Genomic DNA, 115343 nt, shown 5'->3' on the forward strand with positions numbered 1-115343 from the left:
CTGAATTCGGGGCCGAACGACGGGCAGACGGTCGACGAGGACCGTTTCGAAGCGATGCTCGACGCCTATTACGCGGAGCGCGGGTGGGGAGCCGACGGTCGACCGGCCCGCGAGACGGTCGATCGTCTCGGGTTGAACGAGGTCGTCGACGACGAGACGCCGCTGGCTGATCGACCCGTAGAACGGAACTGAGTGTCGCAACTGCCACTGCTCCGTCAGATGCGGGCCGTCTCGGCCAGTGGGCACGACCGAACCGTTTCGGTACTCATCCGGCACCGATCCGGACGAGACTGATCGTTTGAGACTACGGCGGCTAGTCGTCGACAACGTCCAGAAGCGGGCGTAGCTCCGCAGCGTCCCGTGTTAGCGAGACTGTATTCTGGACAGGATCGTACTCGACGACGTCCGCATCTGCTAGTTTCGGGATCTCTGCGTGAGAGAGCGACACGTGGACGTCTTTCGCGTTCGCTTTTGAGACGTCGGTCGTCCCGGTGCCGGTCTCCAAAGCGGCGACTTCAGCTGCCAAGTTCGCCAACGCCACCGGGCTGTCGCGCGATAGCAGGCACCGAAGGACGCACCGACGGCGCTCGTTCGACAGAACTTCGAGCGCGGTATCCGCTGCTAACGATTCCATATCGGAGGAATCCGGCCCCGGAGCTGCAGTCGAACGAGGGGTGTCGTCCGTCATTACAATTACGTCCGCCTTATTGTTAAAAAGCATTGATGAAACGGATTTGCAATTTTCCGCACGCATGATCGAACGCGGAATTACGAAGCAAATGCTGTTGATGATCTCATACGTTATGGTCTGTCGCACGGAACGGCGTGTGGCCACGTAACCGAGCGGATTCAGCCGCGAAATTCGGCCGTCAAGCGCTCACCGAAGCTCCATTTGCTCGGCGCGCTCGACCGCGAGATCGGCGATCTCCTCGACGGGGCTGTCGGAACGGTCGGCGAGTACGCGCACCAGCATGCCGAGCTGAACCGCTGCGGCTTCCCGGAGTTCGGCTGCGTCCTCGGTATCGTTACCGAAGTAGTACTCGTGGCGGCCGTTTTCGTGGACGATACCAGTGTACACCGAGCGGAGATCGGTACCCGAGACTGCCTCCGCCGCTTCCGTCTTGACTTCCTCGAATCGAGGGTTCGTCATCGTACCCGATATTCGACCGGCGGGTCCTAACCTCTTTGGAGAAGTGAACGATCGATGGGAGACCGACTCGCGTCGGTCCGTTGGAACCGGGGTGGCAGTGGGCGGGTCCGAGGAGACGGATCCGTCACAGGGCCGCCGACCCCTGACAGTCCGCTGTGACGCACTCACGCCTTCAGTCGCGGTTTTGCGCCCGGCATTACGCGAAAATAGTCAGTGTCTCAGTCATGAGAGTTTTATCCCTGCGATCCAACGATATAACCAATGGAACAGGGTACGAGTACCACTAATCGCTCAACTCTCGTCCGCGTCGCGACCGACGTAGCGGCGAACGGCGACGAAGAGGTCGTGGCGGCGATGCGAGACGAAGCCGATTCGATACCAGTGATCCGCACGGGACCGACCGGTGTGACGGGGAGCGAACCGCTCGTTATGGCGACGCGCGAGGGCCAGACGGCGTTCTTCGCTGACTCGGATCCGTCGACCGCCCGGGGCGTCGTCGACGCGCTGGAAGGCGGAACCGTCCCAGTGGATGACGCGGACGCGGTCGTCGAACACGAGTTCGAGACGACATCGCTTCCGACCCCGAACGCGGGACCGCTCTCGGTCGGTCAGCGGTCGGTGCTCGGCCGGTGTGGGTGGGTCGATCCGCTCGATCCGAACGAGTGGTCGACCGTCGCGGCCGAACGAACCGCCGAGGCGGTGACGGATATCGGACTCCTCGGTCGGGGCCGCGGCGACGCCGCCGCCGACGACCCCGTCGCCGACGCGTGGGAGACCGTCCGAGACGCGGACGGAGAGCCAGTCGTGGTCGCCAATGCGAACGAGACGCGTGCCGAGCAGCGAGCGGACGAGGTGCTGCTCGGCGGCGCGCCGATAGCCGTCCTCGACGGGATCGCCGCCGTCGCCGAGTACGTGGGTGCCGACGACGCCGTCGTCTACCTGAACGAGGAGGATAGCCACCTGTATCGACACCTCCGCGAAGCGATCGATGCAGTCGCTGACGAACTGCCGGTCGCTCCGCGGCTGGTGGCCGGCCCCGACGAGTACCGCGCCGGCGCCCCGACCGCCGCGCTCGAGGCGATGGAAGGCGCCGACCGCATCGAACCGCGTCTCCAGCCGCCCTCGCCCGCCGAGCACGGACTCTACGGACGGCCGACGGTCGTCCACACGCCGCGGACGTTCACACAGGTTCGGCGGGCGATCCGCAATCCGGACGCGTTCGACGCGAACGCCGCCGATCCGGGTACCCGGCTGCTCACCGTCGCCGGCGACGTCGTCGATCCGGCGACCATCGAACTCCCGTCGGGCAGCAGCCTTTCGGTGGCACGGGATGCAGTCGAACTGACGGGATCGTTCAAGATGGCCTGCGTCGGCGGTGTTCTCGGCGGTATTACGCGACGCCTCGGCGTCGCTCCGACCGCACGGTCGCTCGCCGCAGCCGGTCTCGGGACCGACGGCGTCGTCGAACTCCTCAACGCTGACCGGTGCGTGGTCGCCGACGTCGGCGAGCGCGCCCGGTTCGCAGCCACCGAGAACAGCGGCCGCTGCGTGCCGGGCCGCGAAGGGACGAAACAGCTCACCGAACTCCTGCGAGACATCTACCAGGGATCGCTCGAGGCCGACGCGATCCGCGAACTGGGTCGAGTGATGGCGCGCTCGAGCAACTGCCAGATCGGCGCTCACGCGCCCCGCCCCGTAACGACCGCGATCGACGAGTTCGAACCGGAGTTCCGAGCGCATACCGACGGCCGCTGTCCCAGCGGCACCTGCACGGAGAAACTATGAGTACTGACGAGACCTTCCCTACCGTTCCAGATATCGACGATTCGCAATCGAACACGCCGGTCACCGCCGAGTTCGAGACCGGCACCGCGAACGACCCCGCCGTCGGTACCGACGGCGACGACCCGACGACGGTGACGATCAACGGCGAACCGGTGACCGTCCCGCCGGATTCGACCGTTATCGACGCGATGCAGGCCGTCAGCGACGAAACGGTCAGCGTTGACCCCGGTGCGGACGGCGTTGAGGACGACGCCGACGTCCCCGCGCTCTGCTACTACGATCGCGACGGCGACTGCAGCGGTGAGATCGGACCGCGAAGCGAGTGTCGGACCTGCATGGTCGAGACCGACGAGCACGGCCTCGTTCCCTCGTGTTCGTTCCCGGCCGATGACGGGCTCTCCGTGCGGACGGACACGCCGGACGCCGAGGAGGCTCGGAGCGTCAACCTCGATCTGGTACTCTCGAACCACAACCTCCGGTGTACAACCTGCAACGGCAACGGGCGCTGTGAACTGCAGGACGCCGCCATCAGCGAGGGCGTCGACCATCCGCGCTACGGCGTCTTCGACGACCGCGACGAGTACGAACCCGTCGACGACAGTTCGTCGTTCATCCAGATCGACCGGAACAAGTGCATCCTCTGCAACCGGTGCGTCGAGGGCTGTAACGACGTTCAGGTCGAGGGTGTGCTCCGGATCGAGGGCCACGGCGAGGACACGCGCATCGGCTTCCAGTCCGACGCCGAGACGATGGCCGACTCCGACTGCGTCTCCTGCGGTCACTGCGCGACCGTCTGTCCGACGGGCGCGTTGACGGAGAAGGACATCGGCGGCGCCGCGACGCTTCCGCTTCCGGGATTCACCCAGCGCAACTCCGTCGGAACGGTTATCGAGCACGAGGCGGCCGAAACGCTCGACGACACGACGGCGCCGAATCGCTCGCCCGACCCCGGCGGAGAGAATCGGATCGGAGCCAGCCCCAGCGTAAGTCCGGACGATCGAAGCGGCGTCGCACGGTTCATGGCCCAGAGCAGACATCGTGCGCTGGACCTCGCCACGGAGTACGGTCGGAAAGCCATGCTGGCCGGCGAACACACCGCCGAGAACGTCGCCGCGACGGTGCTTCCCGAAGGGCGACTGTTCGACATCGCGTCGGCCGTGAGCGACTACCGACTCGGCAAGATCGACAAGGAGGAGACGACGTGCGGGTTCTGTGCCGTCGGCTGTCGGTTCGAGATGTGGGGGAAAGACGGCGACGCGATCGGCGTCCAACCCGTCGAAGACCCCGCGAAGGCGCCCGCCAACAACTTCTCGACCTGCGTGAAAGGGAAGTTCGGCCACGAGTTCGCCAACAGCGACGAGCGGATCACTGAACCGCTCGTGCGCAACGAGGACGGCGAGTTCGAGACGGCGTCCTGGGAGGAGGCGCTCGACCGCGTCGCCGACGAGCTGCGTGCGATCCAGGACGAACACGGCGTCGACGCCGTCGGCTGTCTCGCGTCGTCGAAGGGGAGCAACGAGGAGGCGTATCTCGTCCAGAAGTTCGCCCGTCAGGTGCTCGGGACGAAAAACATCGACAATTGTGCGCGGCTCTGCCACTCCTCGACGGTGGCGGCGCTGCAACAGACCCTCGGGTACGGCGCTATGACCAACCGCATCAACGAGGACGTCGGCGAGGCCGACGCGTACCTCATCACCGGGTCGAACACGACGGAGTCGCACCCGGTTCTGGCGACCCGCATCAAGCAAAACGTCCGAGATGGGGCCGACCTGGTCGTCTTCGACCCCCGCGAGGTCGGCATCGCAGAGCACGCCGACCAGTACACGCGGACCAGACCCGGGTACGACGTCGCCTGGCTCAACGGTCTCATCCGGTACATTATCGAGAACGACCTCCATGACGAGGCGTTCATCGAGCGCAACACGAAGGGGTTCGAGAAGGTCGAGGAGAAGGTACAGGCGTTCACGCCGGAGAAAGTCGAAGAGCTGGCGGGCGTTCCGCCCGAAGAGCTGAAGTCCGCCGCCGAGACGCTCGCCGACGCCGAGACCGTCGTCTTCGGCTGGGCGATGGGGATGACCCAGTCCAGCCACGGTACGCAGAATCTCCTCGCGATGGCCGACCTCGCCCTCACGCTCGGCCAGGTCGGTAAGCCCGGCGCGGGACTCTCGCCGTTCCGGGGACAGAACAACGTCCAGGGCGGCGGTGGTGACATGGGGACGCTACCTGGAAGCCTCCCGGGCTATCAGGATCCGGCGGACGCCGAGGTCGCCGAAAAGTTCGAAACGGCGTGGGACGAGCGCCCGCCCGAGGAGCCGGGGCTCAAGGTGCCGGAGATGCTCTCGGAGGCTCACGAAGGCAACCTGCGGGGAATGTACGTCGTCGGGGAGAACCCCGCGCTGTCCGAACCCGACATCCAGCACGCCGAAGCGGCGCTCGAGAAACTGGAGTTCCTCGTCGTCCAGGATATCTTCATGACCGAGACGGCGACGCACGCCGACGTGATCCTTCCCGCAGCGACGTCGCCGGAGAAACACGGTACGTTCACCAACACCGAGCGCCGCGTTCAGCGGGTGCGGCCGACTGCGACGCCGCCCGGGACGGCCCGCCAAGACTGGGAGATAACGCAGGACCTGGCTACCCGACTTGGATACTCCTGGGACTACGACCATCCGCGGGAGATCATGGACGAGATCAGCGACCTAGTCCCGATCTACGGTGGCGTCAGTTACGACCGCCTCGAGTCGGGCGACGAGCATGGACTCCAGTGGCCCTGCTGGGACGAAGACCACCCCGGAACGCCGTACCTCTACGATTACGAGGACGGAGCGTTCAACTTCGACGACGGTATGGCGCGCTTCGTGCCCGCGGACGGTGGACATCCCGGCGAGCTACCCGACGAAGAGTATCCGCTCACGCTCACCTCCGGGCGGGTACTCTACCACTGGCACACCGGCCAGATAACCCGACGCGTCGAGGGGCTCATGAGCCACGTCGGCGAGAGTTTCGTCGAGATCAACCCCTCGACGGCCGACGAACTCGGCGTGGCCGACGGCGAGTACGTCCGGGTCGAGTCTCGCCGCGGAGACATCGTGGTCAAGGCGACCGTGACCGACCGCATCGGTGACGGGACGCTATTCATCCCGATGCATTTCGCCGCCGGCGCGGTCAACAAACTGACCCAGGAGAACTTCGATCCGCACACCGGAATTCCCGAGTACAAGGTGTCCAGCGTCCGCGTCGAACCGCTCGGATCGGACGCCGATCCGGACGTGTTGCGGGCGCCCGACGCGGGAGCCAATAGCGACGGCAGAACCACAGCCAGCGACGACTGATCGTCGCGGGCGCCTCACTCGCCAACGGCTTCTGTCCGGGTACCTATCGGAGCGGTCAGCCGAGTTGACCATCAGGATGCGCCGTAGCCGACTTCCTCTCGAAGTTCGTCCCACGATTCGTGGAACCCGTACGTCGCCTCCGACTCCGCGCTGATCGTATTCTGATACACGTCGTCGTACTGCAATAACTGCGTCCAGCCGTCGTGGTACCGGTAGCTACAGTATTGACACATGGTCGACCATACCACGCCGAATGGAAAAGGCGTATCGGTCAACCCGGGCAATCCGACTGAGATTACTCGATCGAGTCTGTTCATCGACCGGCGCATCGTCGAGGAGTTCGCCGTCGGTCGTAAGCGGGAACCGACCCGCGGTGAAAAGCGGCCCACCGTTCGTCGTCACCTGCCCGCTCACGGCTGCCGGAGGTCACCAGCACATAATGTGCGACATATTATCCTTTGAGGTTGGATACCGGCTGCACGCAAGATACTTACCGTCCATTATCGACGTCTATCTATGGCGTTCAACCAATCGCTCGAGCAGATAGATCCGAACACGGCCGAGGCCATCGACCTCGAGCGCGAGCGGCAGGAATCGACTCTGGGAATGATCGCCTCCGAGAATCACGTCTCGAAAGCCGTGCTCGAGGCGCAGGGGAGCGTCCTCACGAACAAGTACGCCGAGGGATACCCCGGCGGCCGGTACTACGGCGGCTGCCAACACGTCGACACGGTGGAGGAACTCGCGATCGAACGCGCGACGGAACTGTTCGAGGTCGACCACGCCAACGTACAACCCCACAGCGGCACGCAGGCCAACATGGGCGTCTACTTCTCCGTGCTCGAACCGGGCGACAAGATACTGTCGCTGTCGCTGTCCCACGGCGGACACCTCTCTCACGGTCACAACGTCAACTTCTCGGGGGAGCTCTACGACGTCGAACAGTACGAGGTCGACCCCGAGACGGGGTACATCGAGTACGACGAACTCGAGAGCCACGCGTGCGAATTCGAACCGGACATGATCGTCAGCGGCTCGTCGGCGTATCCCCGCGAATTCGAATACGAACGCATCGGCGAGATCGCCGACGACGTCGACGCCTACCACCTCGCGGACATCGCTCACGTGACCGGCCTCATCGCGGCCGGCGTTCACTCGTCGCCGGCCGAGCACGCGGACTTCGTCACCGGGAGTACCCACAAAACGATCCGCGCCGGCCGCGGCGGCATCATCATGTGCGACGAGAAGTACGCCGACGACGTCGACTCCGCCGTGTTTCCCGGCGCGCAGGGCGGGCCGCTGATGCACAGCGTGGCCGGCAAGGCCACAGGGTTCGCGGAAGCGAGCACCGACGAGTTCCAGTCCTACGCCGTACGGACGATAGCTAACGCAAATACGCTCGCCGATACGTTCAACGAGCGAGGACTCTCGCTGGTGAGTGGTGGTACGGACAAGCACCTTATGCTCGTCGACCTCCGTGACTCCCACCCCGACATCACGGGAAAGGAGGCCGAAGAGCTACTGTCCGACGTCGACATCATCGTCAACAAGAACACCGTCCCCGGCGAGACGCGGTCGCCGATGGTGACCAGCGGAATCCGCGTCGGCACGCCGGCGCTCACGACCCGTGGATTCGGAGAAAAAGAGATGCAAACCGTCGCCGACCTTATCGTCGACGTGCTCGACAATCCCGAAGACGAGGACGTTCACGAACGGGTCGCTTCGACGGTCGAGCACCTTTGCCAAGAGTTTCCCATCTACGGGTAGCGGGCAGGCGATCGCTCCTCGAGCACCTTCAAGTATGCGCTGCTCTTCCTCGTAGCGAGCCCGCCCGATGCCGATCTCCATGTCGTTGCTACAGACCTACTGGAGGAACTCGCTAGCGTCGTCGCCCTCCGCCATGACCGAACTGAATTTTTTGGAGCGCGAGGCGGCACCACGTGAGTGAGTATCCAGCTTCATCTGTCGGCACTGTCTAGTTTAGCACCTCCGCCGGCGGTTATTTGTTAAGTGACTGGTGCGGTCGCTGTGTGTTATAGTAGTGGACAAACTGTTCAAGCCATTCTCTGACGCTCGCTCGACTGCCCACCCATGAATTATGGAAGCGGTCAACTCGCATCTTGAAGGTGTGAAACCACTTTTCGATCAGGTTTCGATCAACGTAGTCGAGTTGACCGCTCAACCCTAATCGGGAGAGGGAAGTCAGATAGCCGTAGCCATCAACGAGAAACACGGTATCGGAGAGATCGTGTTTCTCGGTCAACTTATGCAGGAACGCAGCGGCTGGATCGGTTCCTCGTTGTCCGAACACGGTGACATCGAGAATCAGCCTTGAGTCTATATCTATTGCAGCATACACCCAAGACCAATTTCCGTTGATCTTGACAGCGGTTTCATCAATAGCGACCCGCGACGGCTTTGCCGTCGGCGGGTCTGAGACGGTGTCAGCCAGCCGATGTACCCACTGCCAGATTGCTTGATGAGTGCGTTCTACGCCGATCAAGCGGAGAATTGCTTGTGTCTCTCGAAGTGAACAACCGGTCGCGTGAAGCCGGACGGCGAACACCCTGACGGGCGTCGCCGTCCGCTCACGCTCCCAAGCTTCATCAAATTCCGCCGCGTAACACTCGCTGAGCAGGTCTGCGAGCATCATCCTAAACTCACTCCACGACCTGCTCGCTTCTCAAACCACGCTAACTAGACGGTGCCGGACAGTTGAATAACTTGCTCCAGTGGGGCAACAGAGACCTCCTCACAGTCGACTCCGATCGGTTAACGATGGCCCAAGAGAACGCGGCAGCGTTACACGAGTTCGTCGACGCCTGGAAGGTGGGCCGTGGTAAGCCCGTGGATAGAGAGGTTCTCAAGGCTTCAGGAGCTGTAAGTAGTAACTTCATCGACGAGGTCAGCGAACTTGCTGAGTCAGTCAGTAGGGATGGTAGACAGATTGTCGAGGCCCTGCACGACGGCGAAGTGAATCGCTTCCATAGCGGGAAAGCAAACGAGCCGGAATCCTATCTCGAAGACAACGGGTACATCGAACCCCGTGATACGCTGGATCACGGCCAGATCAGACCCCGAGTCATCGAGCGCTTCGTCAATGAAGGTGTCTCTCGCGAAGAAGCCAAAAACAGGGCTGACGACCTGCTTTCACGTATAGGCAAGAACTGATTCTTTCTTACTTACTTCGGTCATTTGCGCCTTGACAGCTACTGATTCCGGGGTCTCTGTCCCAATGAAGATGGAATCCGAGAGAGATCAGTCAGCCCATGAAACCATATAGCAATATGAAGTTTATTCCCTTAGTGCATTATATCGTGGGTTTTGTCGTGGGTTTAGCAGACTCTCTCGGTCAGCCGAACCCACAAACTGATAAGGATTCCGACTAAAACGCTGAGTAACTCGAATATGCCACTCTTAGAATCGTCATACTTGGCCGCGACTGGGCTTCTAGCCGGATTCTGCCCCAACCAAATTTCGGGCGGTCGAGTCCCTCAGAGATCGCTACAATGAGTCGATCGGATGCCGAACAAAAGAGCGAGACCGACGCTGAACGGGTGCCATCATTCGATGGTATCCGATGGACCTCGTGTTCGCTCGAGGATCGCCTGCAACTGATTTGCATCGTAGGGCGGGAGGATAATCGGATCGTCCTGAAAACTCGAGGGAGCGCTCGAGTGGCTCCGTTACAGTAGATAGTTATATAGTTTCTTTATTCAGAAGATCGCGCGAAAATCACGTTACGTACAGGCAAAGCCGTTACCGGAGGGACTACCTATTTCTTCAATAGCTGTCAATAACTGCGTGCTGCATACAGAGGATGGATGCAACAAACCGATATCGTTGTTTCAAGCGACTTGCGCCGAAGCAGCCAATCGATAGATGTTCAAACAGCCCACCTTCGCGTCAGGGTTCCTGAGTGGGTAATATCAAACGCCAGACCACCACTCTCACTCTCGTCACCTGGATAGTAGTGGAAGTTACCTTGCTCTGTCAGAAATGAATTGTCCTCGAAGAGGCTGTACTCTATAAGATACTGCTGTCGTTCAGCAACCTCTTCACGGACAGTTTGCTCGTCTGGTTCAACATCGATCCGCCCTGAGAACACTCGGGCTTCGCTTCTGGAGAGGTCTCCATCTGTTCGTGAAAAAGCCATTTCGATTGTATAGGAACTCTCGGACTGGTTAATGACGGTCACGGAGAGCATTGGGGAATCGGAGAACAGTCCTGTACATCCAGCAAGCCCCGAGCAGAGAGGAATCGTGCCCAAAACAAAGGTACGCCGTTTCATACAAGGAGTATATACTCAATCAATAAGTATATTTGGAGCAACTCGTACACCCTCCTGTATTGAGTGACCATCATGCTTGTTGGTCGAGTTCTGACTCATGCTGCATTCGCGCTGTGTATGTAGCACGCTCCCATAATCATCTATCGACACTGGTAGTTTCTCTAACAATCAGTTCGTACACCTACATAACGGCTATTCTGGCTTAAAATATTGTCGACAGAATAAGATTTCAACAGAGCCACTACAACAGCTTTCCGATCAAACCGGCGCGCAAAGACACTGGACACGATGGGGTGGGTATGTCCACAACTATCGACCTCGAAGATCGGAATCATCGGTATGGCGAGTGCTGCTTAACCTCTCGTGTCCGCACAGGTGTCTTGCTTAAAGCCCACAATATGAGTCTCCTGATAAGTCTGGAGTCGATGTCTCAAGAGGCCGCGCTGGATGTGACGCTTGAGGACTACCTCGAGTCATTGGGATAGTCGATACGCTGTCGGTACACCCAGGTGTCGAGTGTAAACTACTGAATTCATGCGTTAAAACCGATATATAGCCCACTCAGGAACCCAGTAGATAGAGCTCGAAGTAGTAACGCCAGTCAGAACATCGTTGACTCTCTATTCTTTCTGGGTGTGAGCCCACTGCAGATACTGCTCACCTCGAGGGCGTCGACGACACCGATCTCCTCTGGGAGGATCCGATCCCCGATTGCGATCACATCTGGAACTCGAGTGTTGCGCTCGCTTTCGGATAAACCGCACGTACAGTTACGAACGAACGCGGTATCTATACGACAACACGGGCTTCTTGGACACTCTCGAGCGTCCGGACGTTCCGAAGGTGCTTGGTCCCGATCCCCCTGAGCGTTCGAACACGCAGTCGTCGACCAGTGTGGCCCTGACTCGACAGAGGTTGAAAAGACCACTCGTGAGGCCTTTCCAAAGCGGATGGGAACCGATATCACCATCTTAACCAACAGAACTATGAATTGGCGTTCCGCGTTGGTTAACACGAGAACAGTCGATGTCCTACGAGCCACCGACTCCACCAGCGAATCTTCCAAGGGAGATAATCACCGCGCTCAACGATTTCACTCCGGAGGGCCTCCAGGACGTTGCTACGTACGCCGAAGAGCTAGCCGAACACAAGGAACGCGAAGCCCGTCTCGAGGAGGAAGAGGAGGAGGCAGACCGGAATGAGGTGGAGGAACGGCCAGACGACCTCCCGGACGACGTCCCCGCAAAGGCGACGATCACCATCAAGGAAATCAACGACAATCGCTACTACTACTGGCAGTGGCGCGAAGGCGACAAAATCAAATCAAAGTACAAAGGGCCAGTCAACTCGGATGTGTGATATTCTCAAAAGATAACATCGGAAGAGGAACCCCACACCACCATGTCCGGAGTAATTGCCACAGAGAGACGTTATTACGTGAGGTGAACACCGCGATGTCCGCTGTTGTAGTCGTTTCGTGAGTCGGTGAGACGTGGGAAAGGGCAACTGAAAACGAGCCCCGCACCGTCACATCCAACGTTGTGCTCGACGAGCCGCGTGTGCCCCATCTCTTTGCGGGTATCGAGGACTACCCCCAAATCACGCACACGGATCAGTTGGTCGGACATCGTTCTTGCAAAGGGGATATCACTCAGGAGGGGTTCGGACACCCCTCTATCGATGTGTTCATGAGAGACGGTCTCTTACACGTCGAAGGAGCGCTTCGAGAAAATCGAATCAACCGGTGAAATCGATACTAGATGGGGTCGGTTCTCGAGAGAAGGCGGAATCAGTCGCTAGCACACACACCGTTATCGAAGTGTATATCGAATAGTTGCTTTGGATGGTGTTCTCTCTGTGAGAGCAACAGTCCGACTGAGGACGACGCAGGGGCAGGACGGTACAGACACCCCTCTATCGATGTGTTCTCACTGTGGGGGTGGAGATGAGAAAACGACGAGTGACTGGAAGAATTGAGGTCTATGACGCGGAATAGAGGGTGATAGCGGAGGGGATTCGTGGAGAGAGCGCGTGTGAGAGATCATTTGCTGTTCGCTTCTTTCGAAGCGGACTCAGGAATGTCACAATTAAGGTTCAGAACATATCGTTGAGACTCAGAACACATCGAACACTTCGATAGAGGTGTGTGTGAGTGTGTGTTCTAGAAAGCTAGAAGAAGAGAAAGAAAAGTCGCAAATAAATCCCCAAATTTACTGACCAATCAGTTCTCTCCCGGCGGATCTACCGATACCATCGCTCTCGCCCGTTCGATTCCGTCGATCAACCCCCTCCCCTTCGAGGCGCCGAACACATCGATAGAGGGGTGTCTGTCTCATCATCCCCTTCTCTCATAACACATCGTCGGCCGCTTTTACTATTTCTGAGGTTCGCTGTCCTAACCGGGTTAAATCATCGGATATTATCCGTCTAATCGGAGAAATACACATCGACAACGGTGGGGAACACTTTTGGTCCCACCCTGTATGGGTCACCGTATGGATGACTTCGAGGATCCTCGAGATGAGGCGGGGACATCGAAGGACGAAACGATTGAGGAGGACATTTCCTCATTCGAGTCTTCTGCGCCCGAGACGTCTTCATCCTCGAGTACCCCGCCGCCGACCAATGATTCACAGTCGATCGAGGATATGTTGCTGGAGTTCGACCAGCAAGAAGGACTCATTCGTGATCGGTCGCTTCTCGATCCGAATCACATCGTCGAAGAGGATCGAATTGTCGGTCGCGACGAGCAACTCCAAGAGGTGACGAAGATGCTCCGCGTCGCCCTCGGCGACAATCGTCCGCCGAATCTCTTTCTCTATGGACCCTCGGGGACCGGTAAATCCCTCATCACCAAAGCAGTCTGCAAGAACATTAGCGCGATCTGCGAATCGCGTGATATCCGGTTCGGGACGATCGAAGTCAACTGCCAGGATCTCGACACCCTCGGCGTCGCGGTCTACGAACTAGCGAATCGCGCTGCCGACGAAGCCCTCGTCGAGGTGGAGGTTCCGAAACACGGCGTTGCGACGAAGGAAAAGTGGGACGAACTATATCGGATCGTCAACGAGAACTTCGATTCGGCGGTGTTCGTCCTCGACGAACTCGATATGCTCGTCGGTCGACGAGACAAACAGGAGCCGGCGTTCTCCCGCCTCCTCTATCAACTGTCTCGAGCCGGCGCAAATAACGAACTCACTGCGCACGTTTCAGTCGTCGCGATCTCTAACGATACGAAGATGATGGAGTCCGTGGGGAGTCGGGCCCTGAGCTCCTTTACCCCCGAAGACGTCCACTTCGACGATTACGATGCGAATCAGTTGCAGTCGATCCTTCGCCGTCGCCAGGACGCCTTCTACGACGACGTGCTCGACGAGGACGTCATTCCGCTGGCGGCTGCCTTCGCAGCGCAGACCCACGGCGATGCTCGCAAAGCGATCGATCTCATGCGCGTCGCCGGTGAACTCGCCGAACGCGAAGGCGACGCGGGTGTTCGTGAAGAACACGTTCGTGAAGCCCAAGACAAAGTCGAGAAAAACCGCGTCCTCGAGGTCGTTCGGGGTATCAGCACGCAGAAGAAGCTCTGCCTCTACGCGACGGCAGCTGTCGCTGCCGAAACGGACGATGAATCCGCACGTAGCACGACCGGCTACAGGGTGTACCAGTTCCTCACTGAGGCGATCGAGGCCGACCAGTATCACCAGGAGACCTACGTGAACAAGATGAAGGAGATGACGACGTACTCCCTCGTCGACTTCGAACGACGAAGCCACGGACCGAGTTCGGGGATGTTCCTCGAGTTCCAGTTCGGCGAGCGTCCCGAGACGATTCTCGAAACGCTTCGCGAGGATTCGCGTATCGACATGGTCTCCGGGGACGAAGTCTCGTCCGTCGTCAAAGCACAGGTTCGAAACGAAAACTGAATTCCGGTACTCTCGAGAGTTATCGGTTTGGTTGATCCACCACACACCTCTATCGAGATGTAATCGCTCGAGAGAGCGTGTGTAAAACGGTATTTCTTGAACTGTCTCCCCACCGACGTTCGGGGCACTTCTTCACTTACTATCCCGTATATATCCTGTTGGGTCTCTCAGAAACTGCAATCCTGCACGGTAATCACCACACCTCTATCGAAGTGTCCACACACCTCTATCGAAGTGTTTCCAGTCGTCTCTAGCGGGGATACTCAACACCTTTGGAAGATAGTCTCGGTGTACGTCTCGTATTCTATGTATCTACTCTGAATCGAATGGAGACTGGTATCTCTCGTCGGCTCTGCGCTGGGTACGCTTCCCGAATGTTCCGGACTGAGAGCTCGAAGTCCGGAATGACGTTCGTTCCCGGATTAATTTCGGCTCATCCATCTGGGCGGTCGAGGGCCTCCAATCGGGCTTCGGTTCGTGTCGGAATCGCTCGGCGTGGACTCCGCCGGTCACGGCGGCGTCGGCAAATCCCGTCGCAGACTCTCGTACCGGACTAGATCGAGCATCGCGACGTACGTCGCTCCCCCGTAGGCGACGATCCAATGACCTTCGCTATCGGTACTCGCAACCGGTTCGTGCTCGAAGAGCGTTTGGGCCACGCCTTCGAACGCCCCGTCGTCGGTCGAGGACGCGTAGTACCCTCCCTCGGCGACCGCCTCGTCGACGATTTCCCGTTCGTCATCGGAGAGGCCAGTGACGGAAAACCGATACCGTGATTCGAGGGTCTCGGCGTACTGCTCGTCACTCCCGAGCCGTTCGGCCAGGGTATACTCGTAAGTCGTCACCGTCGTCTTAATCGGCTTGACCTCGACGCCCATCCGTTCGCCGTCGACCAGGAGGACGTCGAATGCCGGTTCGGGGACGAGAACTGAGGTCGCCTGTTCGTCCTCAGTATAGGTTCGCTCGTCGCTGACGGCGTCGACGCCGGACCCCCGATCCGACAGAGCCGATTCGATCCATTCGATGTCGGCGGGCGGAAGGGTGTCGAGCGACCGTTCGGCCCCCTCGGTCGCACCGTCGAAATCGAGCAGGAGGTGATAATTATTGCGCGTTTCGGTGGTCAGTTCGGTTCGGTCGAGTGCGACCACCTCGTCTTCGAAGCGAACCGGGTACGAGACGTCCAGCGGCGGGTGCTCGCCCGATGCGGTCGCCGATCCGGTTTCGAGGACCTCGGCGACGAGTTCGCGCATTTCGTCGATCCCGTCATCGTTCCCTCCGTCGTTCGAGCGGACGTCGAACGTCGCTGACTCGAGGATTTCATCCGTTGTGGCGTCAGCCATCCGCAGGACACCGGCCGGATCCATCCCACATCCGGCGAACGCGGCACAGAGTCCAGTTGTGAGGGACACGAGGACGCGACGTCTGGAGAGCATCACTCGGCCAACGATGTGTCACAGGCAAATACTTTCTGCTCACGTATCGTTTCGAACGCCGGCTAACGGAGCGTCCGGCGGCCTCCTCGCAACTGTCTCGGCGTGGCCTCACCCCCTCTATTACTAGGCTGATTTGTATGGTCGATACAATAGGTGTGATTGGTAACGTAGGTGTAATATCTACAATAGGTCCAATATGTATAATAGGTGAAATAGCTGCACTGCGTAAGGTAGCTACGATATGTGAACTATCTACTATCGGTCAAAGAGGGTAGATGCGGTCGGATCTCTATGGGAATTTTAATGCGGTTTATGCGATAGCTGAAATAGCTATAATCGGCAGTCGGCTAACAATAGGTACTTATTCTACTTCACCTATCTCACCCAACTCACCTAACTCAACTATCTCTCCTATTGTGACTGTTGTAGCTAGCGATGCTATTTCATCTGGCGTGGCTACTCTCTCTACCGTCGCTTGAGTCGGCCTGGTGAGTCGGCGTCTCACTTCTACAATAGGTTCCTCACCCACCTCTCCTATTGCCTCTACTTCACCTATTGTAACTACTTCTCCTATTGTGCCTCGAGTAGGTAGAATTAATATGATGGGGTGAAATGCATTCTTCACCAGCTGAAATAGGAGATATCCGAACAATAGGTGGATATTCTAGCTCGCCTATGACAGAGGACATCCAATTATGACCGATACAACGACCGAGTCACGTGCCGTAAGCGTGGTTATTTTGAAAGGTGGCGTCGGCAAATCAACGACTTCGATGAATCTCGCGCGCCAGCTCGTCGAGCGCGGACGAACCCTCTACGCTGATCTCGATCCGAACGGTCACGCAACGAACGGCCTCGGTTTCGAAGCGGCGTACAACGGTGAGATCAATCTCGGTGACGTCATTCTCGAGGGCAACGCGACACCCCACGACTTGATTCGATCGACCGATTACGGCTTCGACCTTCTTCCGTCCTCGAACACGCTCGAGGATGTCGAAAAGGACCTTGCGGGCGCGATGCAGGGCTCGGCTCGGATCAAATCGAAGATCGTCGATCCGTTGCTCGAGGACGAGTACGACTTCATCGTTTTCGACTGCCCGGCGTACCCGGGGATGCTCAACAACAACGCTCTCGTTGCGACGGGGAACGTCGTGATCCCGATCGAACCGGGCTCGAGTGCGATCGGCGGCTACAAACGAACGATGGAACGGTTGATCGAACCGGCCCGAGAGTACATCGACGTCGACGTCCTCGCTGTCGTTCCGAACAAACTGTCCGATCGGATCGACCAACAGACCGAAGATCGGGAGCTACTCGAGAACCTGAATACTGCGACCTACGAGGTGAATCCGGGACAATCGTTACAGGAGGCAATCCCGAACTTCGCTCGGATTACGGCCGACGAGTTCGACGCGATCGACGCCGGCGAGATGACTCCTCCGAAACCCGGTGTTCGCCACCGATCGGCGCTGTCGCGATCACTGCAGCAAAATCAACCGTTGCAGGATTACGATCCGGAGAACGATCAGATCGACTTCTACGAGGAACTCGCCGAAATAGTTGCCGTCGGAGGGGTCGAACGATGAGTAATCCGTTCGACGATCTCAAAGAAGACGATGCGGACACGGCCGAGTCGGACGATTCGATCGATCCCGAGTCACACACTGATTCGAAACGAACTGATACTGACTCGAGCGGAACTGACGAACAGCCGTCGGTAGCGGAGCCCGCTGCCTCGAGTCTATCCGATGAATCACCCGCAGAAACCGCCGTGGAGGGAAGGGGGTCCGACGCGACCTCGGACGAACCGCTATCGCCTGCAGAGACGGGACCGGCGTTCGAGTACAGTGAAGTGCAACAGAAGCCGTTCTATGCACGCACCGAGACGGTAAACCAATTCGAAAACGAGATTCGGATGACGATCGTCCCGACACTCGCCGAGGCTGGACTGCTCGACGAGGAGACGCGCGAAATTCACGATGCTGTCCTCCGCCTCGCAAACGAACAGCCAGAACGGATCGCCGAACTCGTCCTCGAGGAACGACGACAGTCAGGGAGTCAGTGAGTTCGTCTGACCGTATTCCTCGTCGATTCGGAACCGATCTGAAACCGTTTTCTGCGCCCCCGTGGTGATCGCTTGGACCTCGGCATATCAGGTTTGCAAGATGGCTTTCTCACCTTCTCTCTGCAAAGAATAGGTACCTTTGGTTCAATAGGTTGCGTGGACCGCCTCGGTGAGACAGATACAATAGAGTGAATAGAAACGGTAGTTGGAATAGGTTCACTAGGTAGGATAGGTAGGAGGGGTATCCTTTGTGGGAAAAACAGGGGCTGGATCGGTTCGACCCGAAACTCCGAGGTAGCTGACCGGCCTCCAATAGAGCTCGCTCTGTGACTTCGAACGAGCTAACCGTCGAAGCAGGCGTGACTAGCTGACTGAGTTGTCCAGATCTCACGCAACGGTGCCCTCCCCAATCTATAAATCGTATTTCGATATATCGTTCTTGTGTGGCAGTTTCGCCCGTGACTCGAGTTGGGCGAACCGCGATGCGGTGGTCACGACTGAGTTGTCCACTGATCGCACGATAGCGGTCCGATCAGGTGTGCAATGGGCTTTCGTGGCTACTGTCGAACCAGTGAAACGATCGGTTCTGGCAGCGGTAGTAACAAATCGTACCGCTCACTATTTCCCCCTTTTGAACGGAGCTAGTACGCAGGTTTATAAGCTTTAAATACATCTTTGTGAACGACTCATGGTTGACCCGAAGGAATCCATTAACATCGAAAACGTAGTCGCGTCGACCGGCATCGGGCAGGAACTCGATCTCCAGAGCGTCGCAATGGACCTCGAGGGGGCCGACTACGACCCCGAGCAGTTCCCCGGTCTCGTCTATCGAACCCAGGATCCCAAATCTGCCGCCCTGATCTTCCGCTCGGGGAAGATAGTCTGTACTGGCGCGAAAAGCACTGACGCCGTCCACGAGAGCCTGAACATCGTCTTCGACGAACTCCGTGACCTCCAGATCCAGGTCGAAGCGGATCCTGAGATCATCGTCCAAAATATCGTCAGCAGCGCCGATCTCGGCCGCAACCTCAACCTGAACGCGATCGCCATCGGGCTCGGCCTCGAGAATATCGAATACGAACCGGAGCAGTTCCCCGGACTCGTGTATCGACTCGATGAGCCGAAAGTCGTCGCCCTCCTCTTTGGCTCCGGGAAACTGGTTATCACCGGCGGGAAACAGGTGGAAGACGCCAATCAGGCCGTCGATGCGATCGTTACCCGTCTCGAGGATCTCGGCCTGCTCGAGTAACGCATTTTCTTCGCCGCTGAACCTTTTGCTTGTACTGTTACCATCTTCAGGGGTGCTATAGTAGAACTGAAACGAGTCACACACCGATCGCACAGTCCGCGGTTCCAGCTTGCGGCAATCTCCGGCCCGCGCTACTATCGTGTGATCGGAAAGTGCAGTAGCTTTCAGCTACGACAGGGCCAGAACCGTTGTATGCGTACAGACGGAGGCGCTACTACAACGACTGTCTGCGAACGTAATGAGCACTTCTCGACTCGTTGGTTAGATGAATACCGGATGGGCTACGATCCCGTTTCGATGAGTTCCGCTTCTCCGTGCGTCTCGTCGACGGTGGTAACTCGAACCGTGGCCTCGATCGCTGCAATGTCTTCCTCGAGGAAGAGGACGAATCCGCTCTCGGTTTTGCAGACGAGCGTTCCGTCGGATTTCTCATCGACGATATCGACGGCGACCTCCTCTCCGGGCTCGGGTTTCCCGCCGAGGGGCTCCCCGCACCGCCAACAGTCCGTTTCGTATTCTGCAGACCCTTCTGGAGCATTGTTCGCCCCACACCGAGGTGTATCACATTTGATGAACGAGTCGTGTTTCCCTGGATGATAGCGTCCCACGTCGCAACCGATGCCGGTAGTCCCTAAAAATATGCCGCTGATCAGTTGGTCACCGTAACCGATGACCACGAGACGATTCGATCTCGAGTAGCCACTGAAAGTCAATGCAGTCCCGATCGCACGACGGCTATGCGATCGGTGAGTAAATCGTTTCAGTGGCTACGATAAGTGAGCCCTGGGCCGCCCCGAGGCCAACCCTGAGCGCTGGTCTGCTGGGCCTGTCCCAGGGACGAGCCTCGTCTGGTTCAGGGACTGTTTGATCCGGTTGAAGTCGACGACGGCGGGGAGAGCAGAGCGTCCATCTCGTGGAGACTAAACAGCGACCAGTTGTCGCCGAGATCCGCAGCAAGCCCGTCGACGAACCCGCTCTTCGAGAAGAGGGCAAATTCCTCGTCGCGCGTGTCCGGCCCCCACCGCACCCGCTCAGCTTTGTCACGTAGCGTCGCAGCGAGCGAGTGTCCAACGGGGTCCGTCGTCCACTTACATTCCGCGAGTAGCACCCGGTCTTCGTCCGGAGCAAGGCCGACGATATCAATCTCGTCTTCCCCGTACCACCACCGACCCACGTCGGAGTAGGGGCCGAGTTCGTCACGCCGAATCGATTCCCAGACGGCTTCCCGACAGACGTCCTCGAACGTCATCGCGACGTGGTTGGGAAGATTCGGTTCGATAGTGCCGTCGTAAACGATCGCTGGCGCTTCTTCGATGCTAGAGCGGTTGGGCTCCACGAAGCGAAACCAGAACCGCAGGAATTCGTCGGCAACCTGGTACCGGGATCGCTTTGATTGCTTCGCTGACGCGGTCACTGGGACCTCCCGGTCAATGAGACGCAGTCGGCGCAGCGTCTGAAGGTACTTCGATAACGGCCCCGAATCGATTCCCGTCGCGCCAGCAATCTCGTTCGGGGTCGTCCGGCCCGTTGCGACCGCTTCGAGGATGCTCATATACCGAGCTGGGCTTCGTAGCTCGGTGCGCAGCAGGAATTCGGGTTCGGTATAGAGGACGGCTGTTGGAGAGAGGATCTGCGTCCTGACGTTCTCGGCGAGTGACTGGGCGTAGTCGAAGAGCGTGAGGTACATCGGCGTCCCGCCAGTAACGGCGAATGAACGGATCGCGTCCTCGAAGTCGTATGCGATCGCCTCGCGGGCCTGCTGGAAGGAGAACGGCTGGAGGTCGATTTGCCCCGTTCGGCGACCGTAGAGCGGACTTTCGTGGCCGAGGACCTCGGATTCCATCGTACTGATGCTCGAGCCACAGAGAACGAGCATCGATTCGGTGTCCCGGAGCTGTTCGTCGACGAACGACTGGATGTACGACGGGAGCGAGCCGTTTTCCTCGACGAGGTACGGGAACTCGTCGATGACGACGATGAGTCGTTCAGTGGCGAGTTTTTCGCCGAGGTAATCGAACGTCTCGTCCCATCCCTCGGTACGGGGAACGCGATCGTCGAAATGGTCAGCGATCGTTTCGACCAATTTCTCCCGCTGTCGATGTTCGGCTTCCTGCGCCGCGAGGAAGTAGATATGTGGCTGATCGGTACAGAGTTCTTTGAGGAGCTCCGTCTTGCCCACTCGACGGCGGCCGTAGACGACGTAGAACTCGTCGCTCGAGGATTCGAACGCCGTCTCGAGGGCGTGGAGTTCCTCGTTCCGGTCGTAGAAGGTCATACTCTAGGTAATGATTACTGCGATAATGACTTATGCCTTCCGCCGCGCACCATACTCGCTCGTTGCGTCCTGAACTCGATAGTCTCGCGGCTCACCGAGGATCTATGGGAGCCACTGAAATGAATCACACACTGATCACACCGCGATCGTGCGATTAGGATGAATTGAGGTGTAGTGGCTACTATAGTGGGAGACGGACGGCTGTCGAGAGATTATATACGAGTCTCGCTACGGAAACGGTATGTCTTCCAGCCCCGCAATAGCGGACGCGTTTCCGGAAGTCGACGATATGCACGACTGGCGCGTGTCCCACGCGTTAAATCCGTCCGTTCGTTCTCGGAATCCTTAACTGCTAACGCACGGAATTTTCGATATGTACGATCTTACCGGCTTCCAGCGCGACCTGCTGTATACGATCGCTGGCCAAGACGATCCGCACGGCCTCGCGATCAAAGACGAACTCGAGGACTACTACGAGAAAGAGATCCATCACGGTCGACTCTATCCGAACCTCGACGAGGTCGTCGACAAAGGTCTCGTCGAGAAAGGCGAACTCGACCAGCGAACGAATTACTACACGATCACGGCTCGCGGTCGGCGCGAACTCGAGGCTCGTAGAGAGTGGGAAGATCAGTACGTCGGCGAGTTGCTCTCCGAATCGGAGTAACGGATCTTCATTGCGTTAGCGATGCAACGCTCAGCGCCGCTGAATCGATCCCCGGTCGAGGGAGGGCCAGGAGTGAATCACGCTCAAGCGATACCTCACACGTTCAGGGCGTATCCGAATCGTCCGATGGTGACGGCGGACGCTGGGAGAGCTCGTCAAATCGCTGTTGGGCTCGCTCGGAGCGGTCCACCGTCTCGCGTTCTTCGGACGCGATGTCGATCACTTCGTCGTCCTCGAGTTCGACGCTCACTACTGCATCGACGTGACGAGCGTCTTCGGGGAGCCGCGCCGTGTCGAGGACCGCTTGGTCGACCGTTTCGCCATCGTCCTCGAGCAACAGTACCGCGAGGTCGTCCTCGAACCGGTCCACGACCGCCGTATAGGTGCCGTCAGTCGTCATCGGTATTCCCCCTCGAGTACGACGGTCCCGCTGTCGTTTCGCACGGTAACGGTATCGCCGCCGTTGTTCCAGATTGCACGGCCCGAGCCCCAGTACAGATCGCTCGCTGAATCCGTTCCGCTACCGGTGTAGAGGGTGACCCGTGCGCCCGGGTCGAGCGCGAACCCCCTCGGGAACGTGTAGGTGTAACCCGCTTCGTCGGCGACGGACCAGCCGGTGAGCTCGAACGGCTGGTCACCGATGTTTTCGAAGACGAGATACTCGTCGTTCAGGTTGTCGCTCTCGTCCCCGGCGGCGTCCTCGTGGATCGTGACGATCGACAACGCGCCCTGCTGGTCCGTCGGCTCTGCTGGGTCGGGTTCCGTTCCACCATCAGGGACGGCCGGTGCTGTCGTCGACTCCGTGATCGAGATCACCGTCCGGTTCCGGAGAGCATCATCGACACCGGGTTCGATCGGATCCCCGTCTCGAAGTGCTAGCGGCGCAGTCGGTGCAACGCGTTGGGTCGCGACCGTGATCGCGGACCCGTTGCTCGTCAACCGGACGTTTCCGTGCGTCGCCGTCCAGTAAGTGCGAACGGACTGCTGGGAAAACCGCTCGAGGACCGATTCGTGGGGATGGCCGTACTGGGAGTCGTACCCGCTCGAGACGACGGCGATGTGCGGGTCGGTAACCTCGAGGAACTCGCTTCCGGAACTCGATCGACTGCCGTGATGGCCGGCGCTCAAGACCGTCGCATTGAGGCCGGCCCCGTATTCGTCGACGAGGAACTGCTCGCTGGCAGTCTCTCCGTCGCCGGGAAGCAGGAAACTCGAGCGACCGAAGCCGAGCCGAAGGACGATACTGTTCTCGTTTCGATCCCCGTTCGCGATATATCCCTCAGGCGGCGCGAGTACTTGCGTTTCGACCCCCTCGAACGGAATCGGGTCACCCGCTCGCGTCTCGTACAACGTCACGTTGTGTTCGTCGATCGCGTCCAGATATCCCAGATAGGTCTGGGACGTCGACGTGATCCCGGGATCGTACACCGCGCCGATTCCATCGCCTTCCGTCTCGAAGTAGTCGATGACGGCCTCGTGGCCGCCGATGTGGTCCGCATCGGCGTGCGTCGTCACGAGGGAGTCGATTCGATCGATATTGTGCTTTTTGAGATAAGCGAGCACGTCTTCGCCGTCGTCGGACCAGTCCCCCGAATCGATGAGCATCGTCTCGTTCGTCGGGCCGACGATCAGCGTACTCGAGCCTTGGCCCACGTTGATGAATTTGACCGACAGGGTTCCGTTCGAACTCGCCGTTCGCTCGTCCTCCGTCTCACCCGCCGATTCAGGTGCTGGCCCCGTCGATTCGTCCGGCGACGGGGCTTTGTCACTGATCACGCCACCACACCCTGCGAGAGTGACGAGGACGATAACGATGAGTACGCTGAGGAGCCGTCTCCGCATCATGGACCCCTCACAGGCCGGAGATGCATAGATGTACCGTGGTCGTTATACAGTTCTCTGCAGCCGCTCAGCGGTTACTCTCGATCAAACGGTATCCGGTGGCCGATCCCGTTCCGTGCTGTGCCCAGTGATCGAAACGAGACTCGAGAGAAGAGGGGTTAGAAGTAGAGGTCGCCGATTCGATCGGCGGTTCGCAGTGCGAGCGCCTGCCCGGTGTTGGTCGGGTTCGGGCCACCGAGCCCGTTCGCCAGCGCGGAGTGGTCCGCGACGAACAGCCTCGAGACGTTCTTCGCCTCGGCGTTCTGGTCGAGGACCTTCCCCATTCGCATCGTCGACTGCATGTGGAGCAGCAGGGGCGGCCACTCGCACCGGTGGACGTGTTCGGCGCCGGCTTCTCGATGGATGTTCGCGGCGATACGCGCGAGTTCGTCGCGCTTCGCGTCGTCGTCGGGATGCGGTTCGTACTTGACCTTCGGGACCGGTCCGTGCTCGTCGCTGAACGTGTTGTCCAGCGAGACGCCGTTGTCCTGACGCGGGAGGTCGTCAGTGAGGATCAGGAGCGCCTTCGTCTGCCTGTAATCCGACATTCGGCGCTTGAGATCCTCCCCGACGACGTAGCCGCGGGTGTCCCACGGCTCGCCGGGGTCGACCGGGGTGTCGAAGCTGTACCCGGCCTCGGTGAAGAGGTAGTCGGCGTAGGAGACGAGGCCGGGCGACATACCGATGTCTTCCATGCCGCCGATGCCGGGCTTGTCGAACCGAACCGCGGAGTTGTGCCCCACGTAGGGGTCCATGTGTTCGTTCTCGGGGTTGATTTCGGCGACGGTATCGTCGTCGTAGACGCCGACGACCCAGTCGAACCAGTGGGTCGTGAGTCCCTTTCCGACCCAGCCGTCGTCGGGCAGGCCCGAGTTGAGCCAGAGTCGCGGCGACTCGATGCAACCGGCGGCGAGGACGACGGCGTCGGCCGAAACGGTCTGCGAGGAGCCCGACCAGGAGTCGCGGAACGTGACGCCGGTCGCCTCTATCGTTCCGATCCCGTCGTTCGTCTCGATGTTCGTCACGAAGGCGTTCGGACGAATCGCGACGTTCCCCTCGTCGGGGTCGTCGTTGGTGTCGAGCGCTCGCGGAACCCAGCTCACGTTGGCGGACTTCCGAGATTTTTCGCGAACCGGTGCGTCGACGGGTGTCGACCCACCCTGGAAGTGGTCACCGACGAGCGTATCGCCGCGGAACCCGTCGTCGTAGCTGAACGACCCCTCGTAGTCGGCGTCGAGCGGTTGGTTGGTCGCGGTCTCCTCTCCGGGGTCCGAGACGGCGTTCGCCTGGGGCCGCCAGCCCGTCTCCGTGACGTTTTTCGAGTCGATCCGCGGGTAGCCGGCGTTCGTCGCCCCCTCGATGAACACCTCTTCTTTGGCCGTCATCGGCGCTTGCTGTGTGCTCGTCACTTCTTCGTTGAGCTGGTAGTACGGGACGAGTTCCTCGTAGGAGATGGGCCAGTGGTCCTGTTCGTCGATGGCGTGGGGGTATGCTCGAGGGTGGTTCGCGAAGTAGTGGAGCGAGGTGCCACCGACCGCGCCGACTTGCCAGATGAACGCGTTCTGGTGGAGGTTTCGGAACCACGGCGCCCGCGAGTGGTCCGCGGGGCCCACACGGAGGTAGCCGTGGGTGGGGTCGTTCGCGTCGGCTTCCCGGTGGGTGAACTGCTCGTCCAGGAGTTTTCCGTCGAGGTCGTCGGGATCCGTGCTCACCGTCCCGCCGGCATCGGCGTGTGGTTCGGGCCACTGGTCGTTACCGTGCCACGGCCCGCCCTCGAGGATGAGAACGTCGAGGCCGTGCTCGCGGGCGAGCCGTGACGCGGCGGCGGGACCGTCCGCACCGGCACCGATCACGACGACGTCGGGATCGTTCATCAGGTGTCACCTCCGATACCGTCGATAACGTCGTCGCCGGTCAGATCGTCCGGAAGGTTCAGATTCTTCGCTTTCGGATCGCTGAATCCGCCCGGAACGGCGTGGCGCCAGTCGGCCGCGTGCCCCGGTGCCGGCCCCGGGTAGCCGCTCTGCTGGTGGCTCTGGACCGCTCCCGGCTCCGTCTGCATTTCGCGTTCGTTTGGCGTGTTCGTCTTCGTGTCGCCGTATCCCGACCACTCGGTGTAGTATCCGAAGCCGTGGAGGCCGTTGACCGCCATGACGACGTACTTCAGGATACCGGCGTCGGGAACGAGCGGCGACAGGAGGTCGTCGAGCGTGTCGATGACGCCCCCGTCGATGATCGTCCACAGGCACCGTAGCCGATCCTCTCGAGAGAGCCTGGTGAACGTCCCGCCGCCCGGGAACTGCTCGTTCGGGGAGACGGGATCTTCGTTCTTTCCGAGCGCGACGAACTCGGCGGCGACGAGATCGAACACGAGCGTGAAAAGCGCCGCGTAGGGGTAGTTCTGGAGGACGCGGTGGACGGTCTCGTTGCCCGTCTCGACGACCAAATCGAACGCTGCTACCCCCTCGGTCGTATCGTCGATGTCGGCGAACCCGATCTCGAAGCGTTCGATCGGTCCGAACGTGAGGTGGTCCTCGAGCGCTTCGCCGTCCAGATCGAGGTCCAGGAGGCTGATATCCGCGAGGTCCAGTAGCGCATCCAGATCGGAGCCGAGCCCCGTCGTATCGACCGTCACCTCGAACAGGCTCCGCGGCATCTCCGGCCCCGATTCGCTCGAGAGCGTATTCTCTAGGAGGTCATCCTTTTCGGTCACCATCTCGGCGCGAATCTCCTGAAAGTGGTTGAAGTCCCAGATGAGGAACTTCTCTAACTCGACGTCGAGACCGCCCGGAACGTGCTCCGGCCCGAGTTCGTCCTCGAGCTGGGGCGTCCGTGGCACGATCGCGTCGACGATCGATCGGTACGTGTCCGCGGTATGGGGATCACTCTGCAGTGGCGAATCCATCGCTGCCCGTGCAGTTTCGAAGGTGGCGTTCGACATGGACAGCGCCGCGAGTCCGCCGATGCCCTTCACGACTCCCCGTCGGCCTATCTGGCTCCTGTCGTTTTCTTGCATGGTGTGTCCGGGCCACGTCAGCAACTATTGCTCAGCTGCTGTGTGACTCTATCACAAGTGAACCAGAATATAGCGTATAAACCTATGCAACTGATATAACCTACATTATTCTCGAGTTACACCATCGTAGATATACTTGCTATTACGGAGTTATAGTGATCTAAAGGGGATATAAATATGTCTGAGGACATAATATTGAATTTCGAATCTCCGCTTCGCGATAGCAAAATGTGACTGATACTTTCACATTCATATACTATTGAAGACGTGTGATTGAGGGGGTTTCGTCCCACATTGTCGCACACGTTCAAGGGACGTCGACACCTACGAGGGGACATGGACGAGGACCCATCAGTCTCGATCAACGCGATAAAACGATCGTACACGATCATCGACGAGATATGCGACCGTGACCGAGCGGGCGCGACCGAACTCGCGGATGCGCTGGGGCTACCGAAGAGTACCGTCCACAACCACCTCCGTACGCTCGCGACGCTGGGCTACCTCGTCGAAGAAGACGGGACGTACCGCCTCGGGGCTCGATATCTCCACTTAGGGCAGAAATCGAGGAACTCCCGGGCGGTCTTCCAGCACGGTCGCGACGCCGTCGAGGCGCTCGCGGAGCGGTCCGGAAGATACTGTCAACTCGCCGTCGAGGAGAACGGAGAGACGGTCGTCATTCAATCGACGCAGCGGGTTTCCGACGACGGTGCCCGATCCGCTCGACAAGCGTATCCGATGCGCGCGCACCTCCATACGAATGCACTGGGCAAGGCGCTACTCGCGCAGCTGCCATCCGAACGGATCACGGCGGTGATCGATCGGACGGGCCTGGTGGCTCGGACGGAACTGACCGTGACGGACGAGGACGCCCTCCGATCCGAACTCGAGACGATACGAGAGCAGGGGTACGCCGTCGATGAGGGGGAACTCCTCAGTGGGATGATCGGCGTCGCCGCTCCCATCGCGACTGAACGGACCGTCCACGGTGCAGTCGCCGCGTACGGCGCTGGCAACGAGATGCGGGCGGCACTCGATGCGGGGCTTCCCGACCTCGTCACAGAAACTGCGGACGACATCAGGGCGGACATCGTCTTCGATACCCTCGAGTGAGCGCTTCGTCTCGTAGAGGACCCCGCCACGCGGACTCCATCGCGTGGATCACTCGCATTTCCGTCCCACGATGTGGCACGCGTACGGAGATCTCGAACCGGAGCGCGAGTCGGGATTCCGACGGAAACGCCTCACAACCAATTATGAGGTAAATGTGATATGTGAATCGGTTTTCAAAAAACCAGATGGTCCGGTAGGTAATTCGTCCGCCTATGAACTTCGGGAACGTCGTCGACCACATCGCGAGGAATACTCCGAATGTGCGGGCAGTAGGGGACCCGGAGCGGCAGCTAACGTACGAAGAACTGTCGGCGGCATCCGACGCGGCGGCCAACGTTTTCGCGGCGCGCGGTGTGGAGCCCGACGATCGCGTCGCCATCTGTCTCCAGAATCGGGTCGCGTTCCTGACTGCGTACTTCGGCGCGATGAAGCGGGGGGCCGTCCCCGCTCCCGTCAACACGCGATTCACCGACGAGCAAATTCACTACGTACTCGATACCAGTGCTAGTTCGGTGATCGTGACCGACGAGACGTTCGAATCGGTCGCGACAGACGTGGAAACGGCCCTCACCGTCGACGGGAGCGTCGGTGCCAACTTCCACACCCTGCTCGAGGACGCGTCCGACACGTACACCGTGCATCCGCGGCGGAGCGACGAGACGGCAGCGGTCGTCTACAGCAGCGGGACGACCGGGCGGCCGAAAGGCGTCCGGCACACGCACGGCAACGTCATCGCCAACGCGCGGGGAATTCGCACCTACCACCGCCTGACGCGGGACGATGTCGGTCTGACGGTGAGTAAGTGCTTCCACGTCACCGGCCTCAACGTCACGACGACCCCACTGCTCCTCGCCGGGGCGGAAAACTGGCTCCTGCCGAGTTGGGATCCCGTCTCCGTCGCGGAGACTATCGAAAATCGCGACGTCACCTACACCTTCCTGACGCCGAACATGATGAGGGCTCTGCTCGCCGACGAGGACGTCGACGACTACGATCTCTCGTCGCTGCAGCGGGTCGTCGTCGGCGGCGCACCGATGCCGACCGAACAGTTCGACGACGCGGCGACAGCGCTCGACGCGACGGTCCTCGAGGGATACGGGATGACCGAGACGACGCCCCTGGCGGCGTTCAATCGACCTGATACGGCGGTGCGAAAGCCGGGTAGTGTCGGCCCTCCCGCTCGCGAGGTCGTCGACCTGCGCATCGAAGACCTCGACACGGGCCAGCCGGTCACCCGGGGGGAGCGCGGCGAACTACTCTGGCGGGGCGACACGGTGACGCCGGGATTCGAGCGCCGACAGCGCGAGGCGGAGGTCTTCGTCGAAAGAGACGGAAACCGATGGCTCCGCTCCGGCGACATCGGATACCTCGACGAGGACGGTCACCTCTTCGTCGTCGGTCGACGCGGGGATATGTTCACCGTCGGTTGTGCGAACGTCTTCCCGCGCGAAATCGAGGAGGTCCTCTACGAGATCGACGGCGTCACTGGGGCGGCGATCATCGACGCCCTCGACGATCGCCAGGGGGCAGTTATTACGGCTATCGTCACGCGTGACGGCGACATCACCGAGGATAGAATTCGCGAGATTTGTGCCGCCCGACTCAGAGAACACGAGGCGCCGGAACGAATCGAATTCGTCGACGACATTCCCCGGACGGCGACGGGGAAGATCGATCGCGTTACGCTCGGGGAACTGTTCGGGACACTCTCGTCTACCTGAATCTGACCTTCTGCTGTCAACGGTCTGCGTTTCACTGGCTCGACGTTGTCGCCGTCGAACAGTGCGTCGAAAAGCACGGACTCGATACCGATTTCGAGGCTATATGGAAATACTATCACTCGGATACATTTCGGCACAAAATGCACGCTCACTATACACACCTACGCGCTCCTTTCAGCCACTATATAACGAGACTCACGCCACGCGCGATAAGGGAGCGGACAGGACCGGTGCCCGCATAAGCGAGTCCGTCGATCGGATCCACTGCGTCGAGATGGGGTCGAAAAACCTCTAATCGGTCAGTCGGTCGGACGATCCCGCGTTGCTGATTGTATTCGATCATTCCTTTCTCATCGAGTTTGGGGAGATGTTCTCGGTAGAGTGGGATATAGACGCGCTGGCGTTGGGTGGAGGTTAGCTCTGCGACAGTCGTCTCGTGTTCTTTTGCCGAGACGATCTCGGCGAGGTCCCCCATCTTGATCGGTCCATCGTTATCCAACAGATAGGCGATTACATCTCTTCTACGGCTTGCCTTGAGGAGATGAAAGATTCCGTCTTTGGTGAGTTTCGACGTCTCTCCTGGTTCTCCATCGCTGGAGGGAAAATCACTGTTGATCATCATTTCGATTATCCGTTGACTAAATAGAGGATGTACTTCAGGAGTGAAAACACATTTTCCAACACGATTTGGTACAATAGAATGTCACTATGGCTGGTAAAACCACTGAGGGCCAAAGGGAATATCCATTACAAATACGCGTTGCCGCCTTGTATCAATGGATCATAACCCGATTGCGTACTACTCCTATCCCATCACATGGGCGATAATTCGCGCAAGTAGAGCCTTGGTGTGGTCGGCTGAAACCATTATCCCCGGCTTAGATCGTTCTCTTCGGAACCCCCTCGGATTCCCCTCACCACACTCATTTCGACGCCGGTCGTGATCACTACTCGTACCCTGCCGTACTGTCGAGTTGGGCAACGGTGACGACTCGATCCCAACTAGTCCGGCATCCTACTCGTCATCGTCGCTGCCACTATCGAACGGATCGTCGGAGCTCTCGCTGCGTCGCGATCAGTGTCTAAATCGTTTCAGGGGCTACTATAATACGAAGGTAAACACAATTCGCGATCTCCATGTGATACCAACACCAAAACTCGATAGCCAAATTGCTCTCTTCGTCTCCCTCTCTTTGAGCAAGCCCAACCCCGAGGCTCTCACCATCCTTCTTGATGACCGAGGATATGACGACCAGAAAAAAGCGACTTTCCCGTCAATACGTGGGTCGTCCACTGAGCGCGCATCGTGAGTGCACCTCGTTTGTCGTCCGTTCCGAAACTGTACGCGGCAGGAATTTCCAAACCTGGCGTACAGAACGGACTCAGTTTTCTGCCTCCGTTATACGGAGTTCGTCATCGACTTCGTAGAAGTAGCCCCGCTCGAGCAGTCGGGTAATCGCGTGCTCCGCGTCCGCAGACTCGAGCGTCAGTTCGTCGGATTCGAGGAGGATTTCGACCGCGCGTTCGCGCGAGATCGACTGCACGTCTTCGTGATCGTCCGAACCGCGGCTGTGAGTGCAAAGGAGGTCGTACGAATCCAAAATCCACTCCGGAAGCGGTGGCCGCGGATCGGTGAGATCGTTCATCTCGGGTTCGTGTGCACAGTCTTCGTACTCTCGCTGCTTAAGGATACTCCCCAAACCGGGGAAACTACCGCCACACGAGAAGACCGTCTCGAGAACCGGACCGAACGAGCAGCGATCGCAATCTCGAGTCGGCCGGCGGCCGTAACCAGCTTTGACTGAGTGGCCTCGAGATGCGCACAGGGGATGGTTCCGGTTCTCGGGGAGAATACAACAGGCACAATAGGCACAATAGGAACATCAGGTATAATAGGTATAATAGGTATAGTAAGTACAATAGGTGGGCAGCAACAAGAGACACGAGAACGGGGCTGTGTTGTCTCCGTTTCGTCCGACATCTTCTCTCGATCAGCACCATCTAGTGAGACGACTGTGAGAACTGTACAGGCTGAGAAATCGACTTGAGAGAGATAGCTAGCAGATCCACTCCGTGAACGGTTCGCAGTCGGATTCGACGAACCTCGGGGGCGCGAGCGCCGTCGCCTTCAACTGAATAACGAACGCGTCGGTACCTGTTCTCTCCCTCCCTCTCACCAGCCGTTTCGTCTCGAATAACTAGAATAGTTTGAAATTATATGTATGGGGTGTTATACCATAGAAAATATATTTCGACGCGGGTCAGATTTCCACGTTTCCATCTCTGTAATCGAGGCCGACGTTGACAGTGACGATTCGACGATCGATCTTCGGTGACCAACAACACACCGTCCTCGACGTCGTGTTTCACGATAGGCCGCGGAAGAACGAACCTGTAGCAACCTCGTTTCTGGCCGCTTCAGTCGTTTCACGACCAAACTTGTTCGTTTCGGGATTGTCGGCGTCGTCTAGCCGATATCGTCCGATGGCAGGTCAGATCACTGTCTCGTCGACCGTAACACGATCCGAGTTCTGGACGGGATCGGGATGTCGATCGGCTTTGTATCCTATTGAGAGACTATTGCTCGTTCCGGGTAGTATCGAACCCTTCTATAATGTGACTGGTATTTTGAAGGGAAATATCTAGCAAGATGGGAGTGAATACTGAGCGTCAGTAACGGTTTCGGTGTTCCGTCTCATCCCACAAATTCCCGATCGAGAGAGCTGCTACGATAGGGGCGAGTCGCGTTCTGGAGTATGGGTCGCGTTGAAACGCCACGCCTCACCCTTTCGACCGCCTCTGAGCGCCGCGACGAGGCGGTCCCGTGATGGAGCGTCGCGGGGATCAGAAGGTTATAGTCTCTCTAGGTAGTACGTCACACGGTATGGAGTATACCGTTGTCGATAGCGAGGATGTACCGCTCACCGACCTCTCCGAAATCGACGAAATGCCGCCGGATCTGGACATGCGGGCCGTTGACGAGGAACTCGACTGTCAGAATAGTGCGGTGAAGATCTGGTATTTCGACGAGGGCGAAGAGATCGGATACCACGCGCACTCGGAGCAAGAAGAACTCTTCTACGTCCTCGAGGGAACGTTTTCGCTGAAACTCGGCCGCTCGGGCGAGGCGGAGTTCGTCGAGGCCGACGAGGGGACGTTCTGGGTCGCCGCGCCGAAGATCGGCCACGGCCATCGCTGTATCAGCGACGATGGCGGCGCAGTCCTCGCCTTCGGCGCGCCATCAGTCGACGATCCAGGCCGCGATCCCCACTCGATTTCCGACGACGAGATCGACGGCTGACGGCCCGCGAAACCGACCGTGTGGCCGCTGAATTCCCCTCGAGTTCTCGGGCCAAACGGTGGTGTGTGGTAGTTTACCAGCGTGAGAGAAGGGGTGAGACGACTCGAGCTGGACGGCTGTTGTCATGAGACCTCCTCGAGTCGTCGTTTCGCCTCATCCACGATCCGTTATAGCAGCCGCTGAAACGATTAACACGGTAATCGGAACGCTGTCGTTGGATTCGGTGTGCAGTGACGTTCAGCGGCTACTATCCGTGTCGCCGTTGTGGGTATGGTCGTGATCGTGCTCGTGCTGGTGTCCGTGTCCCACGTCCGGCGTTTCGAGAACGTCCTCGCACTCGACGTTCGTGTAGCCGGAATGGAACAGTTCGACTGAGCCACCGTCGGCGTCGAACGCGTGCCGTTCGATACAGCCGACGTCCGCGCCGAGCAGGTGAACGCTGACGCTGGGTTCGTCCGACGTCGTCTCGACGGAGTGGATGTCGTTGTTCGGCGGGATCAGTTCGTAGTAGTCACCGCGTTCCATGCGCTCGGTCCGAATCCGGTCGAGTTCCGCCTCGCCTTCGTCGTTCGTCGCGTCATCGACCCGGCGGTAGAAATCCTCGCGTTGCGTCCCGCCGTAGATTCCGACGAGTCCCCACGCGAGATGGTCGTGGACCGGCGTCGAAGCGCCCGGCGGAAGGACGAGCGTGAACACCGACAGTTTGTTTCCCTCCCGGTACAGCAGCCACTGCGCGATGTCCTCTCCCATGTTACCCTTATCGTCCACGTCGTCCATGGCGAGTTCCTGATACCGTTCGGCAAGCCAGTCGTCGTCCGCGAGGAGTTCCTCGAACGGGTCCGCCAGCGCCTCGAGTAACGGTGGAACCGCCTCGTGTTCGTCGGCGGCCGCTTTCACCGTCTGGACGAACTCTCGCAGTCGATCGTTATCGTAGATGAACTCCGGTTCGGGGTCCGATTCGGTTGACGCCATCGTGTCGTGGTAAATGTCATCAGTGATCATAAACGCTCGGTCGTCGTCCACAACGGATCGGCAGGATCGACCCCGTTTCCTCGCGAAGACCGGACGGAAGCGTCTCGAGGCGAACGCCGCCGCGATCCGGTGCCGTCTCTGAGGTGTCGAACAGAATACTTATGATCGCGATCCGGTAACGTTCCGTCGTGGGAAATAGCGCTTTCAGTGCCCTCTCCGCGTTCAAAAGCGGCGTGCGCGACCTCTGGAGTGGCGGACGCGGAAAGGTACTCACCGCGACCGCCGGCGGTTGGCTTCTCTCGGTCGGCGTTCGGATGATCTATCCGGTGATGCTCCCGTCGCTACGGTCGGCCTACGGGCTCGACCTGACGACCGCCGGACTCCTGTTGACGGTGTTGTTTCTCGCCTACGCGTTCGGCCAGTTTCCGGGCGGCGTCCTCGCGGATCGGTTCGGCGAGCGATTCACGCTCTCGGCCAGCGCGGTGATCTCCGCCGGCACGCTGACGCTCGTCGTCACCGCCAGATCCGCGATCGTCCTCTTCGTCGCGACGGCGCTGTTCGGGTTCGGAACGGCACTGTACGCAGTCGGTCGATATACCGTGCTCTCCCGGCTCTATTCGGAGCGACTCGGCGCTGCGAACGGTGTGACGGCCGCGTCACAGGACGCCGGCCAGTCGATCCTTCCCCCGATCGCCAGCGTGCTCGCGGCGACGTTCCTCTGGACGTACGGATTCGGGTTCGTGATTCCGCTGTTCGTACTCGCGGCCGTCACCCTCTGGCTCGTCGTTCCGGTCCGTTCGACAAGCGTGTCGAACGGCAGATCCGGCTTCGGTCGCGACGATCTCACGGCGCTCCGATCGGCGTTGAGTCGACCGACGATCGTCTCCGCGACGGCGGCGTTGATCCTCGGCCTCGTCGTCTGGCAGGCCTTTACGAGCTTCTACCCGACGTATCTGATCGAGGAGAAAGACCTTTCGACGACCGTCGCCAGTCTCCTGTTCGGGACGTTCTTCGCGCTCGGTATCTGCATCAAGCCGCTCTCCGGGGTGGCGTACGATCGATTCGGCATCCGGCGGTCGCTCGCGATCGTCGCGAGCGGTCCGACGATCGCCCTCGTCGCGCTGCCGTTCGTCGACGGGGTGTGGGGCCTCGTCGCGGTAACGGCGCTCGTGAGCACGCTGCTCGGCTTCGCGACGGTCCTCGAGCCGTCGTTGCTTCGCTCCCTCCCCGCGGATATCCGCGGCACGGGGTTCGGGATTCTCCGCTCCGTCGGGTTCACGATCGGCGCGATCAGCCCCGTCCTGTTCGGAGCGGCGGCCGAACGCGGCTTCTTCGACGAGGGATTCACGATACTGGCCGTCTTCGCGGCCGGAATGCTCTTCCTGGCGTTTCGCATCCCCGAAAATTGATGCTCGTTGCGACGGCCGGGACGCAGCAATCGCCCGCCGCAGCCGAGTCGGCGAACTGACCACAGAGCGCGAGTTCCTCGTATCGCTCGGAGAGGCCGAACCACTGCCGTCCGGGATCGGAAATGGACGACACGCCGCCCCCGCAATCCGAACGGTTAATGCTCGAGAGCGTGAGGGGTTCCCATGCTCACGGAAACGGTCGCATTTGTCACGGGAGCGAGCCAGGGTATCGGACGCGAGATCGCCATCTCCCTCGCGGATCAGGGGGCGTCAGTCGCCCTGGCGGCGAGGAGCGACGGAATCTACGAGACGGAAGCCGAGATCGATGAACCGGATCGAACGCTGCCGATCGAGACGGACGTGACGAACGAGGCGTCGGTCGCGGCGGCGATCGAAGAGACGGTCGAGGCGTTCGGCGGCCTCGATTGCCTCGTTAACAATGCGGGCATCGCCGGGCCGACGTCTCCGATCGAGGAGATCGACGTCGACGAATGGCGACGCGTTCAGGACGTCAACGTTCTCGGAACGTTTCTCTGCGCGAAACACGCTGCGCCCCACCTCCGGGAGAGCGACCGAGGGAGCATGGTCACGATTTCCTCGACCAGCGCCAAGCGCGCCCACCCGCTTCGAACCCCCTATACGGCGTCGAAGGCCGCACAGATCACGATGACTCGTGCGATCGCGTACGAGCTCGGCGAAGACGGCGTGACGGCGAACACCATCTGTCCGGGTCCGGTCGACGGTGATCGGATCCGTCGCGTCTGGGAGGAGCGCGCCGAACGGAACGGAACGACGGCGGCGGAAGTCCGCCGGGAGACCGAAGCGACCCTGCCGATCGGGGAAATCGCCGAGCCCAGGGACATCGGGGAGATGGTCGCCTACCTCGCCGGCCCGAACGGGCGCCACATCACCGCCCAGGACATCACCATCGACTCCGGCTTCACCGTCTGCTGATCGACGGAGTCACCTCGAGGGGGCCACAGGACGGGAGGGGTGGCGGACGATCGCTCATTTGCCGTTTTCGGACGGGAAACGGCGCGGCGATCGACGCATCCCTCGTTCGCAGCGCTTCGCACCGCAACCCGACCGTTGACGACTCGTCTCGCCGACGAGGACATAATACTTTTACCGTGTTCCACCGATATGCGACTGATGGCCCAACTCCTCAGCGACGCTGTCACGCTGACCGAAAGTCAGCAGTTGGTACAGACCAGCGTCCGGGACGTTTGTTCGAACTTCGACCACCAGTACTGGCGCGACCAGGCCGAAGCCGGTGAGTATCCCCACGAATTCGTCGACACGCTTATCGATCACGGATGGATGGGGGTCCTCATTCCCGAAGCCTACGGCGGTGCCGGAATGGGGACCCGAGAAACCGTCGTCATGATGGAAGAAATCGCCGCGAACGGCGGCGGATTCAGCGCCGCGCAGGCGGTCCACGGCGGCGTGTACAACTCCGTCCCCATCGTCGAGTACGCCAGTGAGGAACTGAAAGGCGACCTGCTTCCCCGGGTCGCGGACGGCGAGGCGTCGATTCAGGCGTTCGGCCTGACCGAGCCGAACGCGGGCTCGAACTCGACGGCGATCGAAACGCGCGCGGATAAAGAGGGCGACGAGTACGTCATCAACGGGCAGAAGATCTGGACCTCCCGCGTCGACGTCTCCGACTACATCGTCCTCGTCGCGCGGACGACGCCGCTCGAGGAGGTCGACAAGCGAACGCACGGAATCTCGATGTTCCTCGTCGACATCGAGGACGCCGTCGAGCAGGGGGCACTCGAGATGGAGGCGATCCCCAAGTCCGCCAGCGACTTCGTTCACTCGTTCGAGCTCTGGTTCGACGACCTGCGCGTCCCCGCCGAGAACCTGATCGGCGTCGAAGGGGAGGGGTTCTACCAGGTGCTGGACGGCCTCAACGAGGAGCGGCTCGTCATCGCTGCCGAGTGCATCGGACTGGGGCGACTGGCGCTCGAACGGGCGGTCGACTACGCCAACGAGCGTGAGGTGTTCGACCGCCCGATCGGTTCGAATCAGGCGATCCAGCACCCGCTCGCGGAGGCCTACGCGCGATTGCAGGCGGCCAAGCAACTGACGTACAACGCGGCCGACCGAGCGGCCTCGGACGAGGACGTCGATCTCGGCGCGTACGCGAACGCGGCGAAGTTCCTCGCGGCCGACGCGGCCTACGAGGCGGCCGACGCCGCGGTCCAGACCCACGGCGGATTCGGCATCGCGACGGAGTACGACGTCGAGCGCTACTTCCGCGAAGCCAGACTGACCCGGCTCGTGCCGATCACCCAGCAGCTCGCCCTGAACTACCTCGGCGAGAACGTGCTCGGCCTGCCGCGCTCGTACTGATCGAAACACGACTCACGACTCACGATAGAAACCCATGACGGACCACAGCGAGACGACGGACGACAGCGAGGAAACACCAGATAAACGGCTCGTCGAGGGCTGGCACGGCCGATACTACGAGGATTTCACGGTCGGCGACATCTACAAGCATCCCTTCGGTCGGACCGTCACCGAGACGGACAACGTCTGGATGACGAACGTGACGATGAACCTCAACCCGATGCACTTCAACGAGGCCTACGCCGCCGAGACGGAGTTCGGCGAGCGCCTCGTCAACGGCCTCGTCGTCATCTCGACGGCCGTCGGAATGAGCGTCGTCGACGTTTCGGTCAACGCCACCGCGAATCTCGGCTACGACGATATTCGTCACCACAGCCCCGTCTTCCACGGCGACACTATCTTCGCCGAGAGCGAGGTCCTGAGCAAACGAGAACTCGAGTCTCGCGACCACGTCGGCATCGTCGAAACCGAGCTCCGGGCGTACAACCAGCACGACGACCTCGTGTTGAGCCTCGAGCGCACGCCGATGGTGCTAAAACGCGAGCACGCCGACCCCTCCGCCGCGGAGCCGCCGGGCTGGCCCGAGGGGATCGGAACCCAACCGGAGGACCGCTGAGCGTGTTCGCACTCGACGACATCACGGTGCTCAGCCTCGAGAACGGGATCAGCGCGCCGCTTTGTACCCGAATGTTGGGTGACTTCGGTGCGGAGGTTATCAAGGTCGAACGACCGGACGTGGGGGACGTCAACCGCCACTGGGATTCCGTCGTGTACGGCGATTCGTCCGCCCACGCCTGGGTCGATCGGAACAAACTGAGCGTCGAACTGAATCTCAAGAACGACTCTGGGACCGCCATCTTCCACGAACTGGCCGAAGAGGCCGATATCGTCGTCCAGAACTCGTCGCCCGACGTGGTCGAACGACTCGGCGTCGGATACGAAGACATCAGGCGGACTACCGAGGATATAATCTATCTGAACATCTCGGGCTACGGCCGGGACGGCCCATACAGCGACCGGAAAGCCTACGATATGGTCATGCAGGGCGAGACCGGGTTGATTCCGATGAACGGCTCGCCGGACGCACCGGCGAAGATTCCCCTGAGCGTCTGTGACATCAACGCCGCGACCTACGGAACGATCTCGTCGCTCCTCGCCCTCTTCCACCGCGAACGGACCGGCGAGGGCCAGGAACTCGACGTCACGATGTTCGGCGGGATGCTCTCGTGGCTCGGCTACTTCCCGCACAAGTACTGGCACAACGACGAACTGCCCGAGCGGATCGGGATGCGCCACCACCTGCTGACCCCCTACGGACCCCACGAGACGGCCGACGATCAGTACGTCAACTACGCCATCCTCAGCGAGGCGCACTGGGAACTGCTCTGCGAGGTCGTCCTCGAGCGTCCCGACCTGCTCGAGGACGAGCGGTTCGCGGACAACGAACGCCGGGTCGAGCATCGCGACGTCCTCGAACCGATGATCGAGTCCCTCATCGCGGAGGAGTCCCGCGATTACTGGGCCGAACGGTTGTCCGAGGCGGGTATTCCGTGGGGCGACGTGAACCAGCTCGACGAGGTGCTCGAGCATCCACAGACCGAGCACCTCGAACTGGTCAAAGAGCTCGAAACGGAGGACGGTCCGGTGCCGTACATCGACAACCCGATCGACTCCGACTCCCTCGAGTTCGCGGCCGAACCGATGCCCGACCTGGGCGAGGACACTGACGACGTGCTCGGGGCGCTGGGGTACTCGGAGAGGGAGATCGAGCTACTGCGGACGGAAGACGTGATTTAAGCGGGACGCGATCCGGGCGGAGAGACCACCCGGACCGTTCGCCCGCACCGAAACATGTGCGGTCACGGGTCCTCGATATCGAGGGTTCCTGCGATCGTGTGGTCACGCGATCGTTGCGGCAGTTGCGACCGTTTGGCGTTTCTTTATGCCGCTCGTCGTCGAACCGGGCCTATGTTCAGCCGAGTCAACCTCGACGACCTCGAGCCGCGGAGCGTCGACGATCTCGATCAACGAGTGAAAGCGGTCGGATACGAACTCAAACCGGAAGCGATGCGACCGAACGTCTGGCAGTTCGAGAAGGGGGATACCGGCAACCGACATCACCACCGCGAGCAGGAAGAACTGTACCTCGTCCTCGACGGCCGGTTCCGACTGGAAATCGGCGACGAAACGATCGAGCTCGAGGCCGAAGACGTCGCGGTCGTCTCGCCGGACGAGTGGCGGCAGGTGACGGCGCTCGAGGACGGAACGCTGTTCGTCGTCGGTGCGCCGAACGTCGCGGACGATGGCGTTCGCGAGGACGAGTGAGACGGTCGCGAAATCGGGGAGAGGACCGCAGAACTGCCTCGAGGCGGGCCTCCCGCATCCGTCGACGGCGGTTCCGCATCTCGAGTTCAGTATCCCAGGTCGAGAGCGGCGTTGCAGACGACGGCGCCGAACGCGAGCGCGCAGAGCCCGGCTAGGACGCTGTACGAGACGCCCCACCCGAACAGGTCGGCGAGGAGGCCGACGCCGAACGATCCGGTCGAGCCGAAGACGACGTACACCGTCCGGACGAGTCCGAACCCCGCGCCCCGCTCGTCGTCACCCAGCACGTCCATGAATCGCGGTTCCAGCGCGGCGAAAAAGCTCGAGCCGATGCCGAACAACAGGACGCCGAGCGCGACCGCGGCGAGACCGGGACCGGCGACGAACAGCGCGAGCCCGGCCGCTCCGGCGACCAGGCAGGTCGCGACGGCGAAGTCTCGGCCGACGCGGTCGGAGAGGACGCCCACGCCGATCTGAGCGCCGCCCCTGACGACGAAGTATCCGGAGAACACGAGACCCGCCAGCGCCGGCGACTGCGCGCGGTGTTCGACGAGAAACGTCGGCAGGAACGTGACGATTCCGTTGACCGCGAACGTCGCGACGATCGCGATGAGAAGGGTGAAGGCGATCTGCGGTCTCGAGAGGTACTCCAAGAGCGGCCCGAGGGCGAACTGTTCCCGCATCGATCGCTCGGGGTGGCGCGGCTCGGTCGGACGGATTCGCCACACGAAGAGGACGAAGATCGGAACTGCGACCAGGACGGCCAGCGCGACGGCGGGCCGCCAGCCGTACCGAATACCCACCCAGGAGGCCGTGACCGGGGCGAGCAGGCCGGCGAGGGGCGCTCCGAAGGAGTGGAGACCGAGCGCGGTCCCGATATCGTCGTAGGTGCGAGAGAGCAGCGTCGTCGCGACGCTGTAGTGAAGGCCGGCGACGCCACCGAGGAGGACGATGCACGCGGCGAACACCGCGAACAGGGGCGCGATAGCGGCCAGGAGACTGGTGACTGCCGTCCCGCCCACCGCGACGGCGATAATCCGCTTCTCACCGAAGCGCTCCGCGAAGACGCCGCTCGGGAACTGCGTCAGTCCGTAGGCGATCCACATGCCGGAAAGCGAGATCCCGATCTGCGTGTTGGAGACGTTGAAATCTTCGATAATGAACGGAACGACCGGGCTGACGAGCAGACGGGCGAAGTACGTCACGAAAAAGGCGAACATACAGAGGACGAGGACCGTGTGACGATAGTTCCAGTCCATTCTCGAGTTCATCTGCTATCGGCATTCTATCGAAGCTATATGGATGTGATGGATCCGCTTCGAATCCGACCGATCGGCCGTTAGTCGGCGTGATCGCGCTCGAGATAGCTCCGCTCGAGACCTCGAACGAGGCGCGTGACGAGTTCGTTGACCGGAACGTCGACGTTCTCTTCGCGGGCGATTTCGACCAGCGCACCGTTGATCTCGTCGATTTCGGTTCTCCGCTCCGCAAGCACGTCCTGCAGCATACTGGACCGGTGGGTCGGCCCGGATCGGCAGATCTCGGTGACCTCCGCCATCGGATCCGCGTCCGGGAGGTCGACGCCGATCGCCGCCGCGACGAGTTCCGCCTCGCGGACGATCCGTTCCATCACCGCTCGCAATCCGTCGTTCGCGACGAGCCGTCCGTTCGGCAGCCGAGTGAGCGCTGCGACGGGTTTGACGGGGAGGCTGACGAGTTGTTTCGTCCAGATCGCCGTCGTCGGATCGTCGACTCGCTCGGCGGGGAGCCCCGCGTCGGTCAACACCTGCACGACCTCGCGAGCGGTTCGGACATCCGTTCCCCCCAGCATTGACCGTCCGGCGGCCGTCTGGGTGACCCGCCCCGGACGGTCGCTGCGCGCGCCCTGATAGGTGACGCCGCCCAGCGCGCGATCGATCCCGATGATATCCACCAGCTGGTCGTAGTGTCGGAGCCCGTTCTGTAGCGAAAGAAGGGTCGTCTCCGGGCCGAGACAGTCGGCGTGTTGCTCGAGGGCATCGACCGTTTGCTGTGCCTTGACGAAGACAAGCGCGAGATCGGCGTCGGTCACGTCGGTCGCATCGGTCGTCGCCGGCACGGACACCGACGTGGCGCCGTCGTCGCTGTCGATCCGAATCCCGTTTCGGTTCATCGCGTCGACGGCCGACTGGCGGTGGTGAAGCAACCAGACGTCGTGCCCGGCAGCGTGCAGTTTGCCGCCGAAGAGGCAGCCGAGCGCCCCGGCGCCGATGACCGCAATTTTCACGACTGGTCCCCCTCGACTGCCAGCGATCCACTCGACATAGTCCGTTATCGCTGTGAAGGACCAAATACGTTGAGCACCGCGGACAGGATCGAAAGTAGCGCAACCAGCCACGACAAAGTGTTCTGCATTACGGAACACGCTTTTCGGTCACGTCTTTCTTCCTCGTCTCGAATTCGATGGAAACTATCGCCGTTTACGCGATGGGACAGGCCGAAGCGAACCGATGCTCTGTATTACAACTGTATGTCTGTAAATACTGAGCGCGCTCGAGAATCGGGCTCCGGTACTAAGGCTCCGCGCGTTCTATATCGGGGAACGACGGTGTAACAGGGTCAAAACGCGGGAAAGCGGCCGATAAGTGGGTGTCGAGAGAGCCTACGAAGAGGACGCAGAGAGATCCCAGTTCCGCAACGCGGAACCGGGGTGGAATCTCGAATCGGAACTCGGGGATAGCGCCAGTCGAGAGCACCAACGGAACCATCGTCGCTACTGAGGGATGGAGCACGCGTAGACGCGAAAATAGACGTCATCGGGTCCGCAACTGACGGGAGCAGTCAGTAGAACGTTTCGCCGTTCTTCGCCTTCTCGACGAGCAGGTCACACGGGAGCGTTTCGGCGAGTTTGTTCGTGTCCTCGTGTCGGCTGGCGACTTCGGTTAGCTTCTCGACGACGACGTCGAGGCCGACCTGGTCCGCCTTCTCGAGCGGTCCGACCGGCCAATTACCGCCGAGACGGGCGCCGGTGTCGATATCGTCGACGCTCGCGACGTCGTTTTGGACCATTTTGGCCGCTTCGTTGACGATCGGGGCCCAGACGAGCAGCGTATCGAAGCCCTGGCCCGCGTCGACCGGGATCCGGGGCTCGTCACGCTCGTCGTAGTCGTAGTAGCCCGCGTCGGCCTTGCGCCCGTATCGGCCCTTCTCGTACAGTTGATGTAGAATGGGGCAGACCGCGGTATCGTAGGACATCGGACGATCGTCCTCGAGGTGGTCCTGTTCCCCTTCGACTCGAACCTGTATTCCGCCCGTGAAGTCGGCGAGTTCGAACGGCCCCATCGGAAATCCCGCTTTGAACTTCATCGCGGAGTCGATCTCTTCGATCGCGTATTCGCCGCGGTGGACCATCCACGCGGGGCCCTCACCGTATGGACGCATCAGCCGATTGACGATGAACGAGGGGATGTCGATCTTACACCGGATCGGCGTTTTGTCGAACGATTCGATGAGCGCTTCCGCGGTGTCGCCGACGGCCTCGGGCGTGTGTTCGGTCATGATGACCTCGACCAGGTCCATCAGCATCGGCGGGTTGAACCAGTGGGTGCCGACGACCTGTGACGGTCGATCGGTCACTTCGGCGAGCCGGGTGATGTTGAGTCCCGACGTGTTCGTCGCGAGCAGGGCCTCCGGCGGTGCGACGGCGTCGAGATCCTCGAAGATATCCTCTTTTACCGACTGCTGCTCGACCGCCGCCTCGGTGACGAAGTCGGCGTCGCCGACTGCCTCCTCGAGATCGGTGGTAAACTCGAGTCGGTCGATCGCACCGTCGACGTCCGCCTGAGTCGCGTTCCCGCTCTCGACGGTCTTCTCGTACGACCATTCGATCTGCTCTCTGGCCGCAGCGAGCTGTTCCTCGTCGATGTCGTTGACTCTGGTCTCGTAGCCGGATAACGCGGCGACGGCGGCGATTCCGCGGCCCATTTCACCGCTCCCGATCACTGCGACAGTCTCGATGGTGTCACTATCTACTACCATACCAATGAGATATCGAACGCGGATAAAGAATGTACCGTTCGAAACGGGACGCGTGTCGGCACCGTCCGGCAGCCGCGGACCGATCCACGTACTGGCGGTGAAAGTATACGATGTCAGTGTAAGAGGGGGAGAACGCATGGTACCCGAATTCGAAACCGCCAGTAGAGCGTTCGACGCCCAAACCGGAGTCGGGGACGAACCGCCGTTCAACGGTCGATACCGGGGGCCGACATCTGTTCCGTGTTACGGAACCCCTTTCCGGACGAGAACTGTGCCTCTGAGAGATCCCGCTATCGCTTTACAACCGTATACTTGGTAAACCGAGAGCGCGACGAAACGACGGAGGGCTACCCGATAACTGTGCCATTCCATAACGAGGAACGGGAGTCGTACTGACGAATGCCCCGGTAAACGGATGAACAGTAGCTGTGAACGGAACGAAGACTCAAATCGAGATGAAATATCGTTCCGCGATCCGGAACCCTTGGAGAGGGCACGGCTGCCCTCGCTCGAGCGGGTCCGAGGTGGCTAACTCGATCGTTCGCTCGAATCGACGATCGAAGTTCCACCACCGTGCCTACCAGCGAGCGTACGACGCTGCCGTCCGTGGTCGGGCGCGCTTCCGATATCGGTCTTTCGAGCGTTCTCGATGCCCCTCCAAGGGGCGCCGTGAGTCGGACGTAGCCCAACGCAAAGGTTTAGGATAACCGACCTACTCAGTAGACGTGATGACAGAACGCGAACCAGCGTACATAGCTGGGGCCTTCGAACATCCGACGCGGGAGGCACCGGATAAATCGACGATGCAGTTGCATGCGGAAGTGGCCAAGGGAGCGCTCGCTGACGCCGGCCTGTCGAAAGACGATGTCAACGGTCTCTTCACCGCCGGCGTCCCCGAGTACGAATCCGGCCTCTCGCCGCTCGTTATCGCGGATTACCTCGGCGTTGACGCGTCGTACGTCGACACGACCGACTACGGCGGCTCGTCGTACATCGCGCACGTCGGCCACGCGGTCAGCGCGATCCGCGACGGAAAGTGCGACGTTGCGCTCGTCACGCTCGCCGGCCGGCCGCGATCTCGCGGTCAGGCGACGGGGTCCGGAGCGCGAGAGATACGGACCGTACAGGACAGCTTCGAGCGTATCTACGGCGCGACGAACATCACGATGTACGGCATGGCCGCACAGCGCCACATGCACGAACACGGGACGACGGCCGAACAGCTCGCGGAGATCCGCGTCGCCGCGTCTCAGCACGCCCAGTACAACGACGACGCGATGTTTCAGGACCCGGTAACGGTCGAAGACGTCGTCGACTCTCGGGTCGTCGCCGATCCCCTCCATCTGCTCGATTGCTGTGTCATCTCCGACGGCGGCGGCGCGCTGGTACTCGTCTCCGAGGACGTCCGCGCCGATCTCGACCGCGAGGCCGTCGAAGTGCTCGGCCACGGCGAAGCGCCCGCACACCACGATGCCGGACGCATCGATATCACGCGTACCGGGGCCGAGTCATCCGGTAAACGCGCCTTCGCGGAAGCCGGTCTCGGTCCCGCGGATATCGACTACGCCTCGATCTACGACTCCTTTACCATCACCGTCCTCGAGGCGATCGAGGATCTGGGGTTCTGCGAGAAGGGCGAGGGCGGCGAGTTCGTCGAAGGCGGCACGCTGCAGGCACCGGACGGTGACCTTCCGTTCAACACCGACGGTGGCGGCCTCTGCTCGAACCACCCAGCGAACCGCGGCGGGATGACCAAAGTCATCGAGGCCGTTCGCCAGCTCCGCGGCGAGGCGAACCCCGAAGTGCAAGTCGACGCCGACGTCGCGCTCGCCCACGGAACGGGCGGTAGCATCGCGACTCGTCACGGTGCGGCGACCGTCGTTCTCGGGGGTGAAGACCGATGACGTGGGAGCCCCGACCCGTTCCCGACGTAAATCCCGAAACCAGCTGCTACTGGCAGGCCGCGACGAACGGCGACCTTTTGGTCCAGGAATGTGCCGATTGCGGGCTCGTGTATCATTACCCGCGATCGCTCTGTCCGGACTGCTTCAGCGAGAACGTGGAATGGCGTGAGGCCTCGGGTCGCGGCGAGGTGTACTCGTACTCGACCGCTCGAACGATGAGCGGTTGGCCCGAAGACGACCTGCCGCTCGTCGTCGCCTACGTGGAACTCGACGAGGGGCCCCGGATCATGACGAACGTCGATGCCGACCCCGAGGACGTCGCTATCGGAACGCGCGTCGAGGTCCGGTTCGTCGATACCGAGGACGAGGACGTCTCGGTTCCCGTCTTCGTCCCGACGGACGCGTAGTCGGAACCCGGCTCGAGGCGACCTTCGAACGGGAGCCGTCGACCCAGAGAATCGACGACCCCTGCGGAAGATTTAATCGGTGTACCGGAGAGGAGGAGACGAGGTACGTCCTATGCCAGATGCCAGTCCCGCGGTGTTACGAGAGTTCGAAACGTGGTTGAGCCTGTTCACCGACGGTGAGCTGCCGGAACGGCACCGGTGGAAAGCGTGGTTCTGCGTCGCAGAGTACGACCTGACGGACTTCGAGCGGGTCTCGGCGCTCCTCCGGGAGAACGATGCGACGGGGAGCTTCGCGTTCCTCGGCCGCGATGCGGAGGAGCAAGCCGAGATCATCGAAACGCTCGACGCCGACGGCCACGAGATCACGTTCCACTCTCACCGCCACCACGCGTACGCCGACCTGTCGTACGACGCGGCACACGACGCGATTACCACCGGAATGGCGGCCATCGAGGACGCGACGGGTATCACGCCCGGCGGGTTCTTCGTTCCGTTCCGGCGACTCAGCGACGGCGCAGTTCGGGCCGTCGAGGACGTCGGATTCGACTGGGTACTCGGACGAGCGGACCGGGAGCTCACGGACGTCGAACTCGTGGAACCGGTAACGCCGTTCGACACGCGGCTACTCGAGGAACACCCTCCCGCGGAGGCGACGGGCCGACTGCGAGCGAAAGCCGAGGCCGGCGAGACCCCGTTTCTCTTCCATCCGCCGGTCCTCGAGTATCACGAGGGGCTGCCGGCGCTCGAGGAGTGGATACGCGCCGTCGAACCCGTCTCCGTCGCCGAACAGATCGAACGGGGTGGGACGGGAATCGTCCTCGACTGCGTCAGACCGGTGCGCGTGGAGTGAGCGCGGTCGCCCTTCCCGTGTGAACCAGTCCCAAACACTTTTCCCCGTTGGGCCAGTCCTCCCCCGTGAGATGCCGATGCAAACACGCGGGAAGTACTACGAAGAGCTAGAAGTCGGCGACGTGTACGAACACCGGCCCGGTCGAACCGTTACCGAATTCGACAACACGCTGTGGTCGTTGCTGTCCGTCAACCTACAGCCCTTGCACCTCGACGCTCACTACTCGGCGGGGACCGAATTCGGGCAGCGTCTCGTCAATAGCATGTTCACGCTCTCGACGGTCGTCGGCCTGCAAGTTCACGATCTCACGCTCGGAACGACCGTCGCGAACCTCGGATTCGAAGAGATCGCGTTCCCACATCCCGTCTTCATCGGCGACACGCTCTACGCCGAGACCGAGGTGCTCGAGAAGCGATTGAGCGATTCCCGAGACGACAGCGGCATCGTCACCTTCGAGCACCGGGGTCGCAATCAGGACGGGGAGCTGGTGTGTGAGTGCACGCGGATCGGACTCATGCTCCTCCAGCCGGAGGAGGAGTAACGATGCGTCCGATCCGCTCGATTCTGTACATCCCCGCAAACAACGAGGACTGGGTGCTCGAAGCGCCCGAGAAGTACGATGCCGACGCGTTCATCTTCGACCTCGAGGACTCCGTTCCTCCCGGCGAGAAGGAACGGGCACGCGAGATCGTCGCCGACGCGTACGAACGGTGGGACACCGACAAGATCGTCACCGTCCGTCTCAACGCTCCCGACACCGGGCTGTTCGAAGCGGACCTCGACGCGGTCGTTCACGACCGACTGGACGCCGTCATCGTCCCGAAGCTCCCGCGAACGGAGTACATAACGCGCACCGATCACGTGCTCTCGTACCTCGAGTCGCGGCGCGGAATCGAGAGCCCGACCGAGATCATCGCGCTTCCCGAGACGCCGCGAGGGTTCTACAACGCTCACGAACTGTGTCAGGCGAGCGATCGGGTCGCCGCCATCGTCGGCGGAACGAGCCGCGGTGCCGACGTCGAGCGTGCACTCGGCTGGGAGTGGACCGAAGAGGGAACCGAGAAGCTTCACATGCTGTCGAAGGTCCTCCTCGACGGGAAAGCGGCCGGCGTCGAACAGTTCTTCGGCGGGGCGTGGACGAACGTCGAGGATATCGAGGGTCTCAAACGAGAAGCCCGGCGGCTTCGGTCGCTCGGCTACACCGGCTACCAGGTCATCCATCCGAGCCACGTCGAGCCGATCAACGAGATGTTCACCCCCGACGAAGATGACGTGGCGTTCTGGCAACGAGTGATGGAAGAGATGGAGACCGCGGAACTCGAGGAGTCCCGCGGCGCGGTCCGGTTCGAGGGGGAAATGATCGATATCGCGCACATCAAACGCGGGAAGGATATTCTGGACCGCGCCCGTTCCTTCGACATGATCGACTGAGACGGTCCGCCGTCAGTCAGCGCCGTCACTGATTCGACTCGACAGTACCGCTCTCGTTCGCGGTCACCAGTCCGGCTCGCGACCCTCGACGTACGCTTGAAGGCCCTCCTGGGCTTCGTCGGTTTCGACGATGTTGCAGATCGTCTCGACGACGTTCTCGATGTTCCGCCGGTAGTCCAGATCCTGCGAGCGCATGTAGGAGTCTCGAGCGAGTTCCATCACGAGCGGCGATTTCTCGTTGAACGACGACGCCAGCTCGCGGGCGGTCTCGAGGACCTCGTCCTGCGGGACGACGTCATTGAAGATCCCCCTGTCGGCGGCCTCCTGTGCCTCCATCGGATCGCCCGTAAACAGCAACTCGAACGCCTTGTGACGGCCGATCTGTCGCGGCAGGTGGACGAAGTGCATCGCCGGGATGAGCCCGACGTCGATCTCGGGGTAGCCGATCGATGCGGTTTCGCTCCCGACGATCACGTCGCACGAAACGGCCAGCGTCACCCCCGCCGCCCGCGCCGGTCCGGTGAGCGCGGCGATCGTCGGCTTTCCCATCCGGTACTGGAGATCGTGCATGTCGAAGTACAGCGTCTCGAGGAACCGACGGAGTTCGAGACCCGAGCCGCCTTCCATCATCTCGAGGTCCATGCCGGCGCTGAACGCGCGGTCGAAGGCGCTCGTCAGAATGATCGAACGGACCGAATCGTCGTCGCCCGCGAGCCGATAGGCGTCGTTGACTTCTTCGGTGAGTTCGTGATTGATCGCGTTGACCGGATCGCGATGCATCGTTATCTCGGCCGTGTGGTCGGTGACTTCGTAGTCGATGAGTTCGAACGACATCACTCGAGGTACAGCGAAGCGTCCCTTAACCGTTTTGTTGCGTGGTACCAATCACCACCTACTCTGATCCGTCTTCACCCTACACAGCGACTCGTTTTGCGCGAGGAGTGCTCTCGATGCGCCACGGCGGCTTGCCAACGAAACGATTCGGGACCGATCATCCAAGTAACACAAGTGTGATATGGACACGTTGGGTAGGGACCCCATGACAGTTGGTCTGATGCTACCGACGTATCTCGATCGCGAGGAACGACTGCCGCTCGCCGAGTCCGCCGACGACCTCGGCGTCGACGCGGTGTTCACCGGCGAATCCGCGAGTTCGAACCTCTTCATCGATCTGACGTGGATCGCCTCGCGGACGTCGAGCGTCACGATCGGAGCGGGGATCGCTAACGTGTTTTCGCGCTCTCCCAGCCTCATCGCCCTCAGCGCGGCCGAACTCGACGGTATCTCCGACGGCCGCGTCGTCCTCGGCCTCGGGACGAGCACCCCGCCGCTGATCGAAGGCGTCCACGGACTGCCGTTCGACCGACCGGTGTCCCGGACGGCGGAGTACATCGACATCATCCGCGCGGGGTGGACCGGCGACCGTCTCGACTACGACGGCGACTTCTACTCGCCGTCCGGCGGCCGGCTGCTCGAGACTCCGGTTCAGGACGAGATTCCGATCGCTGTCGCGGCCCTCGGTCCGTCGAACCGCCGACTGACCGGTGCGAAGGGCGACATCTGGCTTCCCCACCTCGTTCCGAAGACCGTCCTCGGCGAGCTGGCGGACGACGTGTACGGCGCCGCTCGAGAGCGCGGCCGTTCGGCCGACGACGTCGACGTCTACGCGTACATTCCGACGGCCATCGACGAGGACATCGACGCGGCCTACGACCGCGTGCGACGGCACGTGGCCACGTACGCCGGCTCCGCGGAGCCCTACCGCGACGCGATCGCCGACGCGGGCTACGACGTCGCCACGGCGGTCCACCGCACGTGGCAAGACGGCGACCGCGACGCTGCAGCGCAGCTGGTCACCGACGAGCTGGTCGAGGACATCGGCCTCGTCGGAACGCCCGACGATGCGCCGGAGGCCTGCTCGCGGTGGCACGAGGCCGGCGCGGATATGGTCGTAATGAACTTCCCGCCGGGCTCGAGCGCCGACGACATTCGGACCGCGCTGGCCGCCGTCTCGTAGGCCGATCCCGTCGCTCTCGGTTCGATCGACCGCCGAACGACGGATCGACCGAGTACTGCGGTGAGGTTTCGGTGGGCCCGGACTGCGGGTTGCCGAAGGACGCGTTCAGAGATCGCCCGTCTCGGCGACCGCCCCCTCCTCGAGCAGGGCCGCGATTTCGGCGTCGGTGTAGCCGAGTTCGACGAGGAGTTCGATCGTGTGGGCCCCGAGATGCGGCGCGGGCGTCTTCTCGCCGGGGCTGAACCGCTCGAAGTGGAGCGGGAGGTTCACCTGTCGGACGGTCCCGTCCGAATCGCCGTCTCCATCGCGCTCTCCGTCCTCGTCGACGTCCAGTTCGTCGAACAGGCCGCGCGCCCGGAGGTGTGGATCCTCGAAGAGGTCGTCGTACTCGTTGACCGGCCCCGCCGGCACGTCGTACTCGTCGAACCGCTCGAGCCACGCCGACCGCGGTCGCTCGGCGAGTCGATCGGCGAACGCGTCGATCATCTCCGTCCGGAGCGAGTCGGGGAGGTCGCCGTTCGGACCGATGTGGTGGGCCGCGTACTCCGGGAGTTCCAGCGCCTCACAGAGGTTCTTCCAGAAGTGTTCCTCGAGCGCACCGATCGTCACGGCCTTCCCGTCGCCGGTTTCGTAGACCCGGTATCCGGGGTGGGATCCGGTCAGGGTCGTCTCGCCGCGACGCGGGACTTCGCCGCGTCCGTCGTATCGGTCCAGGTAGACCATCGAGAACGACGCGACGGCGTCCGTCATGCTCACGTCGATGTGATCACCGCCGGAGCCACCGCGAACGCCGGCGAGTCCGGTCGAAACGGCGAACGCGGCGTACATGGCCCCGGCGAAATCCGCGATCGGGTAGCCCGGGATGGCCGGGGCCCCCTCACGGTCACCCGTGAGCGCTAAGAGCCCGGCGACGCCGATGTAATTGAGGTCGTGGCCTGACCGAGCGGCGTACGGGCCGTCCTGGCCGTACCCCGAAATCGAGCAGTAGACGATATCGTCGTTCACGTCGCGGACGGCCTCGTACCCGACGCCGAGTCTGTCGACGACCCCGGGTCGGAACGATTCGACGACGACATCGGCCGTCCGTGCCAACTCGAGGAACGCTTCCCGGCCGCCGTCGCGTTTGAGATCGATCGCGATGCTCTTCTTGTTCCGATTGCGGGTCAGCAGCGTGTAACTTCGACCCCCCACCGAGGGTTCTCTGGGCCGAACCGGATCGCCGACGCCCGGCCGTTCGACCTTGATCACCTCGGCCCCGACGTCCGCGAGCATCGTGGTCGCGTACGGGCCCGGAAGCAGTCGTGTGAGATCGAGGACGCGCACGTCGTCGAGGAACGGTTGCATGGTATTGGGAACCACACTCGTCGTCAAATGTGTTCGCATCGGCTCGTCGGGGACGCGCTCGTATCGCGTTCGCGTAGCGGTCGAACGGCGGTCGACGCCCAAACACGTAATTAGGTCCGGGATCATCCACCGTCTATGGGCTTCCTGAACGGGATCACGGTGGTCGACCTGTCTCAGATGGTATCCGGTCCGGTGGCGACGATGCACCTCGGCGACATGGGAGCGGACGTGGTGAAGGTCGAACGACCGGAGTCCGGGGATATCTCCCGAAACCTGGCGCCGTTCGTCGACGGCGTGAGCTCTCAGTTCGTCGCGCTCAATCGAAACAAGCGCTCGGTCGAGGTAGATCTCCGTTCGGATCGCGGACAACGGCTCGTGATGGAACTCCTCGAGGAGGCGGACGTCTTCGTCGAGAACTACAAGGCCGGCACCGCCGAGGGGTTCGGCCTCGACTACGACGCCGTGTCGGCAGCGAACCCGGAGATCGTCTACTGTTCGATCAAGGGGTTCGCATCGGACTCGATCTACGAGGACAACCCCGCGTACGACATGGTGGCACAGGCGATGAGCGGCTCGATGAGTATCAACGGCTGGCCCGACGGACCGCCGACGAACACGTCCATCCCGATCGCCGATATCGCGGCGTCGATGTACGCCGTTCAGGCGATCACCGGTGCGCTGTACGATCGAGATGTCAACGACGCCGGCGGGGAGTACGTCGAGGTCTCGATGCTCAACTGCATCATGTCCTGGCTGGGGATCCGGGCGACCGCGAGCGGCGTGGAAAACGAACCGTACCCCCGCGTCGGAAATAGGCACTCGACCGTCGCGCCGTACAAGGTGTACGAGACGGCCGACTCGTACGTCGTGGTCGCCGTCGCGAGCGACGGGCTCTGGCCGAAGTTCTGCCGCGCGATCGATCGGGAGGACCTCATCGCGGATCCGCGATTCGAGACGGGAGCCGATCGAACGGCGAACATGGACGAACTGTACGAGATCACGGACGACATCATGCGGCGGAAAACGACCGCGGAGTGGTTCGAAATCTTCCAGGAACACGGCGTTCCGTCGGGCCCCGTCCGGAACACCCTCGAGGCGCTCGAGGACGAGTACACCGAGCAACAGGGGTTGGTGCAGGAACTCACCACCGCGGACGGAGACGATTCGGTTCCGGTGATCCGCTATCCGGTCGACTTCGACGAGTTCGACGCGCCGGTCCACACCGACCCGCGGCCGCTCGGCGCTGACACGTATCACGCCCTCCGCGAACTCGGCTACGACGACGACGAGATCGAGACGTTGCGCGAAGCGGGAGTCGTCGGCTGATCGGGGTTAACGGACGGGAACAGACGTTTGGTCCTCGGTCCGAGAACGGATCGAACGGCCGTACCGCCCGTCCATCGCCGATCAAATACTTATACTGACTCGTCCAATACCCCGCATGGACGGGAAGCATTTCGAGGAGTTCACCGTCGGTGACTCCTACACCTCGCCGTGGCGGTACATATCCGAGACCGACCTCCGACAGTTCCTGGCGCTCACCGGCCTCCAGGAACCCCTCTTCGAGAGCCGCCAGTTCCTCGACAGCGAGACGGACCACGAGACGTGGATCGTTCCCGGCTATCTGACGCTCTCGTACTCGCTGGGCCTGTTCTCCCGGTCGGGGTGGATCGAGGGAACGGGGCTGGCCATGCTGGGCGCGGAGAACCTCGAGTTCCTGAACCCGGTCTCGGTCGGCGACGAGATCCGAACTCGCGTCGCGGTCTCGGACACCACTCCGACGAGTAGCGACCGCGGCGGCGTCGTCGACCTCGAGTGGGACGTTCTCACGCAGGACGATACCGTCGTCCTCGAGATGACCTCGTCGCACTTCATCCGGAAGCGCGAGTGACTCGAGCGGGTCGGCGACCAGTCCGTGGTCGGAACCCTGTTGCTCCGACGCGCGAAGACCGATGGCTCGGACTAGTTGCTCGGAAGGTTTATTCCGATCTCCGGTGACGGTACAGGCGTGAAGTTTGACGCAAATCTCGCCTCCCCGGCCGTCACGGAGGCGGACGACCTCGCTGCGGCGGCGGAGGAAACGGGATTCGACGGCGCGTGGGTCACCGAGACGACGCACTCCCCGTTCACGCTGACGACGCAGTTGGCGAACGGGAGCGATCGAATGGACATCGGAACGGCCATCACGGTCGCGTTCCCCCGCAGCCCGATGGTGACGGCCTACACGGCGTGGGACGTCCAATCACTGGCGGACGGCCGATTCGTGCTGGGGCTGGGGACGCAGGTGAAGGGGCACATCGAGCGGCGGTTCGACGCCGAGTGGGATTCGCCCGGCCCGCGACTCCGCGAGTACGTCGAGGTGCTCCGGGAGATCTGGGCGTCGTGGGAGGAAGACCGACATCCCAACTACGAGGGTGACTTCTACTCGATCACGCTCTGTCCGTCGGACTGGCGTCCGGATCCGATCGAGCAACCGCGCGTTCCGATTTACGTCGCGGGCGTCAACTCTTACAACGTCACGCTCGCGGGAGAGTGCTGCGACGGACTGCACGTCCATCCGCTCAACTCGCCGGAGTATATCGAACGAGAAGTGGTTCCGGACATCGAAACGGGTGCGGCTCGAGCCGATCGGGACCCGGACGACGTGACGCTGGTGACCAACGTGTTCGCGATCACCGGCGAAACGGACGCGGAGCGAGAACAAGCGCGGGAGGAAATCCGTCGGCAGATCGCGTTCTACGGATCGACGCGGACCTACAAGCGGATCTTCGCGGTCCACGGCTGGGAGGACGTCTGCGACGACCTCCACGAGCTGTCGGTCGAGGACCGCTGGGACGAGATGCCCGCGCTCGTCACCGACGAGATGGTCGAGACGTTCTCCGTCGAGGGAACGTACGACGAACTCAGAGACGAGATCGAAGAGCGCTACACCCACATCGATCGGATCTCGCTGTACGCGCCGTACCGCGGTGAAGCGCACTGGCAGCGCGTCCTGTCGTAGCCTCCAGCCGACGAGTTCGGTCGGACGACGGAGCGCTAACGAAACGGTATTAGTGGATGTTACCGTATCGCATAGAACGATGATGCGAATCGAGCAACTCCTCGAGTCGCGGGTGGAAAAGACGCCGGAGAAACCGTTCGTGACGGTTCCGAACCACGACGGACCGGCCGACTGGACGTTCGAGGGGGTGGCCGACAGATCGAAGCGATACGCGAACGCCCTCTCGGCGTTCGGAGCGGGATCCGGCGATCGGGTCGGCGTGTTCCTCCCGAACCGGCCCGAATTCGTGTTCCTGTTGTTCGCGAACGCCTATCTCGATAGCGTTACGGCCCCTGCAAATCCCCAGTACACGGCGTCCGAACTCCGTCACTCGGTCGAACTCTCGCGGCCGTCGATTCTGGTGACGACGGCCGACCTGCTCGAGGTCGCCGTCGAAGCGGCGGACGGGACGACCGTCGAGCGAATCGTGACCGTGGACCCCGTCGAGGGGTACGACGCGTTGCCGGCGGCGGCCGACGAGCGGTCGACGACGCGGCCGACCCACGACGGCGACGCCGAGTCGATCGGTCTCCACATGTACACGTCGGGCACGACCGGCCCGCCGAAGGCCGTCGAGTGCCAGCACGAAAACTGGACGGTGAGCGCCGTCGACTTCCAGAAGCGGATGGGGCTGACGGGCGCGGATACGCTACTGACGGCGCTTCCCCTCTTCCACGCGAACGCCCAGGTGTACTCGCTGCTCGGTGCCGCCGCGGCGGGTGCCGAGGTCGTCATTCACGACAAATTCTCCTCCTCGCGCTGGTGGGAGTGGTGCCGAGCGCACGACGCCACCGAGTTCAACGCCATGGGAAGTATGTTGAAGATGCTGGACAACCGTCCCGAATCCGACGACGACGCGGACAACCCGGTCGACCGGGTCTTTTCGGCGGGGACGCCGCCGGATCTCATCGAACCGTTCGAGGAGCGATTCGGTCTGCGGGTCGTCGAAGGCTACTCCCTCACCGAGGATCCGCTGTTGGTGCTCAACCCCGTCGACGAGGGGAAGCGCCGGATCGGCAGTATCGGACTGCCGCCGGCCGAAAAGCGAATTCGAGTGGTCGGCGAGGACGGAAACGCGGTCCCGCGAGGTGAACGGGGCGAAATCGTCCAGCGGTGTCCGGCGGTGATGGAAGGCTACCACCGCCAGCCGGAGAAAACCGACGAGGCGATCGTCGACGGCTGGTTCTACACCGGCGACTACGGGAAGATCGACGAGGACGGATTCGTCTACTTCCTGGACCGGAAGAAGGACATCGTCCGACGAGGGGGCGAGAACATCTCTTCGTACGAGGTCGAGGGCGTCATCAAGTCCCTCGACGCGGTCGACGAAGTCGCCGTCATCCCGAGCCCGGACGAGTTCTACACCGAGGTCGTGAAAGCGCTCGTTCGAGTCGAGGCGGGTCGCGAACTCTCCGAGGCGGCGATCGTCGACCGGTGCCGAGACGACCTCGCCCCGTTCAAACTCCCGCGGTACGTCGAGTTCGTCGAGGAGTTTCCGTACACGCCGACGGGCAAGATCCAGAAGGAGAAGCTTCGAACTCGAGAGGAGGCGGAGAGCCCGGATCACTGGGACCGGGAGGCGAACGACGACTGATTTCGACGCCGACCGCGGCGCCGTCGCCGGTTTCAGTCGATTCGGTAGCGCGCTGGCGGTAACCGGTTGCAGATCGGGGATCGCAATCCACGCTGGAGCACCCCCTTCGGAACGCGCGCCTAACGCGTCCTCCTCGCCACCGTCTCCATACCAACAGCCGATCGATGCCGCGAGCACCCTCGACGCGAGGACTTTTGGTCGACGGTCCGAAAACAGGTGCCATGCTCGAGCGAAACGATGCCACCGTGTATCAGGGGATCGCGGCCGTCGCCGACCGATATCCGGATCGAACGGCGCTCGTCTTCGAGGGCGATCGGACGAGTTACGCCGAATTGATTGCCGAGAGCGAGGCGCTCGCGGACGCACTGTCGGCGCTCGGGGTGGGAGCCGGCGACCGTATCGCCGTCTGGCTAGGCAATCGTCCGGAGTGGATAACGGCGCAGTTGGCCGCATCGTCCCTCGGTGCGGCGGTCGTCGCCGTCAATACTCGCTACCGCACCCACGAACTGGAGTACATGCTGGACGACTCCGACTGCGACCTGTTGCTCACCGAAGAGTCGTTCCTCGGCAACGACTATCTGGAGATGCTCTCGGAGATCGTTCCCGAAATCCGCGAGACCGATCCCGGGTCCTTCGCAACCGAGAATTCCGGCGGGCTGAACCACGTCGTCGCCCTCGAGGCCCACTCGGACTACCCGGCGGTTCGGAGCTACGGGGACGTCGTGAACCGAGAACGGAACGGCGGCGATATCTCGCCCGCCGAGGATCCGACCGCGCCCGCGACCGTGTTCTACACCAGCGGGACGACGAGCGATCCGAAGGGCTGTCTCCAGTCCAACCGCTCGCTACTGAATCACTCCTACAACGTCGGCGAGTTCTTCGACATCTCCGCGGACGATGTCGCCCTGGGCGTCCTCCCGTTCTGCGGTATCTGGGGGTACAACATGTTCCTGAGCGCGCTGGCTCACGGTATTCCGCTGGTCGTGCAGACCCACTTCGACGCCGAGCGGACCATCGAACTCATCGAGTCCCACGAAGTGACGTACATGTCCGCGCTGGCGACGATGCTCCTGCGGATGATGCGCCACGACAGTTTCGAGTCGGACCGGGTCTCGTCGATGGAGTGTGGCGCGGCCGGGTTCATCACCATGGGATACGACGAGACCGTCTTCGAGGACCTGGAAGACGCGTTCGGCTTTCCCCTGGTCCAGCCGTACGGACTGTCGGAGGGCAACAGCCAGATCTTCGTCGGCGATCCGTCGGATTCGATCGAGCAGCGCAAGCAAGTCGGCGGGCCGCCGATCCATCCGGAGCTCGAGCTTCGCATCGCCGACCCCGAAACCGACGAGACGCTGCCACCGGGCGAGGAGGGCGAGATCTGTCTCCGCGGCTACAACGTCATGAACGAGTACCACGAGAAGCCCGAGAAAACCGCGGCGGTCGTCGACGAGGACGGCTGGTTTCACACCGGCGATCTCGGCACTCGAGACGAGGACGGCTACTTCTATTACCAGTCTCGGATCGACGACGCCCTCCGCGTTCGCGGGTTCCTCGTCACGCCGCGGGACATCGAAACGGTAATCGACGACCACCCCGCCGTGGACCTGTCCCAGGTCGTCGGCGCACCGCACCCCAGACACGGCCAAGCGCCGGTCGCGTTCGTCAAACGCACCGATCCCGAGCTCGACGTCGCCGAGCTGCGGACGTTCCTCGAGGATCACGTGGCCGACTACAAGGTGCCCGAAGACATCGAGTTCGTCGACGAGTTCCCTCGCTCAGAGGGGCCACACGGAGAGAAGATTCAGAAGACCGAACTTCGCGACCGAGTCGCGGATCGATACCGGATTGACTAGGGGCCGTCCACCGGTTTCGTAACCGAACCGAGCATCAACCAAAGATTTAACTTATATGATGGAGGTGAATGTGAGTGTATATCATGAGAAGAGGTAACAGACGATCGTTTCTCGTCAAAAGTGGTGCGGCTGCCGGTGGGGTTATCGGGTTGGCGGGCTGTCTCGGTGGCGACAGCGACGCCATCCAGTTGGGCGCAATCAACCCGTTGTCCGGGTCGGCCGCGGCCTACGGCGAACTCGCGACCGAAACCCAGGGGGCGTGGGCCGACCGCGTGAACGAAAACGGCGGGCTGGAGGTCGGCGATTCGACTCGCGAGGTAGAGATCGTCGAGTACGACGACGAGTCGTCGAACGATCAGGCCCAGTCGGCGGCACAGCGACTCGCAACGGTCGACAACGTTTCGATGATCCTCTCGTCGTGGCGCTCGAACGGCGCGATCGCCATCAACCCGATCGTCAACAGCAATCAGATACCGACGTTCACTCACGGTTTCACGCCGCAGGTCAACGAGGAGGGAACGTACATGCTCCGGCTGACGGTGTCCACGGTGATGGACGCCTATCCCGCATTACAACTGGTCAGTGACAGCGACGACATCGACACCGTCGGCGTCATCGCGGAGGAAGGCGACTGGGGAGACGACACGCTGGATCTGATGGAGTGGTGGTTCGAGACGGACGGCAATCCGGGAAGCTACGAGAACCTCGGTCGGTTCTCGTTCGATCAACAGGACTTCTCGTCGTTCATCACGAGCGCGCGGGATTCCGACGTCGACGCGCTCTACATTCAGACCTGGGCGAGCGCGATGCAACGGTTCATCCTCCAGCAAAACCGCGAGGGGCTGAACGACGATATGCCGGTCCTGACGGGACTGGGCGGCGCCGACTACAACGACCTCGGAGAAGTCGGAAACGCCATGGAGAACGTCCACGCACTCGGCGTCTACACGCGACTCTCGTACGCCGACAACGAGGAGATTCGAAGCACGATCTCCGACGAGGCGCTCTCGCAGTTCGAGGAGTACCAGGAGATGGACACGCCGGATCATCCGACGGCGTACAACGTCTACGCGGACGCGCAAGCGGCCCAGTACGCGATAGAGGAAGCCGGCTCGACCGACGGGCAGGATCTCCGCGAGGCGCTCGTCGACAACGAGTTCACGACGATCCTCGGGAACGCCACCATCAACGACAGGGGGCAGCCGGCGATTCCGGCCGCGTACATCAAGTTCGGGACCGACGGCGACGAGGCGATCGTCGACACGGTCGAATGGAGCGGCCAGCTCCCGGCGATCACGAGCATTCCCCCGGAAGTGGACCTCTAAACAGAGAGAAATGGTTTTACTCGAATCCCTCGTCAACGGCCTCGTTCAGGGAAGCATCTTCGCCGTCTTCGCGGCGAGTTTCACCATCATCTTCGGTGTGATGGACATCCCGAACATGGCTCACGCCGCCCTGTTCGCCGGCGGCGCGTACGTCTTCTACCAACTCGTCAACCTCGCCGGGCTTCCCTGGCCGGTCGGCATTCTCGGCACCATCGTCGTCATCGCACTGCTCGGTGCCGTCATCGAGAAGGTGTTGCTCGCGCCGCTGTACGACCGCAAGGAGTCCGAGTACGTCTTCGGCGTCATCCTCGTCACGATCGGCCTCGCCTCCATCCTCGAGCGGCTTTACGCCCATATTTGGGGGCACTCACCGAAGTACATCTCGGTCGCAGGCCTTCAGGACCGATCGGTTTCGGCGCTTTCGGTGACGACCAACTACCTGGAGATCCTCGTGTTCGTGTTCGCCGTCGCGAACTTCGCGTTCCTTTACTGGCTTATCAACTCCACCGAGATCGGTCTCGGGCTACGGGCGATCGTCCAGAACCGTGAGCTGGCCGTCGTTCGCGGCATCGACGTGAATCGCGTGTTTCTCGTCGCGTTCGCACTCGGCAGTTCGATGGCCGCAGTCGCCGGCGTGCTCAACGCGGCGATGTACTCCCTGGAGCCGACGATGGGGTTCTCGCTACTGATCAAGGCGTTCATCATCGTCATTCTTGGCGGCATCGGTCGCGTGATGGGCGCCATGGTCGCCGGCTACGCGCTCGGCATCTACGAGGCGTTCGCGGTCCTGTACTTCTCGTCGTACTACATTTACGCCTCGGAGTTCGCCGTGCTCATCGCTTTCTTCCTGTTGAAGGCGCTCATCCTGACCGAGGGTGAGGAATCGCTCGCGAAGGGAGTCCGCAACCGTTTCCGGGCGCTCGTGCAGCGAGGTGTCGGCGGATGAGCAATCCGGAAGCCACCGCCATCCCGGACGACGACGTCGCCACCGACATGCGAAGCGTCGCGTGGGCCGACGTGATCCGTCCGGCGGCGATCGTTCTCGTCGCCGGCCTCCTGGCGATTCCGCTCGTCGTTTCGTCGAGCTACATCGGCTACGTCGCGTTGCTAATTCTCCTGTTCAGCGTGATGGCCTCCGGCTACAACATGATGCTCGGGTGGCCGAACCTGCTCGTGTTCTGTCCGGCCGCGCTGGCGATCACCGGCGGAGTCACCTCCGCACTGCTGACGATGCAACACGGACTCCCGTTCGTTGTCACACTGGTGATCGCCGGCGCGGTCGCCGCGGTCGTCGGCACGGCCGTCGCCGCGTCGGTCATCGTCATCGGATCGGCGTTCGAAATCGTCATCGCGACGCTGGCGTTCGAACAGATCGTTTACTACGCGTTCACGAACTGGGAACGCGTCGGGCCGACCGGCGTCATCGGTATTCCCCAGCCCTCGATCGGCCCGCTCACGTTCGCGACTCAGGTCGAGCAGTACGTGTTCCTGCTCGCCGTCCTGGTCCTGGTCGTGTTTCTCGTCGCCGCGTTCGACCGGTCGCTGTTCGGGACGCTCGCCATCGCGACCAGCGAGAACGAGGAACTACTCAGATCGATCGGGTACAACCCCTCGAAGTACAAGCTGGTGTCCGTCGTCCTCGGCGCGTTCATCCTGGGCGTCGGCGGCGCGCTGTACGCGCACGTGAACGCGCTCATCACGCCGGGCTCGTTCGTGCTCGACCAGACGGTGTTCCTCCTGGTCATCGCAGTCGTCGGCGGACTGCGGACCGTCTACGGCCCGATCGTCGGCGCCGTACTGATGGTCGGTCTGCCCGAGGTCGTCCGCTCGGCCGGACTCGGCGACTTCCGTCCGTATTTCGTCGGTGCGACGCTCATCCTGGTCATCCTGTTCCTGCCGCGCGGACTCGTCGGCGGGGTCTACGACCGCGTCGACTTCTTCGATTCCAACGGAGGTGTCAGTGCATGGGCCTTCTGGAAGTGAACGATCTCCGACGGACGTTCGGCGGTATCGTCGCGCTCGACGGCGTCACGATGGACGTCGAACGGGGCGAGACCAACGTCATCATCGGACCGAACGGGGCCGGCAAGACGACGCTCTTCAACTGTATCACCGGCTACCACATGCCGGACAGCGGGACCGTCGTCTTCGACGGTGAGAACATCACCCGCAAGCGCGACTACGAGGTCGCGCGGATGGGAGTCCGTCGGACGTTCCAGGAGGTGGACGTCTTCGACGAACTCACCGTCGCCGAGAACATCAGCCTCGGCGCGTTCCAGACGGAACCACGGGAGTTGATGGAGCTCCTCGATCTCATGGATATCCGGGACAAACGCGGCGAATCGCTGACGCTGTTCGAACGCAAGCGGGTCGCGCTCTCGCTGGCCGCCGACGGCCAGTTGCTCCTCCTCGACGAGGTGTTTTCGGGCCTGAATCCGGCCGAGAAGCCCGCGATGATAGAGTACCTGAACACGCTCGCCAGAGAGAAGACGCTCATGCTCATCGAACACGACATCGAAACGGCGTTCGACCTCGCCGACCGCGTGATCGTGCTCTCCCAGGGGAGCGTCCTCGGACAGGGGACGCCCGAAGCGATCAAGAACGACGACCGCATCCAGAAGGAGTACCTGGGGGAGATGGCGCTATGAGCGGCGACATCCTCGAGGTGTCCGAGCTGGCCGTGTCCTACGGGGACATGACCGTGCTCCGGGACGTGAACATGACCGTCGGTGAAGGCGGCGTCGTCTCGGTCGTCGGCGCCAACGGTGCCGGAAAGACGACGCTGCTGAAGACGATCGTCGGTGCCAAGGCACCGGACGCCGGGACGATACGCTTCAAAGACGAGGACGCGGTCGGCCGCAAACCCCACGAACTCATCGAGCGGGGGTTGACGTACGTCCCGGAACGCCACACGATCTTCCCGGAGATGACCGTCCTCGACAACCTCCGGACGGCGCTGGTCCCGGCGGAGGACGCCGGCCCCGACCCGCTCGAGGAGGTGTTCGACCTGTTTCCCATCCTCGACGAGCGACGCGGCCAGCAGGCCGGGACGATGAGCGGGGGCCAACAACAGATGCTCGCCATCGCACAGGGGCTGGTCGTCGATCCGGACCTCATCATGCTGGACGAACCGACGCTCGGCCTCGCGCCGAAGATCATCGAGGACGTCCGGGACACGATCGAAGAGATCAGTAACGAGGGCGTGACGGTGTTGCTCGTCGACGAGAAGATCCAGCTCTCGAAGGAGGTCGCCGACGAGCTGTATCTCATGCGGAAGAACTCCCTGCAGTATCTCGGCAGCCGCGGCGAGTTCGAGGACGAATACGATCGCATCCTCCAGCAGACGATCGACTGAGCGCCGCAACGACTTTTTGTTCCCGTTTCGATCGGGTAGTATGGTCGAGACACCAACGGACGACTACATCGAATTCTCCACCAGATCCCTCGAGGCCGCTCCCGACGCGGTGATCTACGACGTCCGCCTGTCACGGCCGGAGAAACACAACGCGCTGCCGACGGACACTATCGCGGCGCTCGCCGAGCTAGTCGCGTCCGTCGACCGGGCCGACGGAGATGCCCTCGTCGTCTCCGCCGCCGGTGAGAACTTCTCGATGGGCGCGGACCTGGCGGATCTCGATCCCGACGCGCTCGAGGATCCCGCGACTCTCGCCCGGGGCGTCGAAGAGCTGGTGCAGTCGCTGCGCGAGTGTCCGCTCCCGGTCGTCGCGCGGGTTCACGGTCGCGCGATCGGTGCGGGCTTTCTCGCCTGTCTCGGGGCGGACCTGGTCGTCGCGAGCGAGGACGCGATCTTCTCGGTGCCGGAGGCCGATCTGGGGATCCCGATCGCGGGATTCGCCGCGACGTTACTTCCCCGGACGGTCGGCGAACACCGCGCTCGAGAGTGGCTGTTCACCGGCGCCGAGATCGACGCTCGGTCGGCGCTGGAAGCGGGGTTCGCGACCCGCGTCGCGACGCCCGACGCACTGGACGAGGCCCTCGACGACGTCCTCGGAACGCTGGCGACGACCAGCACGGACGCCATCGCGGCGCTCAAATCACAGATGGCGCCGCTTCGCACTCCGGACGCCGAGACGGCCCGACGCGACGAGCAGGCGGCGATGCGGACGGCGTACGAAGACGGCGACGTTTCCGAGCGACTCGAGGAATTTCTCTAAGTCGCGCTGGGGCAGCCGTACTGAGCGCCCGTTCTCGCCGGTCTATCGACGGCAGTTTTACGTGACTACTCGTCTCAGTAATCACTGATGTTCGGGAACGAATCGTGGGTAGCGGAGACCGTCGCGGCCGTCAACGACGACGAGGCGTTCGAACGAGCGGCCGAACACTTCGACGGCTCCGTCGCGATGGAAATCGGCGACGATATCGTCTGGCTGAAGGTGTACCGCGGCGAGATCATCGACACGGAACCGTACGTCCCGCAGTTCGGTGCGACGTTTCGACTGGTCGGGAGCGAGCGGGCGTGGCAGCGGCTGGCCGCCGGGGAGACGTCGTTCTCCCGGGCGCTGTACGAGGCGGACCTTCGGACGAAAGGGAACAAACTCGAGGCGAATCGGCTGCGCGACGCCATCGAACTGTTCGTCCGACACCTTCGGGCGACGACGCCTGACGATCCGAGTCGAACGGAGGCGAAACGATGACCGAGATGACTGGCCGATACGCCGACGTCGACGGAACGCGCGTCTACTACGAAGCTGCGGGCGATTCGAGCGATCAGTCGGTCGTGCTGGTCCACACGGCGGGCGCTGACGGCCGACAGTGGCGGTACGTCGCTCCCGCTCTCGCCGACCGCGGCTATCACGTGGTCGTCCCGGATCTGCCGGGCCACGGGAAGTCGTATCCGACCGACTGGGAGCCCAACGTGCGTATCGGCCAGCACGCCGACGCAGTCTGGGCGCTCGGAGAGCAACTTGGGCTCGATCAGCCGGCGATCGGCGGCTGTTCCATCGGCGGCGACGTGACGCTCGACATCGCCGTCAAACACGCCGCCGACATCGCGGCGGCCGTCGCCCTGGAGGGCGCGGGAAAGACCCGCGGCGCACAGCTCGGCCGGCTCTCCCACCCGCATGCGCTTCCGGGGTGGCAAGACGTTCTCGACTACTCCGTGATCGACTCGACCGGACCGGACTGTCCACCGGAGTACCAAACGGAGCTCGCCTGGCAGCATCGTGGCGCACAGGAAGTCGCCACGAAGGATCTGCAGGCGTGGGCGGACTTCGACGTCCTCGACGACCTTCACAGAGCGGAGTGTCCCGTCATGCTGGTCCGCGGTGACGCGGACTACTTCATCCAGGACGACGTGTTCGCCGAGACGGTCGAGCGGCTGCCCGACTGCGAGCCGATCGTTCTCGACGGCGTCGGTCACTATCCGATGATGGAGCGCCCCGACGAAGTGACGGAACTGCTAGCCGATTTCGTCGGGCGTCAATAGCCGTCTCCGTTCGACCGCCGCCGGAAATCCGGAGAGCGAACGAGCGGCGCCCCGTCTCGGATCGCTCGGCAATTTGCGTTTCTCGAGTAGCTCGGACGGAACGTCAGTGCGCGTTCGTCTCGGGTATCAACGCCCCTCGAACGTCGGATCGCGCTTCTCGAGGAACGCTTCGGCGCCCTCCCGTTGATCCGCCGTCCCGAAGAGGAACGCACAGGCGATCCGCTCGAAGTCGAGTCCCCCTTCGTCGTCCAGCCCGCGGTTGATCGACTCCTTCGCCAGTCGGAGCGACAGGGGAGCGTTCGCGGCGATGGTTTCCGCCAACTCGCGGACGCCGTCGTCGAACTCGTCCGCGTCGTAGACGCGGTTGACGATACCGAGGTCCGCCGCTTCCTCGGCGTCGACCGCACGGCCGGTGAAGATGAGATCCTTCGCGACGCCGGCGCCCGCGACGTGAGCGAGGCGCTGGGTGCCGCCACCGCCGGGGAGGATTCCGAGGCCGACCTCCGGGAGCCCGACCGTCGCGTCCGGCGTCGCGACGCGCAGATCACAGGCGAGCGAGACTTCGAGGCCGCCGCCGAAGGCGTAGCCGTCGATCGCGGCGATCGTCGGCACGGTGAGATCCGCGACGTCGTTGTACAGCCCCTGCCCGTAGTTCGTCAGGTACTCGAGCGCGTCGACCCGGTCGAACTCGGCGAACGCCTCGATGTCGCCGCCGGCGATATACGAATCGCCCTTCCCCCGGAGAACGACGACCCTGATATCGTCGTTCGCGTCGATATCGTCGAGACGGTCGCGGAGCGCGGTCCGGGTTTCCTGATCCATCGCGTTCCGTTTGTCCGGATTGTTGACGGTTAGCGTGGCTATTCGATCCGAAACGTCGAGCAAGACCTTCTCGGACATCAGTGGCCCTACGATCGGTCGCTAGTTAGTCGTTAGCATTGCCAGCAGTACGGTTCGGAAGCCGCGAAACGGCCGGTCGGAGTTCCGACCACCGGTGCCTATAAGGGCTCTTCCCGAAACTGACATAGTATGGACTTCGAGCTCAGCGATGAGCAACGACTCATCAGAAGCGAGATTCAGGAACTCTGTGACCAGTTCGGCGACGAGTACTGGCGCGAAAAGGACATGCAACACGAGTTCGCGTGGGAGTTCTACGAGGAGTTCGCCGACGGCGGCTGGTGCGGCGTCACGATCCCGGAGGAGTACGGCGGGCAGGGGTACGGCGTCCAGGAGGCGAGCATCATCCAGCAGGAGATCGCCCGCTCCGGCGCCGCGATGGCCGGCACGTCGATCACGTCACACCACGTCTTCAGCGCCGCTCCGCTGGTGGAGTACGGATCGGACGACCACAAGGAACGGTACCTGCCGGATATCGCGGATGGATCGGTCATGGTCTGTACGGGCGTCACGGAACCGAACGCGGGGACCGATACGTCGCAGATCGAGACGTTCGCGGAACGAGACTTTGCCGAGGAAACCTCGGCTGACCCCTCGGAAGCGACGGCTTCCGAGGACGGCGACGAGTACGTCGTGAACGGCCAGAAGATCTGGACCTCGAAGGCGCAGGAGGCGGACGTCATCATGCTCCTCGCGCGGACGCAACCGCGCGAGTCGAGCGACCGGTTCGGCGGCCTCACGCTGTTTTTCACCGAGTTCAACAAGGACATGGACAGCGTCGACGTGAGCGAGATTCCGAAGGCCGGTCGCGGTGCGGCGGACTCGAACGAGGTCTGGTTCGAGGACTTCCGCGTTCCGGCCGCCGATCGAATCGGCGAGGAGGGGAAGGGGTTCAAATACCTCCTCTCGTTCGCGAACTCCGAGCGGATCAGCATCGCCGCGAACGCCGTCGGGACGGGACAGGCCGCACTCGAGACGGCCGCATCGTACGCCAGGGAGCGCGAAGTCTTCGACAACTCCATCGGCACCTATCAGGCGATTCAACATCCGCTCGCGGACTCGTGGACCAAACTGACGCAGGCCGAACTGATGATTCGGAAAGCCGCGTGGCTGTACGACAACGACAAAAACTCGGGGCCGGAGGCGAACGCCGTCAAACTCCGCGCGAGCGAGGACGCGATCGAGGCGTGCGAGCGCGCCGTTCGCGTCCACGGCGGCATGGGGTACGCGAAGGAGTACGACGTGGAGCGATACTGGCGCGAGGTCATGATTAACGTGCTCGCACCGATCTCGAACGAGATGGTCAAAAACTACATCGCACAGCACGTCCTCGATCTCCCGCGCTCCTACTGAGCCGGTCTCGGATACCGCGGATTTCGGTCCGTAACGTGTTGCCGGTCGCGTGGTCGGTTTCGCGTCCTCGAACTGGAATAAGATGTCGAGTTGCGCAAGGACGCCGAGCGGAAAGGACCTCGAGCGGCGACGGCACTCGACTGTCAGCGGCCCCCCGCTCGCAGACGGTCAGTGGTTCTCGTCGGCCGCTCGCCGCCGAACGATGTTGTGCGAGATGACCGACATCACTTCGTCTCCGTCGTCGTTGTAGACCCGGCGCTTGAAGTCCACGTAGCCGCGATCAGGGTGGCTGTCGCTCGGCGTCTTCTCGAGTATCTCCGCGCGGACGGTGAGCGTGTCGCCGGGGCGAACCGGCGTGTACCACCGAAGTTCGTCCATGCCGCTCCCGCCCATGTTCGCGATTTCGCTGAGACAGTCGTCGACGGTCAGCCGGGTGGCGAGACTGAGCGTGTGCAGTCCGCTGGCGACCAACCCGCCAAACATCGAGTCCTCGGCCGCCGCCTCGTCGACGTGAAACGGCTGCGGATCGAACTGTTCCGCAAAGGAGACGATCTCCGATTTCGTCACCGTGTGCGTTCCGCTCTCGAACGTCTCTCCTTCGTCCAAGTCTTCGAATAGCTTCGGCATGGACGGGCAGACGAAAGCGACCGGTAAATAGCTAGCGTCGCTTCCGTCGTCGGAGTCGGACGCCGGAGCCTACCGCCCTTGGAACTCCGGCTCCCGGTTCTCGAGGAACGCCGTCATCGCCTCCCGTTGATCGTACGTGTCGAAACAGGCGGCGATCGTCTCGAGGCTGTGGTCGATGCCCGACTCGACGCCGTTCGATCGGAGCGCCCGAAAGACCTGGCTCTGCCACTGAATGATGCGCGGACTCTTGCTCGCCAGCGTCTCGACGAGGTCGGCGACGGTCTCGTCGTACGCCTCGGGCGCGACCGCCCGGTTGACCAACCCGAGTTCCTCGGCTTCCAGCCCGGAGACCGGTTCGCCCGTGTAGACGATCTCCTTTGCGGCCTGGAGGCCGACCAGTCGAACGAGGAGTCCGCCCTGGATACCGGTGACGAGCCCCGCGTCGATTTCCGGGAGCCCGAGCGCGGCGTCCTCGGTCGCGACGCGAAAGTCACACGACATCGCGAGCTCGAGCCCGCCGCCGAGCGCGTACTCGCCGCACCGACAGACGGTGACCGCGTCGAGATTCCGGACTCCCTGCATGAGTTCGTACAGGTTCGTCAGCATCTCCCGCGCTTCGGAGACGGAGTAGTCCTTCACCGCGTCGAGTTTCAGGCCGGCGGTCAGTCCCCCGACGCCGTCGTCGGTTTCGGGACCGATAGTGAGGACCGAAACGTCGTCGGGGACGGATTCGACCCGATCGCGCAGCGTGACGATCGCGTCCGGAGAGAACAGATTCAGATCGCCGAAGTCCAGTCGGAGGTGAGCGACGCTGTTCAGGTCGGTATCGCGGTCGAGGGTTACAGACATGCACGGGAGTTCACGGGAAACGCACGTTAACCTTTGTGCCGCGGTCACGTGAGTCGCGGAGTCGCGGACGGTGATCGCGGCGTCTCGTTCGACATCTGTCCGGGCGACTCGAGGGAGAGGGAAAGAGTGGGAGCGATGCGCGCTGACACTGTCGTCTCGACGATCGATGGATCGAACGAGCAAAGCGATTATTGCCGCGGCTGCTGTGGTCCCAACCGCATGGCACCCTTTGACAAGATCTCGGTGACGACGGGCGAGGCGGACGACCGAATCGCCCGCGTCCTGCTCGACAACGAGGCCCAGCACAACACGCTCGATCTGCGGACGATCCAGGAGTTAGACGACGCCTTCACGGCGGCCGACCGCGACGCGGAGATCGACGCGATCGTCCTCGGGACGACCGGCGACGTCTTCTGTTCGGGAGCCGACCTCGGCGACCTGACCGAGATGGCGTTCGAGGAGGGAACGCGCTGGATGAGCCAGTACTTCGAGACGATCGACGTACTCAGGGACACGGGCAAGCCCACGGTCGCCGCCATCGAAGGGGTTTGCGCCGCGGGCGGTAACGAGCTCGCGATGGGGTGTGACCTGATCGTCGCGGGCGAATCGGCCAGGTTCGGGCAGCCCGAAGTCGGCGTCGGCTCGACCGCCGCCGGCGGCGGCGTGCAACTGCTCCCGCTGCTCGTCGGTGAGAAACGGGCGCGAGAGATGCTGCTGCTCGGGGAGATGTACCCCGCGTCGCAGATGCAGGAGTGGGGACTGATCAACCGCGTCGTCGATGACGGGACCGCTCGAGACGAGGCGGTCTCCCTCGCCAACGAGATCGTCTCCACCAAGAGTCCGCAGGCGTACCGCGCAATCAAGACGATCATGAAGACCTGGACGAACGTCGGCATGGTCAATCAGGAGATGGCTCGAGACATGACGGCCGCGGTCTGGGACTCCGAGGAGTTCCGCGACCGCGCCGAGGCGTTCGTCGACAGGGAGGAGCAGACCCCGCGATCGTTCACCGGATCGCAACCCGTAGACAAGGAGTGACGCCGCGACCGGGAGCGGAGTTCGATCGGCCGCCGTCCGGACTCGAGCGATCGTATTCGGGTCTGATAGCTCACGATTGGATTTAATAGGCGTATTCGGGTCCGAACGACGGATATTCGTCGTCGGGTTTTCGCTCGATCGCAATCGTTATGCGGTATGTTATCATTGGAGAACAGCATGCGTGGACTCAGCGACAAGCGCGTCATCGTCACCGGGAGCGGCCGCGGTATCGGTCGCGCCATCGCACGGCGACTCGCCGAGGAGGGTGCGATCGTCGTGGTGAACGACATCGACGAAGCGAACGCCGACGAGACGGTCTCGCTGATCGAAGCGGACGGCGGCGAGGCCGTCACCGGGATCGCCGACGTGACGGAGTTCGACGCCGTCGAGGAGATGGTTTCGGAAGCGGTCGACGAACTCGGCGGCGTCGACGTGCTCGTCAACAACGCCGGCTGGGACCGCATCGAGTGGTTCGTCGACCAGGAGCCCGAAACCTGGGACCGCCTCATCGATATCAACCTGAAAGGCCAGATCAACTGTTCGCGGGCCGTCGCCGACCATTTCGTCGAGTCGGGAACCGAGGGCTCCATCGTGAACATCTCGTCGGACGCCGGGCGCGTGGGGAGTTCCGGCGAGGCGGTGTACGCCGGCTGCAAAGGCGGCGTCATCGCGTTCACGAAGACGCTCGCGCGGGAGCTGGCCCGAAACGGCGTGAACTGCAACGTCATCGCACCCGGTCCCGCGGATACGCCGCTGGTCGCAGAGATGCGAGAAGACTCGGAACTGGGGGACAAGATCCTCGGCAGTATGGCGGATCAGATCCCGCTCGGACGGATGGCCGAACCGGAAGACATCGCGGGTGCCGTCGCGTTCATGGCGTCGGACGACGCGGCGTTCGTCACCGGCCAGGTGCTGAGCGTCTCCGGCGGGCTGACGATGGTCGGGTAGGTTACTCGCCCCGGAACTCGGGGTCTCGTTTCTCGTCGAACGCGGCGATGGCCTCCGCGTGGTCGTCCGTTTCGCGACACTCGCCGAGCGCCTCGATCGCGTGCTCGAGCCCCGTCTCCATGTTGACGTCGTGGGCCTCGTTGACGAGCTGTTTCGCGTTCCCGAGCGCGACGGTGGGTCCCTCCGCCAGTTCGCGGGCCCGGTCGAAGGCGACTTCCCGAGTGCGCTCGGCGTCCCCGTCGACGACCGTGGAGGCGATTCCCAGCTCCTTGGCCTCCGTCCCGGAGATGCGACGACCGGAGAAGATCAGGTCCTTCGCGACCTCTTCGCCGACGAGGCGGGGAAGCATGTACGCGCCGCCGTCTCCCGGTGACAGCCCCACGTTCACGTACGATTGGCTCATTTCGGCGTCGGCCCTGATCACTCGAATATCACAGCCCAGCGCGAGATCCATCCCCGCACCCATCGCGTAGCCGTTGACGCCGCCGACGACGGGAAGCGGCGCGCGTCGGAGCGCCTTGAGCACGCGCTGCGCTCGGTGGACGGTATCCAGCGCCTCCGGCGTCGATTCGGAGAGCCCGCCTTCGTCCCCGAGATCGACGCCGGCGCAGAACGCCTTGTCACCGGCGGCCGTGAACAGGATCGCACGGACGTCGTCGTCCGCCTCGAACGACCGGATCGCGTCGTGTAACTCCTCGAGGACGCGCGGGGTGAACGCGTTCAGACTCTCCGGCCGTTCGATTCGCATGCGACCGACTCCTTCCGCAACGGCGGTGGTAACTACGTCATCGGACATGGGAAAGTCCACGGAACGTCGGGGAATAACGTTTTCCCTCGATCGCGGTCGCTGCACGACCCGGATCGTCGTCTCGAACGCGAGCGGCGCTCGTGCGTCGTCCCGCATCGCGGGCAGTCGCGACGCGCACCGCCGGCGGCGTAACAGATATGGTTCCGGTCGCAGAACGATACACCGTGCTAATTGATACCAATCCGTCCCTCCGAATGTGGCGGGATATCGTCCACGAGTTCATGGACGAGAAGATCGGCGTCGAGTACTGCCGGGAGTGCTACGCGAACCGGGAGTATCCACACCGGATCTACGACGGCGTCGTCGAGAACGACTGGATCGGGTTGCTCGTGCCGGAGGAGTACGGCGGGCAGGGCGGCGACATGATCGAACAGGTGATCCTGCTCGAGGCGCTGGGGAAGTACGGCTACGACCTCGGCATCCCGGTCGCTATCTCGTCGTTTTCGTACGGAAACCTCATCGAGTACGGGACCGAAGAACAGAAGCAACGGTTCATTCCGAAGTTGCTCGACGGCGAGGTTCGGTTCTCGATCGGCGTCTCCGAATCCGGTACCGGGAGCGACGCCGCGAGCCTGCAGACGAGGGCCGAGCGGGACGGCGACCACTACGTCGTCAACGGCGAGAAGATGTGGCAGTCGGCCGCTCACGTCGACGGCAACGTCATCACCCTCTACGTTCGAACCGATCCGGACGCGGAGAAACACGAGGGGATCAGCGCGCTCCTCGTTCCGAACGACCTCGACGGTATCGAGATGACCAAACTCGACACCGTCGTTCGCAAGGCGACCGGCACGAACCAGGTCTTCTTCGACGACGTCCGGGTGCCCGCCGAGAACCGCCTCGGCGCGGAGGGACAGGGCTGGGAGATACTCACGGACCACTTCGCGAACGAACGGACCCAGATCTCGGCCGCGATGGTCGGCAACGCCCAGACGGTCGTCGACACGGCGCTCGAGTACGCGCTGGAACGAGAGCAGTTCGGATCTTCGATCGCCGAGTTCCAGACGATCAAACACCGGCTCGCGGACATGCAGACGGAGGTCGACGCCGCGCGTCAGCTCGTCTACCACGCGGCGGAGCGCATCGATCACGGTTCTCACCCCCGTCGCCTCGCCGCGCAGGCCAAGCTCAAGGCCAGCGAGACGTTCCAGACGGTCGCCCAGCAGGGGATGCAGATCATGGGCGGTGCCGGATTCCTCCCCGAGAACGACATGGAACGCTACTGGCGCGAGGGAAAGATTTCCACCGTCGGCGGCGGAACCAGCGAGATCCAGCGGACCATCATCGCGAGCGATATGCTCGAGAACCGATGAGTCGTCGTTCGTCGAGACGCCGCGAGCCCGAACGTCGTCGGGACGGCTATCGACCGACGGCTACAGCGCGATTTATCACGGAAAACTACGTCGACCGAGCGGAACACGCACACGATGTCTAACACTGATACCACGACCGACACTGAATCAGCGGCGCAACTTCCGCTGTCCGGAATCACCGTCGTCGAACTCGGCAACCTCGTCGCGGCCCCCTTCACGGGGCTCATGCTCGGCGATCTCGGTGCCGAAGTGATCAAAGTCGAACGACCCGGAACCGGCGATATGATTCGCCAGTCCGGCGACTCCGGCGACGCGATCTTTACCGCGCTCAACCGGAACAAGCGCAGCGCGACGATCGATCTCCAGAGCGACGCCGGACGCGAGGCCTACCACGAACTCGTCGCGGCGGCCGACATCGTCGTCGAGAACCTCCGACCCGGCGTCACCGAACGACTGGGTATCGGGTACGACGCGCTCAGCGACGAGCGCGACGACCTGATTTACGTCTCCATCGCCGGCTTCCTGCAGGGCGGTCCGTACGAGGATCGGCCGGGGATGGACGTCGTCGGTCAGGCCATGTCGGGGATGATGCGGATGACCGGCCAGCCGGGCGGAAAGCCGCTTCGGGCGGGAACGTCGGTGATCGACATCGGAACCGGCGTCTACGGCGCGTTCGGGGCGATGCTGGCGCTGTGGATGCGCGAAACGACGGGGACGGGCCAAAAGATCGACGCCGGGCTCTTCGAAACGGCCTCTCACTGGAGCAACTACTGGACGATCTTCGCGCAGCTCTTCGGCGACCATCCGCCGCTTGGCTCCTCCCATCCCGCGTTCGGGCTCTACGACGTGTTCGAGACTGATCCCGACGAGTGGCTCTTCGCCGGCGTCATCACCGAGCGCCACTGGCCCGCGTTTTGCGAGGCGATCGACGCGCCGGAGTTGCTCGCGGACGAGCGCTTCGAGACGAACGAGGGGCGACAGGAGAACGACGACGCGCTTTACGACCTGATTCAAGAGAGGCTTCGCGGTCGGGACCGGACGACGGTAGTCGACGCGCTACTAGATGCGGGCGTCCCGGCGGCCCCGGTCAATCACCCGTCGGAACTGCTCGACGATCCGCATCTGACCGCACTGGACCTCCTCGTGGAGACCCACTCCGACGACGAAACGGTTCAGGCGATGCTCACGCCGTTGACGGGGACCGACATCGGCGTCTCACACCGTCGCGACCCGCCCGAGCTCGGCGAAAATACGGCGGCCGTCTTCGAATCGCTCGGGCTGGACGATCGGTACGCCGAACTCGAGGCGAACGGCGCGTTCGGCGACGAGTGACCGACGACGATACGGATTTGACGCGCGTTTAGTCGCCGCGATCGTACGTCTCGATCGTCTCGTCGTCGGGCACCCAGCCGACGAACGCGGTCTCCGGACGCAAGGAGAGCGCGTCGATGACGACGGCAGTGCCGAGGTAGTGGCCGACCAGCGACGCGATACCCGCGATCGTCTCGTCGTCGAAGTGGGCACCGATCTCCGCGTGCGCCTCGTCGTCGACCGCCCGTCTGGCGGCGAGTCGCGCGTACCTGAGCAACGCGCCGTCCGCGGGGTCGAACTCGTCGACGCGTCCGGTACTGATCGCTCTGATCTCCTCGTGCTCGACGCCGACGTCTCGAGCGAGTCCGACGTGCTGGTGCCACTCGTACTCGTTTTCCAGTTCCCGAGCGATCGCCAAAATGACCAGTTCGACGTCCCGCGAGGCGAGCCCGGCGTGTTCCCACAGCGCGGTCCCGTGGCGCATGTACGTCTGGAGAACGGGCGGGTTCGATCCGATCGCCTGCAGCAATTCGAGTTCGCCGAGCGCGTCTTCGCTTAGGAGATACTGATACTCCGTCGGGAGATCCGACTGTCGCGGGAGCGGGATGCGAGCCATACCTCAGAGGGACCGCAAATCGACTTAGTTCTTCGGACGGGTGCGATTCGCGGTCGAATCTGTCGGATCGCGGAGGCCGGCGACGACGGTTCCTCGTTGTCGCCGCCTCGCGTCGAGTGCCCTGTCTTACTGGATGACTCCGTCCTCGCGGAGCCGCTCGAGTTCCTCGGCTGAGTAGCCGTGGCGCTCGAGGATCGAGTCGGTACTCTCTCCCAACTGCTGGGGTGCGACCTCGAGTTGGGTCCCCAGTTGAGCGAAGTGGACGGGTTGGTCGATCACGTCCGCGCCCTCCCGGCCGTCGCGTTCCATGACCTGATGGAGTTCGCGCTGTTTCACGTGGTCGTCCTCCCAGACAGTTTTCGTATCGTAAATCGGGCCCGCGGGAACGGTCTCCGCGTGAAGGCGGTCGAGCCAGTGGTCGATCGGTTCCGATTCCAGAATCGGTTCGAGGATGTCGTCCAGTTCCTCGCGGTTTTCGACCCGGTCGTCCATCGTGGCGAACCGATCGTCCTCGAGTAGCTCCGGGCGCTCGAGCGCGCGGCAGAAACCGCGCCAGAAGTCCGGCGTCCCCGCCGCGATGATGATCGGCCCGTCGGCGCAGTCGTACTTGCCGAAGGGGACGATCGACGGGTGGTGCGTGCCGAGTCGAGGGAACGGCTCGTCGTAGCCGAACGTGTAGCCGGCGCGAGCGGTGAGCCAGGTGATGGCGGCGTCTAACATGGGGACTTCGATCCACTCGCCGTCGATGCGGCCTCGCTCTCGAGCGTACAGCGCGGCGAGAACGCTCTGGCTGGCGTAGGAACCGGCGATGAGGTCGCCGCTGGGAAGCCCCGACCACAGCGGTTCTCCGCCCTCTTCGCCGGTGATGCTCATGATCCCGCTCATTCCCTGGATCAGCATGTCCCACGCCGGTAGGTCCTCGTACGGGCTGTCGCGACCGAACCCGGAGATCGAACAGTAGATGAGCTCCGGATTCAGTTCGGCCACGGTCTCGTACCCGAGTCCGAACGAGTCGGCGCGTCCCGGTTTCGTGCTCTCGATGAACACGTCGGCGTCGGCGACGAGCCGTTGGGCCGCTTCCTGTCCCTCGTCGCTCTTGAGGTCGATGGCGACGCTGTACTTGTTCCGATTCAGGGTGTCGAAGTAGGCGGGCGAGGGCTGGATGTCCCGACTCCGATCGCCGCGTCCGACCGCTTCGATCTTGATCACTTCCGCGCCGAGGTCGCCGAGGGCCATCGTCGCGAACGGGCCGGCCGCGACCTGGGTCAGATCGACGACGGTGATTCCGTCGAGGGGTAACACGTCCGTCTCAGGGGACTTCGCTGCCTCCATACCTGTCCCTACTCTTGATCTGGGGTAAGTGTTTGGGAACGGTACCCACTGGTCGCCGCATCGGGGCCGTGATACCGACGACACCAGTCGAGACGAGTATCGACTCCGTCAGTGCCGGACGGAGAGGCTGAAAAAGCGCCAGCGATCACTCCGCGAGTTCGAACTGGTACAGCTGCTGGTCGCCGCGTTCCTCCCAGACCAGCTCCACCGGATCGCCGACGGAGACGGCCGCCGGCGCGGCGAGGACGTTCGCCATCACCGTCACGTCGGCCCCCATCGCGACGAGCGCGACGACGTACGGCGTCTCCCCCTCGAACGCCGCCGTCGGAGCGCGGTGGACGACGGTGAACGATTCGACGGTTCCGCTCCCGTCCAGTTCGATTTCTTCGGACTCCGTGGCCCAGCAGTTCGGACAGACGGCCGCCGGGTAGAATCGCTCGTGGCCGCAGTCGGTACATCGCTGGACGACGAACCGCCCGTCGTTGCAGGCGGCCCAGAACCCCGCCGTGTCTTCCGACGGCGTCGGAACCGGCTTGTCGCTCATCTCACCACCCCTCCATCAGCAGCGTCGCGTTCGTAGACAGAACCCCGCCGACGCCGTGAGCGAGCGCGAGGTCGGCGTCCACCTGCGTCTCCGCGGCGTCCCCTCTGATCTGTCGTGCGGCCTCGAGAATGTGGAAGACGCCCGCGCCGGCGTAGGAGAGTTCGCCACCGTGCGTGTTCACCGGCAGTTCGCCGTCGGTCGTGATCCCCCGCTCGCGGACGAACGAGCCGCTTTCGCCCTTCTCGCAGAATCCGAGGTCCTCGAGGAGGAGGAGCGGCGTGATGGTAAAGCAGTCGTACAGCTGTGCGACGTCGACGTCGTCGGGGGTGCGATCGGCCATCTCGAACGCCGTCTCCCCGCTCGCCGCCGCCGGCGTCTCCAGCAGGTCCTCGCGTCGGTGGACGTACTCCGACCCGTGTCCCTCCCCGTAGCTGGTCAGCTCGACCGGGGCTCGCGTCTCCTCGGCCGCATCGGCGGAAGAGACGACGACGGCGCCGGCACAGTCGCTGATCAACGCGCACTCGAGTTTGTGCAGCGGCGACGAGATCAGCCCCGAGGAGAGGACGTCGTCGACGTCGATCGGCTCGGTGTGCTGTCCGGCCCCGCGCATCGACGCGTGTTCGCGGCAGGCGACCGCGACCGTCGCGAGCTCTTCCGCGGTCGTTCCGTGCGTCGCCATGTGCTTCTGTGCGATCAGCGCGTACATCGACGGCACCAGCGGCCCGAAGGGGTTCTCGAACTCGGGGTGGCCGACCTCCGTCGCGAGGCTGCTGACCCCGTCGTCGCCCTTCGCGAATCCCGTCCGCCGATTGTCACCGAACGCGACGACGACGTTTTCACACTGGCCCTGTTGGACGGCGTTCGCAGCGTGACAGACCCCGACGAACGGCGTCGCCCCGCCGAGCCGCAGGCTCTCGTTGTACGAGAGATTCAGGCCAAGGTAATCGGCGACGACCGTGCTGTGCATCAGCTTCGGATCGACGAGCGAGTACCCGGTGACGAGCCCGTCGATATCCGCTTTCTCGAGGCCGGCGTCGTCGACCGCCTCGAGGCAGGCGCTCGCGTAGAGGTTGATCGAATCCATCTCCGGCGTCTTCCCGATCGGCGATTCGCCGATACCGGTCACTGCGACCCGCTGTGTCGAACCCATGTACTGGTACCCGCCACATATCCACATAATTCTTGTTGAAGCGAGCGCCTCGGTCGCGAAAAACGGGGCCAGCGCGGTCGCTCCGATCGGCACGATGGTCGCGACACCGCCGACCCGGCGGTCGTGTCACTACCGGTCGCGCTCAGTTACTCGTCGTCGGCGTACTGAACCATCTTCCGATGGTCCCAGACGACACAGACGTCGTCGTCCTGGTTGGAAACGGTCGTTCGGAGCGTGACGACGCCGCCTTTCTCCTTTTCCTCGAGGTCGGTGACTTCCTGGACCGTCCGAACGGTGTCACCCGGGAAAACGGGGGTCGGGAACCGCATGTTGTCGATCCCGTAGAGGCCGACGACGGTCCCCTCCGTGTAGCCGATCTGCGTCGTCAGCCCGAGCCCGATACTGAACACGAGCGGGCCGTGGGCGATCCGAGAGCCGAATATCGTCTCCTCGGCGTACTCCTCGCTGACGTGTATCTCGTTGTAGTCACCCGAGAGACCCGCGAAGGACGTCACGTCGGCTTCGGTGATCGTCCGGGTTCTCGATTCGAACGTTTCTCCGATCTCGAACTCCTCGAAGTATTTGCCGCTCATCTACGCCTCGACTCTAGCGGGGAGGGGGTATAGACCTTGGTGCGACCGTCCGTTGGCCGTCACTGACCCAGACCGTTGGGGCCGAAGTGATACTGACGAGTAATAAGTGATAACCCATTGCGTCACGTCGATCGAACCGTTCGCATGCAACCACTGAGAGGAATTGACGTACTTGACTTTACCCAGTCGATCGCCGGCCCTATCTGTACCCAGTCGCTGGCCGTCCTGGGAGCAAACGTCGTGAAGGTCGAACCACCGGAAGGCGACGCCTTCAGGCCCCTTATCGAGGGGTCGATGTTCGCCTCGTGCAATCGCGGCAAGCGAAGTATCAGTCTCGATCTGAAAAGCGAGTCGGGACGCGCGATCGCTCGCGACCTCGCGGCCGACGCGGACGTCGTCGTCGAGAGCTTCCGACCGGGGGTGATGGATCGCTTCGGCCTCGGATACGAAGATCTCAGCGCGGAAACCGACGACATCGTCTACTGCTCGATCACCGGGTTCGGACAGGACGGACCGTACGAGGAGTATCCGGCCTACGACCCGGTCGCACAGGCGATGTCCGGACTCATGAGCGTCACCGGTCCCACCGACGGCGACCCGGTTCGAGTCGGAACGAGTGCGATCGATTACTCGACCGGGATCACGGGAGCGATGCTCGTCATGGGCGGGTTGATCGGCGACGGATCGGAGCGCGGAACCCACATCGATCTCTCGTTGTTCGACGTCGCCACGACGTGGATGGGGTACTGGGTCGCCCACTACACGTCGACCGACGAACTTCCCAAACGCGCCGGAGCGGGGCTCTATGGGATGGCTCCGTACGGTATCTTCGAGGCCGGAGACGGACAGCCGTTTTACCTCGCAACGGCCTCGGAGAAACTGTACGGCAGACTCTGTGACACCCTCGAGCGGCCGGACCTGCTCGAGGACGAGCGCTTCGGGACCGCCGAGGACCGATGGGAGAACCGCGACGTTCTCCGGGCGGAACTCGAGTCCGAGTTCGGCGAATTCGATCGCCGGGAACTCGTCGAATCGTTAGCCGAGTCCGGCATTCCCGTCGGGCCGCTGCAGTCCATCGACGAACTGGTCGACGACGACCCCCACGCCGACCACCGGGACCTGTTCGTCGAGACGTACAATCAGCACCTCGAGACCGAGTGCCGGACGACGCGAATGCCGTTTCGCTTCGCCGAGGACTCGCTCGAGCCCGCGTCGTCGCCGCCGCGAAACGGCGAACACACGCGGGCCGTCCTCGGGGAGAACGGCTACGACGAGGAGAGGATCACCGAGCTACTGGATGCGGGTGTTCTGGGAGAATCGGCGTAGTTCGGTTTCGTTGACGGCGCTGCTCGTCCGCCGACCGACGTTCGAAACGAGGAGCCCTTCGATCGCCGACCGAGAGGCCGATTGGAGCCGTGTCGGAACCGGCCAGGCTCCGTTCGCGACGCTGTCGATCCGATTTCTCGAGACGTGATCGAACGGGAGAGACTTCTCCGTGTGAATCGGCACGGATCACCGTCGACGGATCACTATCGACAGAGTACTGTCCGATAAACGGACGGTTGACGCGGTCGTCTCGCAGTCCTCCAGCCGACGTATCCGATGACGCGCGTTCGAAAAAAAGGGAGATTCTCAGGCGGGAGTAGCCGTCGCCGACTCCTGACGTTCCAGGTAATGGAACGCGACGACCACGAGGACCGCCAGAACGAATCCGCCCACCTGGATGGTGGACGTTCCCCAGAACATGATGGCGACGAGCACACCCACTCCGGCGGCTTTGATGACGCCGGAGACGTACTTGTTGTAGTCGATATCGAAGTGGATGATCGTGACGATCGCGATGAACGTCGCGAGCAGGTAGATGAACGTCAGCGGCGTATCACTGCCCCACTGAGCGATGCTCGGGTGGTAGATGATCGTGTACGGGAGGATGAACAGCGGCGCTCCCATGATCATCGCCTTCTTCGCCACCTGGGTGAAATCGGCTTCCGCGATACCGCTGGCGATAACGGCCGCGAGCGCGACCGGCGGCGTGATCGCGGACAGGATCGCGAAGTAGAACACGAACAGGTGCGTGTTAAACTCCGAGATGCCGAGGTCCCCGACGGCCGGTGCGACGAATACCACGACGACGACGTACGCGGCGACGGTCGGCATCCCCAGACCGAACATGATCGACAGGATCATCGCCACGAGGAGCAGCGGGAAGAGGAGTTCTCCCGAGAGGCCCAACATGATGAACGACAGTTCCTGCACGATGTTTCCGCTGCCGAGCATACTGACGAAGATCGCGATCGCGCCGAGGACGACCATGATCTCCGCGCTGGCTATCGCACCCTTCTGGAGACCGACCAGCAGGTTCCGACCGTAATCTCGGAGCGCAGACCGTCTATCGCTCGTGAGGATCATGTTCCAGACGAGCTGGAGTCCGATGAGGGAGATGACCGAGTGGAAGCCGGCAGTAAGCGGTCCGGTCTGTCGGATTCCGAGGTCGTAGATGAGGATCAGCACGGACGCCAGCAGGGGCAAGTAGACGTACCACGGTTGGTTCGCATCCTGTGTCGTCTCCAGGATTTGCCCGTCGTCCGCGTCGGACTTGCTGAGATCGTACCCTTTACTGACGTAGTAGACGGTAATCGAGACGGTCAGGTAGAAGATAATCGCCGGGAGCAACGCACCCACGACGACATCGAGGTAGCTGATATTCAGGAACGAGGCCATGACGAACGCCGAGGCCCCCATGATGGGGGGAAGGACCTGACCGCCCGACGAGGCGTTCGATTCGATGGCCGCAGCGGTCTCGCCGTCCATCCCGTAACTCTTCATCAGCGGAATCGTCACGGCACCGGTCGTCGCGGTGTTGGCCGCTGCACTGCCCGAGATCGACCCCATAACGAAACTCGTCACGACCGCAAGTTGGGGCACGCCGGACTGCAGGTGTTTGTTCATCCGTCTCCCGAAGTCGATGGCCAGTTGCAACGCACCGAACTCGATCAGGAGACTCGCGTAGACGAGGAAGATGACGATCCACTGCGCGCCGACCCCCGGAAGGAATCCGAAGAGGCCGATATCGAACACGAGAGAGGATCGCTCGAGGACTCGAGCAAGTGAGATGCTGCTGTGACCGAACGTCCCGGGAATGTACGAGCCGAACATCGCGTATCCGACCGACAGCACGACGATTCCGGAGACGAAGAACCCGTATCTGAGGTACGTGAAGAGGAGTATTAATACGATTAATGTGAGCGCGAACATGTACTCCATCTGCGTGTAGTTGAGGATTCGTGACAGCATCTCGGAGTACGTCGTCACGAAATAGTACGTGATGTAGAGCATCAACGCTGACGTGGCTAGCTTCGCGACGAACAGCACTTTGCCGGAGATGGCGTCCAGATCGGCTTCGACCAGTTGAACCATCAAAAACACCGACAGGCACAGCGAAATGATAGTGTGCTGGTCGCTATTCACGAGGTACGTATACCCGTACGCGATGTGATAGATAGAGAAGACGAGTGCGCTGAGGGTAAGTAACAGCCACTGAGCGTTATCGAGAGTAAAATTCAGTGCCGGTAACTGGTCCCCTTTCTCTTCTAAACTCAGTTCTTGATCGGAGGATGTGTTCGACATAATTGGAGAATGAAGGGACTGCTACTTATCCTTCGATCAGGTCTTCGTTCCAGAGATCGTTATCCTGGTACCATTCGACGGCTCCCGGATGGACCGGTGACTGCGTGAGCCCCTCTACCGCGTACTCTTCGTTGAACAGTCCGAGCGCGTCGTGGACGCCCTGTAGCTCCTCGACGTTGCTGAACGAGACCTCACAGAACTCTTTGACGACGTCGTTGCTGAGATCGGGGTGGACGTACCACTGGTACTGCGCCGTCGGCGATTTGACCGTGTCGATGTTCGTTTCGAACCCGAAGACCTCGTTGACCGGCACGTCGGTGACGTTGAGGTACGGATCCTCCTCGAACGTCGAAAGCTGCTCGTCGCTGAACTCGAGGACTCGCAGGTTGTCCATACTGTTTAGCTGTTCGGCCCATCCGGGAAGCGATGACCCACTCGCCATCACGTACGCGTATGCGGCGTCGACTCGACCCTCCTCGAGTGCGAAGGGAATGTCCGACCAATCGCCCTGTGTGAGTTCGATTTCGTCGTAGAGCCCGACGCTGTCGAAGGGAATCGCACCGACGAAGCGGGAGCCGGCAGCGCCGTTGTGGACGGTCTTCCCCGCTAAGTCGTCGATCGATTGGATGCTATCGTCCATCGTTATCCAGAACGGTCGAAGGTCGCTGACAGCCATGACCTGTTGTGGAACGGTCGGAACGGTGTTGTCACCGCCGAACTGGGCACCCGGTCGACTTTCCTCCTCGTAGGATGCCATCCCCATCGCACTCGTCCCTCGAGTGATGTGGTTTTCACCTGCGGCACAGAGCCTATAGGCCTCTTCCGACCCACCAGTCGTGTTGAGCGTCAGAGTGATATCCGTATCAGCGTTCTCGAAAAGCTGGGCCCACCCACTGGCTTTTATGTATCCGATCGTTCCCTCGCGCGTAATTCCGAAACTCCAATCGGTGGTATCACTCTCGACGCTACTATCACCGTTCCCCCCACCGATACAGCCCGCTAATCCTGCTAGTCCCGCTACACCTGCGGCCGTCATAAAGCGCCGTCTGTTGTACGACATCCGTGTCATGATAACCCAATCCAACCCATATATACTTATTTGTATATATCGTATATATTCCCGTGGAATAGAAGGGGGCCGGCGTAAAATTACCACGACCGTATTCGAACGGCCTCACTCGTCGACCGACATCGAGCGACGGCGACTGAGTGAAACGGGGGAGCGAACTCACCGTTCAAGCCATCAGTAGGACTTCGGCAGTCCCAGTTCGCGCTCGGCGATGAAGGTCTTCGCCAACTCGTTGGAGACGGGGCCGATCTGGAAAAAGCGAGCATCCCGCCACAACCGGTTGATATCGTACTCTTCGGTCACCGACCAGCCGCCAAACGTCTGCATTCCGTGGTTCGCCGCCTCGTATGCGGCGTTCGATGTCGCGACTTTCGCCGAATTCGCAGCGATCCCGACGTCGTCGCCGTCGCGGTCGTAAATGGCAGCCGCCCGCAAGACCTGTAGCCACGCACCCGTGGAGTTCACCTTCGCCTCGGCGAGCGGAAGCTGAATGGCCTGGTTCTTTCCGATCGGCCGGTCGAACACGTCGCGTTCGGCGGCGTACTCCGACGCGAGTTCGATCGCGAGCTCGGCGGCGCCGGCGAGACCGGCCGAGAGGGTGATCCGCTCGACGTTCAGAAGATCGAGCACGTGATACCAGCCGCGGCCGCGTTCGCCGATGAGGTGATCCGCAGCGACTTCGACCTCGTCGAGGAAGAACTGTGTCGTCGTCTCCGTCCGTATCGCGACTTTGTCGATGGGCGTTATCGTCACGCCGTCCGCGTCTGTCGGAACCATGAACAGGGATATTCCCTGGCTCGGATTCGCTTCGTCCCTCGAGGACGTCCGCGCGACGACGAGAACGTGATCCGCGATATCGGCACCGGAGATGAAGACCTTCTCCCCGTTCAGTTCCCACCCGGAATCGGTTTCCGTGGCGCGCGTCTCCATCCGGAGCGCGTCGAACCCTGCGCCGGGTTCGGTGATCGCGAAGGCCGGAATCGACTCGCCCGTAACGATGTCCTCGAGGAACAGTTCGCGCTGTCGCTCGGTCGTGTAGGTCGCGAGTACTTCCCCGACGAACATCGTCCGCGCGATCGGAAGGACCGGAACGAGGCCGGCGTCCGACTCCGCCATCTCTTTCAATACGATCGCGGCGTCTTGCAGGCTCGAGTCGGAGCCGCCGGCGGCCTCCGGGAGCGTCATACTCACCCAGCCCGCCTGCGCAGCGTCCGTCCAGAACGACCACGGGAATTCGTGGTCGACGTCGTGGGTCCGCCAGTACTCCCGATCGTAGTCGCTCATCAGATCGGAAACGGACCGACGAATCAGACGCTGTTCCTCGGAATACTCGAACTCCATACCGTCTACTTCTCTGCGATGCTATATTAATTGCCTTGCCCGTTTGCTGAGGTCGGTCGCAACTCGTCAGTACGATTTCGGCAGGTCCATGACGTGTTCCCCGACGTAGTTCAGGATCATCTGCTGTGAAACCGGTGCGATTTGCTGCAGGCGCATTTCCCGCCAGAATCGTTCCACCTCGGAGTCCGTCATGTAGCCGGCTCCGCCGAGCGTCTGGATAGCGCGGTTCGCCGCTGCGGTTCCCCACTCGGTCGCGACGAAATTAGCGGCGTTCGCTTCGAACCCGCAGTGGTCGCCGTCGTCGTACTTGCGCGCGGCCCGCCGGTTTGCGGCGTCAGCGACCTCGAGGTGTATTTTCGCCTCGGAGAGCGGAAACTGAACTCCCTGATTTTTCCCGATCGGTCGATCGAACACCTCGCGCTCCGCGGCGTACTCCGACGCGATGTCGAGAACGTGGTTTCCGGCGCCGATACAGCCCGCGCTGACGATCATCCGTTCGGGGTTGAGGAGGTCGAGAATCGCCGGCCAGGAACCGTCGACGGAGCCGAGGACGGCATCGTCAGGAACGCGGATTTCGTTGATGTAGACGTGACTCGTGTCCGTATAATTCAGCCCGAGTTTGTCGAGCGGTGATATCTCGACGTCGACGTCGTGTTCGTCGCGGTCGACGAGAAACATCGTGATCCCGCGAGTCCGGTCTCCCTCGTCGGGCGGACTCGTCCGGGCCACCACGAGTAGAAGATCGGCTCGAGCCGCGTTCGAAATGTAGGTTTTTTCGCCCTCGATTACCCATTCGTCGCCGTCTTTCGCGGCCGACGTCTGCATAGAAAGCGTATCGAATCCGGTCTCCGGTTCGGTCAGAAAGAACGCGACGTTCGCCTCACCGTCCGCTAACCGCGGGAGATACGCTTCCTTCTGGGCCTCCGTTCCGTTCCCCGCGAGTGCGAGCTGTGCGAGCCCGTGAATGATGTACACGAAGGTCGCCCCGAACCCCGCACCCGATCGCGCCATCGCTTTCACCATGGTGAGTTCCTCCTGCATCGTCCCACCGCTCCCGCCGTACGCTTCGGGCGTCCGGAGTCCGAGCCACCCGCCCTGCTTGAGCCGGTTCCAGAATTCGGTCGGAAACTCGCGTGCCTCATCCTTTTTTCGCCAATACGTCTCGTCGAATTCCTCGAGGGCCTCGGAGACGGAGTCGGCGATCAGTTCCTCTTCCGCCGTTTTGTCGATGGTCATGAGTTATGGAAACCTCACCGGTTCCGAATCTAACCGATCATGGGAATCATACACATGCGAGACCGTAAAGGTTGCTCTCGTCGGCTATCGGTCGCCCGTCCGATCGCCGGTCACGCGTGGGCGATCTCGAGCTCGAGTTCGTTCACCGTCTCCAGCAGTGTCGTCGATAGCTCGTCTTTCACGCCGGATCGGCCGAGTCGGTTCGCCGGCACCGAGACGCTCATGCTTCCGAGGACGCGCTTCTCGTCGTCGAACACCGGAGCGCCGACGGACCAGAGCCGCTCGACGTATTCGCCGTCGTTGAACGCCAGTCCCCGCGAACGGACGTCCCGAAGCGCTTCCCGGAGCGCGTCCGGGTCGGTGATCGTGTTCGGCGTGACCTGCCGGAGATCGGATTCGGAGACGACCGTCTCGATTCGTCCCGGCGGGAGGTTGGCGAGTATCGCCTTGCCGCTCGCCGTCGCGTGCAACGGCACGAAATCCCCCGTATGAACCCCGGTTCGGACGGCGTTCTCGCCGGTTTCCGAGTAGAGGAACACCGCGTTCGTTCCCTCCCGGACGACGTAGTGGGCGCGTTCGCCCGTCCGTCGAGCCAGTTCCACCACCTTCTCACGGGCGGCGATCCGGTGTGGTTCACGACGGCGCGTGTCCAATCCGAACTCCAGAAACCGAAGCGACAGCTCGAGATCGTCGCCGGACTGGACCAGGTAGCCGGCGCGTTTGAGCGTCTCGACGTGGCTGTGAACGGTGCTTTTTGCGAGGCCGGTCTCGTCGGCGAGCGCCGTCACGCCGGCTCGGTCGTTTTGGTGAACCGCCTCGAGGATCGCCAGCGAATTCTCGGTTGCGTCGATCATGTGTTCCTCCGGCGGGGTCTCACGGTCCGTCGATCGGTGGTTCGCCCCTGCCGAACGAGATGACGTTCGATCAGTTGCCACATAACGGTGCTGTTTCCCGTTCGGGAGGCCCTGCCGAACGGGTTCCGGAGAGACGTTCGCCTCGCATCGATGCAGGTCGTCGAGCATTCGGCTCGGAGATGGACGCTGACGGTCGACAGCGGACAAATTCCGCCGACCGATCGTTCCGCGGACGCGTTCACGCCTCCCGAACGCCGAATCCCCACGAACCCTCTCCCGTCGTGTTATTTTCGAGCGTTTCGAACGTATATTTTCTGGAACACTTATGGTCGTGGCTCATGTCAGATGAGGCATCCGCTATGATCGGAGAAGACACGTTCCTGACGGACGAGGAAGAAACGTACCTGGCCGACGCGATAACCACACTCGAGACCGAGGTGTTCGTCGACGGACTCGGTCACGACCACTTCCGGGCGCTCGACGAGAACGAGGTCTCTCGAGAGGAGTGGCAGGAGTACGTCAGTCGAATGGGCGACGCCGGCTTCAACGCGATCTCGGTTCCCGAAACGCACGGCGGTCCGGGCGGGACGATAATCGAGACGGTGCTGGCCGAACAAGCGATCGGCTACTGCGGCAACATCGTCCACGCCTGCCAGACGTCGCTGACCCAACACGTCGGGCGCACGATGTACGAACACGGGAATCAACACATCACGGAGACCTATCTCGAGCCGATGGCCGCGGGGGATCTCGTCGTGGCGCAGGCCTACACGGAACCCCGGAGCGGGACCGACCTCGCCCATCTCGAGACCGACGCCGAGAAGGACGGGGACGAGTGGGTGATAAACGGCGAGAAGCGGTTCATCGACTTCGCGCCCTACGCCGACTTCTACTTTACGCCCGTGCGCACGAGCGGCGAGGACGGCGACCGCGAGGGGGTCTCGATCATCGTGATCGATCGCGATACCGACGGCATCGAACTCCTGCAGGATCAGTCCGACTGGCACGGGTTCCGGGGAACCGGGGCGTCGTGGATGCGGTTCGACGACGTCCGCGTGCCCGAGGAAAACCTCGTGGGGAACGAGGGCGAGGCGTGGTCGTACATCACCGACGAGCTCAACCTCGAGCACCTGACCGTCGCCCGTTACTGCCTCGGAGCGAGCCAGCAAGCGCTCGAGATCGCCGCCAACTACACCGCCAACCGCGAGGTCAACGAACGACCGGTCTCGCGGTACCAGGCCGTCAACCACAAGGTCGCCGAGATGGTGACGAAACTCGACGGTGCGTACCTGCTCAACACCCGTGCAGCCCGGATTATGGACGACCGCGGCGTCTCCGCCGGCCGGATGGAGAGCGCGATGGCGAAGTGGCTCGGCAACGAGTGGGCTCACGAGATCGCCGACACCTGCATCCAGATCATGGGCGGAATCGGGACGACCACGTCGTATCCGATCGAGCAGACCCAACGCGACGTCCGCGCTGGCAGGTTCATGGGCGGTGCGACCGAGGTCATGAAGAGCGTCGTCCAACACGACGCATACCAGTTGCTTCTGGACGACGAATTCAACGGCGACCTCGTCGGCAACGAACGCGAGGGGCTTCCGTGGTTGAACGGAGACGAGCAGCCGGCACGGATCGCGGACGAATAGCAGCGTTCGATCACATCACAGCGAATCGTATCGGTGAACCGCAGCGATCGATCGTGCCGCTCGCACGGGGAAGCGGTGGGCTGTGAACCGTGAGGCCGACCCGCGATTCGTCGACGCGCTCCGTCCGGTCACTCGACGAGTTCGTTCAACAGGCCGCCGGGTTCGGTCTTCGAACGCGGCTCCCCCTCGAGCAGGTCGTCGAACTCCGCCGCGAGCTCCGACGGATTCCAGCCGCCTTCGCTCGTCAGCGACCGATCCAGTTCGGGATCGGTGACGGTGAAGACGGTATCGCCGCCGATCGCGAAGGTCCACCCGGTGATATCCGTCGCGTCGTCGGACAGCAAGACGATGGGCAACGCGACCACCTTTTCGGGCCCCAGTTCGCCCCGCGGTAACCGCTCGAGAACGTCGTCCGGAACGTTCGCGTCGAGCATTCTGGTGATCGCCGCCGGCATCATCGCGTTGACGCGGACGTTGTACTGGTGGAGTTCGCGGGCGGCCGTTCGAGCGAGCCCGAGCACGCCGGCCTTCGCCGCGGAGTAGTTGAGCTGTGCGGGGCTCCCTCTGGCCGACGCCGACGACACCGAAACGAACGAGCGCTGGGTCTCGAGCCCCTCGGCGTTGCTGCGCTGGCGCCAGTGATTCCCCAGGTGGTGAACGAGGTTGAAGTGGCCGGTGAGGTGGACGTCCGTCACCGCGCTCCAGTCTTCCGGGTCCATATTGAACAGCATGTCGTCCCGAAGGAAGCCGGCGTAGTTGACCGCGCCGTCGATGCGACCGTACGCCGCGACCGTTTCCTCGACCAGCGAGCCGACGTACTCGTAGTCCGTGATGTCTCCGAAACTCGCCGTCGCCTCGCCGCCGTTTTCTGTAATTTCGTCGACGACGTCGCGAAGCGGTTCCTCGTTCGCACCCTCGCCGTGCGGCTCCGAACCGAGGTCGCTGACGACGACGCTCGCTCCGAGCTCGGCCATCTGAACCGCCGTTTCCCGTCCGAGGCCGCTGGCACCGCCGGTGACGATGACCACCTTGCCGTCGATCATCGCGGCTCACCCCGGTAGTCGACGTTCTCCTCGACGATGTCCCAGATGTCGCGGGCCATCGGCTCGCGGGCCTCCTCGTTGAGGTGCCCGACGAGTCCCGCCGACCGAGAGACCAGCGCGATTCCGCGAGCGACGAGCGGATCGAGACCGAGTTCGGAGACACCGACGCCGATGGCACCCGTCGCGTTGATCAGCGGACGGGATCCGAACCGTTCTTCGGCCGCGTCCTGCACGTCGTGTATGAACTCGAGAAACGGTCCGTCCATCCCTTCGGCCTCGAGGATGTCGAAGATTCGTTCGGTCCGAGGGTCGGTCGGGTCGTGTTCGGGGTGCCCGAACCCCGGCAGCCGATCGTGCGCGTCGACGATGTCGCGTGCGACGGCGTCGCTCGACTCGCCGGCTTCGATCCGCGAGACGCCGTCTTGCACCAGTTCCGCGACGTCTTGCATCGAGCCGAGGAAGGTCTTCCCCGCGCCGAGCAGACCGCTCGCGACCGCGCCCTGTACCGCCTCCGGCGCGGAGTCGTACGTGAGCCGCGCCGCGATCACGCTCGGCGTGATTCCGTGTTCGACGACCGTGACCAGGAGCGCGTTGAACACCCGCGACTCCGAGTCTGTCGGCATCTCGCCCGTCAGATGGAAGTAAAAGAACTCGCCGAAGTCGAGGGTCCCCATCAGCTCCTCCGTGAGATCCGCCCCTCTGACGGTGATACGCTGCTCGTCCGACGTCGCTATCGAGGTTTGCAAGGGTTTCTCACCCATGCGAAGAACGTCTCCGAACGGCGGCTTATATTTACTCCCCGCGGAACGCCGGATCGCGGTCCTCGAAGAACGCGTCGACGCCTTCCCGGTGGTCTCGAGTCGACTGGAGCAAGCCCTGCGACGTCGCTTCGTTCCGAATCGCCGTCGCGAAGTCGGCGGTCGCGCCCGCGTTGAGGTCTCGCTTCGCTAACGCGAGCGCCTCGGTCGGCGCCGTCGAGAGGTTCGAAACCCACTCGTCGACCAGTTCGTCGAGTTCTCCCGACGGAACCGCGTCGTTAACGAGTCCGATTTCGGCCGCTTCGTCGCCCGAAATCGGTTCGCCGGAGAACACGAGTTCCTTGGCCTTGTGGAGGCCGACGAGTTGCGGAAGCAGGAACGAGCCGCCGAAATCGACCGACAGGCCGATGTTCTTGAACACCTCGCCGAACGTCGCGTCCGACGCGGCGAACACCAGATCACCCGCCAGTGCGAGGTTCGCGCCGGCGCCCATCGCGACGCCGTCGACGCTGACGATCACCGGCTTCTCGAGGGTGAACACCCGCTCGACCGTATCCCTGACCTGATACAGGACTTCTCGCCGCATTTCGGGCGGGGTGACGTTCCGTTCGCGACGACCTTTCATCCGGTCGATGTCGCCGCCCGCACAGAACGCACTGCCCGCGCCCGACAACACGACGCAGCGGACGTCGGGGTCGCGCTCGACCGTGTCGAGGACCTCCGACAGGCGTTCGACCAGGGCGTCGTTCAGCGCGTTGTACTTGTCCGGTCGGTTCAACTCGACGCGTGCCACACCGTCGGTCACGTCCAGGAGAACGGGTTCGTCAGTCATTGCGTCTCGCCTCCGTCTCGGAGGCGGTTTCGTTTTATCTTACCGGTTATCGTCTTCGGCAAGTCGTCGACGAACTCGATCTCGCGGGGATACTGAAAGCGGGCCAGATTCGATTTCACGTGTTCCTGTAGCTCCTCGACCAGGTCGTCGGACGGATCGACGCCCGACGCCGTCTCGAGGACGGCTTTGACGATGTTCGTCCGCTCGGCGTCTGGGACGCCGACGACCGCCGCCTCCTTCACGGCCGGGTGCGCGTTCAGGCTGGACTCGACTTCCGCCGGGCTGATCCGGTAGCCGGAACTGATGATCATATCGTCCCTGCGACCGAGATACCAGACGTAGCCGTCGTCGTCGATCCTCGCCGAATCGCCGGTTCGATGCCACCGCCCCTCTCTGACGGCCGCCGTCTCCGCCGGTCTGTCGAAGTACTCGAGATACATGGTCGGGTTGTCGTCCGTCGCGACCGCCAGTTCGCCCGCCTCGCCCGCGGGGAGTTCGGTCCCGTCGTCGTCGAGGATCGTCACCTCACAACCCGGCAGCGGCTTGCCGAGCGCGCCGAGTTTCTCCGCGCGCTCGTCGCCGAGGGGCGGGTACCCGACGCTGTAACACTCGGTCTGTCCGTAGCCGAGCGTCCCGAACGCGTCGAAACGCTCCTCGGCCCACTCGAGCATATCGGGCGTGACGCGCTCTCCGCCCGCCGAGACGACGCGAAGCGAGAGATCGTACGAGTCGATCGTCTCGCGAGGGAGATCCATCATCTGCCGGAGGGCCGTCGGCGCGGTGACGAAGATCGTCACGCCGTAGGCCTCGAGTAACGCCAGCGCCCGCTCCGGATCGAACTTCCCGTCGTACTTCACGACGGGCATCCCGAGCGTCCACGCCTCGAGCAGGTTCGCGAAGCCGCCCGCCCAGGCGAGATCTCCCGAGTGCCAGAGGAGATCGGACTCGTGGAAGTCGCGCATGTACTGGCCGACGTACCGGTGGCCGAGAGCGTACCGGTGGGCGTGGAGGACGCCTTTCGGATCGCCGGTCGTTCCGGACGTGTAGAACAGTTGCGCCGGATCGGTCGGCGACGTCTCGACGGGGTCGAACGAACTCGAGCGATCGGCGAGCAACTCCGCGAACGGAATCGGCCGGTCGTCGGCGGCGACGCCGTCGCTGGTCGTGGCTTCGAAATCGTCGTCGCCCCGAACGACGACGACGTCGAGCGACTCGGGAGCGTCGATTTCCGCGAGTTTCTCGAGGCCGCGCTCGTCGGTGACGATAAGTTCGGGCGACGCGTCCCGCAAGCGATCCGCGATCCCGTCGGGTTCGAACAGGTGGTACAGCGGCATGTTGATCGCGCCGAGTTTGTGACCGGCCAGCGTCGCGACCAGGGACTCGGGAACCGTCGGGAGGAAGATGGCGACGATATCCCCGCGGTCGATCCCGCGGTCGCGAAACGCGTTCGCACACCGATTCGAGCGCCGAGAGAGTTCGTGAAACGTGTACGACTCCGCATCGCCGGCGGCGTTCTCCCAGTAGAGAGCCACGGCGGACCGATCGGCGGCCCACCGATCGCAGATGGCTTCCGCCATGTTGTACGTCTCCGGACGCTCCCACTCGAACGACTCGTAGATCTCGTCGTAGCGCCCCGGTTCCAGGTGTCGCAGGTCGTACGCGCGCTCCGTCATTCCGGGTCACGCTCCGACGCGATCGGCTCGAGTCGAATCTCGGAACGCTCGCCCGGTGTCAGCGGTAGCGGTCGTCGCTCCTCGGCAGGTTCGAACGGTATCATCGTGGTACGTTTTCACACACCAGCGCATAAAACTAGGTCTCGGCCGGCTCCGAGCGGGTCTACTGATGGGAACCCGACGAATTCGTCGGAGACCGCTCATCGGTGCCGTCGGCCCAGTGCCGACGCGACGGTGCGGCCACCGACGGAGCGCGGACCGCCCTCGGTCGCCGTCTCGTCGTCGAACTCGTACCGGATCGATTACTGGATGACGCCGTTGCTTCGGAGCGCTTCGATCCGTTCGTCGGAATACGCGATCTGCTCGAGCACTTCCGTCGTGTGCTGGCCTTTCGACGGCGGCGGGCTGCTGTATCCGGGCCGTTCGCCGTCGGACTCGAACGTGAACGGGAGGGCCGCGACGTCGACCGGCTCGTCCACTTCCGGGTTGTACGATTCGGTGAGCATGGATCGCGCCTCGAGGTGGGGCAGTTCGACGACCTCGTCGATCGATCGCACCGCGGCCGCGGGAACGCGCGCCTCTAACAGGAGCTGTTCGAGCTCCTCGGCTGTGTACGAGGCGAACGCCTCGCGTAGTTCCTCGCGCAGTTTCGGCCGGTTTTCGATCCGATCGTCCATGGTTTGATACTCGGCTCTGTCGATCAGATCGGACCGATCCACGGCCTCACAGAGCCGTTCGAACATGGTCTGGGTCATCGTGATCAGATACACGTATCCGTCCGATGCCTCGAAGAGTCCGTTGGGAGCGCTCCCGATCCCCAGTTCGCCGTTTCGTTCCGGGACTTCGCCCGTCGTGTCGTAGTTGGCGATCCAGTAGGACATCCAGGAGATCCCGACGTCGAACAGCGAGACGTCGATGTGGTCGCCCTCGCCCGTCTTGTCCCGCTCGCGGATCGCGGCCATGATCGCGAAGGCGGCGTTGGTCCCGGTGCCGCAGTCGATCAGGCTCGAGCGGATTCGGACGGGCGGTCGGTCCGGGTAGCCGGTCGTCGCCATCAGGCCCGACATCGCCTGAATACACGGATCGTATCCGGGGAAGCTGCGGTTCGGGCCCGTCTGTCCGTACCCCGACAGCGAGCAGTAGACGATGTCCGGGTTGTCCGCGGCGACGGAGTCGTAGTCCAGGCCGTACTCGTCCAGGACGCCCGGGCGGAAACTCTCGATTAACACGTCGGCTTTCGCGGCGAGGTCCGTGAGGAGCTCCTGCCCCTCGTCGGCCTTCAGATCGACGCAGATGCTCTTCTTCCCGTTATTGTAGGCGGAAAAGAGGCTCCCCTTCATCAGGGGTCGAAAGGCGTCTCCGTTCGGCGGTTCGACCTTGATCACGTTCGCCCCCATCTCGCCGAGCATCTGCGTACAGACCGGACCGGCGATCGATTGAGTAAAATCTAGCACATCGATGTCTCCTAACGGTTGCATGCGAAGTAGTCGCAGAGACGGATATATAAACATTCGGTCGTCGGGCGCGTTCCGGCGGCTTTTCGGAGGCCGGCGATCTGCGTTTGGACTGACGGACTGATCCCGCGCTCGAGCGCGCCGGCCCGCGCGTCGATGTCGTCTTCATCTCGCTCGAGGCGGGAGGGACCGTGCTCACCGGTACTACGATAACGGTGGGGGTCTAGTATCGAGGAGAAGGCTATGAAAGTCCACGACGCAGTCATCAGGCTGTTCAACGAGGAGGACGTCGAGACGCTGTTCGCGTTGATGAGCGAGGACACGATGCGCACGCTCTCGACGATACAGGAGCAGTGGAGCGAAGAGATGCGCGTCGTCCACACGCGCCACGAGCAGGGTGCCGTCGCGATGGCCGACGGCTACTCGCGGGCGAGTGACGACATCGGCGTCTGTCTGATCGGGCGAGGGCCCGCCGTCGCACAGACCGGCACGTCGCTCGTCACGGCTCAGAAGAAGGGGTCGAAGCTGCTCGTCATCGTTCCGGAGATGTCCGTCTCCGACCCCTACGATATCAAGGACTTCGAACAGGAATCCTTCCTGAAGTCGACGGTCGGAACCGTCCGCACCGCTCGAAGTCCCGAAACACTGCTTCCGACGCTCGAGGATGCCTTCCGGAGTCTTCGAGTCGGCGAGGGACCGATAGCGGTACAGGTTCCGTGGGACGTACTGGACGGCGAACTTCCCGAGTCCGACCTCGAGACCGACCGAAATCGATCGGCGGCGGCGACGAACGCCGCCGCGTCGGACGCTCGACTCCATCCCGACGACGCCGCGATCGATGCGGCCGTCGACCTGTACCTCGATTCGGACGCGACCGAGATCCCGATGGTCATCGCCGGTCGCGGCGCGATCGCGGCGGACGCGAAGGAGGCGATCGAATCGTTCGCCGAGCGGACGAACGCCGCGCTCGCCACCACCCTACAGGCTCGAGGCTACTTCGACGATCATCCGTTCTCGCTCGGGTTCGTCGGCGACTTCGGGAGCAACATCGCGAACGAACACCTGCACGAGAGCGACTTCGTGCTGGCGGTCGGCTGCAGCCTGAACCCGTATACGACTGATTCCGGCCACCTCATCGAGGACGGGACCAAAGTCGTCCACGTCGACACGGACCCGAGCGCGGTCGGGCGGTACGAACCCGTCGATCTCGGCGTCCGAGGGGACGCCCGGCTGACGGTCGACGCGTTGACCGAGCGGCTAGCGGCCCACGGAATCGACCGGAGCGGCGAGTTCTGGACCGATCGGTTCCGAAACCGGATCGCGGACACGCCGTCGCTGGACGAGGGCGAGTTCCCCGAACAGGAGGGGCGAATTGATCCGCGAGAACTGGTCCGGGGGCTCGATGGCATATTGCCCGAAAACCGCGTGGTCGTCAGCGACGGTGGACACTTTTCCCGGTGGGTCCTCGACGGGGTTTCGACGCCGGAGCCGGGCGATTTCCACTGGACGCTCGACTTCGCGGCGATCGGGCAGGGACTCGCCCACGGGATCGGCGCGGCGCTGAACGCGGGCGACCGCGCCCCCGTCACGTTCTGTGGCGATGCGGGGTTCATGATGGCGCTGCAGGAGGTAGACACCGCCGTCCGCCACGAGATACCCGTGACGATCGTCGTGATGAGCGACAGCGCGCTCGGAACGGAGTATCACAGTCTGCAAACCGCCAACGAGTACGCCGACGTCGCCCTCCTGGACGCCCCCGACATCGCGGACGTCGCACGGTCGCTCGGCGCGGACGGCTACACCGTTCGCTCGAGCGACGATCTGGACGCGCTCAGCGACGTTCTCGACCACCGACCGGACGGGCCCGTCGTCGTCGACTGCAAGACGAACAGCGCCGTCCGCCATCGAAGCAAGATGTAGCGGGCCGTCGAAGCGCGCGCTGTCGAACGACGCACCGTCGGCTCCGTCCTCCTCCACCGTCTCGGTTTCTCGCATCCACCGTCCGTCTCAGCGCCGGCACCGGTACGTTTTCGTGGGTGTGCCGTCATGGTGACGCATGGATCTCGGACTGGACGGACACGTCGCGTTGGTTACGGCCTCGAGTAGCGGTCTCGGAAAGGCGTCCGCGAAAGCCCTGGCGAGGGAGGGCGCACACGTCGTTATCAACGGGCGAGACGAACAGCGGTTGGCCGACGCCGCCGAGGAGATTCGGGCGGTCGCCTCGGGGGACGTGATCGCACAGCCGGGCGATCTCACGGACCCCGAGGACGTCGAAACGCTCGTGTCGCGCCCCGTCGAGGAGTTCGGGCGATTGGATCACCTCGTGACGAGCGCCGGCGGACCGACGCCGATGCGCCCGCTCGAGCCGGACGACGACGAGTGGTACGAAGCGTTCGACCTGCTGACGATGAGCGTCGTTCGGCTGGTCCGCGAAGCGGCGGCGCACCTCCGGAGCGGTGACGGAGGCTCCATCGTCGCCATCACCTCGATAGCCGCCAAGCGAGCGGACGGCGGAAACGTCCTCTCGAGCTCGGTGCGGACGAGCGTTATCGGCCTCGAGAAGGTGCTTTCGAAGGATCTCGGCCCGGACGTTCGCGCCAACGCCGTCTTGCCGGGGGTTCACGAGACGCCGCGTCTCCGGGACGTGTTCGAAGCGGCGGTCGAACGGGGCGAGTACGACTCCTACGAGGAGGCGAAGGCCGCCCGAGTGGCGTCGATTCCGGTCGAACAGATCGGCGATCCGGACGCGTTCGGCGACGCCGTCGCGTTCCTCTGCTCCGATCGAGCGGGCCAGATAAACGGTGCGGCGGTCCCGATCGACGGCGGGGAGAGCGACTCCATTTTCTGAGAGGGGAAGCGCCTGCAGCGGGTTCGACGCTGGAACGGCGGTCCGCAGCCCTGTGCGGTCGGGATGGCAGTCGTTGCTCCAGTATGGCATTCACACCGCTCCACTCGATACGGAGCACAAAGTGTGATCGTTCTATTCGGTCCGGGAACACAAATAATTACGAATCCGATCGAATTCGTCGAAATAGCCCGGGAAAATCGGCTCTCGGCCGGCACAGCTATTTGTTCGAGCATACGGAATCTTTATGAGCCAAGATACGTTACTCTCTCGCATGGAAACGTACACCGATCCGGGGACGGTGAAGGCGACGCGGACGACGTTCGAGATCATCGAGACGCTCGCCGAATCGGACGGCGGTCAGGTCACCGAGATCGCGGACGAACTCGGCCTCGCGAAGAGCACTATCCACCGGCATCTGGCGACGCTCGAGGACCTCGAGTACGTCGTCAAAGACGGCAACAGGTATCGGATCGGCTTTCGGTTCCTGAAGCTGGGTGAAGAGACGAAAAAGCGCACTGATACGTACCAGATGGCGAGTCAGAAAGTCGAGAAGATCGCCGAGCAAACCGCCGAGCGGGCGCAGTTCGTCGTGGAGGAACACGGTAAGGCCGTCTACGTCTTCGGAGCGACCGGTGAGCACGCCGTCCAAACGGACTCCGTGATCGGCAAGTACCGGCCGCTTCAATCGATGGCCGCGGGGAAGGCGATCCTCGCACACCTCCCCGAGGAGCGCGTCGAAGAGATCATTCAGCAACACGGACTGCCGTCGCTGACCGAGAACACGATTACGGACGAGGACGAACTCTACGAGGAACTCGAGGCGATCCGAGAGCGAGGGTACAGCATCAACAATCAGGAGACGATCCCCGGGCTCCGGGCGATCGGCGTCCCGATCGAGTGCCCGGACGGAGACGTTTTCGGCGCGTTCAGTGTGTCCGGCCCCACACACCGCGTGCAAGGTGACCGCCTCGAGGAAACGATCCCGAACGTTCTCCTCGGGACGGCGAACGAACTCGAACTGGATATGAAATACTCCTGAACCCGCGCCGCGACGTTCGTCTCCGGAGGCAACGCACCGTGTTCCCAATTCCGGCCCGGTTCGACCGTCTCATCCCGAACCCCGTTTCGATCGGTCCACAGCCGTTCGATTCACCGACGCAGCGCTATCGATCGTTCCTCGATGAAGAACGGAACCCGCTGCCGCGTCGGGACCTAGCCCGAGAACTTGTCGCGACGGTACAGATCCAGTTCGCTCACCGTGTTCGGCGTCTCCTGACGCGCGGCGAACGCGATCGCGTCGGCGACGGCTCGAGGCCCGGTGACTTCGTCCCGTTCGTAGCGTTCCTCCGAGGTCTGTTCGCGGAACTCCTTGCCGAACTCCGTCCTGACTTCCGACGGGTTGACGATGCTGACGGCGATATCGTCCGTCCCGACCTGTCCCGCGAGACTCTTCGCGAACCCGCGGGTCCACCACTTCGTCGCCGCGTACAGCGGCGCGTCCGGACGGGGGTTCTTGCCCGCGTAACTCGCGACGAAAATCGCCGTTCCGTTCGTCTCGCGGAGGTGCGGAATCGCCGCTCGGGCCGCGTGGAACATCCCGTCGACGTTCACGCCCATGACGGTTCGATACTGGTCGGTCGGAAACTCCTCGACGGGCGTCTCGGAATCGGTCGCGATTCCCGCGTTGTTCACCAGCACGTCGAGACGGCCGAACTCCGAGACGGTCTCCTCGACGGCCGCCTCGACCTCGTCTTCGTCGCTCACGTCCGCGGGACAGACGAGCGCCGACGCGTCCGTCTCGGATTCGATTTCGGCCGCGAGTTCCGTCAACCGATCTGCTCGACGGGCGACGAGTGCGACGTCGGCACCGTCGGCCGCGAGCGCGCGAGCCGTTTCCCGTCCGATTCCCGCACTCGCGCCGGTAACGATCGCTCCGTTGTCTGCCAGCGGTTGGGTAGCCATCGGTGAGACATTGTCGCGGTGGTGTTAAACTCTAGGTGTTACCGCCGTGGACGGAGACGGACCCGTGTCGATTTCAGCGGGTCCGCTCGAGGTAATTCCCCCACCCACGGCCCACGCGCCCTCATCCGTAGCGGAGGGCCGACGATCGACTACCGGAAGCCGACGGACCAGTCGACTACAACCCGAGTCGAAAGATTCGATTCGCCACGAGGATACCGAGGCCGAGGATCATGATTCCGCCGAGGACGGTAAACGAGACGTCCCACCCGTACAGGTCGGCGAGAATACCGACCACGACGCTTCCCGTCGCGCCCGTCGTCATGTAGGCGGTTCTGACGAGACCGAATCCGGTACCGCGCTCGGACGCCCCCAGGAGGTCCATGAACCGCGACTGGATCGGCGCTCCCCAGCTCATCGCGAGTCCGATGAACAACACGCCCGCGACGAATTGCGGGAGGCTCCCGGCGACGACGAGCAGTCCGTACCCGACGATGCCGGCGCTCATCGTCACGATCGCGGCCGAATCGCGACCGATTCGATCCGAGAGCCCGCCCATCAGCGGTTGCGTGAGCCCGTGGACGACGAAATACAGCGAAAAGAGCGCGCTCGCGATCGCCGGCGACAGTCCCTGCCCCTCGGCGAAAAACGTCGGCAGGAACGACGCCGTCGCCTGCCAGACGAACGCGCAGAGAAAGGAGAGCAGCGTCGTGTACGCGATCGACGGTCGGGAGAGCAGTTCGAACATCGCGCCGAGTTCGGCCCGCTCGCGCATCGGTTGCTCGGGTCGATCCGGTTCCGTCGGACGGATTCGCCACGCGAAGAGGACGAAAATCGGGGCCGCGACGAAGAAGCCGAGTAACACGCCCGCTCGCCACCCGTACCGAACGGCGATCAGCGTCGCGGCGACCGGCGCGACGAGACCCGCAACGGGGCCGCCGGCGATGTGCAACCCGATCGCGCGACCCGTGTCCGCGAACTGCTTCGTGAGATACGTCGTCGCGACCGTGTAGTGGAGGCCGGCACCGACGCCGAGAACGATCGTAAAGAGGACGAAAAATTCGTACGACGGAGAGACGGCGAGCAGCAGACTGGCGATCGCGGTCAGCCCGAGTGCGACCAGGATAACCCGTCGTTCTCCGAACCGATCCCCGAAGATACCGCTCGGAAACTGGGTGAGCGCGTACGTCGCCCACATCAGCGATAACGCGGTTCCGAGAGCCGCGTTCGAAACGGCGAAATCGTCCGTGATCGCGGGAACGAGCGGGCTGATCGCGAGACGAGCCGCCATCGTCGCCATGAACGCAAACGTACAGAGAAGGAGCGCCGTATGTTGATATCGCCAGTTCACAGGCACTCTACAGAGAGCCGATGAAAACGATTTGGGGTATCGGACTATCTGGCCGAATTACGAGTCGGCGCCGTCGGAACGCGTCGTGGCGGTCGTACGGACGGGCGCGAGACGGACACTGATGGACTCGAGACAGGCACTACTGGGCTCGAGACGGACGGAATTTGCGGGATTCGACGGCGACCGTCACGACGACAGCAGGTCGTCGGCGATGATTCGTTTCTGGATCTCGTTGGTCCCCTCGAAGATGCGGGTCACTCGAGCGTCCCGCCAGTATCGCTCGACGTCGAAGTCCGTGGTGTAGCCGTAGCCGCCGTGAATCTGAATCCCCTCGCTGGTGACCTCCTCGGCGATGTCGCTGGCGAAGAGCTTCGCCATCGCGGCTTCGGCGTCGGCTCGTTCGCCGGAGTCGACCGCGTCGGCGACGAGCAGCGTCAACGCCCGCGCGGCCTCGACCTGCGTCGCCATGTCCGCCAACTTGAATCGGATCGCCTGAAACTCCGAGATCGGCTCGTCGAACTGCACGCGTTCCTTCGCGTACTGGACCGAGTCTTCGATCGCGCCGCGCGCTAATCCCACCGACCGGGCGGCGGTGTGGACGCGACCCTCCTCGAAGAAATCCATGATCTGATAGAACCCGTTCCCTTCCTCGCCGCCGACGAGCTTGTCGGCGCTGACGCGTACGTCGTCGAAATTCACCTCCCACGTTTTCCAGCCGTGGTAGCCGATCTTGTCGATCGCCTGGCCGCTGAGACCGTCGCGATCGAACGTCCCGGCCGGCTTCTCGACGATGAAGCCGGAAATGCCGCGATGGGCCGGCTCCGCGTCCGGGTCGGTGACCGCGTACGTGAGAATGAAATCCGACCCCTTCGCGAACGTCGTCCACGTCTTCTGGCCGTTGAGGACGTATTCGTCGCCGTCGCGCTCGGCGCGGGTCTGCATGTTCGCGACGTCGCTGCCCGCGCTCGGCTCGCTGATCGCGATGCTCTTGAGCGCGTCTCCGGACGCCATCTTCGGCAGGTACTCTTCTTTCTGTTCGTCCGTCGCTCCCGCGAGGCTCTGGCCGCGCGCGATGATACTCCCGACGCTGAGCCACCCTCGAGAGAGCTCCTCGGCGATAACCGCGTACGACTTCAGATCCATCCCGAGTCCGCCGTACTCCTCGTCGATGAGAACGCCGAAAAACCCCATCTCCCCGAGCTGGTCGACGAGTTCGGCCGACATCTCCTCTTTTTTCGGGTCGCGCTCGCTCGCCTCCGGGCGGACCTCGTTCGCGACGAATCGCTTCGTTTCGTCGCGCAGTAGCTTATGCTCGTCTGACAGGATGGTGTCCGAAATGTTGTTCATACACGTAGACCGTCGTGCCGGTATTTATTAAACCTTCTACTACATTCCGAATGCGGCACGGAGTGAGCGAACGACGACGGCGATTCGAGGGCGGCGTTTCCTCTCATACGGTCTGCTGTCAGTCATTTCCGGCGCGACCGCGATCCGGCCTGCGGTCGCGCCAGTACATCGTTACAACAAACCGTATCACACGGCGTTCGAGCGGCGTCCATCCGACTCAATGGCTATAAGCGCGGTTCGCATTGACATACCACGATGGACGAAATCGATCACGTCGCACACGCGGTGTGGGATCTATCGGACGCGCTCGAGACCGTCACGGCCGTAGACGGCGTCGAACACGTCTGGACCCTCGAGAGCGAGAAATGGGGGTACCGAACGGCGTACATCCTGTTCGGTAGCGACATGTTCACCCTGCTCTCCCCGACGAGCGAGGAGAGTTTCGTTGCCGACTACCTCGAGCGAAACGGGCAGGGGCTCCATCACATCGGTGCCACCGTTTCGGATCTCGAGACGGCCGTTGCACGGTTGACGGCGACTGGCGGGGAGGTCGTCATGGAAGACGTGGTTTCGGGCGTCCGAAGCGAGGCGACTCTGCACCCCAAATCGCTGTTCGGCCTCCAACTGCAACTCATCGAGTGGCACGACGACGTCGGTCCGACTGCGCGCGACCACATCGAGGCGATGCGCGCCGCCGCGGCGGACGATCGGCTCTGAGTCGACGAGTTACGCGACCGTCTCACCGACGTTTTCGATCGTCTCGAGGATCTCTTCGACGGTAGCGGTGGTCGGCGGAAGCAGTGCCAGCATGTCGGCGATCCCCTCGTAGCGCTCGAAGCGGTCACCGACGGTATCCGGACTACCGGCGATCGCGATCTCGTCGAGCAGGTCGTCGTTGACGGCCGCTCGAGCCGCATCCTTTTCGCCGGCTTCCCACTCGTCCTGGATCCGGTCGGCGGTATCACGGAACCCGTGGTCGGCCACCGCATCGTAGTGGAAATCGCCCATCGCACCGACGTAGAACGCGATCATCTCCCGGCACCTGTCTCGAGCCCGCTCGCCGTCTTCGAGGACGCACGTCGTCACCCACGGGATCGTCGCGACCGCATCGGGGTCGCGATCTCGCTTTCGAGCGCCGCGATCGACGTGTTCGCGCTTCGCCGGAAGCGCCGACACCGGAATGCGGTTCGGCATCCAGCCGTCGCCGAACCCGCCCGTCAGTTCGACGTTCGTCTCGCCCTGTGCGGCGACGTAAATCGGAACGTCCGAGCGAGGCGGATCGAATCGGAGACGGAAGTGCCGGAGGTCGAACAGGTGGCCGTCGTACGTCACCTCGGTTCCGGAGAGGACGCGTCGGACGATCTCGATCGTTTCGCGCTGGCGGCGCAACGCCGGCTGAAAGTCCGCGCCGTGCCAGTTCTCGATCACCTTCGGGCCAGACAGGCCCAACCCGAGCACCGCCCGTCCGTCCGTGAGTTCGTCCAGCGTCGCCGCTCCCTGAGCGATCAGCGCGGGCGATCTCGAGTGGACGGGGATAATCCCCGTTCCGAGCCCGATCGTTTCCGTGCGGGCCGCGAGGTAACCGAGGCGGGTAAACGCCTCTCGCCCCCACGTTTCGGGGGCCATCACGAGGTCGTATCCGGCGTCTTCCGCAGCGATTGCGAGGTCACACTGCTCCTCCGTGGTGACGTCGCCGGTGGCTGGCAACGGCAGCGCGAGGTCGTACGATGGCATACTATCACGAACGAGAAGAGACCGTGTTAGCTGTTTCCCACACGAGGGAGCGCCGGACCATTAATGAGGTCGCCGCTCGCTCTAGTCGGTACGATGCCGAACGAAGGAACGTCAAGGGTGCCGTACATCACCGCCAAAGAGCAGCTTTCGGACGACTGGCACGACCACTACGATCGGATCGCGGCCACCCGAGGCCACGTTCGCGGTCCGTTCAGCGTCCTCATGAACAGCCCGGCGGTCGCGACCGAGATCGCAGACGTCGGAACGTACGTGCGCTTCGAGGGAACGCTCCCGGGGCCGGTTCGAGAACTCGCGATCATCACGACGGCCCGGGAACTCGACTGCGCCTACGAGTGGGCGATACACGAACCGCTGGCCCGAGAGGAGGGGGTCGCTGACGACACGATCGGTATCGTCGCCGCTCGAGCGCCGACGGATCCCCTTCCGGCGGTCGACGCGCTCGTCGTCCGCTACGGTCGGGCGTTGTTCCGCGAACACGAGGTTCCGGAGTCGCTCTTTCGGTCGGCGAAAGACCGGTTCGGCGTCGAAGGGGTCACCGAACTGACGGTGACGTTCGGCTACTACAGCATGCTTGCCTGCGTCCTGAACGCCTTCGCGGTCGACCCGGGAGAATCGCTCGAGCAGTGGTGATCCCGTCTCGAGCGCGTGTCTCACGGCTGTCGACGCGACGCGACGAAGCACGGGTTCAGCCGTTTGCTCTTCCTCAGTCGTTCGATCGAGCGACCAACACGACGGCGAGACCGGTACAGAGAACCGTCACACAGGTGAGTACCGCGAACAATGCAGGCGTCCCGCCGTAATCGAGCGTGGCGCCGGCGACGGCCGAGCCGACCGCACCGATGCCGAACAGTCCCAGATAGATGTACCCGAACGAGAGACCGTGGCTTTCCGCCGGGACGTACTCCGCGATGAGACTCTGTGCGATCGGTGCGAACATGTAGATGAAAAAGCCGAGCGCGACGCAGACGGCCAGCAGCGGGACGACGCCGATGGCGGCGGCGGGCACGAACAGCGCGGATGCGATACCGAGCGCGATGAACGTTCCGAGAAGGGCCATCTCGGAGCTTCCCCTGTCACTGATCTTGCCGCCGGTGTACTGCCCGAAGATACCGACCAGCAGGAGTCCGGAGTAGGCGATCTGGCCCGCCTCGATCTCCCGGTCGCCGACTGCGACGGTCTCGAACATCGGCAAGTCCGTGAGGACGTCGGGGAGGAACGTGAAGATCCCGCGGTAGTAGACGCCGTACAGTATCTGTATCGCGAACACGAGAACGAACCCGCCGATCAGCAGGGTTCGAGTGTCCGTCGCGACGTCTCGAAGCGACGCGACGAGGGTCGGATTCGCCGTTCGGTCCGGGTTACGCTGCTCCGAGGCCGCCTCGGAGACGGTGTCGTCGAACGAGAGGAAGAGGCCGACGATAACGCAGATCGCCGCCGGGGCGGTGAGGAGGAGCGCGACCAGCCGCCACTCGAAAAACGCGAGCAGGACGATCGCAGCGAGCGGAACGACGACCATTCCGACGTTTCCCCCGGCGCCGTGGTAGGCGAGCACCGTGCCTCGTTGCTCCGCGCTCCGACTGATGAGCGACAGTCCGGACGGGTGGTAGAGGCTCGCCATCGCGCCCCAGACCATCAGCGTCACGGTGAGCGCCGCGACGGACTGAAGCACGCTCAGCGCGGCGAACGAGAGACCCATGCCTCCGGCAGAGAGCAGTACGAGCCGTTTCGATCCGTAGACGTCCGCCAACACCCCCGCGAGGGGTGCGAACAGTCCGATGAGGGCGTACCCCGCACCGACGACGAGCCCGAGCGTCGTCGCCGAGACGTCGAACATCGAGAGCCAGATCGGGACGAAGAGCGGAATTACCAGCTCGAATCCGTGAAACACCCCGTGACCGAGACCCGTGAAGACCGCAATAGAGGAGTCGTTGTTCTTCATCGTCCGACTCTCACGGAAGCAATGTTCAATATTCTACTGATCGCGAATCGGTGCTGCGTCGCCGCGTCCGATTTCGACTCCGGCCTCCTCGCGGCTCAGTCGCTCGTGGCGACGATCACGGGTCGGTCGGCGGAGAGGAGCAGGGACTGCGTGACGCTTCCGAAGATGGCCTTCCCCGCGGGACTTCGCTTTCGCCCGCTGACGGCGATACTGTCCGCGTCGATTTCCTCGGCGACCGAGAGGATCACTTCGGTCGGTTCGCCGTGTTCGCGTCGCTTCACCGGATCGATACCGGCCGCCTCGAGGATTTGCGCCGCAGCCGTCACGCTCTCCGGGAAGTCGTCTTCGTCGTACAGTCCGGACGAATCGATCCGCGCATCGCCGTCGCTCACGTTGAACTCTTCGAAGACGTTTAAGAGGACGACCTCGACTTCTCCCGGGAGATTCGCGACGGCTTCGGCCGCCAACGTCGAACGATCTTCGTCCGTATCGACCGCTAGTAGTACCTTGTACATAGTTGTACTACCAGTTCCACCTACTTATCTCTCCGGGCGGTTCCGTCGACGACCGCCCCGAGTCGGTGCAACTGGCCCGGCGGGTCGTCCCGTCGACGTTCCCCACGAAGGTCGAGAGACGAGCGCTCGTGAAGACGCGTCGCTCGGACCGAGTCGATACGTTCGACCGGGTATTGACGATTCCACGGACGGTGATGATTTGATAGACGTCGATGATCGAACGACTCCTCATCGCGGAACCCGGATTCGGTATCTGAATAAACAGAAGACTTTACTGTGAGAGCCGTAATATTCGTTGTAATGCTGTCGCTATCGGCGGAACAGGAGATGGTCGTATCGTCACTGGAAGAGCTCGCACGCAACGAATTTTCTGACGCCGCGTTTTCGTGGGACGGGGATATTCCGCTGGAGAACATCGAACTGCTCGCGGACCGCGGCTATCTCGGACTGAACATCTCCGAGGAGTACGGCGGTGGCGGCATGGGTGAATTCGAGGCGATGCTCAGTATCGAAGCCGTCGGGCAAGTCTGTCCGGATACGGCCGAATACCTCTACAACCAGCAGATGGTCGCCCCCCGCGGTATCGAGATGTTCGGGAGCGACACCGTGAAAGACCGGTACCTCCCCGGCGTCACCGCGGGCGAAGACGCGATCGCGATCGCGATCTCCGAACCCGAAGCGGGATCGGACGTCGGTGCGATGAGTACCACGGTCGAAGAGGAAAACGGCGAACTCGTCCTGAACGGCGAGAAAGTCTGGGTGAGTAACATTCCGCACGCCTCTGCCTGCGTCGTCTGGGCGAAGTTCCCCGACGGACTCGGCTCGGTCATCATCGACCTCGACGACAACGAGGACAGCGTCGAGATCGAGCAACACTACACCAACATGGCGAACCACACCCAGACGCAGTTCCGCATGCACGACATCGTGGTTCCCGAAACGCACGTCCTGACTCGAGGGAAAGACGGGTTCAAACAGCAGCTCCAGGCGCTGAACTGGGAACGGCTCGGAAGCGCGACGCTCTCGAACGCCATCGGTCGATGCGCGCTCGACAAGGCGCTGGAGTACGGCCAACAGCGCGAACAGTTCGACCAGCCGATCGCGGATTTCCAGGGCATCGAGTGGAAGCTCGCCGATATGGTCAAGGAACTCGAGGCGTCGCGCTCGCTCACGTACCGGGCGGCGCTCAACGCGGAAGAGCAGGGCCGAATCCCCGATCGGATGGACGCCTCGCTGGCCAAGCTCTACTCCGGGGAAATGGTCGAAACGGTGGTCAGCGAATCGCTGCAGATCCACGGTGCGAACGGCTACCAGCAGGGACACGCACTGGAGTACCTCCACCGGCTCGCGCGGGGTCGCCGGCTCGCGGCGGGGACCGACGAAATCCAGAAGAACCAGATCGCGGCGGCCCTCAAACGGGACGGCCTCCCCTCGCTCACGTAGCTTCCCTCGCCGATCGAGTCGTGACGCGTCTTCCCGGTCGAAGCCGATTTCCGGACCGAGTTTTCCTTTTCGATCGCCGACGACGCCCAATTGACCAGGATACGATTTATTGGATTTCACGTTCCAGCAGCGCCCGGTACCTCCAGCCCGACCCAGTTCGGACCGGTCCGACGTTCGGCGGTGAACCGGTCCGTCGCTCGAGTCTCGAACCGCGTCGGTCGAGGCGCTTCGAACCGGTTCGAACCGCTCTCGAGTCGGCTTTCTGCGAACGGTTTCGGATGACAGAACCGGCCCGCCAGACGGGAGCGGCCCCCTCCGTGATCCGCGATGGACGAGGAATCCCCGATCGATCAATCGGAGTCGGCGAGCCCGGGCTGGTGTGGAAGGGGTGACGCCGTGCGGGCGACGACGAGACAGGTGATGCCGACGAGTCCGCCGACGACGCCGATGCCGCCGACCATGAGCTGTAACGATTCCGTCCGGGGAATCGACCCGTCGAGGAATTCGATCCCGAATCCGACGACGATCGGCGCTATGGTCGCCGAAAGTCTCCCTACCGATTCGAACACGCTCACGAGGCCGCCTCTGAGTTCCGTGGGCGCGAACCCGGTCGCGACGCTTCGGAGGAGGGAGAGCGACATGCCGAACCCGACTCCGAGTGCCAACGCGCCGACCGCGGCCAGGGCGACCGTCGGGACGAACGCGACGATCACGAGGCCGACCGCCATGAGCGATACCGCGGCCGCGAGAGGGACGGTTCGTCCGGCGAACGACGAGCCGAATCGCCCGGCCTGTGTCGCCGCAACGGCGTAGGTAGCGCTGGCTAACGCGACCAGGATACCGGCCTGCCCCGCCGTGCCGCCCATCGATCTCACGACCAACAGCGACACGTACGTCATGAACGTGATATACAGGAGTATCGGGACCATGCGGAACACGAGAACCGAGGCGACGCGCGGTCGAAGCAAGACGGCGGTCAGTTCGCGAACGTAGGTTCCACGGTCGGTGCGATCAGCCGCTGAATCGGTCTCGCGCGTCGGTGCCGTCGGTTCGGTAAACCACAGCGCGAGAACGATCGAGATCGGGATACCGATCGCGTACAGCAACAGGGGATACTGCCACGCGACGCCGACCAGTACACCGCCGATCAACGGGAAGAACCCCTGTGTCAGGCCGGATACCGAAAACCGCAATCCCTGTCCCGTCGCTTCGGCACGCCCGGTATAGAGGTCGCCGATACTCGTGATGATAACCGGCGTCACCGCGGCGAAGCTGATCCCCTGACAGAACCGAAGGAACAACACGACGCGAAAGTCCGTCGTCACCGCGAGCGCGGTTCCGGCGACGGAAAAGACGAACAGTCCGATGACGAGAAACGGCTTCCGCCCGTACCTGTCGGCCAGAACGCCGACCGCCGGAATCATCAGGATGCCCGGGGCGGTGAACACGGTCATCAGCAATCCGATGGTCGCGTCCGACGCGCCGTAGGGGTGCTGGAGGGACTCGAGAAGCGGAGAGATCAGTGCCGCTCCGAGCGGTGCGACGAGGTTCGCCAACAGCAGAAGCTGAAAGTCCGTGTCGCGTAAAACCGCCGCTTTCTCTCCGAAGAGCGACTGGATCATCGGCACGTCACCGAGTTTCTCGGCGAGGCTCAAAAAGATTCCCTCACCGACGCCGTCGGCGATTCTGACGATCGCAGGACGGACGATCGCCCACGAGGTCCGCAGTGACCGCGCTTCGACACGGTCTCAGCGCCGCCGGGCGCTCGACGGCCGTTCCGAACGGCGCGATCGAGAGCCCGGCCCCGGAAAAAACGGTTCCCGGATGGATATGTTGGAAGGGGTAACAGTTCGCCCCGCCCTACAACAGTTCTCGAAATCGGCGGAGTTGCGAGTGCTGATCCGTCGTCGCGAACCGCGTGACGAACGTCTCGACGCCCGCGTCGGCGTACCGTTCGAGATGTTCGCCGACGACCGACGGCGGGCCGAACGCGCCCCGGCGCTCGAGTTGCTCGTCGGACATCTCCCCCCATTCGGGATAGTACGCCGCGATGAACTCGCGAGCCTGATCGAGGGCCGCCTCGCGCGTCTCGGCGATGACGACGTCCTGATAGTACGCCGCGTCGAACGTCGACGGATTGCGGCCGGCGTCGTCGACGATCTCCCGAGCGCGATCGATTCCGTCGGCGTACATCTCCGGTGACTTCGAGATCGGCAGCCAGCCGTCGCCGTGGTCCGCGATCCGCCGCTGGATCTGTTTCGGATAGCCGTCGCGCGGGTCGAACGCCGCCGATGCGACGTAGATGGGAAGCTCTCCGGTCGGCCGTAACCCGATATCGGCGTCCTCGAGCGTGACGAAGTCGCCGTCGTACGCGTCTATCCCGCCGTCCCACAGCCCGCGAATCACGTCGAGGGTCTCGTCGAGCGCGCGGCCGCGTCGGTCGAACGGGACGCCGAGCTGTTCGTGTTCGGTCGCGACCGACTCACCGCTTCCGACGCCGACTCCGAGGGACAGACGGCCGCCCGAGAGCAGATCGACCGTCGCCGCCTGCTGGGCGACGGCGACCGGACGCCGGAGATGGGGGAGGTGGATCGCAGTCCCCAGTTCGATCGCGTCCGTCGCGGCCGCCGCGGCCGCGAGCGTCGACAGCGGATCGAGGCGCGGTTTCGCGAGGACGCTGTCGCCGGCCCAGACCGATTCGAATCCCATCGACTCCGCCGCTCGAGCGAGCGTCGAACACGACTGCGTGCGTGCGAGTTGGTCCTGTGCCCCGTCGGAGTCGAGAACGATGCCCCGCGTCGGAAGGACGTATCCATGATCGACCATACAGTCCGTTCTCACGAGTTCCTACTTAACAGCTCCGCCGATCGAATGGGCTTCTCGACGGTGATTTCCGAAAGTGCTTGTGACCGACCCCGTTCTGTAGACAGGAACGATGATCTTTATTCGTTGAAACGAACTATATCGATCGATATTTCCCAAAGAAAGCCATGAACGTCTAAGATATCGGGGAAGACGGAGCTAGTTAGCGATTTGATTGTACATGACACTCGTTACCATAAAGAGGCGCGTTCGAGAACATCGAACGTGATCATCGACGCACGAGCGGAGCGAGACAACGACCGCCGACTACGATATCAACTGAAAGTCACTGCACACCCGATTTCGCGCCTGGAGCCCGATTCGGAGCGCACCGTGAGCGAGAACTGCGGACCGTGTGACCGAGGTGTAAACTGTTCAGTTGGGACTCCAGTGACTCCTCGAGCCGTCAGTTGCGACGGCGATACAGCGACTGGACTCGCGGTACGGTCGCGTGGTAGCGATCCGCGACGACGGCCGTTCGACGAGGTCTTCGGACTGGAAAGACGGATGGGAACGGAACCTCCCACCGAGTGGCGCCAGCACGGTGGATCGATCGGTGAGTTTCGTCACGCGGAACGAACCGTCACGAAACCGGCTACCGACGACACGGTTTACAACAGTACTACTGGAAAGAAGGTGCTGCACGAACGGGATGTGAGTCGTCAGAAGGGAAACGGTTTTGCCCGTGATACGCTATGAACGATGTAAGATGACGAGTCACGGTTCAGGCGGTCGCGGGAGGATTCTGGAGGCGAAGCCAAATGAGTGAGGCGGTCGAGAACGAACAGCAGTGCACGTGCAAAATCGGTCGCGCCATCGATCGGTACGATCTCGACGGACTGAACGGAGCGCTCGAGCACCGACGCGACGTCGCGGATGCGAGCCTCCGGACGCTCGCGGATTATATCAACGAGCGGATCCTCGAGGCGGCGCTCGCCGAAGCAGAGACCGATCTAACGGACGTCGCGTACGGAGCAGTGAGCGCCGACGACGCCCTCTCGGCGGTGTATGAAACGCTGACGAGCGATACGGCGCCGGCCGATCGCGAAGCGCGAGTCCGAAAGCGTTTCGAACAGCACGGAATCGATCTCGAAGCGATCGAGTCCGACTGGGTCACGCATCCCACCGTCCGCTCCCACTTCAACGATTGCCTACGGATCGACACGGCCCGGACGACGACGATCACGGCCGAATCGGCGCGAAATACGATCGAATGGGCGCGAACGCGATGCGCCCGAGTCGTCGAACAGACGATCTCGCGGCTTGGCAGCGCGGAGATCGTCTCGATTCGCGATACCGAAGTCGCCGTCACGATTCAGATAACGTGTTCGAACTGTGGTTCGACGTACCGGTTCGGAGAATTACTCGAGCACGGATCGTGTGACTGCTCCGCCGACGAAACGGCCTGCTCGGATCACCGATAGCGCTCCCGCGTCCCCCATCACGCTATCGCGACTTCCGCGTCCGGCACACGTGACGGATTTCGCGAGTGCGTACTAAGGCGGATCACGGCCGGCCGTACCCGTGAGGCCGCGTTACCGGTCGGTCGTGGTGTCGAAACACGCACAATGACGGTACCGGTCGATTTTCAGTTCGTTCGGAGCGATCCACGAGAGGAAACCCGATTCCAGTTCAAAGATGTTTTCGTAACTACTCCTCGGGCGATGGATATAAACGTGTGAGCTGTGATACAACGAACAATGGGACACTCGGATAGGACCGTACAGAACACGCATATCGAGGACTCGGTCGAGTTAGCGGCCGAAAACATGGGCGGAATCGATTCGTGCGCGATCGAGTTCCGGAGCGGGGTCAATCTCCTCACCGGACGGAACGCGACCAATCGAACGAGCCTACTTCGAGCGGTTAGCGGCGTTCTCGGTGGAACGAGCGCCACGCTCAAGAGCGACGCAGACGAGGGTCACGTGACGCTCACCATCGGCGATCGAGAGTACTCGCGCCGGTACAGCCGCACGGAGACCGGGGTCCAGGTGACGGGCGACCCGTACGAGGAGAACAGCGAACTCATCGATCTCTTCATCTCCCTCCTCGAAAACAATCCGGCCCGTCTGGCGGTCGAACGCGGTGACGATCTCCGCGAGCTCATCATGCGACCGGTAGATACGAGCGAGATCGAACGGCGGATCCAGCGCTTGCAACGCGAGCGCGACGAGATCAGCGAGACGGTGGATCGCGTCGAACGCCGCTCGAAAAAGCTACCGGCACTCGAGGAACGGCGGCAGACGCTGACGACGGAACTCGAGTCGCTCGAGGCGGAGATCGAGTCGCTTCGGTCGGAGGTAACCCAGCACGAGGCCGACGCCGAAATGGCGGAGGAAGCCGAGGAGCTGGTCGACACGCTCGACGAGCGGCGGAAAGAGCGAAGCGAACTCACCGACCAGATCGACCTGGTGACGGCCGAAATCGAGGCTCTCCGGGAGCGGCCCGAGGAACTCCGCACCGAGCGCGACGAACTCCCCGATCACTCTCAGGCCGATCTGGAAACCGTCCAGGAGGAACTTCGATCGATCAGAAATCGGAAACGAGAGCTCGAAAACACGGCCGCGGATCTCTCCGCGATCGTCGACTTCAACGAGGACATTCTCTCCGACAGCATCTCGAATCTGCCCGAGGAATCGACCAGCGACGATCCGGTCGCGGAACTCGCTCCCGAAGCGGACCAGACGGTCACCTGCTGGACCTGTGGAAATCGAGCCGAACGCGGGGCGATAGCCGATCGACTGGAGAACCTTCGAAACGTCGTTACGGAAAAGCGAAACGAATCCACCGAGCTCGAGTCTCGGATCGCCGAACTGGAGCGCAAACAGGAACGGATTCGAGCGGCCATCGAGGAACGGAACGAACTCGACCGGAAACTCGACGACGTCGAACGGAAACTCGAGGCGAAAGAGGAGCGAAAGGAGGCCCTCGAGGGGGAGGCCGAGGAGGTACGCGAAACGATCGCCGAACTCGAGACCAAAGTAGCGGACACCGAAGAGTTGCGCGACAGCGATCTGCTGGAGACGTACGAGCGAATCAGCGAATTACAGTACGAGCAGGGCCAGACCCAACAGGAACTCGCGTCCGTCGAAGACGAAATCGAGGAGATCGAATCGTTGCCGGACAAATCGACGCTGCAAGAGCAACTCGACGAGATCCGTCAGGAACTCGACTACGAGCGCGGGCGGGTGGCCGAACTCGAGTCCGAGTCGGTCTCGAAGTTCAACGAGCACATGGACGAAGTGCTGGATATCCTCAACTACCGAAACATCTCCCGGGTCTGGATAGAGAGAAAAGAAGCGGAAAACGGGGGTCACGGCTCGAATGCGACGTTCGACCTTCACCTGGTCCGAGAGTCAGAGACGGGGTCCGTCTACGAGGATACGGTCGCGAATCTGAGCGAAAGCGAACGCGAAGTGATCGGCCTGATAGTCGCACTCGCCGGCTATCTCGTGCACGAAGTGTATGAACAAGTGCCGTTCATGCTACTCGATTCCCTCGAGGCGATCGACTCGAAGCGTATCGCCGACCTCATCGACTACTTTTCGGAATACGCACCGTATCTCATCGTCGCACTGCTCCCCGAAGACGCGTCCGAAATCACGGACAAGTATACGCAGATTACGGCTGCGGAACTGAACTGAACCGGGTACGGCATTCGTTTCGGACACGCTCCCGCTCCAGAGGCGGTGACGGCGCTTCTGACCGAGACACAGTATGGGCGAAACGCGCTACGGCGAGCCGTCTAACGCAGTACTCTCGTTGCTGTCTCTCCGCTGACTGACTCGTGGTGCTTCGAAGCGCCGTCTCTAGTATACGTTAGATATAATCGCTCGCTTCTGAACCGGGAGGTGAGTGAGAGTAGTGGCAGTCGGTGGTGGGAACTCGCCGAGGGTATCGAAGAACCGATCCCCGAGAGGGTAGTATAGCCGTCGGCAACACGCCTCGCCTGGCTTCGGTTCCGTCGAATACGTCGATACTGTGACGAATGCGAGTCGAACCGGCCGCGAGGTCTATGACGACCGACGCCGGGAAAGACCGCGCTTGCGCCGGAGATACGATCGAATCATCTTTGAAATTTTTGTATACTCCACAAATCACATTTTGAATTATCGGCGGTAGCTCACACTTCGGATCGACGGAAAATGCGATCACAGTGGACGGTGATCGCACCCGAGAGACCTGTCCGACCCCGTTTCACGGATACTTCGCCAGACTGCCACGAACCGCGCGGGAATTACGCGGTACGCGCCTGGACCTGAACTGGGTTCCCGGTTTGCTCCAGAGAGATTACTGTGGCGTCCACTCCCCGCCGCTTTTTTCGGTTTCTCCACGGAACGTTCCTTTCCCGTCAGCATCGGTTTCAGCGGCCTTGTGGCGTGGCTTTTGATACCGCAACCCCGCCTCTTTGAGCAACCGCCGACAACTCGGAATCGAGTATTCGACAGCGTAGCTCTCGTCGAGATACTGCTGGACGAGCGCCGGCGTCCACGTCGGCGCATCGAAACCGACTTCCTCGGGTGATTCGTGGACTGCTTCTTCGAATTCTTTTTGCTCTTTCTTTGATAATTTTCGTTTCCTCCCAGATCGGTGAGCATCAGTTACTGCCTGTTCGAGTGGTCCATCGGTGTCGAGTCGCTTGAGCCAGCTGTAGATCGTCCGTCGTTGCACGTCGTACCACTCGGCCAGCTCGGTCTGCGTGAGACCGTTTTTGTACGCTATTGCCGCTAACAGCCGTTCTGTCGGCTTTTTCCGCTCCACGTTGTCGAGGGCATCCTGCAAGTCCTCGACAGTGATTTCGTCGAGATGATCCACTGTGTGCAGTACCGATCTTCGAGTAGTTAGTTCTAACGGCTAGTAGTGACACTCCGACACCGATATATTAGACAATCGGTATGACATTCGACTCCCGTAA

General features: G+C 62.4%; 102 protein-coding genes and 3 pseudogenes (1 of these 105 only partly in view). 55 read left to right on the top strand and 50 right to left on the bottom strand.

The annotated features are described in order from the left end of the window. Positions 1-192 carry the 3' portion of an aldehyde ferredoxin oxidoreductase family protein gene (locus AC0QDI_RS15460; protein ID WP_474669693.1) on the top strand. 1578 nt of this gene lie to the left of the window's left edge, so 192 of the gene's 1770 nt are visible here — the last part of the coding sequence; its start codon lies beyond the left edge, outside the window; the stop codon is at positions 190-192. 121 nt (positions 193-313) lie between these two features. Here AC0QDI_RS15460 and AC0QDI_RS15465 read toward each other — a convergent pair whose 3' ends face one another. Next, on the bottom strand, positions 314-688 hold the full coding sequence (locus tag AC0QDI_RS15465) for a DUF7344 domain-containing protein (protein ID WP_474669695.1): 375 nt from the start codon (positions 686-688) through the stop codon (positions 314-316). 189 nt (positions 689-877) lie between these two features. After that, positions 878-1150, bottom strand: a complete 273-nt coding sequence (locus AC0QDI_RS15470) for a DUF8113 family protein (RefSeq protein ID WP_474669697.1) — start codon at positions 1148-1150, stop codon at positions 878-880. A 261-nt stretch (positions 1151-1411) separates the two neighbouring features. On the opposite strand from AC0QDI_RS15470, the gene AC0QDI_RS15475 reads away from it, so the two are divergent. Together AC0QDI_RS15475 and fdhF are read left to right on the top strand one after the other, a co-directional pair. After that, positions 1412-2935, top strand: coding sequence for an NADH-ubiquinone oxidoreductase-F iron-sulfur binding region domain-containing protein (locus AC0QDI_RS15475; RefSeq protein WP_474669699.1), 1524 nt, complete (start codon positions 1412-1414; stop codon positions 2933-2935). Further along, positions 2932-6267: a formate dehydrogenase subunit alpha gene (gene fdhF, locus AC0QDI_RS15480; protein WP_474669701.1), complete on the top strand. Its 3336-nt coding sequence runs from the start codon at positions 2932-2934 to the stop codon at positions 6265-6267. Before AC0QDI_RS15475 ends, fdhF begins: the two co-directional genes overlap by 4 nt. A 71-nt stretch (positions 6268-6338) precedes the next feature. Here fdhF and AC0QDI_RS15485 read toward each other — a convergent pair whose 3' ends face one another. Both AC0QDI_RS15485 and AC0QDI_RS15490 read right to left on the bottom strand, forming a co-directional pair. Then, positions 6339-6500: a hypothetical protein gene (locus tag AC0QDI_RS15485; protein ID WP_204749767.1), complete on the bottom strand. Its 162-nt coding sequence runs from the start codon at positions 6498-6500 to the stop codon at positions 6339-6341. Between the two features lie 70 nt (positions 6501-6570). After that, a pseudogene (locus AC0QDI_RS15490) lies at positions 6571-6681 on the bottom strand (RidA family protein); the annotation flags it as partial. A gap of 102 nt (positions 6682-6783) precedes the next feature. Here AC0QDI_RS15490 and AC0QDI_RS15495 point away from each other — a divergent pair. Further along, on the top strand, positions 6784-8034 hold the full coding sequence (locus AC0QDI_RS15495; protein ID WP_474669704.1) for a serine hydroxymethyltransferase: 1251 nt from the start codon (positions 6784-6786) through the stop codon (positions 8032-8034). A gap of 232 nt (positions 8035-8266) precedes the next feature. On the opposite strand, the gene AC0QDI_RS15500 is transcribed toward AC0QDI_RS15495, so the two are convergent. Beyond that, entirely contained in the window at positions 8267-8920 is a 654-nt protein-coding gene (locus AC0QDI_RS15500; protein WP_474669706.1) for an IS6 family transposase, read from the bottom strand. 125 nt (positions 8921-9045) lie between these two features. Here AC0QDI_RS15500 and AC0QDI_RS15505 point away from each other — a divergent pair, with 125 nt between their 5' ends. Next, positions 9046-9438 (top strand): hypothetical protein, encoded by a 393-nt coding sequence (locus AC0QDI_RS15505; RefSeq protein ID WP_474669708.1) that lies wholly within the window; start codon positions 9046-9048, stop codon positions 9436-9438. A 715-nt stretch (positions 9439-10153) separates the two neighbouring features. Here AC0QDI_RS15505 and AC0QDI_RS15510 read toward each other — a convergent pair. Further along, positions 10154-10558: a hypothetical protein gene (locus tag AC0QDI_RS15510; RefSeq protein WP_474669710.1), complete on the bottom strand. Its 405-nt coding sequence runs from the start codon at positions 10556-10558 to the stop codon at positions 10154-10156. Between the two features lie 1026 nt (positions 10559-11584). Between AC0QDI_RS15510 and AC0QDI_RS15515 the strand changes: the two genes are divergently transcribed. Both AC0QDI_RS15515 and AC0QDI_RS15520 read left to right on the top strand, forming a co-directional pair. Beyond that, complete coding sequence (locus tag AC0QDI_RS15515) at positions 11585-11917, top strand: DUF6788 family protein (protein WP_474669712.1); 333 nt, start codon at positions 11585-11587, stop codon at positions 11915-11917. 1136 nt (positions 11918-13053) lie between these two features. Further along, on the top strand, positions 13054-14481 hold the full coding sequence (locus AC0QDI_RS15520; RefSeq protein WP_474669714.1) for an orc1/cdc6 family replication initiation protein: 1428 nt from the start codon (positions 13054-13056) through the stop codon (positions 14479-14481). Positions 14482-14990: 509 nt separating this feature from the next. Here AC0QDI_RS15520 and AC0QDI_RS15525 read toward each other — a convergent pair. Both AC0QDI_RS15525 and AC0QDI_RS15530 read right to left on the bottom strand, forming a co-directional pair. Then, positions 14991-15821: a hypothetical protein gene (locus AC0QDI_RS15525; RefSeq protein WP_474669716.1), complete on the bottom strand. Its 831-nt coding sequence runs from the start codon at positions 15819-15821 to the stop codon at positions 14991-14993. A gap of 454 nt (positions 15822-16275) precedes the next feature. Continuing rightward, positions 16276-16539 (bottom strand): hypothetical protein, encoded by a 264-nt coding sequence (locus AC0QDI_RS15530; RefSeq protein WP_474669718.1) that lies wholly within the window; start codon positions 16537-16539, stop codon positions 16276-16278. Between the two features lie 70 nt (positions 16540-16609). Here AC0QDI_RS15530 and AC0QDI_RS15535 point away from each other — a divergent pair, with 70 nt between their 5' ends. The 3 genes from AC0QDI_RS15535 to AC0QDI_RS15545 all read left to right on the top strand — a co-directional run bounded on the left by AC0QDI_RS15535 (position 16610) and on the right by AC0QDI_RS15545 (position 19228). Beyond that, complete coding sequence (locus tag AC0QDI_RS15535; protein ID WP_474669720.1) at positions 16610-17500, top strand: ParA family protein; 891 nt, start codon at positions 16610-16612, stop codon at positions 17498-17500. Then, positions 17497-17979 carry a DUF7970 domain-containing protein gene (locus tag AC0QDI_RS15540; protein ID WP_474669722.1) on the top strand — a complete coding sequence of 161 codons (483 nt, stop codon included), beginning with the start codon at positions 17497-17499 and terminating at the stop codon, positions 17977-17979. The genes AC0QDI_RS15535 and AC0QDI_RS15540 overlap by 4 nt, the downstream gene beginning before the upstream one ends. A gap of 688 nt (positions 17980-18667) precedes the next feature. After that, complete coding sequence (locus tag AC0QDI_RS15545; RefSeq protein ID WP_474669724.1) at positions 18668-19228, top strand: TATA-box-binding protein; 561 nt, start codon at positions 18668-18670, stop codon at positions 19226-19228. 281 nt (positions 19229-19509) lie between these two features. Here AC0QDI_RS15545 and AC0QDI_RS15550 read toward each other — a convergent pair whose 3' ends face one another. Next, positions 19510-19836, bottom strand: coding sequence for a TRAM domain-containing protein (locus AC0QDI_RS15550; protein WP_474669726.1), 327 nt, complete (start codon positions 19834-19836; stop codon positions 19510-19512). A gap of 245 nt (positions 19837-20081) precedes the next feature. Beyond that, entirely contained in the window at positions 20082-21503 is a 1422-nt protein-coding gene (locus AC0QDI_RS15555) for an ATP-binding protein (RefSeq protein WP_474669728.1), read from the bottom strand. Positions 21504-21876: 373 nt separating this feature from the next. On the opposite strand from AC0QDI_RS15555, the gene AC0QDI_RS15560 reads away from it, so the two are divergent. Next, entirely contained in the window at positions 21877-22170 is a 294-nt protein-coding gene (locus AC0QDI_RS15560; RefSeq protein ID WP_098727058.1) for a PadR family transcriptional regulator, read from the top strand. A gap of 103 nt (positions 22171-22273) precedes the next feature. On the opposite strand, the gene AC0QDI_RS15565 is transcribed toward AC0QDI_RS15560, so the two are convergent. From AC0QDI_RS15565 to AC0QDI_RS15580, 4 genes are all read right to left on the bottom strand, one after another. Further along, entirely contained in the window at positions 22274-22570 is a 297-nt protein-coding gene (locus AC0QDI_RS15565) for a DUF3006 domain-containing protein (RefSeq protein WP_474669731.1), read from the bottom strand. Continuing rightward, a complete protein-coding gene (locus AC0QDI_RS15570; RefSeq protein ID WP_474669733.1) occupies positions 22567-24015 on the bottom strand; it encodes a lamin tail domain-containing protein in 1449 nt (482 codons plus the stop codon). Before AC0QDI_RS15570 ends, AC0QDI_RS15565 begins: the two co-directional genes overlap by 4 nt. Positions 24016-24170: 155 nt before the next feature. Beyond that, on the bottom strand, positions 24171-25925 hold the full coding sequence (locus AC0QDI_RS15575) for a GMC family oxidoreductase N-terminal domain-containing protein (protein WP_474669735.1): 1755 nt from the start codon (positions 25923-25925) through the stop codon (positions 24171-24173). After that, positions 25925-27067: a hypothetical protein gene (locus AC0QDI_RS15580; RefSeq protein WP_474669737.1), complete on the bottom strand. Its 1143-nt coding sequence runs from the start codon at positions 27065-27067 to the stop codon at positions 25925-25927. Before AC0QDI_RS15580 ends, AC0QDI_RS15575 begins: the two co-directional genes overlap by 1 nt. 336 nt (positions 27068-27403) lie before the next feature. Here AC0QDI_RS15580 and AC0QDI_RS15585 point away from each other — a divergent pair, with 336 nt between their 5' ends. Both AC0QDI_RS15585 and AC0QDI_RS15590 read left to right on the top strand, forming a co-directional pair. Continuing rightward, the gene (locus tag AC0QDI_RS15585; protein ID WP_474669739.1) at positions 27404-28180 is read left to right on the top strand and encodes an IclR family transcriptional regulator; all 777 of its coding nucleotides are present in this window, start codon (positions 27404-27406) and stop codon (positions 28178-28180) included. A gap of 212 nt (positions 28181-28392) precedes the next feature. Then, complete coding sequence (locus AC0QDI_RS15590) at positions 28393-29901, top strand: class I adenylate-forming enzyme family protein (RefSeq protein ID WP_474669741.1); 1509 nt, start codon at positions 28393-28395, stop codon at positions 29899-29901. A 181-nt stretch (positions 29902-30082) separates the two neighbouring features. On the opposite strand, the gene AC0QDI_RS15595 is transcribed toward AC0QDI_RS15590, so the two are convergent. Continuing rightward, positions 30083-30520 (bottom strand): DUF7344 domain-containing protein, encoded by a 438-nt coding sequence (locus AC0QDI_RS15595; protein ID WP_474669743.1) that lies wholly within the window; start codon positions 30518-30520, stop codon positions 30083-30085. 490 nt (positions 30521-31010) lie between these two features. Between AC0QDI_RS15595 and AC0QDI_RS15600 the strand changes: the two are divergent. After that, positions 31011-31221 (top strand): annotated as a pseudogene (locus AC0QDI_RS15600) (IS5/IS1182 family transposase); the annotation flags it as partial. Between the two features lie 62 nt (positions 31222-31283). Here the strand turns inward: AC0QDI_RS15600 and AC0QDI_RS15605 are convergent. Then, complete coding sequence (locus tag AC0QDI_RS15605; protein WP_474669903.1) at positions 31284-31547, bottom strand: hypothetical protein; 264 nt, start codon at positions 31545-31547, stop codon at positions 31284-31286. A 1238-nt stretch (positions 31548-32785) separates the two neighbouring features. Here AC0QDI_RS15605 and AC0QDI_RS15610 point away from each other — a divergent pair. After that, positions 32786-33202, top strand: a complete 417-nt coding sequence (locus tag AC0QDI_RS15610; RefSeq protein WP_474669745.1) for a cupin domain-containing protein — start codon at positions 32786-32788, stop codon at positions 33200-33202. 237 nt (positions 33203-33439) lie between these two features. On the opposite strand, the gene AC0QDI_RS15615 is transcribed toward AC0QDI_RS15610, so the two are convergent. Next, positions 33440-34174, bottom strand: a complete 735-nt coding sequence (locus tag AC0QDI_RS15615) for a cysteine dioxygenase family protein (protein WP_474669747.1) — start codon at positions 34172-34174, stop codon at positions 33440-33442. A 233-nt stretch (positions 34175-34407) separates the two neighbouring features. Between AC0QDI_RS15615 and AC0QDI_RS15620 the strand changes: the two genes are divergently transcribed. From AC0QDI_RS15620 to AC0QDI_RS15645, 6 genes are all read left to right on the top strand, one after another. Continuing rightward, positions 34408-35583: an MFS transporter gene (locus tag AC0QDI_RS15620; RefSeq protein ID WP_474669905.1), complete on the top strand. Its 1176-nt coding sequence runs from the start codon at positions 34408-34410 to the stop codon at positions 35581-35583. Positions 35584-35766: 183 nt separating this feature from the next. After that, positions 35767-36537, top strand: coding sequence for an SDR family NAD(P)-dependent oxidoreductase (locus AC0QDI_RS15625; protein ID WP_474669749.1), 771 nt, complete (start codon positions 35767-35769; stop codon positions 36535-36537). Between the two features lie 198 nt (positions 36538-36735). Further along, positions 36736-37941, top strand: coding sequence for an acyl-CoA dehydrogenase family protein (locus tag AC0QDI_RS15630; RefSeq protein WP_474669751.1), 1206 nt, complete (start codon positions 36736-36738; stop codon positions 37939-37941). Between the two features lie 34 nt (positions 37942-37975). Then, complete coding sequence (locus AC0QDI_RS15635) at positions 37976-38557, top strand: MaoC family dehydratase (RefSeq protein ID WP_474669753.1); 582 nt, start codon at positions 37976-37978, stop codon at positions 38555-38557. Between the two features lie 2 nt (positions 38558-38559). Next, on the top strand, positions 38560-39738 hold the full coding sequence (locus tag AC0QDI_RS15640) for a CaiB/BaiF CoA transferase family protein (RefSeq protein ID WP_474669755.1): 1179 nt from the start codon (positions 38560-38562) through the stop codon (positions 39736-39738). 171 nt (positions 39739-39909) lie between these two features. Then, a complete protein-coding gene (locus tag AC0QDI_RS15645) occupies positions 39910-40266 on the top strand; it encodes a cupin domain-containing protein (RefSeq protein ID WP_474669757.1) in 357 nt (118 codons plus the stop codon). An 86-nt stretch (positions 40267-40352) separates the two neighbouring features. Here AC0QDI_RS15645 and AC0QDI_RS15650 read toward each other — a convergent pair whose 3' ends face one another. The 3 genes from AC0QDI_RS15650 to AC0QDI_RS15660 all read right to left on the bottom strand — a co-directional run bounded on the left by AC0QDI_RS15650 (position 40353) and on the right by AC0QDI_RS15660 (position 44283). Further along, on the bottom strand, positions 40353-41525 hold the full coding sequence (locus AC0QDI_RS15650; protein ID WP_474669907.1) for an MFS transporter: 1173 nt from the start codon (positions 41523-41525) through the stop codon (positions 40353-40355). An 80-nt stretch (positions 41526-41605) separates the two neighbouring features. After that, positions 41606-42532: a ketopantoate reductase family protein gene (locus tag AC0QDI_RS15655; RefSeq protein ID WP_474669759.1), complete on the bottom strand. Its 927-nt coding sequence runs from the start codon at positions 42530-42532 to the stop codon at positions 41606-41608. 554 nt (positions 42533-43086) lie between these two features. Then, positions 43087-44283 carry a 3-hydroxyacyl-CoA dehydrogenase gene (locus AC0QDI_RS15660; protein WP_474669761.1) on the bottom strand — a complete coding sequence of 399 codons (1197 nt, stop codon included), beginning with the start codon at positions 44281-44283 and terminating at the stop codon, positions 43087-43089. Between the two features lie 728 nt (positions 44284-45011). Here AC0QDI_RS15660 and AC0QDI_RS15665 point away from each other — a divergent pair. From AC0QDI_RS15665 to AC0QDI_RS15685, 5 genes are all read left to right on the top strand, one after another. After that, positions 45012-46187 (top strand): thiolase domain-containing protein, encoded by a 1176-nt coding sequence (locus tag AC0QDI_RS15665; protein ID WP_474669763.1) that lies wholly within the window; start codon positions 45012-45014, stop codon positions 46185-46187. Continuing rightward, positions 46184-46594, top strand: a complete 411-nt coding sequence (locus AC0QDI_RS15670) for a Zn-ribbon domain-containing OB-fold protein (RefSeq protein ID WP_474669765.1) — start codon at positions 46184-46186, stop codon at positions 46592-46594. The genes AC0QDI_RS15665 and AC0QDI_RS15670 overlap by 4 nt, the downstream gene beginning before the upstream one ends. 112 nt (positions 46595-46706) lie before the next feature. After that, positions 46707-47444, top strand: a complete 738-nt coding sequence (locus AC0QDI_RS15675) for a polysaccharide deacetylase family protein (RefSeq protein WP_474669767.1) — start codon at positions 46707-46709, stop codon at positions 47442-47444. A 70-nt stretch (positions 47445-47514) separates the two neighbouring features. Next, positions 47515-47985: a MaoC family dehydratase gene (locus AC0QDI_RS15680; protein WP_474669769.1), complete on the top strand. Its 471-nt coding sequence runs from the start codon at positions 47515-47517 to the stop codon at positions 47983-47985. A gap of 2 nt (positions 47986-47987) precedes the next feature. Continuing rightward, positions 47988-48875: an HpcH/HpaI aldolase/citrate lyase family protein gene (locus AC0QDI_RS15685; protein WP_474669771.1), complete on the top strand. Its 888-nt coding sequence runs from the start codon at positions 47988-47990 to the stop codon at positions 48873-48875. Positions 48876-48938: 63 nt separating this feature from the next. Here AC0QDI_RS15685 and AC0QDI_RS15690 read toward each other — a convergent pair whose 3' ends face one another. Next, positions 48939-49709 carry an enoyl-CoA hydratase/isomerase family protein gene (locus AC0QDI_RS15690; protein ID WP_474669773.1) on the bottom strand — a complete coding sequence of 257 codons (771 nt, stop codon included), beginning with the start codon at positions 49707-49709 and terminating at the stop codon, positions 48939-48941. 205 nt (positions 49710-49914) lie between these two features. Between AC0QDI_RS15690 and AC0QDI_RS15695 the strand changes: the two genes are divergently transcribed. Further along, positions 49915-50892 carry an LLM class flavin-dependent oxidoreductase gene (locus AC0QDI_RS15695; protein WP_474669774.1) on the top strand — a complete coding sequence of 326 codons (978 nt, stop codon included), beginning with the start codon at positions 49915-49917 and terminating at the stop codon, positions 50890-50892. A 105-nt stretch (positions 50893-50997) separates the two neighbouring features. Here the strand turns inward: AC0QDI_RS15695 and AC0QDI_RS15700 are convergent, their stop codons facing one another. Beyond that, positions 50998-52236, bottom strand: a complete 1239-nt coding sequence (locus tag AC0QDI_RS15700) for a CaiB/BaiF CoA transferase family protein (RefSeq protein ID WP_474669776.1) — start codon at positions 52234-52236, stop codon at positions 50998-51000. A gap of 135 nt (positions 52237-52371) precedes the next feature. On the opposite strand from AC0QDI_RS15700, the gene AC0QDI_RS15705 reads away from it, so the two are divergent. The 13 genes from AC0QDI_RS15705 to AC0QDI_RS15765 all read left to right on the top strand — a co-directional run bounded on the left by AC0QDI_RS15705 (position 52372) and on the right by AC0QDI_RS15765 (position 65494). Then, entirely contained in the window at positions 52372-53562 is a 1191-nt protein-coding gene (locus AC0QDI_RS15705; RefSeq protein ID WP_474669778.1) for a CaiB/BaiF CoA transferase family protein, read from the top strand. 115 nt (positions 53563-53677) lie between these two features. Next, positions 53678-54127, top strand: a complete 450-nt coding sequence (locus tag AC0QDI_RS15710) for a MaoC family dehydratase (RefSeq protein ID WP_474669780.1) — start codon at positions 53678-53680, stop codon at positions 54125-54127. Positions 54128-54244: 117 nt separating this feature from the next. Then, positions 54245-55237, top strand: coding sequence for a TIGR03617 family F420-dependent LLM class oxidoreductase (locus tag AC0QDI_RS15715; RefSeq protein ID WP_474669782.1), 993 nt, complete (start codon positions 54245-54247; stop codon positions 55235-55237). Positions 55238-55316: 79 nt separating this feature from the next. Continuing rightward, positions 55317-56870, top strand: a complete 1554-nt coding sequence (locus tag AC0QDI_RS15720) for a class I adenylate-forming enzyme family protein (RefSeq protein ID WP_474669784.1) — start codon at positions 55317-55319, stop codon at positions 56868-56870. Between the two features lie 221 nt (positions 56871-57091). Next, positions 57092-58723 carry a class I adenylate-forming enzyme family protein gene (locus tag AC0QDI_RS15725; protein WP_474669786.1) on the top strand — a complete coding sequence of 544 codons (1632 nt, stop codon included), beginning with the start codon at positions 57092-57094 and terminating at the stop codon, positions 58721-58723. Positions 58724-58806: 83 nt separating this feature from the next. Next, positions 58807-60048: an ABC transporter substrate-binding protein gene (locus AC0QDI_RS15730; RefSeq protein WP_474669788.1), complete on the top strand. Its 1242-nt coding sequence runs from the start codon at positions 58807-58809 to the stop codon at positions 60046-60048. 10 nt (positions 60049-60058) lie between these two features. Next, on the top strand, positions 60059-60994 hold the full coding sequence (locus AC0QDI_RS15735; protein WP_474669790.1) for a branched-chain amino acid ABC transporter permease: 936 nt from the start codon (positions 60059-60061) through the stop codon (positions 60992-60994). Continuing rightward, positions 60991-62031, top strand: coding sequence for a branched-chain amino acid ABC transporter permease (locus AC0QDI_RS15740; protein ID WP_474669792.1), 1041 nt, complete (start codon positions 60991-60993; stop codon positions 62029-62031). Before AC0QDI_RS15735 ends, AC0QDI_RS15740 begins: the two co-directional genes overlap by 4 nt. Further along, positions 62013-62696, top strand: a complete 684-nt coding sequence (locus AC0QDI_RS15745; protein ID WP_474669794.1) for an ABC transporter ATP-binding protein — start codon at positions 62013-62015, stop codon at positions 62694-62696. The genes AC0QDI_RS15740 and AC0QDI_RS15745 overlap by 19 nt, the downstream gene beginning before the upstream one ends. Next, positions 62693-63403, top strand: coding sequence for an ABC transporter ATP-binding protein (locus AC0QDI_RS15750; RefSeq protein WP_474669796.1), 711 nt, complete (start codon positions 62693-62695; stop codon positions 63401-63403). The genes AC0QDI_RS15745 and AC0QDI_RS15750 overlap by 4 nt, the downstream gene beginning before the upstream one ends. A 40-nt stretch (positions 63404-63443) precedes the next feature. Next, positions 63444-64223 (top strand): enoyl-CoA hydratase/isomerase family protein, encoded by a 780-nt coding sequence (locus AC0QDI_RS15755; RefSeq protein ID WP_474669798.1) that lies wholly within the window; start codon positions 63444-63446, stop codon positions 64221-64223. Positions 64224-64310: 87 nt separating this feature from the next. Beyond that, positions 64311-64703 (top strand): hypothetical protein, encoded by a 393-nt coding sequence (locus AC0QDI_RS15760; RefSeq protein WP_474669800.1) that lies wholly within the window; start codon positions 64311-64313, stop codon positions 64701-64703. After that, complete coding sequence (locus tag AC0QDI_RS15765; RefSeq protein ID WP_474669802.1) at positions 64700-65494, top strand: alpha/beta fold hydrolase; 795 nt, start codon at positions 64700-64702, stop codon at positions 65492-65494. The genes AC0QDI_RS15760 and AC0QDI_RS15765 overlap by 4 nt, the downstream gene beginning before the upstream one ends. A gap of 126 nt (positions 65495-65620) precedes the next feature. Here the strand turns inward: AC0QDI_RS15765 and AC0QDI_RS15770 are convergent, their stop codons facing one another. Beyond that, the gene (locus tag AC0QDI_RS15770) at positions 65621-66394 is read right to left on the bottom strand and encodes an enoyl-CoA hydratase/isomerase family protein (protein ID WP_474669804.1); all 774 of its coding nucleotides are present in this window, start codon (positions 66392-66394) and stop codon (positions 65621-65623) included. 129 nt (positions 66395-66523) lie between these two features. Between AC0QDI_RS15770 and AC0QDI_RS15775 the strand changes: the two genes are divergently transcribed. Continuing rightward, positions 66524-67744, top strand: coding sequence for an acyl-CoA dehydrogenase family protein (locus AC0QDI_RS15775; RefSeq protein WP_474669806.1), 1221 nt, complete (start codon positions 66524-66526; stop codon positions 67742-67744). Positions 67745-67912: 168 nt separating this feature from the next. On the opposite strand, the gene AC0QDI_RS15780 is transcribed toward AC0QDI_RS15775, so the two are convergent. Both AC0QDI_RS15780 and AC0QDI_RS15785 read right to left on the bottom strand, forming a co-directional pair. Then, a complete protein-coding gene (locus tag AC0QDI_RS15780) occupies positions 67913-68371 on the bottom strand; it encodes a MaoC family dehydratase (protein WP_474669808.1) in 459 nt (152 codons plus the stop codon). A 69-nt stretch (positions 68372-68440) separates the two neighbouring features. Further along, positions 68441-69220 (bottom strand): enoyl-CoA hydratase/isomerase family protein, encoded by a 780-nt coding sequence (locus tag AC0QDI_RS15785; protein ID WP_474669810.1) that lies wholly within the window; start codon positions 69218-69220, stop codon positions 68441-68443. 219 nt (positions 69221-69439) lie between these two features. Between AC0QDI_RS15785 and AC0QDI_RS15790 the strand changes: the two genes are divergently transcribed. Both AC0QDI_RS15790 and AC0QDI_RS15795 read left to right on the top strand, forming a co-directional pair. After that, complete coding sequence (locus AC0QDI_RS15790) at positions 69440-70258, top strand: enoyl-CoA hydratase/isomerase family protein (RefSeq protein WP_474669812.1); 819 nt, start codon at positions 69440-69442, stop codon at positions 70256-70258. Between the two features lie 177 nt (positions 70259-70435). After that, positions 70436-71206: an SDR family NAD(P)-dependent oxidoreductase gene (locus AC0QDI_RS15795; RefSeq protein WP_474669814.1), complete on the top strand. Its 771-nt coding sequence runs from the start codon at positions 70436-70438 to the stop codon at positions 71204-71206. A 1-nt stretch (position 71207) separates the two neighbouring features. Here AC0QDI_RS15795 and AC0QDI_RS15800 read toward each other — a convergent pair whose 3' ends face one another. After that, entirely contained in the window at positions 71208-72002 is a 795-nt protein-coding gene (locus AC0QDI_RS15800; RefSeq protein WP_474669816.1) for an enoyl-CoA hydratase/isomerase family protein, read from the bottom strand. A 176-nt stretch (positions 72003-72178) separates the two neighbouring features. On the opposite strand from AC0QDI_RS15800, the gene AC0QDI_RS15805 reads away from it, so the two are divergent. Together AC0QDI_RS15805 and AC0QDI_RS15810 are read left to right on the top strand one after the other, a co-directional pair. Then, positions 72179-73327 carry an acyl-CoA dehydrogenase family protein gene (locus AC0QDI_RS15805; protein WP_474669818.1) on the top strand — a complete coding sequence of 383 codons (1149 nt, stop codon included), beginning with the start codon at positions 72179-72181 and terminating at the stop codon, positions 73325-73327. 114 nt (positions 73328-73441) lie between these two features. Further along, complete coding sequence (locus AC0QDI_RS15810) at positions 73442-74659, top strand: CaiB/BaiF CoA transferase family protein (RefSeq protein WP_474669820.1); 1218 nt, start codon at positions 73442-73444, stop codon at positions 74657-74659. Positions 74660-74687: 28 nt separating this feature from the next. On the opposite strand, the gene AC0QDI_RS15815 is transcribed toward AC0QDI_RS15810, so the two are convergent. The 5 genes from AC0QDI_RS15815 to AC0QDI_RS15835 form a co-directional block, all read right to left on the bottom strand. After that, complete coding sequence (locus AC0QDI_RS15815; protein ID WP_474669822.1) at positions 74688-75254, bottom strand: carboxymuconolactone decarboxylase family protein; 567 nt, start codon at positions 75252-75254, stop codon at positions 74688-74690. Between the two features lie 126 nt (positions 75255-75380). Continuing rightward, complete coding sequence (locus AC0QDI_RS15820) at positions 75381-76586, bottom strand: CaiB/BaiF CoA transferase family protein (protein ID WP_474669824.1); 1206 nt, start codon at positions 76584-76586, stop codon at positions 75381-75383. A 145-nt stretch (positions 76587-76731) separates the two neighbouring features. Continuing rightward, entirely contained in the window at positions 76732-77130 is a 399-nt protein-coding gene (locus AC0QDI_RS15825) for a Zn-ribbon domain-containing OB-fold protein (protein WP_474669826.1), read from the bottom strand. A 1-nt stretch (position 77131) separates the two neighbouring features. Continuing rightward, on the bottom strand, positions 77132-78280 hold the full coding sequence (locus AC0QDI_RS15830) for a thiolase C-terminal domain-containing protein (RefSeq protein WP_474669828.1): 1149 nt from the start codon (positions 78278-78280) through the stop codon (positions 77132-77134). Positions 78281-78426: 146 nt separating this feature from the next. After that, the gene (locus tag AC0QDI_RS15835) at positions 78427-78873 is read right to left on the bottom strand and encodes a MaoC/PaaZ C-terminal domain-containing protein (RefSeq protein WP_273740523.1); all 447 of its coding nucleotides are present in this window, start codon (positions 78871-78873) and stop codon (positions 78427-78429) included. Between the two features lie 144 nt (positions 78874-79017). Here AC0QDI_RS15835 and AC0QDI_RS15840 point away from each other — a divergent pair, with 144 nt between their 5' ends. After that, positions 79018-80199: a CaiB/BaiF CoA transferase family protein gene (locus AC0QDI_RS15840; RefSeq protein ID WP_474669830.1), complete on the top strand. Its 1182-nt coding sequence runs from the start codon at positions 79018-79020 to the stop codon at positions 80197-80199. 306 nt (positions 80200-80505) lie between these two features. Here the strand turns inward: AC0QDI_RS15840 and AC0QDI_RS15845 are convergent, their stop codons facing one another. The 5 genes from AC0QDI_RS15845 to AC0QDI_RS15865 form a co-directional block, all read right to left on the bottom strand. Continuing rightward, positions 80506-82500 (bottom strand): TRAP transporter permease, encoded by a 1995-nt coding sequence (locus AC0QDI_RS15845; RefSeq protein ID WP_474669832.1) that lies wholly within the window; start codon positions 82498-82500, stop codon positions 80506-80508. A gap of 25 nt (positions 82501-82525) precedes the next feature. Next, positions 82526-83569: a TAXI family TRAP transporter solute-binding subunit gene (locus AC0QDI_RS15850; RefSeq protein WP_474669834.1), complete on the bottom strand. Its 1044-nt coding sequence runs from the start codon at positions 83567-83569 to the stop codon at positions 82526-82528. 174 nt (positions 83570-83743) lie between these two features. Next, positions 83744-84910: an acyl-CoA dehydrogenase family protein gene (locus AC0QDI_RS15855; RefSeq protein ID WP_474669836.1), complete on the bottom strand. Its 1167-nt coding sequence runs from the start codon at positions 84908-84910 to the stop codon at positions 83744-83746. 66 nt (positions 84911-84976) lie between these two features. Next, the gene (locus AC0QDI_RS15860; RefSeq protein WP_474669837.1) at positions 84977-86146 is read right to left on the bottom strand and encodes an acyl-CoA dehydrogenase family protein; all 1170 of its coding nucleotides are present in this window, start codon (positions 86144-86146) and stop codon (positions 84977-84979) included. A gap of 110 nt (positions 86147-86256) precedes the next feature. After that, positions 86257-87000: an IclR family transcriptional regulator gene (locus tag AC0QDI_RS15865; RefSeq protein ID WP_474669838.1), complete on the bottom strand. Its 744-nt coding sequence runs from the start codon at positions 86998-87000 to the stop codon at positions 86257-86259. 338 nt (positions 87001-87338) lie between these two features. On the opposite strand from AC0QDI_RS15865, the gene AC0QDI_RS15870 reads away from it, so the two are divergent. After that, entirely contained in the window at positions 87339-88649 is a 1311-nt protein-coding gene (locus AC0QDI_RS15870) for an acyl-CoA dehydrogenase family protein (protein ID WP_474669839.1), read from the top strand. A 128-nt stretch (positions 88650-88777) separates the two neighbouring features. Here the strand turns inward: AC0QDI_RS15870 and AC0QDI_RS15875 are convergent, their stop codons facing one another. The 5 genes from AC0QDI_RS15875 to AC0QDI_RS15895 form a co-directional block, all read right to left on the bottom strand. Continuing rightward, on the bottom strand, positions 88778-89692 hold the full coding sequence (locus AC0QDI_RS15875; protein ID WP_474669841.1) for an SDR family NAD(P)-dependent oxidoreductase: 915 nt from the start codon (positions 89690-89692) through the stop codon (positions 88778-88780). Beyond that, the gene (locus tag AC0QDI_RS15880) at positions 89689-90453 is read right to left on the bottom strand and encodes a citryl-CoA lyase (RefSeq protein ID WP_474669843.1); all 765 of its coding nucleotides are present in this window, start codon (positions 90451-90453) and stop codon (positions 89689-89691) included. Before AC0QDI_RS15880 ends, AC0QDI_RS15875 begins: the two co-directional genes overlap by 4 nt. A 31-nt stretch (positions 90454-90484) precedes the next feature. Continuing rightward, positions 90485-91282, bottom strand: coding sequence for an enoyl-CoA hydratase/isomerase family protein (locus AC0QDI_RS15885; RefSeq protein ID WP_474669845.1), 798 nt, complete (start codon positions 91280-91282; stop codon positions 90485-90487). Continuing rightward, on the bottom strand, positions 91279-92955 hold the full coding sequence (locus AC0QDI_RS15890) for an acetate--CoA ligase (protein WP_474669847.1): 1677 nt from the start codon (positions 92953-92955) through the stop codon (positions 91279-91281). Before AC0QDI_RS15890 ends, AC0QDI_RS15885 begins: the two co-directional genes overlap by 4 nt. A 302-nt stretch (positions 92956-93257) precedes the next feature. Beyond that, positions 93258-94433 (bottom strand): CaiB/BaiF CoA transferase family protein, encoded by a 1176-nt coding sequence (locus AC0QDI_RS15895; protein ID WP_474669849.1) that lies wholly within the window; start codon positions 94431-94433, stop codon positions 93258-93260. A 219-nt stretch (positions 94434-94652) separates the two neighbouring features. Between AC0QDI_RS15895 and AC0QDI_RS15900 the strand changes: the two genes are divergently transcribed. From AC0QDI_RS15900 to AC0QDI_RS15910, 3 genes are all read left to right on the top strand, one after another. Then, positions 94653-96329, top strand: coding sequence for a thiamine pyrophosphate-binding protein (locus AC0QDI_RS15900; protein WP_474669851.1), 1677 nt, complete (start codon positions 94653-94655; stop codon positions 96327-96329). Between the two features lie 136 nt (positions 96330-96465). Continuing rightward, a complete protein-coding gene (locus AC0QDI_RS15905; protein ID WP_474669853.1) occupies positions 96466-97257 on the top strand; it encodes an SDR family oxidoreductase in 792 nt (263 codons plus the stop codon). A gap of 271 nt (positions 97258-97528) precedes the next feature. Beyond that, on the top strand, positions 97529-98296 hold the full coding sequence (locus tag AC0QDI_RS15910; protein WP_474669855.1) for an IclR family transcriptional regulator: 768 nt from the start codon (positions 97529-97531) through the stop codon (positions 98294-98296). 173 nt (positions 98297-98469) lie between these two features. Here AC0QDI_RS15910 and AC0QDI_RS15915 read toward each other — a convergent pair whose 3' ends face one another. From AC0QDI_RS15915 to AC0QDI_RS15925, 3 genes are all read right to left on the bottom strand, one after another. Next, positions 98470-99219 carry an SDR family oxidoreductase gene (locus AC0QDI_RS15915; RefSeq protein ID WP_474669857.1) on the bottom strand — a complete coding sequence of 250 codons (750 nt, stop codon included), beginning with the start codon at positions 99217-99219 and terminating at the stop codon, positions 98470-98472. 175 nt (positions 99220-99394) lie between these two features. After that, entirely contained in the window at positions 99395-100567 is a 1173-nt protein-coding gene (locus AC0QDI_RS15920) for an MFS transporter (protein ID WP_474669859.1), read from the bottom strand. 186 nt (positions 100568-100753) lie between these two features. Beyond that, positions 100754-101914: an acyl-CoA dehydrogenase family protein gene (locus tag AC0QDI_RS15925; protein WP_474669861.1), complete on the bottom strand. Its 1161-nt coding sequence runs from the start codon at positions 101912-101914 to the stop codon at positions 100754-100756. 255 nt (positions 101915-102169) lie between these two features. Between AC0QDI_RS15925 and AC0QDI_RS15930 the strand changes: the two genes are divergently transcribed. Further along, complete coding sequence (locus AC0QDI_RS15930; RefSeq protein ID WP_474669863.1) at positions 102170-102631, top strand: VOC family protein; 462 nt, start codon at positions 102170-102172, stop codon at positions 102629-102631. A gap of 9 nt (positions 102632-102640) precedes the next feature. Here the strand turns inward: AC0QDI_RS15930 and AC0QDI_RS15935 are convergent, their stop codons facing one another. Beyond that, positions 102641-103648 (bottom strand): LLM class flavin-dependent oxidoreductase, encoded by a 1008-nt coding sequence (locus tag AC0QDI_RS15935; protein ID WP_474669865.1) that lies wholly within the window; start codon positions 103646-103648, stop codon positions 102641-102643. A 93-nt stretch (positions 103649-103741) separates the two neighbouring features. Here AC0QDI_RS15935 and AC0QDI_RS15940 point away from each other — a divergent pair, with 93 nt between their 5' ends. Then, positions 103742-104299, top strand: a complete 558-nt coding sequence (locus AC0QDI_RS15940) for a carboxymuconolactone decarboxylase family protein (RefSeq protein WP_474669867.1) — start codon at positions 103742-103744, stop codon at positions 104297-104299. A gap of 73 nt (positions 104300-104372) precedes the next feature. Here AC0QDI_RS15940 and AC0QDI_RS15945 read toward each other — a convergent pair whose 3' ends face one another. Together AC0QDI_RS15945 and AC0QDI_RS15950 are read right to left on the bottom strand one after the other, a co-directional pair. Continuing rightward, positions 104373-105608, bottom strand: a complete 1236-nt coding sequence (locus tag AC0QDI_RS15945) for an MFS transporter (protein ID WP_474669869.1) — start codon at positions 105606-105608, stop codon at positions 104373-104375. Between the two features lie 95 nt (positions 105609-105703). Next, on the bottom strand, positions 105704-106123 hold the full coding sequence (locus AC0QDI_RS15950) for a universal stress protein (protein ID WP_474669871.1): 420 nt from the start codon (positions 106121-106123) through the stop codon (positions 105704-105706). Between the two features lie 300 nt (positions 106124-106423). Between AC0QDI_RS15950 and AC0QDI_RS15955 the strand changes: the two genes are divergently transcribed. Continuing rightward, the gene (locus tag AC0QDI_RS15955) at positions 106424-107566 is read left to right on the top strand and encodes an acyl-CoA dehydrogenase family protein (protein ID WP_474669873.1); all 1143 of its coding nucleotides are present in this window, start codon (positions 106424-106426) and stop codon (positions 107564-107566) included. Positions 107567-107916: 350 nt separating this feature from the next. Here the strand turns inward: AC0QDI_RS15955 and AC0QDI_RS15960 are convergent, their stop codons facing one another. Continuing rightward, positions 107917-109221 carry an MFS transporter gene (locus tag AC0QDI_RS15960; RefSeq protein WP_474669875.1) on the bottom strand — a complete coding sequence of 435 codons (1305 nt, stop codon included), beginning with the start codon at positions 109219-109221 and terminating at the stop codon, positions 107917-107919. Between the two features lie 205 nt (positions 109222-109426). Further along, positions 109427-110392, bottom strand: a complete 966-nt coding sequence (locus AC0QDI_RS15965) for an LLM class flavin-dependent oxidoreductase (protein WP_474669877.1) — start codon at positions 110390-110392, stop codon at positions 109427-109429. 797 nt (positions 110393-111189) lie between these two features. Between AC0QDI_RS15965 and rdfA the strand changes: the two genes are divergently transcribed. Together rdfA and AC0QDI_RS15975 are read left to right on the top strand one after the other, a co-directional pair. Further along, positions 111190-111852, top strand: a complete 663-nt coding sequence (gene rdfA, locus AC0QDI_RS15970; protein WP_474669879.1) for a rod-determining factor RdfA — start codon at positions 111190-111192, stop codon at positions 111850-111852. A gap of 276 nt (positions 111853-112128) precedes the next feature. Beyond that, a complete protein-coding gene (locus AC0QDI_RS15975) occupies positions 112129-114072 on the top strand; it encodes an archaea-specific SMC-related protein (protein ID WP_474669881.1) in 1944 nt (647 codons plus the stop codon). A gap of 165 nt (positions 114073-114237) precedes the next feature. Here AC0QDI_RS15975 and AC0QDI_RS15980 read toward each other — a convergent pair. Continuing rightward, a pseudogene (locus AC0QDI_RS15980) lies at positions 114238-115243 on the bottom strand (IS630 family transposase). Between the last annotated feature and the right edge of the window lie 100 nt (positions 115244-115343).

This window comes from Natrinema sp. LJW11 (assembly GCF_056135975.1).

What these genes read in the sequence shown, in the direction of transcription:
- AC0QDI_RS15465 (WP_474669695.1), bottom strand. Translation starts at nt 688, where the DNA reads ATGACGGACGACACCCCTCGTTCGACTGCAGCTCCGGGGCCGGATTCC.
- AC0QDI_RS15470 (WP_474669697.1), bottom strand. Translation starts at nt 1,150, where the DNA reads ATGACGAACCCTCGATTCGAGGAAGTCAAGACGGAAGCGGCGGAGGCA.
- AC0QDI_RS15475 (WP_474669699.1), top strand. Translation starts at nt 1,412, where the DNA reads ATGGAACAGGGTACGAGTACCACTAATCGCTCAACTCTCGTCCGCGTC.
- fdhF (WP_474669701.1), top strand. Translation starts at nt 2,932, where the DNA reads ATGAGTACTGACGAGACCTTCCCTACCGTTCCAGATATCGACGATTCG.
- AC0QDI_RS15485 (WP_204749767.1), bottom strand. Translation starts at nt 6,500, where the DNA reads ATGTGTCAATACTGTAGCTACCGGTACCACGACGGCTGGACGCAGTTA.
- AC0QDI_RS15495 (WP_474669704.1), top strand. Translation starts at nt 6,784, where the DNA reads ATGGCGTTCAACCAATCGCTCGAGCAGATAGATCCGAACACGGCCGAG.
- AC0QDI_RS15500 (WP_474669706.1), bottom strand. Translation starts at nt 8,920, where the DNA reads ATGATGCTCGCAGACCTGCTCAGCGAGTGTTACGCGGCGGAATTTGAT.
- AC0QDI_RS15505 (WP_474669708.1), top strand. Translation starts at nt 9,046, where the DNA reads ATGGCCCAAGAGAACGCGGCAGCGTTACACGAGTTCGTCGACGCCTGG.
- AC0QDI_RS15510 (WP_474669710.1), bottom strand. Translation starts at nt 10,558, where the DNA reads ATGAAACGGCGTACCTTTGTTTTGGGCACGATTCCTCTCTGCTCGGGG.
- AC0QDI_RS15515 (WP_474669712.1), top strand. Translation starts at nt 11,585, where the DNA reads ATGTCCTACGAGCCACCGACTCCACCAGCGAATCTTCCAAGGGAGATA.
- AC0QDI_RS15520 (WP_474669714.1), top strand. Translation starts at nt 13,054, where the DNA reads ATGGATGACTTCGAGGATCCTCGAGATGAGGCGGGGACATCGAAGGAC.
- AC0QDI_RS15525 (WP_474669716.1), bottom strand. Translation starts at nt 15,821, where the DNA reads ATGGCTGACGCCACAACGGATGAAATCCTCGAGTCAGCGACGTTCGAC.
- AC0QDI_RS15535 (WP_474669720.1), top strand. Translation starts at nt 16,610, where the DNA reads ATGACCGATACAACGACCGAGTCACGTGCCGTAAGCGTGGTTATTTTG.
- AC0QDI_RS15540 (WP_474669722.1), top strand. Translation starts at nt 17,497, where the DNA reads ATGAGTAATCCGTTCGACGATCTCAAAGAAGACGATGCGGACACGGCC.
- AC0QDI_RS15545 (WP_474669724.1), top strand. Translation starts at nt 18,668, where the DNA reads ATGGTTGACCCGAAGGAATCCATTAACATCGAAAACGTAGTCGCGTCG.
- AC0QDI_RS15555 (WP_474669728.1), bottom strand. Translation starts at nt 21,503, where the DNA reads ATGACCTTCTACGACCGGAACGAGGAACTCCACGCCCTCGAGACGGCG.
- AC0QDI_RS15560 (WP_098727058.1), top strand. Translation starts at nt 21,877, where the DNA reads ATGTACGATCTTACCGGCTTCCAGCGCGACCTGCTGTATACGATCGCT.
- AC0QDI_RS15565 (WP_474669731.1), bottom strand. Translation starts at nt 22,570, where the DNA reads ATGACGACTGACGGCACCTATACGGCGGTCGTGGACCGGTTCGAGGAC.
- AC0QDI_RS15570 (WP_474669733.1), bottom strand. Translation starts at nt 24,015, where the DNA reads ATGATGCGGAGACGGCTCCTCAGCGTACTCATCGTTATCGTCCTCGTC.
- AC0QDI_RS15575 (WP_474669735.1), bottom strand. Translation starts at nt 25,925, where the DNA reads ATGAACGATCCCGACGTCGTCGTGATCGGTGCCGGTGCGGACGGTCCC.
- AC0QDI_RS15580 (WP_474669737.1), bottom strand. Translation starts at nt 27,067, where the DNA reads ATGCAAGAAAACGACAGGAGCCAGATAGGCCGACGGGGAGTCGTGAAG.
- AC0QDI_RS15585 (WP_474669739.1), top strand. Translation starts at nt 27,404, where the DNA reads ATGGACGAGGACCCATCAGTCTCGATCAACGCGATAAAACGATCGTAC.
- AC0QDI_RS15590 (WP_474669741.1), top strand. Translation starts at nt 28,393, where the DNA reads ATGAACTTCGGGAACGTCGTCGACCACATCGCGAGGAATACTCCGAAT.
- AC0QDI_RS15595 (WP_474669743.1), bottom strand. Translation starts at nt 30,520, where the DNA reads ATGATCAACAGTGATTTTCCCTCCAGCGATGGAGAACCAGGAGAGACG.
- AC0QDI_RS15605 (WP_474669903.1), bottom strand. Translation starts at nt 31,547, where the DNA reads ATGAACGATCTCACCGATCCGCGGCCACCGCTTCCGGAGTGGATTTTG.
- AC0QDI_RS15610 (WP_474669745.1), top strand. Translation starts at nt 32,786, where the DNA reads ATGGAGTATACCGTTGTCGATAGCGAGGATGTACCGCTCACCGACCTC.
- AC0QDI_RS15615 (WP_474669747.1), bottom strand. Translation starts at nt 34,174, where the DNA reads ATGGCGTCAACCGAATCGGACCCCGAACCGGAGTTCATCTACGATAAC.
- AC0QDI_RS15625 (WP_474669749.1), top strand. Translation starts at nt 35,767, where the DNA reads ATGCTCACGGAAACGGTCGCATTTGTCACGGGAGCGAGCCAGGGTATC.
- AC0QDI_RS15630 (WP_474669751.1), top strand. Translation starts at nt 36,736, where the DNA reads ATGGCCCAACTCCTCAGCGACGCTGTCACGCTGACCGAAAGTCAGCAG.
- AC0QDI_RS15635 (WP_474669753.1), top strand. Translation starts at nt 37,976, where the DNA reads ATGACGGACCACAGCGAGACGACGGACGACAGCGAGGAAACACCAGAT.
- AC0QDI_RS15645 (WP_474669757.1), top strand. Translation starts at nt 39,910, where the DNA reads ATGTTCAGCCGAGTCAACCTCGACGACCTCGAGCCGCGGAGCGTCGAC.
- AC0QDI_RS15650 (WP_474669907.1), bottom strand. Translation starts at nt 41,525, where the DNA reads ATGGACTGGAACTATCGTCACACGGTCCTCGTCCTCTGTATGTTCGCC.
- AC0QDI_RS15660 (WP_474669761.1), bottom strand. Translation starts at nt 44,283, where the DNA reads ATGGTAGTAGATAGTGACACCATCGAGACTGTCGCAGTGATCGGGAGC.
- AC0QDI_RS15665 (WP_474669763.1), top strand. Translation starts at nt 45,012, where the DNA reads ATGACAGAACGCGAACCAGCGTACATAGCTGGGGCCTTCGAACATCCG.
- AC0QDI_RS15670 (WP_474669765.1), top strand. Translation starts at nt 46,184, where the DNA reads ATGACGTGGGAGCCCCGACCCGTTCCCGACGTAAATCCCGAAACCAGC.
- AC0QDI_RS15675 (WP_474669767.1), top strand. Translation starts at nt 46,707, where the DNA reads ATGCCAGATGCCAGTCCCGCGGTGTTACGAGAGTTCGAAACGTGGTTG.
- AC0QDI_RS15680 (WP_474669769.1), top strand. Translation starts at nt 47,515, where the DNA reads ATGCCGATGCAAACACGCGGGAAGTACTACGAAGAGCTAGAAGTCGGC.
- AC0QDI_RS15685 (WP_474669771.1), top strand. Translation starts at nt 47,988, where the DNA reads ATGCGTCCGATCCGCTCGATTCTGTACATCCCCGCAAACAACGAGGAC.
- AC0QDI_RS15690 (WP_474669773.1), bottom strand. Translation starts at nt 49,709, where the DNA reads ATGTCGTTCGAACTCATCGACTACGAAGTCACCGACCACACGGCCGAG.
- AC0QDI_RS15695 (WP_474669774.1), top strand. Translation starts at nt 49,915, where the DNA reads ATGACAGTTGGTCTGATGCTACCGACGTATCTCGATCGCGAGGAACGA.
- AC0QDI_RS15700 (WP_474669776.1), bottom strand. Translation starts at nt 52,236, where the DNA reads ATGCAACCGTTCCTCGACGACGTGCGCGTCCTCGATCTCACACGACTG.
- AC0QDI_RS15705 (WP_474669778.1), top strand. Translation starts at nt 52,372, where the DNA reads ATGGGCTTCCTGAACGGGATCACGGTGGTCGACCTGTCTCAGATGGTA.
- AC0QDI_RS15710 (WP_474669780.1), top strand. Translation starts at nt 53,678, where the DNA reads ATGGACGGGAAGCATTTCGAGGAGTTCACCGTCGGTGACTCCTACACC.
- AC0QDI_RS15720 (WP_474669784.1), top strand. Translation starts at nt 55,317, where the DNA reads ATGATGCGAATCGAGCAACTCCTCGAGTCGCGGGTGGAAAAGACGCCG.
- AC0QDI_RS15725 (WP_474669786.1), top strand. Translation starts at nt 57,092, where the DNA reads ATGCTCGAGCGAAACGATGCCACCGTGTATCAGGGGATCGCGGCCGTC.
- AC0QDI_RS15730 (WP_474669788.1), top strand. Translation starts at nt 58,807, where the DNA reads ATGAGAAGAGGTAACAGACGATCGTTTCTCGTCAAAAGTGGTGCGGCT.
- AC0QDI_RS15735 (WP_474669790.1), top strand. Translation starts at nt 60,059, where the DNA reads ATGGTTTTACTCGAATCCCTCGTCAACGGCCTCGTTCAGGGAAGCATC.
- AC0QDI_RS15740 (WP_474669792.1), top strand. Translation starts at nt 60,991, where the DNA reads ATGAGCAATCCGGAAGCCACCGCCATCCCGGACGACGACGTCGCCACC.
- AC0QDI_RS15745 (WP_474669794.1), top strand. Translation starts at nt 62,013, where the DNA reads ATGGGCCTTCTGGAAGTGAACGATCTCCGACGGACGTTCGGCGGTATC.
- AC0QDI_RS15750 (WP_474669796.1), top strand. Translation starts at nt 62,693, where the DNA reads ATGAGCGGCGACATCCTCGAGGTGTCCGAGCTGGCCGTGTCCTACGGG.
- AC0QDI_RS15755 (WP_474669798.1), top strand. Translation starts at nt 63,444, where the DNA reads ATGGTCGAGACACCAACGGACGACTACATCGAATTCTCCACCAGATCC.
- AC0QDI_RS15760 (WP_474669800.1), top strand. Translation starts at nt 64,311, where the DNA reads ATGTTCGGGAACGAATCGTGGGTAGCGGAGACCGTCGCGGCCGTCAAC.
- AC0QDI_RS15765 (WP_474669802.1), top strand. Translation starts at nt 64,700, where the DNA reads ATGACCGAGATGACTGGCCGATACGCCGACGTCGACGGAACGCGCGTC.
- AC0QDI_RS15770 (WP_474669804.1), bottom strand. Translation starts at nt 66,394, where the DNA reads ATGTCCGAGAAGGTCTTGCTCGACGTTTCGGATCGAATAGCCACGCTA.
- AC0QDI_RS15775 (WP_474669806.1), top strand. Translation starts at nt 66,524, where the DNA reads ATGGACTTCGAGCTCAGCGATGAGCAACGACTCATCAGAAGCGAGATT.
- AC0QDI_RS15780 (WP_474669808.1), bottom strand. Translation starts at nt 68,371, where the DNA reads ATGCCGAAGCTATTCGAAGACTTGGACGAAGGAGAGACGTTCGAGAGC.
- AC0QDI_RS15785 (WP_474669810.1), bottom strand. Translation starts at nt 69,220, where the DNA reads ATGTCTGTAACCCTCGACCGCGATACCGACCTGAACAGCGTCGCTCAC.
- AC0QDI_RS15790 (WP_474669812.1), top strand. Translation starts at nt 69,440, where the DNA reads ATGGCACCCTTTGACAAGATCTCGGTGACGACGGGCGAGGCGGACGAC.
- AC0QDI_RS15795 (WP_474669814.1), top strand. Translation starts at nt 70,436, where the DNA reads ATGCGTGGACTCAGCGACAAGCGCGTCATCGTCACCGGGAGCGGCCGC.
- AC0QDI_RS15800 (WP_474669816.1), bottom strand. Translation starts at nt 72,002, where the DNA reads ATGTCCGATGACGTAGTTACCACCGCCGTTGCGGAAGGAGTCGGTCGC.
- AC0QDI_RS15810 (WP_474669820.1), top strand. Translation starts at nt 73,442, where the DNA reads ATGTCTAACACTGATACCACGACCGACACTGAATCAGCGGCGCAACTT.
- AC0QDI_RS15815 (WP_474669822.1), bottom strand. Translation starts at nt 75,254, where the DNA reads ATGGCTCGCATCCCGCTCCCGCGACAGTCGGATCTCCCGACGGAGTAT.
- AC0QDI_RS15820 (WP_474669824.1), bottom strand. Translation starts at nt 76,586, where the DNA reads ATGGAGGCAGCGAAGTCCCCTGAGACGGACGTGTTACCCCTCGACGGA.
- AC0QDI_RS15825 (WP_474669826.1), bottom strand. Translation starts at nt 77,130, where the DNA reads ATGAGCGACAAGCCGGTTCCGACGCCGTCGGAAGACACGGCGGGGTTC.
- AC0QDI_RS15830 (WP_474669828.1), bottom strand. Translation starts at nt 78,280, where the DNA reads ATGGGTTCGACACAGCGGGTCGCAGTGACCGGTATCGGCGAATCGCCG.
- AC0QDI_RS15835 (WP_273740523.1), bottom strand. Translation starts at nt 78,873, where the DNA reads ATGAGCGGCAAATACTTCGAGGAGTTCGAGATCGGAGAAACGTTCGAA.
- AC0QDI_RS15840 (WP_474669830.1), top strand. Translation starts at nt 79,018, where the DNA reads ATGCAACCACTGAGAGGAATTGACGTACTTGACTTTACCCAGTCGATC.
- AC0QDI_RS15845 (WP_474669832.1), bottom strand. Translation starts at nt 82,500, where the DNA reads ATGTCGAACACATCCTCCGATCAAGAACTGAGTTTAGAAGAGAAAGGG.
- AC0QDI_RS15850 (WP_474669834.1), bottom strand. Translation starts at nt 83,569, where the DNA reads ATGACACGGATGTCGTACAACAGACGGCGCTTTATGACGGCCGCAGGT.
- AC0QDI_RS15855 (WP_474669836.1), bottom strand. Translation starts at nt 84,910, where the DNA reads ATGGAGTTCGAGTATTCCGAGGAACAGCGTCTGATTCGTCGGTCCGTT.
- AC0QDI_RS15860 (WP_474669837.1), bottom strand. Translation starts at nt 86,146, where the DNA reads ATGACCATCGACAAAACGGCGGAAGAGGAACTGATCGCCGACTCCGTC.
- AC0QDI_RS15865 (WP_474669838.1), bottom strand. Translation starts at nt 87,000, where the DNA reads ATGATCGACGCAACCGAGAATTCGCTGGCGATCCTCGAGGCGGTTCAC.
- AC0QDI_RS15870 (WP_474669839.1), top strand. Translation starts at nt 87,339, where the DNA reads ATGTCAGATGAGGCATCCGCTATGATCGGAGAAGACACGTTCCTGACG.
- AC0QDI_RS15875 (WP_474669841.1), bottom strand. Translation starts at nt 89,692, where the DNA reads ATGATCGACGGCAAGGTGGTCATCGTCACCGGCGGTGCCAGCGGCCTC.
- AC0QDI_RS15880 (WP_474669843.1), bottom strand. Translation starts at nt 90,453, where the DNA reads ATGGGTGAGAAACCCTTGCAAACCTCGATAGCGACGTCGGACGAGCAG.
- AC0QDI_RS15885 (WP_474669845.1), bottom strand. Translation starts at nt 91,282, where the DNA reads ATGACTGACGAACCCGTTCTCCTGGACGTGACCGACGGTGTGGCACGC.
- AC0QDI_RS15890 (WP_474669847.1), bottom strand. Translation starts at nt 92,955, where the DNA reads ATGACGGAGCGCGCGTACGACCTGCGACACCTGGAACCGGGGCGCTAC.
- AC0QDI_RS15895 (WP_474669849.1), bottom strand. Translation starts at nt 94,433, where the DNA reads ATGCAACCGTTAGGAGACATCGATGTGCTAGATTTTACTCAATCGATC.
- AC0QDI_RS15900 (WP_474669851.1), top strand. Translation starts at nt 94,653, where the DNA reads ATGAAAGTCCACGACGCAGTCATCAGGCTGTTCAACGAGGAGGACGTC.
- AC0QDI_RS15905 (WP_474669853.1), top strand. Translation starts at nt 96,466, where the DNA reads ATGGATCTCGGACTGGACGGACACGTCGCGTTGGTTACGGCCTCGAGT.
- AC0QDI_RS15910 (WP_474669855.1), top strand. Translation starts at nt 97,529, where the DNA reads ATGGAAACGTACACCGATCCGGGGACGGTGAAGGCGACGCGGACGACG.
- AC0QDI_RS15915 (WP_474669857.1), bottom strand. Translation starts at nt 99,219, where the DNA reads ATGGCTACCCAACCGCTGGCAGACAACGGAGCGATCGTTACCGGCGCG.
- AC0QDI_RS15925 (WP_474669861.1), bottom strand. Translation starts at nt 101,914, where the DNA reads ATGAACAACATTTCGGACACCATCCTGTCAGACGAGCATAAGCTACTG.
- AC0QDI_RS15930 (WP_474669863.1), top strand. Translation starts at nt 102,170, where the DNA reads ATGGACGAAATCGATCACGTCGCACACGCGGTGTGGGATCTATCGGAC.
- AC0QDI_RS15935 (WP_474669865.1), bottom strand. Translation starts at nt 103,648, where the DNA reads ATGCCATCGTACGACCTCGCGCTGCCGTTGCCAGCCACCGGCGACGTC.
- AC0QDI_RS15940 (WP_474669867.1), top strand. Translation starts at nt 103,742, where the DNA reads ATGCCGAACGAAGGAACGTCAAGGGTGCCGTACATCACCGCCAAAGAG.
- AC0QDI_RS15945 (WP_474669869.1), bottom strand. Translation starts at nt 105,608, where the DNA reads ATGAAGAACAACGACTCCTCTATTGCGGTCTTCACGGGTCTCGGTCAC.
- AC0QDI_RS15950 (WP_474669871.1), bottom strand. Translation starts at nt 106,123, where the DNA reads ATGTACAAGGTACTACTAGCGGTCGATACGGACGAAGATCGTTCGACG.
- AC0QDI_RS15955 (WP_474669873.1), top strand. Translation starts at nt 106,424, where the DNA reads ATGCTGTCGCTATCGGCGGAACAGGAGATGGTCGTATCGTCACTGGAA.
- AC0QDI_RS15965 (WP_474669877.1), bottom strand. Translation starts at nt 110,392, where the DNA reads ATGGTCGATCATGGATACGTCCTTCCGACGCGGGGCATCGTTCTCGAC.
- rdfA (WP_474669879.1), top strand. Translation starts at nt 111,190, where the DNA reads ATGAGTGAGGCGGTCGAGAACGAACAGCAGTGCACGTGCAAAATCGGT.
- AC0QDI_RS15975 (WP_474669881.1), top strand. Translation starts at nt 112,129, where the DNA reads ATGGGACACTCGGATAGGACCGTACAGAACACGCATATCGAGGACTCG.